The sequence below is a fragment of the Occallatibacter sp. FHG110214_02 genome, from assembly GCF_059115385.1.
Genome location: NZ_JBZYWK010000011.1, coordinates 1 through 113,435 on the forward strand (window position 1 = coordinate 1; position 113,435 = coordinate 113,435).

The 113,435-nt window shown below is 56.5% G+C and carries 103 protein-coding genes, 4 tRNA genes and 1 pseudogene (1 of these 108 running past the window's edge); 50 read left to right on the forward strand and 58 right to left on the reverse strand.

The genetic code is table 11. The features are described 5' to 3' along the window. The 5 genes from AC5S3R_RS11465 to AC5S3R_RS11485 all read right to left on the reverse strand — a co-directional run. The coding region (locus AC5S3R_RS11465; protein WP_494267178.1) for an efflux RND transporter permease subunit at positions 1-3,065 on the reverse strand (3,065 nt) is incomplete at its 3' end. A gap of 8 nt (positions 3,066-3,073) precedes the next feature. Beyond that, on the reverse strand, positions 3,074-4,312 hold the full coding sequence (locus AC5S3R_RS11470) for an efflux RND transporter periplasmic adaptor subunit (RefSeq protein ID WP_494267179.1): 1,239 nt from the start codon (positions 4,310-4,312) through the stop codon (positions 3,074-3,076). A gap of 119 nt (positions 4,313-4,431) precedes the next feature. Continuing rightward, positions 4,432-5,250, reverse strand: coding sequence for an isocitrate lyase/PEP mutase family protein (locus AC5S3R_RS11475; protein ID WP_494267180.1), 819 nt, complete (start codon positions 5,248-5,250; stop codon positions 4,432-4,434). 88 nt (positions 5,251-5,338) lie between these two features. Then, positions 5,339-6,214 (reverse strand): alpha/beta fold hydrolase, encoded by an 876-nt coding sequence (locus tag AC5S3R_RS11480; protein WP_494267181.1) that lies wholly within the window; start codon positions 6,212-6,214, stop codon positions 5,339-5,341. Between the two features lie 115 nt (positions 6,215-6,329). Continuing rightward, entirely contained in the window at positions 6,330-7,298 is a 969-nt protein-coding gene (locus AC5S3R_RS11485) for an alpha/beta fold hydrolase (protein ID WP_494267182.1), read from the reverse strand. Positions 7,299-7,344: 46 nt separating this feature from the next. Here AC5S3R_RS11485 and AC5S3R_RS11490 point away from each other — a divergent pair, with 46 nt between their 5' ends. Continuing rightward, positions 7,345-8,406: a GlxA family transcriptional regulator gene (locus AC5S3R_RS11490; RefSeq protein WP_494267183.1), complete on the forward strand. Its 1,062-nt coding sequence runs from the start codon at positions 7,345-7,347 to the stop codon at positions 8,404-8,406. 65 nt (positions 8,407-8,471) lie between these two features. Continuing rightward, a complete protein-coding gene (locus AC5S3R_RS11495) occupies positions 8,472-9,167 on the forward strand; it encodes a GNAT family N-acetyltransferase (RefSeq protein WP_494267184.1) in 696 nt (231 codons plus the stop codon). Positions 9,168-9,211: 44 nt separating this feature from the next. On the opposite strand, the gene AC5S3R_RS11500 is transcribed toward AC5S3R_RS11495, so the two are convergent. After that, positions 9,212-10,240 (reverse strand): GlxA family transcriptional regulator, encoded by a 1,029-nt coding sequence (locus AC5S3R_RS11500; protein WP_494267185.1) that lies wholly within the window; start codon positions 10,238-10,240, stop codon positions 9,212-9,214. Positions 10,241-10,480: 240 nt separating this feature from the next. On the opposite strand from AC5S3R_RS11500, the gene AC5S3R_RS11505 reads away from it, so the two are divergent. Genes AC5S3R_RS11505 through AC5S3R_RS11515 form a run of 3 tightly spaced genes read left to right on the forward strand, consistent with a single transcriptional unit; the run spans position 10,481 to position 12,024 of the window. Further along, entirely contained in the window at positions 10,481-10,699 is a 219-nt protein-coding gene (locus AC5S3R_RS11505) for a DUF1272 domain-containing protein (RefSeq protein WP_494267311.1), read from the forward strand. A gap of 3 nt (positions 10,700-10,702) precedes the next feature. Next, positions 10,703-11,374, forward strand: coding sequence for a DUF7002 family protein (locus AC5S3R_RS11510; protein WP_494267186.1), 672 nt, complete (start codon positions 10,703-10,705; stop codon positions 11,372-11,374). Beyond that, entirely contained in the window at positions 11,371-12,024 is a 654-nt protein-coding gene (locus tag AC5S3R_RS11515) for a methylated-DNA--[protein]-cysteine S-methyltransferase (protein ID WP_494267187.1), read from the forward strand. The genes AC5S3R_RS11510 and AC5S3R_RS11515 overlap by 4 nt, the downstream gene beginning before the upstream one ends. Here AC5S3R_RS11515 and AC5S3R_RS11520 read toward each other — a convergent pair. The 7 genes from AC5S3R_RS11520 to AC5S3R_RS11550 all read right to left on the reverse strand — a co-directional run bounded on the left by AC5S3R_RS11520 (position 12,014) and on the right by AC5S3R_RS11550 (position 17,176). Beyond that, complete coding sequence (locus tag AC5S3R_RS11520; RefSeq protein WP_494267188.1) at positions 12,014-12,277, reverse strand: ubiquitin carboxyl-terminal hydrolase 14; 264 nt, start codon at positions 12,275-12,277, stop codon at positions 12,014-12,016. The genes AC5S3R_RS11515 and AC5S3R_RS11520 overlap by 11 nt on opposite strands. A gap of 92 nt (positions 12,278-12,369) precedes the next feature. Next, positions 12,370-12,798, reverse strand: a complete 429-nt coding sequence (locus AC5S3R_RS11525) for an MGMT family protein (protein ID WP_494267189.1) — start codon at positions 12,796-12,798, stop codon at positions 12,370-12,372. Between the two features lie 38 nt (positions 12,799-12,836). Continuing rightward, positions 12,837-13,742, reverse strand: coding sequence for a DNA-3-methyladenine glycosylase family protein (locus AC5S3R_RS11530; protein WP_494267190.1), 906 nt, complete (start codon positions 13,740-13,742; stop codon positions 12,837-12,839). Between the two features lie 61 nt (positions 13,743-13,803). Continuing rightward, a complete protein-coding gene (locus tag AC5S3R_RS11535; RefSeq protein WP_494267191.1) occupies positions 13,804-14,571 on the reverse strand; it encodes an isocitrate lyase/PEP mutase family protein in 768 nt (255 codons plus the stop codon). Between the two features lie 83 nt (positions 14,572-14,654). Beyond that, entirely contained in the window at positions 14,655-15,788 is a 1,134-nt protein-coding gene (locus AC5S3R_RS11540; protein ID WP_494267192.1) for an alkene reductase, read from the reverse strand. A 113-nt stretch (positions 15,789-15,901) separates the two neighbouring features. Further along, positions 15,902-16,285 (reverse strand): nuclear transport factor 2 family protein, encoded by a 384-nt coding sequence (locus AC5S3R_RS11545; protein ID WP_494267193.1) that lies wholly within the window; start codon positions 16,283-16,285, stop codon positions 15,902-15,904. 21 nt (positions 16,286-16,306) lie between these two features. Beyond that, positions 16,307-17,176, reverse strand: coding sequence for an SDR family oxidoreductase (locus tag AC5S3R_RS11550; RefSeq protein ID WP_494267194.1), 870 nt, complete (start codon positions 17,174-17,176; stop codon positions 16,307-16,309). Between the two features lie 347 nt (positions 17,177-17,523). Between AC5S3R_RS11550 and AC5S3R_RS11555 the strand changes: the two genes are divergently transcribed. From AC5S3R_RS11555 to AC5S3R_RS11580, 6 genes are all read left to right on the forward strand, one after another. Further along, the gene (locus AC5S3R_RS11555) at positions 17,524-19,251 is read left to right on the forward strand and encodes an FAD-dependent oxidoreductase (protein WP_494267195.1); all 1,728 of its coding nucleotides are present in this window, start codon (positions 17,524-17,526) and stop codon (positions 19,249-19,251) included. Between the two features lie 74 nt (positions 19,252-19,325). Further along, entirely contained in the window at positions 19,326-19,958 is a 633-nt protein-coding gene (locus AC5S3R_RS11560) for an alpha-ketoglutarate-dependent dioxygenase AlkB (RefSeq protein WP_494267196.1), read from the forward strand. 60 nt (positions 19,959-20,018) lie between these two features. After that, positions 20,019-20,972: a thioredoxin-disulfide reductase gene (trxB, locus tag AC5S3R_RS11565; RefSeq protein ID WP_494267197.1), complete on the forward strand. Its 954-nt coding sequence runs from the start codon at positions 20,019-20,021 to the stop codon at positions 20,970-20,972. Positions 20,973-21,111: 139 nt separating this feature from the next. Next, positions 21,112-21,726 (forward strand): nitroreductase family protein, encoded by a 615-nt coding sequence (locus AC5S3R_RS11570; RefSeq protein WP_494267198.1) that lies wholly within the window; start codon positions 21,112-21,114, stop codon positions 21,724-21,726. A 505-nt stretch (positions 21,727-22,231) separates the two neighbouring features. Continuing rightward, on the forward strand, positions 22,232-23,149 hold the full coding sequence (locus AC5S3R_RS11575; protein ID WP_494267199.1) for a LysR family transcriptional regulator: 918 nt from the start codon (positions 22,232-22,234) through the stop codon (positions 23,147-23,149). After that, positions 23,146-23,838: a hypothetical protein gene (locus AC5S3R_RS11580; RefSeq protein ID WP_494267200.1), complete on the forward strand. Its 693-nt coding sequence runs from the start codon at positions 23,146-23,148 to the stop codon at positions 23,836-23,838. The genes AC5S3R_RS11575 and AC5S3R_RS11580 overlap by 4 nt, the downstream gene beginning before the upstream one ends. 20 nt (positions 23,839-23,858) lie before the next feature. Here the strand turns inward: AC5S3R_RS11580 and AC5S3R_RS11585 are convergent, their stop codons facing one another. From AC5S3R_RS11585 to AC5S3R_RS11680, 20 genes are all read right to left on the reverse strand, one after another. Beyond that, complete coding sequence (locus AC5S3R_RS11585; protein ID WP_494267201.1) at positions 23,859-24,785, reverse strand: TadA family conjugal transfer-associated ATPase; 927 nt, start codon at positions 24,783-24,785, stop codon at positions 23,859-23,861. Further along, on the reverse strand, positions 24,782-26,818 hold the full coding sequence (locus AC5S3R_RS11590; RefSeq protein WP_494267202.1) for a type IV secretory system conjugative DNA transfer family protein: 2,037 nt from the start codon (positions 26,816-26,818) through the stop codon (positions 24,782-24,784). The genes AC5S3R_RS11585 and AC5S3R_RS11590 overlap by 4 nt, the downstream gene beginning before the upstream one ends. A gap of 12 nt (positions 26,819-26,830) precedes the next feature. Next, the gene (locus AC5S3R_RS11595) at positions 26,831-27,130 is read right to left on the reverse strand and encodes a hypothetical protein (protein WP_494267203.1); all 300 of its coding nucleotides are present in this window, start codon (positions 27,128-27,130) and stop codon (positions 26,831-26,833) included. Between the two features lie 246 nt (positions 27,131-27,376). Continuing rightward, positions 27,377-28,423: a hypothetical protein gene (locus AC5S3R_RS11600; RefSeq protein WP_494267204.1), complete on the reverse strand. Its 1,047-nt coding sequence runs from the start codon at positions 28,421-28,423 to the stop codon at positions 27,377-27,379. After that, complete coding sequence (locus AC5S3R_RS11605) at positions 28,420-29,460, reverse strand: hypothetical protein (protein ID WP_494267205.1); 1,041 nt, start codon at positions 29,458-29,460, stop codon at positions 28,420-28,422. The genes AC5S3R_RS11600 and AC5S3R_RS11605 overlap by 4 nt, the downstream gene beginning before the upstream one ends. Next, positions 29,457-29,750: a hypothetical protein gene (locus tag AC5S3R_RS11610; RefSeq protein WP_494267206.1), complete on the reverse strand. Its 294-nt coding sequence runs from the start codon at positions 29,748-29,750 to the stop codon at positions 29,457-29,459. The genes AC5S3R_RS11605 and AC5S3R_RS11610 overlap by 4 nt, the downstream gene beginning before the upstream one ends. A gap of 2 nt (positions 29,751-29,752) precedes the next feature. Beyond that, a complete protein-coding gene (locus tag AC5S3R_RS11615; RefSeq protein ID WP_494267207.1) occupies positions 29,753-30,058 on the reverse strand; it encodes a hypothetical protein in 306 nt (101 codons plus the stop codon). A gap of 89 nt (positions 30,059-30,147) precedes the next feature. Beyond that, positions 30,148-30,543, reverse strand: coding sequence for a single-stranded DNA-binding protein (locus AC5S3R_RS11620; protein ID WP_494267208.1), 396 nt, complete (start codon positions 30,541-30,543; stop codon positions 30,148-30,150). Between the two features lie 29 nt (positions 30,544-30,572). Beyond that, a complete protein-coding gene (locus AC5S3R_RS11625) occupies positions 30,573-30,986 on the reverse strand; it encodes a single-stranded DNA-binding protein (protein WP_494267209.1) in 414 nt (137 codons plus the stop codon). Positions 30,987-31,549: 563 nt separating this feature from the next. Further along, positions 31,550-33,364 carry a DNA cytosine methyltransferase gene (locus tag AC5S3R_RS11630; RefSeq protein ID WP_494267210.1) on the reverse strand — a complete coding sequence of 605 codons (1,815 nt, stop codon included), beginning with the start codon at positions 33,362-33,364 and terminating at the stop codon, positions 31,550-31,552. Then, a complete protein-coding gene (locus AC5S3R_RS11635; protein ID WP_494267211.1) occupies positions 33,361-34,569 on the reverse strand; it encodes a DNA-methyltransferase in 1,209 nt (402 codons plus the stop codon). Before AC5S3R_RS11635 ends, AC5S3R_RS11630 begins: the two co-directional genes overlap by 4 nt. Further along, entirely contained in the window at positions 34,566-34,952 is a 387-nt protein-coding gene (locus AC5S3R_RS11640) for a hypothetical protein (RefSeq protein ID WP_494267212.1), read from the reverse strand. Before AC5S3R_RS11640 ends, AC5S3R_RS11635 begins: the two co-directional genes overlap by 4 nt. A gap of 5 nt (positions 34,953-34,957) precedes the next feature. Beyond that, positions 34,958-35,638: a VirB8/TrbF family protein gene (locus AC5S3R_RS11645; RefSeq protein WP_494267213.1), complete on the reverse strand. Its 681-nt coding sequence runs from the start codon at positions 35,636-35,638 to the stop codon at positions 34,958-34,960. Between the two features lie 2 nt (positions 35,639-35,640). Next, entirely contained in the window at positions 35,641-36,462 is an 822-nt protein-coding gene (locus tag AC5S3R_RS11650; protein ID WP_494267214.1) for a type IV secretion system protein, read from the reverse strand. Next, positions 36,462-37,307, reverse strand: coding sequence for a hypothetical protein (locus tag AC5S3R_RS11655; RefSeq protein ID WP_494267215.1), 846 nt, complete (start codon positions 37,305-37,307; stop codon positions 36,462-36,464). The genes AC5S3R_RS11650 and AC5S3R_RS11655 overlap by 1 nt, the downstream gene beginning before the upstream one ends. A gap of 39 nt (positions 37,308-37,346) precedes the next feature. Further along, the gene (locus tag AC5S3R_RS11660) at positions 37,347-38,603 is read right to left on the reverse strand and encodes a TraB/TrbI/VirB10 family type IV secretion system protein (RefSeq protein WP_494267216.1); all 1,257 of its coding nucleotides are present in this window, start codon (positions 38,601-38,603) and stop codon (positions 37,347-37,349) included. An 8-nt stretch (positions 38,604-38,611) separates the two neighbouring features. Continuing rightward, on the reverse strand, positions 38,612-39,394 hold the full coding sequence (locus AC5S3R_RS11665; RefSeq protein WP_494267217.1) for a TrbG/VirB9 family P-type conjugative transfer protein: 783 nt from the start codon (positions 39,392-39,394) through the stop codon (positions 38,612-38,614). 8 nt (positions 39,395-39,402) lie between these two features. Next, entirely contained in the window at positions 39,403-41,859 is a 2,457-nt protein-coding gene (locus AC5S3R_RS11670) for a VirB4 family type IV secretion system protein (RefSeq protein WP_494267218.1), read from the reverse strand. Then, entirely contained in the window at positions 41,846-42,160 is a 315-nt protein-coding gene (locus tag AC5S3R_RS11675; RefSeq protein WP_494267219.1) for a VirB3 family type IV secretion system protein, read from the reverse strand. The genes AC5S3R_RS11670 and AC5S3R_RS11675 overlap by 14 nt, the downstream gene beginning before the upstream one ends. A 14-nt stretch (positions 42,161-42,174) precedes the next feature. Further along, on the reverse strand, positions 42,175-42,504 hold the full coding sequence (locus AC5S3R_RS11680; RefSeq protein ID WP_494267220.1) for a TrbC/VirB2 family protein: 330 nt from the start codon (positions 42,502-42,504) through the stop codon (positions 42,175-42,177). Positions 42,505-42,827: 323 nt separating this feature from the next. On the opposite strand from AC5S3R_RS11680, the gene AC5S3R_RS11685 reads away from it, so the two are divergent. Then, complete coding sequence (locus AC5S3R_RS11685) at positions 42,828-44,402, forward strand: ATP-dependent nuclease (RefSeq protein WP_494267221.1); 1,575 nt, start codon at positions 42,828-42,830, stop codon at positions 44,400-44,402. A gap of 240 nt (positions 44,403-44,642) precedes the next feature. Here the strand turns inward: AC5S3R_RS11685 and AC5S3R_RS11690 are convergent, their stop codons facing one another. The 3 genes from AC5S3R_RS11690 to AC5S3R_RS11700 form a co-directional block, all read right to left on the reverse strand. Continuing rightward, positions 44,643-45,359 (reverse strand): DNA methyltransferase, encoded by a 717-nt coding sequence (locus tag AC5S3R_RS11690; RefSeq protein ID WP_494267222.1) that lies wholly within the window; start codon positions 45,357-45,359, stop codon positions 44,643-44,645. A gap of 390 nt (positions 45,360-45,749) precedes the next feature. After that, positions 45,750-45,941, reverse strand: a complete 192-nt coding sequence (locus AC5S3R_RS11695; protein ID WP_494267223.1) for a type II toxin -antitoxin system TacA 1-like antitoxin — start codon at positions 45,939-45,941, stop codon at positions 45,750-45,752. Between the two features lie 416 nt (positions 45,942-46,357). Continuing rightward, positions 46,358-47,416: a PDDEXK nuclease domain-containing protein gene (locus AC5S3R_RS11700; RefSeq protein WP_494267224.1), complete on the reverse strand. Its 1,059-nt coding sequence runs from the start codon at positions 47,414-47,416 to the stop codon at positions 46,358-46,360. A 230-nt stretch (positions 47,417-47,646) separates the two neighbouring features. Between AC5S3R_RS11700 and AC5S3R_RS11705 the strand changes: the two genes are divergently transcribed. Both AC5S3R_RS11705 and AC5S3R_RS11710 read left to right on the forward strand, forming a co-directional pair. Next, on the forward strand, positions 47,647-47,931 hold the full coding sequence (locus AC5S3R_RS11705) for a helix-turn-helix domain-containing protein (protein WP_494267225.1): 285 nt from the start codon (positions 47,647-47,649) through the stop codon (positions 47,929-47,931). Continuing rightward, complete coding sequence (locus AC5S3R_RS11710; protein WP_494267226.1) at positions 47,931-49,142, forward strand: tyrosine-type recombinase/integrase; 1,212 nt, start codon at positions 47,931-47,933, stop codon at positions 49,140-49,142. The genes AC5S3R_RS11705 and AC5S3R_RS11710 overlap by 1 nt, the downstream gene beginning before the upstream one ends. A 72-nt stretch (positions 49,143-49,214) precedes the next feature. On the opposite strand, the gene AC5S3R_RS11715 is transcribed toward AC5S3R_RS11710, so the two are convergent. Both AC5S3R_RS11715 and AC5S3R_RS11720 read right to left on the reverse strand, forming a co-directional pair. Then, positions 49,215-49,290, reverse strand: a tRNA-Ala gene (locus AC5S3R_RS11715). A 66-nt stretch (positions 49,291-49,356) separates the two neighbouring features. Continuing rightward, the gene (locus AC5S3R_RS11720; RefSeq protein WP_494267227.1) at positions 49,357-49,998 is read right to left on the reverse strand and encodes a TetR/AcrR family transcriptional regulator C-terminal domain-containing protein; all 642 of its coding nucleotides are present in this window, start codon (positions 49,996-49,998) and stop codon (positions 49,357-49,359) included. Positions 49,999-50,143: 145 nt separating this feature from the next. On the opposite strand from AC5S3R_RS11720, the gene AC5S3R_RS11725 reads away from it, so the two are divergent. The 10 genes from AC5S3R_RS11725 to AC5S3R_RS11770 all read left to right on the forward strand — a co-directional run bounded on the left by AC5S3R_RS11725 (position 50,144) and on the right by AC5S3R_RS11770 (position 60,250). After that, a complete protein-coding gene (locus AC5S3R_RS11725; RefSeq protein ID WP_494267228.1) occupies positions 50,144-50,734 on the forward strand; it encodes a hypothetical protein in 591 nt (196 codons plus the stop codon). A 132-nt stretch (positions 50,735-50,866) separates the two neighbouring features. Beyond that, entirely contained in the window at positions 50,867-51,016 is a 150-nt protein-coding gene (locus AC5S3R_RS11730) for a hypothetical protein (RefSeq protein ID WP_494267229.1), read from the forward strand. Positions 51,017-51,152: 136 nt separating this feature from the next. Next, positions 51,153-51,815, forward strand: coding sequence for a sigma-70 family RNA polymerase sigma factor (locus tag AC5S3R_RS11735; protein WP_494267230.1), 663 nt, complete (start codon positions 51,153-51,155; stop codon positions 51,813-51,815). Continuing rightward, positions 51,812-52,492 carry an anti-sigma factor family protein gene (locus AC5S3R_RS11740; RefSeq protein ID WP_494267231.1) on the forward strand — a complete coding sequence of 227 codons (681 nt, stop codon included), beginning with the start codon at positions 51,812-51,814 and terminating at the stop codon, positions 52,490-52,492. Before AC5S3R_RS11735 ends, AC5S3R_RS11740 begins: the two co-directional genes overlap by 4 nt. A gap of 64 nt (positions 52,493-52,556) precedes the next feature. Then, positions 52,557-54,329 (forward strand): YfgM family protein, encoded by a 1,773-nt coding sequence (locus tag AC5S3R_RS11745; protein WP_494267232.1) that lies wholly within the window; start codon positions 52,557-52,559, stop codon positions 54,327-54,329. Between the two features lie 99 nt (positions 54,330-54,428). Further along, the gene (gene rnc, locus AC5S3R_RS11750; RefSeq protein ID WP_494267233.1) at positions 54,429-55,232 is read left to right on the forward strand and encodes a ribonuclease III; all 804 of its coding nucleotides are present in this window, start codon (positions 54,429-54,431) and stop codon (positions 55,230-55,232) included. Further along, positions 55,229-55,981, forward strand: a complete 753-nt coding sequence (lepB, locus tag AC5S3R_RS11755) for a signal peptidase I (RefSeq protein ID WP_494267234.1) — start codon at positions 55,229-55,231, stop codon at positions 55,979-55,981. Before rnc ends, lepB (AC5S3R_RS11755) begins: the two co-directional genes overlap by 4 nt. A 27-nt stretch (positions 55,982-56,008) precedes the next feature. Further along, positions 56,009-56,821 carry a signal peptidase I gene (gene lepB / locus AC5S3R_RS11760; RefSeq protein WP_494267235.1) on the forward strand — a complete coding sequence of 271 codons (813 nt, stop codon included), beginning with the start codon at positions 56,009-56,011 and terminating at the stop codon, positions 56,819-56,821. Positions 56,822-56,924: 103 nt separating this feature from the next. Continuing rightward, positions 56,925-59,537: an AsmA family protein gene (locus AC5S3R_RS11765; protein ID WP_494267236.1), complete on the forward strand. Its 2,613-nt coding sequence runs from the start codon at positions 56,925-56,927 to the stop codon at positions 59,535-59,537. Between the two features lie 32 nt (positions 59,538-59,569). Continuing rightward, positions 59,570-60,250, forward strand: coding sequence for an HAD family hydrolase (locus AC5S3R_RS11770; RefSeq protein WP_494267237.1), 681 nt, complete (start codon positions 59,570-59,572; stop codon positions 60,248-60,250). 762 nt (positions 60,251-61,012) lie between these two features. On the opposite strand, the gene AC5S3R_RS11775 is transcribed toward AC5S3R_RS11770, so the two are convergent. From AC5S3R_RS11775 to AC5S3R_RS11785, 3 genes are all read right to left on the reverse strand, one after another. Further along, positions 61,013-61,759 carry a carbonic anhydrase gene (locus tag AC5S3R_RS11775; RefSeq protein ID WP_494267238.1) on the reverse strand — a complete coding sequence of 249 codons (747 nt, stop codon included), beginning with the start codon at positions 61,757-61,759 and terminating at the stop codon, positions 61,013-61,015. A gap of 160 nt (positions 61,760-61,919) precedes the next feature. Then, positions 61,920-63,083: a methionine adenosyltransferase gene (gene metK / locus AC5S3R_RS11780; protein ID WP_494267239.1), complete on the reverse strand. Its 1,164-nt coding sequence runs from the start codon at positions 63,081-63,083 to the stop codon at positions 61,920-61,922. Positions 63,084-63,274: 191 nt separating this feature from the next. Next, a complete protein-coding gene (locus AC5S3R_RS11785) occupies positions 63,275-63,862 on the reverse strand; it encodes a helix-turn-helix domain-containing protein (RefSeq protein WP_494267240.1) in 588 nt (195 codons plus the stop codon). A 288-nt stretch (positions 63,863-64,150) separates the two neighbouring features. Here AC5S3R_RS11785 and AC5S3R_RS11790 point away from each other — a divergent pair, with 288 nt between their 5' ends. The 3 genes from AC5S3R_RS11790 (at position 64,151) to holA (ending at position 68,415) form a co-directional block, all read left to right on the forward strand. Then, positions 64,151-65,254, forward strand: coding sequence for an ABC transporter permease (locus AC5S3R_RS11790; protein ID WP_494267241.1), 1,104 nt, complete (start codon positions 64,151-64,153; stop codon positions 65,252-65,254). Between the two features lie 128 nt (positions 65,255-65,382). Continuing rightward, positions 65,383-67,008, forward strand: a complete 1,626-nt coding sequence (locus tag AC5S3R_RS11795) for an ArnT family glycosyltransferase (protein ID WP_494267242.1) — start codon at positions 65,383-65,385, stop codon at positions 67,006-67,008. A 300-nt stretch (positions 67,009-67,308) separates the two neighbouring features. Continuing rightward, positions 67,309-68,415 carry a DNA polymerase III subunit delta gene (holA, locus tag AC5S3R_RS11800; RefSeq protein ID WP_494267312.1) on the forward strand — a complete coding sequence of 369 codons (1,107 nt, stop codon included), beginning with the start codon at positions 67,309-67,311 and terminating at the stop codon, positions 68,413-68,415. 80 nt (positions 68,416-68,495) lie between these two features. Here the strand turns inward: holA and AC5S3R_RS11805 are convergent, their stop codons facing one another. After that, positions 68,496-69,464: a DMT family transporter gene (locus AC5S3R_RS11805; RefSeq protein WP_494267243.1), complete on the reverse strand. Its 969-nt coding sequence runs from the start codon at positions 69,462-69,464 to the stop codon at positions 68,496-68,498. Positions 69,465-69,687: 223 nt separating this feature from the next. Here AC5S3R_RS11805 and AC5S3R_RS11810 point away from each other — a divergent pair, with 223 nt between their 5' ends. Both AC5S3R_RS11810 and AC5S3R_RS11815 read left to right on the forward strand, forming a co-directional pair. Continuing rightward, positions 69,688-70,968 carry a YncE family protein gene (locus AC5S3R_RS11810; protein WP_494267244.1) on the forward strand — a complete coding sequence of 427 codons (1,281 nt, stop codon included), beginning with the start codon at positions 69,688-69,690 and terminating at the stop codon, positions 70,966-70,968. Between the two features lie 285 nt (positions 70,969-71,253). Beyond that, complete coding sequence (locus AC5S3R_RS11815) at positions 71,254-71,991, forward strand: Stp1/IreP family PP2C-type Ser/Thr phosphatase (RefSeq protein ID WP_494267245.1); 738 nt, start codon at positions 71,254-71,256, stop codon at positions 71,989-71,991. Between the two features lie 293 nt (positions 71,992-72,284). Here AC5S3R_RS11815 and AC5S3R_RS11820 read toward each other — a convergent pair whose 3' ends face one another. Continuing rightward, positions 72,285-74,039, reverse strand: coding sequence for an MFS transporter (locus AC5S3R_RS11820; protein ID WP_494267246.1), 1,755 nt, complete (start codon positions 74,037-74,039; stop codon positions 72,285-72,287). A 45-nt stretch (positions 74,040-74,084) separates the two neighbouring features. After that, positions 74,085-74,969 carry an ROK family protein gene (locus AC5S3R_RS11825; RefSeq protein ID WP_494267247.1) on the reverse strand — a complete coding sequence of 295 codons (885 nt, stop codon included), beginning with the start codon at positions 74,967-74,969 and terminating at the stop codon, positions 74,085-74,087. A 145-nt stretch (positions 74,970-75,114) separates the two neighbouring features. Here AC5S3R_RS11825 and preA point away from each other — a divergent pair, with 145 nt between their 5' ends. From preA to AC5S3R_RS11840, 3 genes are read left to right on the forward strand one after another with little or no spacing between them, the layout of a single operon-like run. After that, positions 75,115-76,500, forward strand: coding sequence for an NAD-dependent dihydropyrimidine dehydrogenase subunit PreA (preA, locus tag AC5S3R_RS11830; RefSeq protein WP_494267248.1), 1,386 nt, complete (start codon positions 75,115-75,117; stop codon positions 76,498-76,500). A gap of 16 nt (positions 76,501-76,516) precedes the next feature. Continuing rightward, on the forward strand, positions 76,517-77,920 hold the full coding sequence (hydA, locus tag AC5S3R_RS11835; protein WP_494267249.1) for a dihydropyrimidinase: 1,404 nt from the start codon (positions 76,517-76,519) through the stop codon (positions 77,918-77,920). Further along, complete coding sequence (locus AC5S3R_RS11840; RefSeq protein ID WP_494267250.1) at positions 77,910-79,163, forward strand: Zn-dependent hydrolase; 1,254 nt, start codon at positions 77,910-77,912, stop codon at positions 79,161-79,163. Before hydA ends, AC5S3R_RS11840 begins: the two co-directional genes overlap by 11 nt. A 27-nt stretch (positions 79,164-79,190) precedes the next feature. Here AC5S3R_RS11840 and AC5S3R_RS11845 read toward each other — a convergent pair whose 3' ends face one another. The 4 genes and pseudogenes from AC5S3R_RS11845 to AC5S3R_RS11860 all read right to left on the reverse strand — a co-directional run bounded on the left by AC5S3R_RS11845 (position 79,191) and on the right by AC5S3R_RS11860 (position 83,139). Next, positions 79,191-80,624 carry an NCS1 family nucleobase:cation symporter-1 gene (locus AC5S3R_RS11845; RefSeq protein WP_494267251.1) on the reverse strand — a complete coding sequence of 478 codons (1,434 nt, stop codon included), beginning with the start codon at positions 80,622-80,624 and terminating at the stop codon, positions 79,191-79,193. 113 nt (positions 80,625-80,737) lie between these two features. After that, positions 80,738-81,445: a LysR family substrate-binding domain-containing protein gene (locus tag AC5S3R_RS11850; RefSeq protein ID WP_494267313.1), complete on the reverse strand. Its 708-nt coding sequence runs from the start codon at positions 81,443-81,445 to the stop codon at positions 80,738-80,740. 36 nt (positions 81,446-81,481) lie between these two features. Further along, a pseudogene (locus AC5S3R_RS11855) lies at positions 81,482-81,580 on the reverse strand (helix-turn-helix domain-containing protein); the annotation flags it as partial. Between the two features lie 581 nt (positions 81,581-82,161). Next, positions 82,162-83,139, reverse strand: coding sequence for an AraC family transcriptional regulator (locus AC5S3R_RS11860; RefSeq protein ID WP_494267252.1), 978 nt, complete (start codon positions 83,137-83,139; stop codon positions 82,162-82,164). Between the two features lie 119 nt (positions 83,140-83,258). Between AC5S3R_RS11860 and AC5S3R_RS11865 the strand changes: the two genes are divergently transcribed. The 4 genes from AC5S3R_RS11865 (at position 83,259) to AC5S3R_RS11880 (ending at position 85,599) form a co-directional block, all read left to right on the forward strand. After that, positions 83,259-83,993 carry an SDR family NAD(P)-dependent oxidoreductase gene (locus AC5S3R_RS11865; protein WP_494267253.1) on the forward strand — a complete coding sequence of 245 codons (735 nt, stop codon included), beginning with the start codon at positions 83,259-83,261 and terminating at the stop codon, positions 83,991-83,993. 359 nt (positions 83,994-84,352) lie between these two features. Further along, the gene (locus AC5S3R_RS11870; RefSeq protein WP_494267254.1) at positions 84,353-84,787 is read left to right on the forward strand and encodes a DUF1801 domain-containing protein; all 435 of its coding nucleotides are present in this window, start codon (positions 84,353-84,355) and stop codon (positions 84,785-84,787) included. A 208-nt stretch (positions 84,788-84,995) separates the two neighbouring features. Beyond that, positions 84,996-85,148 (forward strand): TetR/AcrR family transcriptional regulator, encoded by a 153-nt coding sequence (locus AC5S3R_RS11875; protein ID WP_494267255.1) that lies wholly within the window; start codon positions 84,996-84,998, stop codon positions 85,146-85,148. Beyond that, on the forward strand, positions 85,138-85,599 hold the full coding sequence (locus AC5S3R_RS11880; protein WP_494267256.1) for a hypothetical protein: 462 nt from the start codon (positions 85,138-85,140) through the stop codon (positions 85,597-85,599). Before AC5S3R_RS11875 ends, AC5S3R_RS11880 begins: the two co-directional genes overlap by 11 nt. 169 nt (positions 85,600-85,768) lie before the next feature. On the opposite strand, the gene AC5S3R_RS11885 is transcribed toward AC5S3R_RS11880, so the two are convergent. Further along, positions 85,769-85,845 (reverse strand) — tRNA-Pro (locus AC5S3R_RS11885). A 65-nt stretch (positions 85,846-85,910) separates the two neighbouring features. Next, positions 85,911-86,450: a DUF4112 domain-containing protein gene (locus tag AC5S3R_RS11890; RefSeq protein ID WP_494267257.1), complete on the reverse strand. Its 540-nt coding sequence runs from the start codon at positions 86,448-86,450 to the stop codon at positions 85,911-85,913. Between the two features lie 53 nt (positions 86,451-86,503). Here AC5S3R_RS11890 and AC5S3R_RS11895 point away from each other — a divergent pair. From AC5S3R_RS11895 to bglX, 4 genes are all read left to right on the forward strand, one after another. Beyond that, positions 86,504-86,578 (forward strand) — tRNA-His (locus tag AC5S3R_RS11895). Between the two features lie 589 nt (positions 86,579-87,167). Next, positions 87,168-89,306: a glucoamylase family protein gene (locus AC5S3R_RS11900; protein ID WP_494267258.1), complete on the forward strand. Its 2,139-nt coding sequence runs from the start codon at positions 87,168-87,170 to the stop codon at positions 89,304-89,306. A 50-nt stretch (positions 89,307-89,356) separates the two neighbouring features. Next, entirely contained in the window at positions 89,357-90,424 is a 1,068-nt protein-coding gene (locus AC5S3R_RS11905; RefSeq protein WP_494267259.1) for a LacI family DNA-binding transcriptional regulator, read from the forward strand. Between the two features lie 13 nt (positions 90,425-90,437). Then, the gene (gene bglX, locus AC5S3R_RS11910) at positions 90,438-92,864 is read left to right on the forward strand and encodes a beta-glucosidase BglX (protein ID WP_494267260.1); all 2,427 of its coding nucleotides are present in this window, start codon (positions 90,438-90,440) and stop codon (positions 92,862-92,864) included. A 948-nt stretch (positions 92,865-93,812) separates the two neighbouring features. Here bglX and AC5S3R_RS11915 read toward each other — a convergent pair. Continuing rightward, positions 93,813-97,382: a TonB-dependent receptor domain-containing protein gene (locus AC5S3R_RS11915; protein WP_494267261.1), complete on the reverse strand. Its 3,570-nt coding sequence runs from the start codon at positions 97,380-97,382 to the stop codon at positions 93,813-93,815. A 247-nt stretch (positions 97,383-97,629) separates the two neighbouring features. Here AC5S3R_RS11915 and AC5S3R_RS11920 point away from each other — a divergent pair, with 247 nt between their 5' ends. The 6 genes from AC5S3R_RS11920 (at position 97,630) to AC5S3R_RS11945 (ending at position 103,342) form a co-directional block, all read left to right on the forward strand. Further along, positions 97,630-99,546: a glycoside hydrolase family 125 protein gene (locus tag AC5S3R_RS11920; RefSeq protein WP_494267262.1), complete on the forward strand. Its 1,917-nt coding sequence runs from the start codon at positions 97,630-97,632 to the stop codon at positions 99,544-99,546. Positions 99,547-99,621: 75 nt separating this feature from the next. Further along, a complete protein-coding gene (locus tag AC5S3R_RS11925; protein ID WP_494267263.1) occupies positions 99,622-100,704 on the forward strand; it encodes a YheT family hydrolase in 1,083 nt (360 codons plus the stop codon). 4 nt (positions 100,705-100,708) lie between these two features. After that, a complete protein-coding gene (locus AC5S3R_RS11930; protein ID WP_494267264.1) occupies positions 100,709-101,260 on the forward strand; it encodes a hypothetical protein in 552 nt (183 codons plus the stop codon). A 52-nt stretch (positions 101,261-101,312) separates the two neighbouring features. Further along, positions 101,313-101,389, forward strand: a tRNA-Arg gene (locus AC5S3R_RS11935). A gap of 50 nt (positions 101,390-101,439) precedes the next feature. Then, entirely contained in the window at positions 101,440-102,411 is a 972-nt protein-coding gene (locus AC5S3R_RS11940) for a type I phosphomannose isomerase catalytic subunit (RefSeq protein WP_494267265.1), read from the forward strand. A 271-nt stretch (positions 102,412-102,682) separates the two neighbouring features. Then, positions 102,683-103,342 (forward strand): outer membrane beta-barrel protein, encoded by a 660-nt coding sequence (locus AC5S3R_RS11945; protein WP_494267266.1) that lies wholly within the window; start codon positions 102,683-102,685, stop codon positions 103,340-103,342. Between the two features lie 90 nt (positions 103,343-103,432). Here the strand turns inward: AC5S3R_RS11945 and pgi are convergent, their stop codons facing one another. After that, positions 103,433-105,076 (reverse strand): glucose-6-phosphate isomerase, encoded by a 1,644-nt coding sequence (gene pgi, locus AC5S3R_RS11950; RefSeq protein ID WP_494267267.1) that lies wholly within the window; start codon positions 105,074-105,076, stop codon positions 103,433-103,435. 113 nt (positions 105,077-105,189) lie between these two features. On the opposite strand from pgi, the gene AC5S3R_RS11955 reads away from it, so the two are divergent. Then, positions 105,190-105,660 carry a VOC family protein gene (locus AC5S3R_RS11955; RefSeq protein WP_494267268.1) on the forward strand — a complete coding sequence of 157 codons (471 nt, stop codon included), beginning with the start codon at positions 105,190-105,192 and terminating at the stop codon, positions 105,658-105,660. Here the strand turns inward: AC5S3R_RS11955 and AC5S3R_RS11960 are convergent. Continuing rightward, complete coding sequence (locus AC5S3R_RS11960; protein WP_494267269.1) at positions 105,657-107,852, reverse strand: chymotrypsin family serine protease; 2,196 nt, start codon at positions 107,850-107,852, stop codon at positions 105,657-105,659. The two genes, AC5S3R_RS11955 and AC5S3R_RS11960, sit on opposite strands and share 4 nt — an antisense overlap. Before the next feature lie 262 nt (positions 107,853-108,114). Beyond that, a complete protein-coding gene (locus AC5S3R_RS11965) occupies positions 108,115-109,140 on the reverse strand; it encodes an LLM class flavin-dependent oxidoreductase (RefSeq protein WP_494267270.1) in 1,026 nt (341 codons plus the stop codon). A 94-nt stretch (positions 109,141-109,234) separates the two neighbouring features. Between AC5S3R_RS11965 and AC5S3R_RS11970 the strand changes: the two genes are divergently transcribed. Then, a complete protein-coding gene (locus AC5S3R_RS11970; protein ID WP_494267271.1) occupies positions 109,235-109,756 on the forward strand; it encodes an O-acetyl-ADP-ribose deacetylase in 522 nt (173 codons plus the stop codon). Between the two features lie 29 nt (positions 109,757-109,785). Next, positions 109,786-110,784, forward strand: a complete 999-nt coding sequence (locus AC5S3R_RS11975) for an aldo/keto reductase (RefSeq protein WP_494267272.1) — start codon at positions 109,786-109,788, stop codon at positions 110,782-110,784. On the opposite strand, the gene AC5S3R_RS11980 is transcribed toward AC5S3R_RS11975, so the two are convergent. Genes AC5S3R_RS11980 through AC5S3R_RS11990 form a run of 3 tightly spaced genes read right to left on the reverse strand, consistent with a single transcriptional unit; the run spans position 110,781 to position 112,354 of the window. Further along, positions 110,781-111,032, reverse strand: a complete 252-nt coding sequence (locus AC5S3R_RS11980) for a type II toxin-antitoxin system RelE family toxin (protein WP_494267273.1) — start codon at positions 111,030-111,032, stop codon at positions 110,781-110,783. The genes AC5S3R_RS11975 and AC5S3R_RS11980 overlap by 4 nt on opposite strands. 2 nt (positions 111,033-111,034) lie before the next feature. Beyond that, positions 111,035-111,316, reverse strand: a complete 282-nt coding sequence (locus tag AC5S3R_RS11985) for a hypothetical protein (protein WP_494267274.1) — start codon at positions 111,314-111,316, stop codon at positions 111,035-111,037. Between the two features lie 27 nt (positions 111,317-111,343). Next, positions 111,344-112,354 carry a zinc-dependent alcohol dehydrogenase family protein gene (locus AC5S3R_RS11990; protein ID WP_494267275.1) on the reverse strand — a complete coding sequence of 337 codons (1,011 nt, stop codon included), beginning with the start codon at positions 112,352-112,354 and terminating at the stop codon, positions 111,344-111,346. A gap of 151 nt (positions 112,355-112,505) precedes the next feature. On the opposite strand from AC5S3R_RS11990, the gene AC5S3R_RS11995 reads away from it, so the two are divergent. Beyond that, positions 112,506-112,721: a hypothetical protein gene (locus AC5S3R_RS11995; protein ID WP_494267276.1), complete on the forward strand. Its 216-nt coding sequence runs from the start codon at positions 112,506-112,508 to the stop codon at positions 112,719-112,721. A 124-nt stretch (positions 112,722-112,845) separates the two neighbouring features. Here the strand turns inward: AC5S3R_RS11995 and AC5S3R_RS12000 are convergent, their stop codons facing one another. After that, positions 112,846-113,435 carry the 3' portion of an SDR family NAD(P)-dependent oxidoreductase gene (locus AC5S3R_RS12000; RefSeq protein WP_494267277.1) on the reverse strand. 184 nt of this gene lie beyond the right edge of the window, so 590 of the gene's 774 nt are visible here — the last part of the coding sequence; the start codon falls outside the window, past its right edge — the gene reads right to left on this strand; the stop codon is at positions 112,846-112,848.

Consider the following 113,435-nt stretch of genomic DNA (forward strand, 5'->3'; position numbering starts at 1 on the left):
ACTCCAAGCATGCCGAACAATACAGCCGTACCGAGTGATTGACGCATCTCTGACCCGGCTCCCTGTGCCACCGCAAGCGGTGCAACGCCAAGGATGAAGGCGAACGAGGTCATCAGAATCGGACGGAGACGAGTTCTGGCTGCGCTCACCGCCGCCTCCTCTGCCGGTACATGGTCAACGTCTTCCCGCTGTTTAGCGAATTCCACGATAAGAATCGCATTCTTTGCAGCCAGCCCAACGAGCACGACGAAGCCAATCTGCGCCAGAATATCGATAGGCATATTCCGGGCATGAAGACCTGTCGCTGCTGCTAACAAACACATCGGAACAATCAGCACAATTGCCAACGGCAGCTTCCAGCTTTCATACTGTGCCGCTAAGACAAGGAAGACAAACAGCGCTGAAGCTCCAAAGATCAAAAGAGTCGGTGTACCTTGCTTCTTTTGCTGATAAGAGAGATCAGTCCACTCGTAAGTGATCCCAGCTGGGAGCACCTTCGCTGCGATTTTCTCCATTTCCTGCATCGCTGTTCCCGATGAAACGCCGGGCGCAGCGCCACCCAGGACTTCTGCCGCAGGGTAGAGGTTGTAGCGAGGAATGCGATACGGTGCAGTCCGCTGCCTCAACGTTGCAACCGTGCCGAGAGGAACCATTTCGCCGCTGGCATTACGCACCTTTAGCTGGGAGACATCCTCAGGTGTCTGTCGAAAGGCTTGATCTCCCTGAGCGAACACCTGATAGGTGCGCCCAAGATAATTGAAATCGTTGACATACTGCGATCCCAGATAAAGCTGAAGTGTGGAGAACACCGCGTCGGGTGTAACCCCCACCTTCTCCGCTTTCAAACGATCAATATCGGCATAGATCGAGGGCGCGCCAGCATTGAAAAGGGTGAACACGCCTCCAAGTGCAGGATCACTGTTTGCTGCCGCAACGAGCGCATTTGTTGCCTTAGCAAGGGCATCAGGACCGAGGCCGCCGCGATCTTCGATCATTATCTTGAAACCGCCAGCCGACCCAAGTCCCTGGACCGGTGGAGGCATAATGACCGCGACCTGTGCATCTTTAACGCCGGCAACTCTCTTCCTGACGGTTTGCAGCATTGATGCAGCGTCGCCGCCAGGCATGCGGATGTTGGCGAGTGAAGGCAGAGCAAAATAGAGAGTACCCGTATCCGAAGCGAACGTACCAGTTGTCACATCGAATCCTGCAGTCACAGAACTGCTTTGGACCCCCGGAGTCTTCAGCAGGATCTCGTTTACCTCACGGACAACAGCGTCCGTGCGATCAAGGCTTGAGCCCGGAGGCAGTTTCACGATGGCGGCAAGATAGCCAATATCCTGCTCGGGGATAAAGCCAGTGCTCATCTTCGAGAACTGGAATCCAGTGAGCGAGATCAACGCGACATAGACGAGCGCGATAACGACTGTTGCTCGAACGAACCGAGCAGTCACCTTGCCATAGCTCGTTGACAGCCAGTCGAACGCCGCATTAAAGCGATTGAACACGGGATGGATCAGGCGTGCCAAACCAACTGGCTGTTCGTGGACGTCTCCTTTGTGCGGCTTCAGGAGGACTGCGCAAAGCGCAGGACTCAGCGTGAGCGAGACGAAGCAGGAAATCACGGTTGACGCCGCGATTGTGGTCGCAAACTGCTTGAAGAATAGGCCAGAGATTCCTGAGATGAAAGCAGACGGCACGAAAACGGCGCACAGTGTCAATGCAATCGCTATCAATGCACCCGATACCTCATCCATGGTGCGATGGGCGGCTTCTTTCGGTGACATGCCCAGAGCCATGTTGCGTTCAACGTTCTCTACAACAACGATCGCGTCGTCTACGACGATGCCAACAGCCAGCACCAGGCCGAACAGCGATAAGTTGTTGACAGATACTCCAAGTACGCTGAGGAGGATGAAGCTGCCGAGAAGCGAGACGGGGATAGCAATGACTGGAATGATTGTTGCGCGCCAGTTCTGGAGAAATACATAGACGACTGCGACCACCAGTGCGATGGCAATCAAAATCGTCATCTTTACTTCTTCAATTGACCTGCTGACGAATTCAGTTGGGTCATAGATCTTGATATCGCTGATATCGGACGGAAAGCCCTTCTTCAATTCGTTGTATTTGGCGAGAACTTCATGCTCGACTGTCACGACGTTCGATCCAGGCACCGCAAAGAACCAGAACGGATTGGACGGATGACCATTCGAGTAGGAAATAGTGCCATAATCTGCGGAGCCGAGTTCGACGCGGCCGATGTCCCGGATGCGTGTTACTCGTCCCTGATCATCTGATTTGACGATGATAGATCCAAATTGCTCGGGAGTAGTGAGACGCCCCAGCGCTTCGACAGTGATCTGGTATGCCGAGTGCGTGGCAACTGGCGGCTGATTCAGAACACCTGCCGATACTTGCGCATTCTGCGCGCGCAATGCAGTTAAGATGTCGCTTGCACTGATGTCATGAGCGGCGGACTTGTTCGGGTCAATCCAGATGCGCATTGCAAACTGGCGCTCACCGAGGGGAAAGATTCCGCCGACGCCGGGGAGGCGAGATAGCTCATCACGAACATGCAGAACCATGTAGTTCGAGATGTAAGACACACTGCGAGTTCCGTTGGGAGAATAGGGGAAAATGCCGAGCAGATACGCTGGAATGACCTTTTGAACTTTAACGCCGATACTCTGGACAGGTGCAGGCAGTCGAGACAAGGTGTCTTGTACCCGATTGTTTGTCAGGAGCAATGCAGTGTTGACGTCACTTCCGATTTTGAAAGTCACGGTGACCGTCAGGTTTCCATCACCGGTAGACTGGCTCCCGATGTACTCCATGTTCTCGACGCCATTGATCGCCTGCTCCAGCGGAGTGGCAACAGTTCGCGCGATCACATCCGCAGAGGCGCCTGGATAAGCCGTAGTGATCTGGATCGTCGGCGGGACAATATCTGGATATTGTGCGACCGGCAACACCACCACGGCAGCCAGACCAAACAACGTAATGAATGTGTTGATCACGACCGCAAAACGTGGATGTTCGATAAAAAAGTGAGTCAGTTTCATCGCTCGCCTCAGTTCTCTTTCTCGTCCGATCCAAGTTGGATCGAGCTGTCATGCGGCGACACCTTGGAGCCAGGCGCGGCAATTGGAACACCGTCGATAATTACCTTGTCGGTGGGAGCTAAGCCCGAACGAATAACTCTTAGGCCATACCGAAGATCGCCCAACTGGACCTGCTTCGGCGTGACCACGTTATCGGGGCCAACGGTCAGAACAATGTGATCTGACTGGTCCGCAAGGACGGATGCGTCCGGTACAAGGAGCACTTGAGCAGGCGTCGATAAGGCCAGACGGACGCGCGCAAATCCTCCAGGCGTTAAAAGAAGATCGGCATTCTGCAAGGTTGCGCGAGCGTGTATGGTTCCGCTGGATCGGTCGAGGGTGTTATCTACAAAGTTGAGGGTTCCCTGATGAGTGAAATCCGTCTCATCACTCAGCGAAGCATCAATCCTGTCGGCTAACGGACCCTTTTGCTTCTCGCGCTCTCTGAGGAATGTCATGTAATCGGCTTCGCTCATATCAAAATTCAAGTAGATCGGGCTGAGCGAGACGAGCGTAGCGAGCAAGGTAGTAGGACTGTTACCGGCGCGGCTTCCCGATACGAGGTTGCCGACCGAAACCTGGTGAGTGCCGATCCGTCCAGTAAACGGGGCCGTGATGCGGCAACGATCAAGATCAAACTTTGCGTCGCGCACAAGGGCTTCAGCAGCATCCACGGATGCCTGAGCTGTCCGCTGTTCTGCGGCTCTTTGGTCGACGTTTTCAATCGTACCGGCGTCTGTGCGCTTTAGCGTTTCAGCTCGGGACAGCTCTTGTGTTGCAAGGTCCAGACGTGCATGAGCGCTTGAAAGTTGTGCGGTCGCCTCACTGTATTTGATCTGGTACGGAGTCGGATCAATCTGAAACAGGAAATCGCCTTTATGAACGATGTCGCCATCCTTGAATCCAATCTGAGTAAGCGTTCCGCCAACCTGAGCGCGTAGCTCAACGCGTTCCACCGCGGAGAACTGCCCAAGGAATTGCAGCCTCTCGGAGAGGTTTCTTTGCAGTGGCTCGCTTACGCCTACGGAGGCAGGACCGGGTGCAGGGGGATGAGCTTCTGGTCGAGCAAGCATGCGCGGTCCAAAGATGATCCCTGCCGCAACAAGTCCTGTGATAACTACAGCACCAACCCAGAATCTGATGCCAGGTTGGTTAGAAGGCTGGCCGTTGTATGGCTCGGCCTCCGGCTGAGTGCTTATGTTGTTCATGGTCTTTCCTCACTTGGGTAGCGAACAATCAGTGATTGCTCGCAGGGTTATCGTGCGTGGCGCGGAATCTTGCGCTGCTGCGTTAAATTGCGTCACTCAGAAATAAAGGTGTGGCCGGCTTACTGGCTCCCCTCGCGGCTCCCGTCTCTCCGTTGTAAAAACTCAGACCATGGGATCGTTGGAGAACTAACGGCCTCCTCGAGAATCTTGCTCAGCGTTAGGTACAGCTTTCCTCCTACGCTGACTCGCGCCACGCCGGTCTTGGCTATCTCTGATAGCGAGCTGCCATCGTTGACGAGAACGTTGATTGGAAGAGGTGATGACTCTGCGAGTTCTGTGATCAGATCAGAATCTGCGAGGCCGGGAACGAAGAGTCCATCTGCGCCCGCTTCTTTGTAGGCCTCGGCACGCCTGATTACCTGGCCGAGCAAAAAGAGGTTGTGTTCGCTGCGAGGATTCTGGAGAAAAATATCCGTTCTGGCATTGATAAAGAACTGCAGACATGCCGCGTCGGCTGCTTGCCGAGCGCCCCGTATCCTGTCCGCTTGATCGTCGGTTTCCCGAAGGCTTCTGTTTGTGGGAATGCTGTCTTCGAGGTTGCATCCAACAGCGCCCGCATCAATGGCGAGGGCGATGGTCTCCCCAACATTCTTGGGCTTGATTCCGTAACCACTTTCGAGGTCCACGGTAACCGGTAGCTTCGTCGCTTTTACGATTCGGCGCAGATTGTCGATCACAAAGGTAAGGGGAACGTTCTCTCCATCTGTGAAGCCGCTTGCCTCTGCGACTGCCCAACTGCTTGTTGCGATCGCTTTGGCGCCAGTTCTCGATATAGCCCGCGCGCTTCCTGCATCCCACACGTTGTAAAGTACAAGCGGGTCGCCTGGAACATGTAGTTTTCGGAATTGCTCGATCTTTCGTTTCTGTTCCTGCATCATCTGCTCCTCGTTTTCTTGATGCTTAGGCTGTCAATGCTCTGGAAGCTCTGGGCCGGACAAAGGACCCGCGCCCCGGGAATCCACGGCACTACTTCTGCGCTTCGGCGCTCTTCCAGAACTCACGCAATTCCGCGTTGAACGTATCTGAGCGCTCTTCGGGGAAGAAGATCCTCGCTCCTTCAAACTCGACCCGGCGTTGAGTTCCCGGAATTGTGTTCTGAAGCCAGTGGGACCACTTCACGTCGAAGTACACGTCATCCGTTCCCCAGGCGATGAGGGTCGGCGCCTTCAAGGTCTTGAGGAGTGGCTCGACTGCCACAGTGTGGATGTTGTCGAATGCAAGAACAAAACGTGCCAGGTCATGAGTGCGCTGCTCAGTTGCGACGAACGGTCGCAGGTAAGCCTCGATCGTTTCGTCCGTCACCTTCTCGGGATGCTCATACGCAGGGCCCAGTGCTTCAGGCGAACGATAGATGGCTTTGTTCGACAGCATCGCATCTAACGTTGCGCCCAGGCCTCCAGCCGCAACCATGGCGACGAAGGGCTTAAACGCTTCAGGAGGCCAATTGTCGTGGGTGTCAGCATTAGTGATGGTGAGGCTACGAATACGCTCGGGCTGCGTCGCTGCAAAAATTTGAGCAATACCACCGCCGCTGTCGTTTCCAACAAGGTCTACCTTGTCGATGTTCAAGGCATCGAGAAACTCTTTCAGCATCTTCGCGTTCGCGGTTGCCGATACGTTCTGATCGGCTGCGATTTCCGTATCACCGTGTGCCAACAGGTCAACTGCGATCACGCGCCGAATATCAGAGAGGCTGGCGAGCTGGTGACGCCACAGGTAACCGTTCAGTAGGACTCCATGCACAAAGAGAGCAACTGGCCCTGAGCCTTGTTCTGTGTAAGCAATTCGCCCTGAGGGCGTCTGAATGAACTGCTTTTTAACGGACGAAGTTCCTACTGCCATGGCAAACCTCCGATTTACTGCTCGTTAAGATCTCGCTGAGATCGTGAGTATGGTTTTCCCTGGGCGCGCAAATTCCTAGCCGCGCCCGAAGGGCATTTATGTCGCATCCGATGGATTAGCTCGTCTGGCGAATGAACTGATCGATAAGCGCTGCGATCGCGTGCGGCTCATCTTCGGTCAGGAAGTGGCTTGCAGATTCAAGTTTGAAGATGGGCGCGCCGGGAAAGGCTGCTTCAAACATCGGGATGAAGAACTTTGGCAGCAAAACCTTATCGCGCATGCCCTCGATCATGATGGCCGGCTTCGACCGTATGATTTTGGCGGCCTCGTGATTGATTTCAGGCTTCCAAGTTCCCGTTACGATGCTCTTCGGGAAAGCAATTACGCCGTGGCATTCTTCGGGAGTTGCGAAGGGCAGAGAGTACGCTTTGAAAAAAGCCTCGCTTGCCTCTGAGTTCTCGAAGCCCTGGAGCAGCTTCATAAGTCCGACAATCGCAACACCGGCGTTCTGCAGAGTCGGCTCAAAGGTTCCGTCGGCAACTGCCCGGTCTGCCCAGCCGAACCAAGCAGACTCCTTCCCATTCGCCTCCCAAAGGCCAGCATCGATGTCGAGGCCAAGTGAAAGACTGGTGTTCATGACGACCACACGCTTGATCCGGTTAGGCTGCCGCAGAGCCAGCCCGCCGCCGATCGCACCGCCCCAGTCATGAACCACCAAGGTGATGTCTTTCAGGTCAAGTTTCTCAACGAGAGCTGTCAAATTATCGATGTGGGCCGTTGCGGTATACTCGCGGTCTTGCGGAGTTTCGCTCTTTCCGAAGCCCATATAGTCTGGCGCAATGACCCGATAGTTGGGCGATAAGGCGGGAATGACGTTACGGTAGAGATAGCTCCACGTCGGTTCGCCGTGGAGGCAAAGAACCGTTGTACCGGAACCTTCGTCTACATAATGCATTTTGAAGCCGTTGATGTCCGCGAAGTGGGGCTCGAACGGGTATGTGCCGCTGAAAGTTTCGTTTGCTGGTACCACTTGACTTCTCCTTGAAGAGAAGTATGGCCCTTTGCCGTTTGGCAGAAATGACATTTAGGATGCAATTTCTGCCAAACTGTTATGGAATACTATTTGAACTATGCGCCACAATCCTCCAGTAATCGCCTTTCTTGTCGCGTCGCCCTTTGAACTGCTTGATATGACCGGCCCCGCATCCGTCTTCGAGATTCCGACCACAAAAGGAAAGCCATACTATACGCTCAAAGTTCTGTCTACAGAGGGTGGTAATTCTATCCAGACAAACGGTGGCATCTCCATCAGTAATGCCATTAAGTACTCCGATTATGACGGCCCAATCGACACGCTCATCGCTACCGGCGGTGAGGGCGCCATCGCGCAGTTATCTCCCGATATGCTGAAATGGGTCCGCGAACGAGCGCCCCGCACACGACGTGTCTGTTGCGTGTGCACGGGCGCGTTCATCTTAGCGGCAACTGGCTTGTTGGATGGGCGGCGCGTAGCAACACACTGGCGGTACTGCGACTTGCTTATGAGCCGTTACCGCAAGGTAAAAGTCGAACGAGATCCGATTTTCATTAAAGATGACAAGTTTTACTCAACCGCGGGAGTCAGTGCAGGAATAGATCTTGCGCTCGCTCTCGTCGAGGAAGATCTTGGGCATGCGGTGGCTGCGACGCTCGCACGAGAACTTGTACTCTTTCTGCGGCGTCCTGGCGGGCAGGCACAGTACAGCACTCTTCTTGCGCAACAGGAAGGCATTGAAAATGGGCGAATGCGCGACCTGCCTGTGTGGGCAAGGGCAAATCTGAGTCGCAGGCTCGATGTCGAAACGCTCGCGGATGTGGTTGCAATGAGTCCGCGTACGTTTGTTCGTCAATTCAAGGAACAATTCAACTTGACGCCCGCTCGCTGGGTACAGGCGCTCAGGGTGGAAGCCGCGATGCAGCATCTGGAAGACCGTGATATGTCTCTTAGCAAAATCGCGCTTGTCACCGGCTTCCGCGATGAACAGGCGCTGCGTCGAGCGTTCCTGCAACAGACGTCGATAACGCCCAAGGAGTATCGGGATCGCTTTGGAGAAACCGAGTCAGAGATTGAAGAGCCAACGGATCTGCCATCCATTGACGAGATCAAATCAAAAGCAAAGGCACTAATTTCGGCCTCACATCTGAATCGCTGAGCACGCGAGTGTAATCAAAAGTCCGAGAAGTTCGTCGCAGTGCGGTCTGATGGCACAGAGATCAGTTGAGTCAATACCTTGATTGTTGCGGCATCGTGATGCAGCAACAATCAAGGTTTAGAAGCGGCTCATCTACCATGTATATCTTGCGCGAGCTGCGAAGAAGGAGAGAAGCGAATCTCGGAATTCAAATGACAAGTGAAACCAAACTACAGGCAGAACCTGGAAGCTCTCCATCTGATAAACCTCGAGCCAGCAGAACAGTAAAGCGCCCTCAGACGAGGCGACTCAGATCGGTTGATGCTTCGGTTTATCGCGCTCTTCTTCTGGAAGCGCTGATCGTGCACGCCGATTGTTTTCCGGAGGACTATCGCACGGAACTTGTCCGTCCTCTTGCTGAGATTGGTCAGGAACTCGAAAGCAATACCGTGTTAGGTACTTGGGTTAGTGACAAGCTCGTTGCAATGGGAAGCTGTGTTCCCTACGGCGACTCTAAACGCCAGCACCGGGGAAGAGTACGAATCGTCTATGTCAAAAAACAGTTTCGACGCAGAGGCATCGCAACAGCCCTGCTCACTGAATTAACCCATTATGTAGCGCGGAGTATCGACCAGCTTGAGGTCGAAATCACTGTCAAAGATGAGCCGGTGGTTCGATTTTTTGAACAGTACGGATTTCGCATGTTCGGCCTTACTCCCCGTGCAATCCGCGTCGATAATCGCTGGCAGGATACCTGGACGCTCATCCGACTTCTCCGGTAGATTGGGTCTCGGCCGATCAGCAGAGCATTGCCGACGAGATGCGTCTATCCGTGAGTTCCAGTCCGTCTGAGGCTATCTAAGTGGCTCTCATTTTCTCCATAAGCGGGGAAACGCTGGAACCTTTCCTGATACGCACCAGGGGTCGTGAGAAAGTGGGCGGAGAAGGTTTTCCGGAGGGCGACTACGTCTCGAAATCCCGTCTTGTGCGCAATTTCGTTGAGCGTAAGCTCGCCGCCTTCAAGGTGTCTCCTCGCCGCTTCGACACGAATCCATTGCACCCACTCTGCGGGCGCCATGTAAAACTGCTCACTGAATCGGCGCGCAAAAGTTCGCTCGCTCATTGATGCAATTCGTGCGAGATTGCGCACGCTGAGATCGGCAGTGATATTCGCTATTACCCAGGAACGTAAATGTAGGAAAGCAGCCTCTGTAATGGGCTGCTGTTGCCCGGCGCCTTCCACAAATTGAGCCTGTCCGCCGGATCTCCGCGGATAGAGCATGAGCTCTCTCGATACAGCGATCACTGCGTCATGCCCAAGATCTTCTTCGATCAGCGCAAGAGCCAAGTCAACGCCCGCGGAGACGCCTGCTGTTGTGTATACCTTTCCATCCTTGAGAAAAAATGGATCACGCTCAACCTGTACACCTGGATATTGCTTTGCAAGCAGATCGCAGTACCTCCAGTGGGTTACAACTCTCCGCTTGTCCAGAATACCGGCCTCTGCCAGAAGGAAGGCGCCAGTGCAAATTGCTCCGATACGCCGTACACGCCTGCTCTTTTCTGTTAGCCAAGTTCTCAATCTTTTATCTGGCGCAATCATTGCGCCCTCGCCACCAATGACAAGCAAGGTGTCGATCGAGCGATCGAACTTGGCGTAGTGAGTTGCAGGGCCGATGGTGAGGCCGTTGGAACTGTGAACGCTGCCTTCGTTCGTCGCAGAGAGCAAGTGGGTCTGATACACCGGCTTACCTGCATGGCGTGCGAACGAGAACGCACTCGATGGGCCAATCAGGTTGAGCTGTTCAAAAGGGGAAAGGACTAACAGAGCAATATTGAAACCGACCGTTTTCATCTCACTACCCCAATTATGGCAGAAATCAGCCTAGAAATGGCATTTCTGCCAAACGCAATTGTCTGATGATACTCCCAGACAGGATTCACTGGAGCGAGTCCGAAACAGAATTGGGCGCTCGATGGATTGGATGATCGTGAGCGCACACGGTTGCAGCAGGGAAGAAGGGACGCAGCGGGCAAGACCTCTGAAGAAGTGCGCTCATGGTGAATTGCGGTGAAGGAGAAGACGATGTTGGAGATGAAAAAGAAGTGCGAGAACTGTGGCACGGAGTTGCGTGAAAGCGCAAATGACGCAATGATCTGCTCGTTCGAGTGTACGTTTTGCGCAGACTGCACCAAGAATGTCCTCAGCGGAATTTGCCCGAACTGCGAAGGTGAACTAGTGAAGCGGCCGATCCGTGAACGCAGAGAAGCATGTTCCATTGAGGCGATCTATCAGGCGAGGGAAGCTAAGTAAGCTGTGTCCATTTCTCAGGAAGAATTTATTCGTACTTATCCAACTCTGTTCCATGTTTCTCTGGCGAGCAACATGGAACAGATCGTTGCTCACGGACTTCTTAGCACATCCGCACTATTGGATCTCTGCGAGATTCAGGGAACTGGTCGCTTCGCTATCGAGAGCAGTCATCGTCGTGAGCCAGTTCCAATTAGTCACGCCGCGCACGGCAATTTCTTAATCAACGACCAAGCTCCGATGCAAGAGAACGCACTTCAGAAGTGCTTGATGGATATGTCTCCTCGGCAGTGGTATGAATCACTCAATCGGCGTGTGTTCTTCTGGCCGACATCCGAGAGATTGGAAAAGCACCTGAACGCGCGGCTCGCGCGAGCGCGATCACGCCTTGTGCTTAGTTTTGACACGCGAGCGATTGTTGAACGTTTTGGAGATCGAATCGAGCTTTCTCCGATCAATTCAGGGAACACGATGCGGAATGCTGCGGCACGAGGCAGTGTGACGTTCTTGCCGTTGGCTAGGTATCCATTCCAGGAACGAAAGAAGAGGGTTGGCGTGAAGAGTGCTGTTGCCGAGGTTACAGTGCCCTATGCGATAACACCTGAACAGCTCGCACAACTTGCATGGACGGGTACACAGCATCCTAGCCATGTTGTCAATGAGGGCACTGACATATGAACCTGTCCTATACGTTTGTCGATTCCCCTGTGGGACGTCTTAAGCTCGTTGCAAGCAGCTTCGGGCTTGTTGCCATTCTTTGGGAGAATGACAATCCGAAGCGAGTTCCCCTCGACGAGACCTTACTGAGTGAGGATCAGTCCATTCTCGAACGTACGCAGATGCAACTCGAAAAGTATTTCGCAGGAAGGATTCTCACGCTCACCCAAATACAGCTTGAGGATTACTTCGCAGGGAAACGCCGTAGCTTCTCAGTTCCCCTCGATGCGCGTGGCACTCCCTTCCAAAAGCAAGTATGGAGGGCTTTGCTGGAGATTCCTTTTGGAGAGACGCGCAGCTATGGTCAGCTTGCGGAGGAATTGGGCAGACCCACGGCGGCGCGGGCTGTCGGCTATGCCAACAGGACGAATCCGATCAGCATCATTGTGCCCTGTCATCGTGTGATAGGCGCATCAGGCGAACTCACAGGCTATGCAGGCGGCATAGATGCAAAGGAGCACCTCCTGGAGTTCGAGGGCGCGCTCCCGCAGCGAAATCTGCTCTTAGCTCATGCGCAACATTCCCTGCCACCTTCGGCGCTGAAGGCTGCTTTGCGAGGGGCTGGAGTTGCAGATGCCGACTCTAGTCCGCCTGGCTTGCTCAAAGCGTAAGCATTAGCTCGTCGACATAGCACCAACCCCAGTCTTCTCCAGGTTCGATGGAGCGCATCAATGGATGGCTTGTCGAGTGGAAATGCTTGGTTGCATGCTTATTCTTAGAGGAGTCGCAACAGCCTACGTTTCCACATATTAGACACATGCGCAGGTGGACCCAACGGTCGCCCAGCTCAATGCACTCCTGGCATACCTGGGTGGTGGGTTCAACGATCTTGATCTGATCGAGATGTGTGCATTTCTTCTTCATAGTGATTCGACGCCTATCCTGAGAGTTTGTGCCCTGGAGCGATTACAGGGCGATTGTCTTGCGGACATCCTTGGGTCCGGCTGAGTTGCGGTTTACGTGTGGATCTCCCACGGCTTGAAGAGATGCTCGAATTTCTCCATGTCAATTCTCTGTCGAGTAAATCGGACGCCCTCAAGCTTCAATCGTGCCCTCTGTTCGTATGCCCCCGCTCCCTGGAGCTTTATCACCCCGCCAGCGCCCACCACACGATGCCAGGGTAATTGGTCGACTGGATCTGTCCGCAAGAGTCGCACAACCGCCCTGTGGTATCGAGGATAGCCCGCAGCCGCTGCAATGCGACCGTAGGTACTGACCTTTCCCGCAGGAATCGAAAAGATCATTCTGCGGAACGCGAGATCGCGTTGCTCGCTAGGTGTAAGCGAATCCCGAAGCAGCCGTCTCTTCGATCGCTCGGCCTTGAGCTGATCCAGCCCAAAGAACTTTTGCGATGTTCTGGCTTTCGACTTGGAAGTAGTCATCATGTATCGGCCGCTGCCTATGCGACTTCGCCTCGTTCCTATTACTTTGAATGAAAGAAGTTCTTCCAAAGCGCTACTGTTGCGTAGGCCCGCCAGGGACGTACCTTCTTCACGTCTAGCGTGGGATGCCGCTTTAGTTCCTGCTTGAGTGCATAATCCGTCGCTGGAAAGGCATCGTCGTCGTGGAAGCCGTGCATGGCCACATATTCAGCAGTCCAGGGGCCAATGCCTGGAACGGACAATAGGATCTTGCGCAACTGATCGTGTGCAATCGGCTTGTCCCACTGAAGAGTTCCATCCTTCACAAGCGTCGCAAGAGAACGTATGGCAATTCTTCGCGACTCAGAGGTGCGGACTCTGGATAAATCTGCCTTCAGCAACTGTTCTGCGGTAGGAAATAAGCGAATTTCTTGCCTCGTTTTTGGATGCGTAACTGCTGAACCAGCTGCGTCCATCAATTCTGAGGTGAGCACGCGGCCAAATGCGACCGAAACGAGTTGACCGAGTATGGTCGTCACCATCGATTCAAATCCATTCCAAGAGCGAGAGACGCGCAGACCTGGGTAATGTTGCCAGATTTTCGAGAGCGACGGGTCAGCATTCATCGCCGCTGAGATAGCGGCGCGGTCTGAATCAAGATCGAACATACGGCGGATCGTCGAAACGATGGCGGTACTGTCCTCGCGGTTGGCGTGCCATATCTGCAACTTCAGGGAATGCTTCTTCGGAGCGTGGGTGACCCGAAGCCACCCCATCCCGCGGGATGTCTCGATCAGCCGTTCGTAGCCCTCTTCGTCAACAGCTTCAAGGTGAGGCAGTTCATGGATTCGGTAATGCCACAGCACCGTTTCCCAGTCATATGGAGGAGTATAGGGAAGGTGGACCAGTATGGGGCGGGCGGGTACGCTGACACGGTTACCTGCGACCTCAGTGTTCGTTCGTGCCAAGCGTACCTACCTTGCCTTTCCTGTAAAATCCATCGCACTGAATGTGCAGCCTTGAATCGGACTACTTGAGGACTGCTTTGCGCGCTGCGTCTTGGAGTGTGCTGATGATCAGAGCGTATGGGTCGGCGCCATAGCTGATTCGTGCAACATTTCTCTTTGCCAGCGCAGTCAGGTTCGTTCCAGGGCTCACCATGAGATTCACCGGTAGCGGCGATTTCTTTGTGAGATCAGCTATCAAATCCAAGTTTGCCAGGCCCGGAACGAAGAGGCCATTCGCCCCCGCTTTCGCGTAAGCTTCCGCGCGCTCCAGTGCCTGTTCTACCAACTCCTTGTTGTGCTCCTCTTGTGGCAGCTGGATAAACACGTCGGTCCTTGCATTGACAAAGAAAGGCACCTCTGTCTCGTCCGCTTGCTGACGGGCGTGATGGATGCGGTCAGCTTGCTTCTTGATATCACGCAGAGAGCCATCCTCCGGGTCACTGTCCTCAAGGTTGCAGCCAATGGCGCCGGCCTTGATCGCGAGGGAAATCGTCTCCGCTACCTTCTTCGGGGTTGCTCCATAGCCGCTTTCAAGATCGACCGAGACTGGGAGTTCGGTGGCTTCTGTGATCCTGCGAAGATTGTCCATCACATAGGCAAGCGGCGTGTGTTCCCCATCAGAATAGCCTGAGGCTTCGGCGACCGCCCAGCTGCTGGTGGCGAGAGCCTTGGGGCCGAGTTCAGCGACAGCCTTTGCGCTGCCGGGGTCCCAAATGTTAAACAGCACGAATGGCTCGCCAGGAACGTGCAGCTTGTGAAACTGCTTGGCCTTTTGCACCTGAGTCGACATGTTCTTCTCCTAGACGATCTGTTGCACGTTAATTGTTCCCAATGGAGTGGCCGCGCAAAGCTACATATTGCGCGGCCATATGATTAAGCCTTTACCGTTTCGCTGTACAGTGGATAGTCCGTGTATCCCTTTGCCTCGAAAGTGTAGAACGTATCGCGGTCGTAGGGAGTAAGCGGAAGGTCTTCGCGAATCCGTCGCGGAAGATCAGGATTCGAGACAAAGTAGCGTCCGAATGCGATTGCGTCTGCATCGCCCTCTGCCACCGCTGCTGCGGCGCTGGCCGGCTCGAAACCGCCATTGGCAATGATCTTTCCCTTGAAGAGTTTCCGCGCGCGTTGCGCCGCCAATGGAGGCTGATTCTCCTTAATCACGAGGTAGCCGCTCATGCGCGGCTCAATCACATGCAAGTACGCGAGTCCGAATCGATTCAATCCTTCCGCGATGTGCGCGTGGAGTGCTTCCGGATCGGAGTCGGACATCGCGTTGAAGGTACCGCCAGGAGTTACCCGCACGGCGATACGATCGCCCGTCCATGCCGAGACCATTGCGTCGACGACCTCAAACAACAGGCGAGAGCGGTTTTCAATGGAGCCGCCATACTCGTCGGTACGCCTGTTGCTGCTGTCCTGGAGGAACTGGTCGATCAGATAACCATTCCCTGCGTGCACTTCAACGCCGTCGAACCCAGCCTCTCGTGCACGCCTTACGGCTTTACCGAATTCTTCGACGACAGCTGGGATTTCTGCCTTATCGAGCGCTCTGTGAGGGGAGGGCTGAATCCATCCACCTGGTGTGGATACAAGGCGAGTAGGCTCCTGCCAGTATTCGGGAGTCACCGAGGCAGAAACCGGAGCTGCACCGCCAGTCAAGGAGATGTGGGAGTAACGGCCAGGGTGCCAAAGCTGAGCAAAGATACGACCGCCCTTGCCGTGGACCGTATCAACGATTCTCTTCCAGCCCTCGATTTGAGAATCCAGAAACAGCCCTGGCGCCGCATGCCATCCGCTGCTGGCCAGGCTAAGCTGCGACGCTTCCGAGATGATAAGTCCACCGTCCGATGTGCGCTGAGAGTAGTACTCATTCATCAAATCGCCGGGGACACCATCTGGTTGTACTGTCCGCGAGCGGGTCAACGGGGCCATGACGACCCGATGCTTTAACTGTGTCGAACCTAGCTCAACCGAGCTAAATAACTTATCCTTTTGCGTCGTGTTCATCGCAAATTTTCCTCTAAAGTTCGGGCTGGTGAAACGTTGTTCGGGCATGTAGGCGTGACCATCCCGTCATGCCCGGTATGGACGGGATGCATCTTTGCTCAGCAAGAAAAGCTCTAAGTGCGAACAGATTCCACGAGTGCGGTATCGGTGTACTGCCTCATCCGAATAGCCTTTCCATCGACCACTTCCCATCTGTGTGCAAATGGGGCAGTCAGCGATTTTCCTGTGGCTCGGTAGGTTCCTGTGTATGTGCCGAAGGCGACGACACCAGAGCCTCCAGCTACGAATGATTCGGGTGTCACTTGGAAATCACTCCAATCCCGGCTCAGCGGCTCGAACAGGTTCTGTCGAACGGCGTCTGGCCCGAGGGAAGTGCCGGCATAACCGGGAAACATTTCCGTCCATTCAACGGAAGGCGCGAGGAGATCGAGAGCCTTAAGGCTCTCGGCCGTCGCCAAAATCGCATAAAACGACTTCACAGTTTCAAGCGGATTCATGTCGCGGATTCTCCTTGTCCATCAGGACAGTTTCAAAACGGCCAGATCGCCCAGACCCAGACTGTCGACCAGGCCACGCTGAATGGGATTGACTACCTCGTTGACGAGATCCGATCCAAAAGGCGCGCCAACGACGACACGCTCTGGGCGGCTACCCGCGGCTGTTGACACCAACTTGTCAATTGCTGTCGCCACGTCCTGCGGATTTGGCGGCGTCGCCCCTTGGAACATCGCGACGAACGTGTTGATGATCTTGCCAGGAACCTCGGCGATCTCGCCGTAGGCCTGAGCGAGAGATGCGTCCGCGGGCTGCTGCGCGGCAGCATACATATTGGTGGGATAGGCGCTGGGCTGTACGAGTACGACATCAATTCCCAGTTGGGAAAGTTCGTAACGATAGCTGTCAGTCATTGCTTCGACTGCATACTTTGAGGCGCCATAGAGTCCGAAGAAAGGAAGTGTTACGCGGCCAAGGATAGAGCCGACGTTGATGACGAGCCCAGCGTGCTTTGCGCGCATAGTTGGCAAGGTCGCGCGTAGCACACGCTGCACTCCGAACACATTCACGTCGAACAACTCTCGAACCTGTTCAGGCGTGAAGGACTCCGAGATTCCTGCGGAAGCCATACCGGCGTTGTTGATCACGACATCAAGCTCGCCCATCGATATTTCAAGGAGCTGCTTGAGTGCCTGATCTACGCTGGCCTGGTTGGTGATATCGAGTTGAAGGACCTCGATATTGTTCTTCTTGAATTCGTCTGCGAGCGCTTTTCTATCTCCATCGGTCGAGCGAAATCCGGCGAATACATAGTGCCCGGACTTTGCGAGCGTTTCTGCTGTGAGACGGCCGAAGCCACTGGATGCACCTGTAATCAAGATTGTCTTTGACATTGCTTTCCTGGTCCTGCGAATTCAAGTAAACAGCGTTCACGTTTCTCAAGAGTGCGTGAAGACAGACCGCACCTCGCCGACATTTCTGAGTTGCTTCGTGTACGGGATCGAACCGGAGTGGACGAGGTGCCTCATCCAGCGCATTTGATCAGTGCACAAACTTGTCCACGCAAAGTATGGATCTCTCGGCGAGCGAGAATATGCCAAAAATCAGGCAAATTCTGCCAAAGCGACTTGTTGTCACAACATAGCCACGCTTTCACGCGTTGCGGGAGTCTTGCTGGTGTTATAGGTAGTGTTGGCGAGCGAACCAGCTCCATTGCGTTCACTTAAGGAGTACTGCTCAGATGACCAATGTCGATCCTCAAAACAACGCCGACAACGCAGTTGAAACTGTGGCGGATACTCTCCTCAAGTCCATCAGCGCCGATTTTCGTTGGGAACTGGCATTTCCAGACCTAGCCGAAGAGATGATCGAGAGGCTTCGGGGCTATGGACGCGAGGAATCGTTCCCCGCTGGCACCCAGCTTTATTCCATTGGCTGTCGCAGAATTGACATGTACGTCGTCATCGAAGGCGCAGTGGATATTCTTCTGCCTTCCGCTGAGGGAGAAGCGAAGGTCTATGTCCGGCACAAGAAGAACAACTTCACTGGGGAATTCAATCTCCTCAACTCTCAGGGATCTGTAGTAAGAGCCGAGACGGCAGCTCCGAGCGTATTACTTCGGATACCGCGCCCCGAACTGGAGCGGGTGATGCGGGCGGAGGGAGACATTGCAAATGTGATTGTCGCCGCATGCATCTGGCGCCGAGCTGGCATGGTGAGGACTGGGGTAGGAGGCGTGATCTTAAAGGGCGAGGCGACTGATGAGCAGATGGTGCTTCTGCGGCGTTTCTTCGTACGCAACAACTACCCTCATCGTGTGGTTGAGGTCGCTGCAGGAGAAGAGCAGGCTGACGGAACTCCACTCCCTGTCGTCATGCTCTGTGATGGACAGAGCTTGCAGCGGCCATCGATCCCCGACTTGGCGGACAAGTTGGGCATTACCGAGCTGCCCGATCCCGCGATGGTCTTTGACGTCGCGGTTGTGGGAGCGGGTCCGGCAGGACTTGCGGCGGCGGTTTATGCGGCATCGGAAGGGCTCTGTACGACTGTAGTCGAAGGGCTCGCCCCTGGGGGACAGGCGGGGACCAGTTCCAAGATCGAAAACTACCTCGGATTTCCTGCGGGGATCAGCGGGCAACAGCTTGCGAATCGAGCCCAACTCCAGGCGTTGAAGTTCGGGGTGCAATTTGCCATTTCCAGAGAAGTCATCTCTGTTGAGCAATCTGATGGGATTCACAAGCTGGCGCTTCAGGATGGCATTGAGATATGTGCGCGTTCCGTCGTAGTCGCCTCCGGAGCTCAATATCGCAAGCTCGATTTATGGAATTATCCGAAGTACGAAAATCGGGGACTCTATTACTCGGCGACACCGATGGAAGCCATGCTGTGCCGGGGTCAGGAAGTCATTGTCGTGGGCGGTGGTAACTCTGCGGGGCAGGCTGCCCTGTTCCTCGCAGGCGTCGCAAAGCATGTACACCACATCGTGCGAGGGCCGTCGTTTGCGGCGACGATGTCGCAGTACCTGATTTCACGGATTGAGAGCTCCAGTCACATTACCGTCTATACCAAGTCGGAGATCGTGACTCTCGACGGAGATTCGGCTCTCGAAAATGTCGCATGGGTCAACGCGGACACAGGGGAACAAACAACGAGGGACATTCGCACTGTTTTCGTGATGATCGGCGCCGAACCGAACACTGGCTGGCTATTCGGGACAGTCCAACTAGACTCGAAGGGCTTCATTCTGACTGGCCCGAGTGATGGCTTTGAAAACAGCCCCTATGCGACGAGTACGCCAGGAATCTATGCCGTCGGGGACGCGCGCGCGAATTCCGTCAAGCGTGTCGCTTCGGCAGTTGGGGAGGGGTCGGTCGTCATTTCCTATATTCATCGGTATCTGGCTGGTAACAGAGCTGAGAGCGCTGCCCAGCCGGCTTTGTCGCAATCCATAGCCAAGGTTACGGCGTAAGAACATCCAGACTGCATCTCGTTGGAATGATAGCGATAGACAACTTGCCGAACTTTGCCGATAAGAGGAATTCAATGAACAACCAGCGCGCTCTTTTTCAGGACCTGGAGGAAGAGGCACCTCTTAGGGAGCCTCATGGCTTCAGGTATCAAGAGCAGTTCATCAGCGAGGACGAAGAGATTGCCTTAGTTGCCTCGCTCCAGCAACTCAATCTGAAGCCCTTTGAGTTTCACGGCTATTTAGGGAATCGCAGGGTCGCCAACTTTGGATGGAAATACGACTTCACACAACGGTTGGTGAAAAAAGCAGATGGTCCCCCTCCTTTCTTGGATGATCTTCTCGGGCGCGCTGCGAGATTCGCAGGGTATACGAAGGACTTCATCCAGCAGGTGGGGATCAATGAGTATCGCGAAGGAGCGGGTATTGGTTGGCATAAGGACAAACCGGAGTTCGGAATTATCGTGGGAGTGTCACTGCTGGCACCTGCGATCATGCGATTTCGGAAGGCGCAAGGCAACGGATGGACAAGGGTCTCTCACGAGCTGAGACCACGTTCCGTTTATCTTCTAGCGGGGGAATCCCGAACTGAGTGGGAACATAGTATTCCTGCACTTGCGGCATTGCGTTATTCCATCACGATGCGCACGCTTGCAGGTGGCTCTCCCGGGAACGCTCGTTTGGAGGAACCGTTTCAAGACGAGCTTTGAGGCAGGTTTCTGATCCGAAAGTCCACACGCGCGCATGCGCCTAACGAGAGGAACGCAATTATGAGTGAAGAGTTGACGCGAGAAGTAGTGATTCTCGGTTCGGGCTGCGCCGGTCTTACCGCTGCGATTTACACTGCTCGCGCTAACCTGAAACCTCTCGTCCTGGAAGGTCACGAGCCCGGAGGACAGCTCGCTCTCACAACGCTCGTTGAGAACTTCCCTGGCTGGCCCGCCGGCATCCAAGGGCCGGAGCTCGTTGAGAACATGAAAAAACAAGCGGTACGATTCGGGGCCGAGATGAAGATTGGCCATCTGAATTCAATCGACCTGTCTCGACACCCGTTTGTCCTGGACATTGGGAGGCAGGTTATTCATACGCGCACGGTCATCATTGCTTCCGGCGCAAGCGCCCGGTGGCTGAACCTCCCTAGCGAGCACCCACTGATCGGCTACGGGGTCAGCGCATGCGCGACGTGTGATGGCTTCTTCTTCTCGGGGAAAGAGGTAGCAGTGATCGGCGGTGGGGATTCCGCGATGGAAGAGGCGCTCTTTCTGACGCGGTTCGCATCGAAGGTCACGATCATCAATCGGTCGGAGAACTTCCGCGCGTCAAAGATCATGCTTGATCGTGCTGCGGCCCACCCTCAGATCGAATTTATGACGTCCACCGTTGTTGAAGAGATCCTCGGCGTGGAAGAAAAGGAAGTCAAGGGTCTTCGCCTAAAGACGACAACGACAGGCGAGGAATCCATTCTTCCCGTTTCTGGCATGTTTCTTGGCATAGGCCACGAGCCGAATGCACGCGCTTTTGCAGGCATCATTGACCTTGATGACGAGGGTTATATCAAGACGACCAGCAATGTTCTTGTGACCCAGCGAGGGCAGGTCATTCCCGGAGTATTCGCCTGCGGCGACATTCAAGACCGGCGCTATCGCCAAGCCATTACCGCGGCAGGCTCCGGATGTATGGCAGGTCTCGAGGCTGAGAAGTTCCTCGAAGAACATGGCCATTAAGAATTGATTAGCCGGCTCATCTGAGACGGTAGTTCTGCGGTTCGTGCGGAAAGAAGGCACGAAAGAGTCAAAAGTGTGGAAGCGATAACCGACGGCCTGTCCGCGCCGTTAATCTCAGGTATCTATACCAAGGAGTGTCATGGTCAACCTCGAAGAAATCAAGCGCGTTCCTGAATCCGCCGGCATCCTCGATGTGATTGGTAGGCGCTGGTCGCCGCGCGCTTTCAGCGACAAGTCTGTGTCCACGGACGATCTAGTGAAGATCTTCACTGCTGCGTCGTGGGCAGCATCCTCAACCAATGAACAGCCCTGGCGATTTCTTTTTGGCAGGAATGGAGACGGTACTTTCGCGAAGATTCTCGACTCCATGGCTGAGGCGAACCAGGCTTGGGCGAAGCATGCTCCAGTTCTCCTTCTTTCCGTGGGAAAGAACGTCTTCTCCCCCGGTCCGTACACAGGCGCTCACAATCCTTATGGACTACATGACACGGGAGCCGCATCTGCGTATCTCGCGATTCAAGCAACGGCACTTGGGTTGCACACCCACGGCATCGGCGGATTCGATCACCAAAAGGCTCGAAATCATTTCAATATCCCTGTTGAATTCGATATCGGAGCATGCTGGGCTATCGGCTATCTTGGCGCCCCAGAGAGTTTGTCAGAAAAGCTGAGGGAGCGGGAGCTTTCGTCACGCTCTCGTAAGCCTCTTTCCGAATTCGTGTTCGGTGATTGGGACACTCCAGCAATGCTGTGAGCTAGAACAACGCTGGCAACTGCACCGCTTGCTTATTCCTGTGAGTGCAGGGATACAGATGCATCGCAGCTCTCCCCATCCGATTTGGCAGAATTTGGGTTTATTTTGTCACTTTCCGAGTTTCCGCGAGCCTCATACTGGGTTCGCGTGATTCAGCTCTATTGACCTAAGACGCTTCGAGTTCAGAATATTGAGGCGTCTTTCGTTCTCGCAACGCCCAGTACAAGCGCTTTTAAAATAGCGATGCTTGAAGAGGCGCACAAGTGGGCATTTAGAGAGTCGATGATTTCGTTTCGGCATCTCCTGAAAATGCATTTGAGAATGTCCCTTGGCTGGCCGATCACATTACAGGCACTCACAATCTGGTCAGAGACGAAGAACGCACAACGAGGTTCATGAGAATACGAATCGAGAAATGTTGCAGAGTTCAATTGAATAAGTAACACGCGTCGGGCGCTTTCCTGACCTATTCTTAGCTGTCCCGTACCGTGCGTAGGGGGCAACTATGCGCCAGCTCAAGATAACGATGGATGGACAAGTCGCAGTTCTTGCTGTGGCGGAGAAAGGTTCATTTGAGGCCGCTGGAAAATACCTTGGTATCGGAAAGTCTGCGGTGCATAAGCGTGTTCACAGCGTAGAGCAGGAAGCGGGTACAGCTCTCTTCCGCGTATCAGGGAACCGGATCGTTCCTACTGAGGCTGGAGGACTGTTCCTTCTTACGGCTCGTGAATCTGTCCGACAAGCGTGGCTCGGTCTGGACCGCATACAGGCCTTGGTTAGAGCTCAGGCGAACGATCTGCGTGTTGGCTACTCCACCTACCTCAACACGAAGCTTCTAGATCTAGTGCGCCGACTTCGACTTGAAGGGGATGGATCTCCGTCAATCACCACGCAGAGTCTCATGACCAACCAAATTATTGAAAGCATATTACGCGGGGAACTTCATATCGGATTCGGAATTCTGCCTATCTCCGAGCCCGACTTGTCTACCCACCTCCTTTTCGAGGAACCGTTGATGGTGTGCCTCCCTATCGGCCATCGACTCGCAGCACGATCTTCAATTCAGCCAGAAGATTTAGCAGATGAATCAATGATCTCTGTAATGCAGAGAGCTCTTCCAGGCAGGCATGAGGATATTGTCAGGCACTTCGAGAGTCTAGGGATTTCGCTGAAGTTCACATCCGAAGCCTTCTCATTGAAAGAGGCGCTTTGGCTGGTGACGCAGCAGATGGGAGTGACATTGATGACTAAATTTTCAGCAACCTCACATCGCTACGAAGTGGTGATTAGGCCTCTCTCTGACCGGCTTCTCACCGTGAAGACCGGCGTATTCACCCATCGAGATCACAGTCAGAAGAACATAAACGCCTTCGTAGATCTTGTGTTCGCAGAAACCCACGCCCTGCGCGCAAAGGCCATTTGAGCGGCATCTGCGGAAGCCGCAGCAATGCCAATTTCCAAACAGCGGAGGATTACGTCATGCGTCACGTTTATCGAGCTTCCATCGTAGGTTTGATTGTGCTGATCTCTTGCAATAGCGCAAAGACTCCGAGCAATGCCACTTTTGCCAAAGCGATTAGCGATTACCTGGCGAAACACGGCGAAGCATGTACTGTATTTCAGCGGCAGTTCCCCGCCGATATTCCTCGCTCGGAGCAAAGCGAGAAGTATGGAATTGCAGGAAAGCTGTCGGCTCTTGAGCAAGCCGGTCTTGTTCATGCAAGCGATGCAACGGCAGAGATTCGTGGATTACTTAGTCCCTTACGCGGCTCAGAACCTGCGCAACCAGTCAGGCGATATGAACTAACCGAATCCGGCAAAACGTACTTTCAACGGATTGTGGGAATACCTGGGCAGCCCAATGGATTCTGCTATGGACGGAAAAGCGTCGACACAATCGTGAAATGGACCGAGCCAGCAGCCATTGGATCATCCACCCAGGCTGAGGTCACATATACCTACAAAATCACAGATGCAGCACCGTGGGCACAGCGCTCGGATGTGCAGGGGGCGTTCTCAGACATCCGAGACACAATGAACGGCGACTCAAAAACAGCCGAAATTGTCGGAGTACAGTTGACCAGTAATGGCTGGGAGGTTTCGGGGCAATGACCGATGGAACGCAGCGGCGTTCAAGATCTATGCACATTCGCATCTTCGCGTAGTACGCAAATCTCCGTGACGTGCCGCCATCCACCCTCCTTCGTCGTATGCACGACCACATCAATGAACCGTTCGCATTCCTCTTCAACATCATGAAGCGGGATGTTTCCTGCCGAGCCGCGCATGGCAAGCCGAGCCAGGCGCCGGAGTGCGTCTTTTGCATTGTTGGCGTGGATGGTTGTCAGTGAGCCGCGATGGCCAGTGTTGAGAGCATCCAGAAACACTCGTGCTTCCTTGTCCCGAATCTCTCCGACGATGATTATGTCCGGGCTGTGGCGGAGAATGTCCCGTAGCAGTTCGGAGAATGGTACCTGATTCCGATGGGTGTCGAGCTGGGCCTCTGCAGAGAAGACGTGGGGCTTTCTTACATGGAGCTCTGCTACATCTTCAAGAATCAGGATGCGGTCGTCATCCGGGATTGAATCAGCGAGGACGTTGGCGAGAGTCGTCTTCCCTGCAGCGGTGCTTCCTGAGATCAGGATATTGTCGCCGCGCTGCACATGCCCCGTGAGTATTTCTGCCTGCTCTTCAGTCAGGGCCTTTCTCTCGATGAGGTCACGGATCGTGAAATTCCGCGAGTTGAATTTGCGAATCGTCACTGCTGGCGCTGGGTTGACGACTGGTGGGATCAGGGCCGCGAGGCGGCTGCCATCCGGCAGGCGGAGATTCAGGCTGGTCGAGTCGGCATCCAGTTTCTTGCCGAAGCGATTGGCAATGACTTCGAGCCCGATCAGCAAGGCTCCGTCCTCGAAATGAACTTCCGGTTGCCTTACCTTGCGTCCATCCTCTTCAATCCATACGGAACCATCCGGGTTGACCATAATTTCGGAGATGGTCGTGTTCATAAGCAGATGCTCAATGGGTTTCAGGAACGGAATGATGATATCGAAGCTCATGCGTGAATCCTCTCTGGATCAAAGCCGATCCTCTCCTGCTCAAACCAACTCATGTCTGTGGGCAGGAAGTCAGGTTTGAGGTAGCAGTAGGTCGGAGCCAGTGGGCTGACACCGTCGAAGGCTACAACAACGGATTGCGCGTTCTTCAGATCGAAAAAGATCTTTTCCTCGAAGAGCGGCTCCTTGTGTTTCTGGTACTGCTTGGAGGCCGAGACAGAACCTTTGCTGGACGAGGTGCGGCCACTCAACCAGCCGACATTGGCGTTGGTGGAGGACTCGGAAACGGTATAGCTGATGCGCGTGCGATCGGCCTTGCCGCACAACTCCGAGGCATACCGGGCTGTCTCCGGGTCTGAGGTGGTCAGAAATACCTTCGTGCGGAATGCCTGCAGTAGTGTTTTGACGCCCTCGTTGGGTAGCGCGTCCTTCAGACTGGATACGCTCTGCGTGGCGATGATGGGGATGCACTTGGGCTGCCGGGAGAGGGACAGAAACCGTTCATCTCCTGTGGGGTTATCGCCGCCGACTGTGGCGAAGTTCTGGTACTCATCGCAAATGAAGACCGTTGGCCGGAAGTGTTGCTCCGGGTTGCTGTCCATCTTCGGGATGCGTAGCTGGACAGCACGTTGGTAGTCGATCTTCATGAGTGTTCCGACTGTTTTCGCCAACGCAGGATTCAAAGCCACGGGAAAGTTCAGACCAACAACGGCGCCGGTTTCGATCAGCTCATCGAAGGGTGGCAGGACGCGGCCCTGCGGGTCGTCGGCACAGGGCTTGCCATCGTAGAGTTCCTTTGGCGGGCAGAAGACGCGACGCACGTCGGGATCAGTCTCGAACAGGGACAGGAATACGGCGATGCCCTGAATGATGGAAGTCTTGACCTCGGACCTGAAAAATTTCCAGTGCTCCCAATACCAGTAGTCGATGCTGTCGAAACGGTGCTTGTAATCCGCGCGGTAAGGCTTCCGAGTGAATACGAAGAAGCCCGCGGCTGTCTGTTGCGCGAGCAGATCTTCGATTTCCTCTGTCCATACGATCAGATACAGGCCGGCATCCTTATTCCACTCGAAACCGAGAGGTGACAGGCTCGCTTCATATTCCCGGTACGCATCCTTCTCAATGCCGATATAGCTGGTGGTGCTGAATCGTGAACCGACTTCGATCAGCATGGCTTCGAGCGCACCGGCACTGATAACCGTGCGGAAGAGATCGACCATCGTGAGGTATCCATCGCGGATGCGATGGAGCATGATGACGTAGCGGACAAGGTCTGTGTAGGATTGCTGCCAGAATGGTTCCTTGCCCTTGCCCCAGATGCTGGTGATGATTGACGCGATGTTGAATGCCTGGGCGTAGGAGTCAAGTGAGTTATTGAGCGGGTTGTAGCGGATGTTGCCGTCGAGCGAGACTTCGACATAGTCCTGTTCGCGTCCGCACCATTTCAGGATGCGCTGAAGCTGGCGGCAGAGGTCGCCTTTGACTTCGAGAACGATGCCGGAGAGTCTGCGTTCTGGATCGTCGGCGCGATACGCGAACAACTGCCGCATGGCAGGCAGGATCAGTCCATAGGTTTTGCCGCTTCCGATGGAGCCGAAGGAGGCGATGCCAGTGTAGAGACCGCGCTCTGGTATGGAGAACCATCGAGGGTTGTAGCTGGGTTCGGGAACGAGCTGGCGATGGACTTCGCCGAGTACAAGGGATAGCTCCTTCCGAGTACGCGGGTCAGGATAGGACGGCAAGGAGCCGGGCGCTGCTTTCTGATTGCCTGGGTATAGATGGACGTACATCAGAGAGAACGCCATCGAGCAAGCGAGGAACGGAGTCGAATACAAGAACAACGCATAGCTCCATGTAATCGCAAGATAGATGGACGGCTGCCTGAACGCGATCAGGTGCAGGATGGGGTTGTCGATCTGAATCGGCATGGCGCTGTTGAGCAGGATGCCGACCGCTGCGCTAATCCCAATCGACAGCAGGAAGCGATTCTCAACCAAAGGCCGAACGATAGTTTGGAGAGACGCGCGAAAGCTCATGCGATGCCTCCTTTACTCGCGTGCCGAATCAGCCTTCGGCGCGTTCTCGGACACTGGCTTGTGTGGCGTAGATCCAGACCTGCCGCTTGCCGGTGATGGTGCGAGTCCTATCGAGACGCGGGATTTGTGCTTCTGAAAGTCTTCCTCCTGAAGGAGTGCAAAGCGCAGCAGTTCGTTGACGATGTACTTGCGGTCGTTGTTCGACCATGCCGCCAGCGCATCGATGTCCTCTGCGATGGTGTCCTCGATGTTGGTTTTGAGCAGGACGAGATTGACCTTGCTCGCGCCGTGTTCGATCTTGAATTTGCTCATGGGTGGATTCCTTTCTGGTCTGTTGCATGGCCCTACTGAGTACCGGGTTAGGTCTGGATTGAGTACAGGTCTGGACCGCGACAGGTACACGGTTTGGTCCAGAGTTGGTCCCTGTTGGAGAGGGGCGGGAGCGACCAGCGCGGCGTAAGCCGACGCGGCAGGTGCGCAGCACCGGGGTCGCTCCCGCCCCCGACCTACACCTCCGCATAACCCCGGACTCACCCGCAACACAATGTATCTGCACGACTAAACCTCCCCGCGATGTGTGTGCTCGCGTGTGTGGAGACGTGTTTCGTCACCCTCATCTGTCGAGCGATTCACTCGCGCGTTGTCCGTAGGATAGCTGTGCGGAAGCACGACTGTTGTGAAGGAGGCGCGCAGAGATTTCGTCAGGAATCTCTGCCGGATACGTTCGGCATTGGTGCTCAGGTTGTTCCACGCTGCCTGGAGAGCACGATGTTCGAGCGTCGTGTACAGATGCTCGCCTTCGCGCAGAACTTCGAGGTCACGGACACTGGTAACGCCGCCCTTCGCTTCATAGCGAAGGCTGGCGGCGAGATATTCGAGGAAGTGCTCGACACCCATCGGCGTCATGGAAGTGATGCCGCGCAACCGATCCGCAGGGAGGAAGCGGTTGTAGGTAGCTTTCGCACGGGCGGTGCTGCTTTCGGTATCGGCCAAATAGATCAGCTCGAACTCGCCGAGCGCCTCAAACAGTGTTCTGTACTGTTTGAGGAACCGCTCGAAGCGAGTGGCTGTGACCTGGCCTTCGTCAATGAAGGTGAACTGCGGGATACCAGTGCTGGTGACAAGGATGGGAAAGCCATCAGCAAAATACATCAGCCGTCCAGCGTAGCTGTGCGGCAGGGTTTCATGGGCAATGCCGCACTGCGACGTGAAGAAATCCACCTTAGCCGCTTCGTCTTCGAGCAGGTTCCCGTCAACATGGGCGATGACGAAGTCGAGCGCCATGAGACGGGACTTAATGTGAGCGTCGCCTTTGATGCGCCGATTCTGCGAGTCCGGGCGGCCAAGCGCCTCGTACACGGGTTTCGAGACAAGATGATAGATGTGCCTGCCGCGCCCGCACTCAAGGACGCGGAGATGGCGGAGGCGGATACCTTTGTCGAGAAACCGTGTAGCGAGAGCGCCGCATTCCCGCCTCACGAACCGACAGAACTGACGGCTCAGGAAGTAGCCGGAGTGGACTGCGACCAGATACAGGAACGAGGCCTCCCGCTCCAGATAACCGATGGATTCGAGCGATGGGATGGGATCATAGTCGAGTGTCATAGGTCGAAAATGTTCTCCATGAGGTGGCTGTCGTCTTCGATCTTTGCGGTGAGCGAGGAGCGGTCGGAGACCGAAGCGTAGTTGCGGAAGCCGGCCTGCGCTTTCGAGCGCAGATGGCCGGCGTGATAAGCAGCAGTCAGAACTTCGATGTCCTGATGTCCGCTGCGTGAGCCCTGATCGATGTCTTCTCCGGCATTGCGAGGCAGATCGTAATCGATGCGTGCGTCGGGAATCTGAATCCTGCCGTCAACAAACGGAAGCTCGTGCCGGGCGGCTACTTCTTCTTTGATTTCGGCCATGTCTCGTTTGGGGTCAGCTTTCCGCGCGGCATAGATGTCCTTCTGTACGTCTGCCTTGATCTCGAAGTCGAGACGCACGCGGAGGTTCGTGCCGCCGTCTTTCTCGATCCGTATAGCTTCCTTTTGGTAGGCACGATAAATCTGCGAATCGTGTTCGACCTCTCGCGGCTTAACCAGCCCGGCATAGACCTTCTGGTCTTTGGGCAGGTCGCCCTCCTTAATAAGGAGGCGGCGACCTTCTTTGGTGAGTGTGACGACTTCAACACGCTCAATCGTGCGCCTGCGACCGTCGCGGCGCAGATTGATGTGCTGCGTTTCGATGAGTCCCTTATCACGCAGATACTTGAGGTCATTCTCCAGAGGGCGAGCCTTGCCTTTGTAAAGCGACTCGCGGAGATCCGCTGTGCGGACGACGCGAAAGCGACCGGCTTCGCGCAGGAGGTGCTTTTCCTCCGGGCGAAGCTCAAGGCCGACAACGTTGCCGGTGGCACGCGCCGGACGGCGCGGGTCAGCCGAGGTAACGGGACGGCGGCGCTCTCGTGGCACATCGCGCACAGGCTCGTTGCGATGTCTGCCAGATGCATGGCTATGACGAAGAGCGTGGCTCTGTTCCTCCCGCGATTGGAGGTGACGATGGACGGGATTTTCGGGCACGCGACGCGCAGGTGTCTGCGTGCTCGAACTGTCGTCGTCATCGACGCGGCGCCGTGGCATGTCCTGGGGAACATCCAGTCTCATGCCTGCTCCTCGTCATCCCCGCGCTCCATAGGAGCAGGCGGGAACGCTAATGCTGGCTGTGCCGACGATGCTTTCGCGCTGGACTTCCGCAGGCGCTCACTCACGGGAGAAGACGAGACGGTTTCGGAAGAAACCGGCGCAGGCTTCGGACCGTGGCCGACGACACGACGAACGTCGTAGTCGGAGGCTTGTGTGAAGCGATTCATCTCCTTCAGCGCGGCTTCACGCATGGCACGGACCTTGGTTACAAGATCCGGCGTGCGTTCGAGAAACTGGTCGTCATTCTGCATGGCTACTGCTCCTTCTCGTCGCCGAATTGAGCAAGGATCTCTGCGGACAATTCACTCTGCCCGGTGTGTATCTCCTGATCGAGATGCCGGAGTTTGCGGCCTGTATCGCGCAGGAAGAACTTGCGCTCGATCCAGATGGTGAGGCCAAGTATGTTGGCGAAGAGCAGAGCACAGTAAAGCGCGATGCTCGGAAGCCAGGCATGCAGAATCAACATGCGCCACGGAACGAGGAAGCGCAGCTCGTGCATCGACCAGAAGCCGAGCGCGAGGAAGATCAGCGTGGCGACGAAGACAGCGTTGGCGATCATCGATGTTTTCTCCTGCCGCAAGGAATGAGCGGCACAATCAGCAAAAGAGCAGAGAGGGTTAGCCTCTCCGCGAAGTGCAATGGACGGTGTTAGCCGTCCTCGCCGAAATCGACCAGCGCATCGGGCCGGTCTAGTCTGGTGATACGAACTGCGTGTACGGCATAGATGGAATGCTTTGCCGGATAGCGTTTGCCTACGACGACAACGGTGCGATCCTCCTGAGACTCGCGGAGTTCGCCTTCGATTTCGAGGTAATCGCCGCGCCTCATGCCGCGCACCATCCCGCAGAAGAACGGGCCGGGACAGATGACGCGATGCCAGTCGGTGCGTGGATTCCACTGGTTGGCTCCGAGATCCCACACGCCGGATACAGTCGCCAGCAGGAGAACAGCGAACGAGTCGTTTTGGATGTTGTTGGAAGGCGGAGCGTCGGCATCTTTGCCGAGGAAGCCGCGGAGCTTGATGGTGTTCTCAAAGAGCTGCATAAGCCACCTCCTGGGGAGGAGAACGCCGCTTACGCGGCGTCCTCCTCCGTGACCGGCTCGGCGTCGAGGTTCTCTTCGCGCGAGCTCTCAGGGCGCGCCAGCTTCTTGACGGTGCTGGCGCGTACCTCCCAATCGGTGACCTTGATCGTGGTCTTCTTCTTGTTCCTGACCACCTCCAGATCGCGCTGGGTGCTGCGCATCTCGCCGACCACTTCGACGTAGTCGCCCTTCTTCAGCCCCTTCGCGTAGTCAGAAGGCTTGCCGAATGCCACGATGCGATGCCACTCGGTGCGGTTCACCCACTCGTTCGTCTGCTTGTCCTTGTAGCCGGACTTGGTGGCGAGCGAGAAGACCACAAGGTGGGTCTGGTTCTTGGTTGCGAAGCTCTCGGCATCCTTGCCGACATAGCCCTTCAGCTTGATTTCGTTTTCGTAGAGTGCCATGTCATTTCTCCTTGGTGTATTTGCCCGGATTGCCCTCGGGACACTCTTGCGCGAAGCGACGTGAGTGTGCCCCGCTCCCAAGTGCCAAGTGGCGCTTTTACGGAAGGTTCGGGAAATCTTTTTGCGTTCTTTGCACAAAGATTTTCTGAAAGCCGTAACCCGCAGGGCGGCGTAAGCCGAAGCAGAGCCGCGCCGTGCCGCAGGGCGCGGGATAAGCACCGAGCGAGTGACCGAGGGTGAGCAGGGAAAATACTGGAGAATTGGCGCTCTATGGAAACATCTGCCTGAAGGGCGCCTGTATAAGGATGCCGTTGCAACCAAAGGACAGACCTTGTGGTCGCTCGCCACCAAGTCCTGCTGCAAAAGCAGAGAGCGGGTGGACCGCTCCGTCCGGCTGCTGGCATCGTATTCAGCCTGCCTCCATGCGAAGGGCCTGGAGATGGGCAACTGATGAGTTGGCGAGATGGCCAGTCTCCGCGTCCGAAGGTCAGGAACAAGAAGAAGAGCATCCCCGCATGTCGATTGGGAGGTGCATGCCAGTATCGTCTGCTGTGTCCGGGAACTCATGCGTTTTCCTCGACGTCGGACCGGTCACGGAGGATCGCATCGACCGCTTCGATGCGTTGTCCGAGCCAGCGCATGACTGGAACAGCCATTGAGTTTCCGAGGGCTTTATAGCGGGGGCCATCGGATGCGAGCCTGCTGCGGTACTCGACCAGCGTGTAGTCGTCGGGGAATCCCTGCAGGCGCTCACACTCGCGTGGAGTCAGGCGCCGCACGGCCATCTGCGAATGCAGCAGATTCGGAGGCCCGCTGCTGGTATCGGAGCTATCGACCTGCTTGCCATAGGAGGCCGTGAGCGGAGAGGCAACAGGTTGTTCCTGGAGTACAGCGGTTGTCGAGCTGTTTTCGATGCTTCCGGGAGCACGGGTACGCAGGCTTCCCGCGATCTCAGCCGGTGAAGCTGTACTTGTCGTTCCATCATTACCGTGAAGTGTGAAAGCGACGGTCGGAGCATTACGACTGGTCGCATTGGCATTGGTTCCCAGAGAGTGCATGACATCAGCGCTGCGCAGATCACCACCCTGGCCCTGCGCAAAAGCGATCGCTACCTGTCCGCCGCCATTGGGATGGCTTCCATCATGTCCCATACCACGCAACGTCGGCGCAATGTCACTCGCATCGGCTCCAGAGTCTTTCGCGGAGAAGGCAACGTAGCATTGCTGCTTCGAGCCTGGCTGCGCTGATAACGCACCGACCGTCTTCCCATTTCCATCGTAGAGTCGCACCTCGTCGCGGGTGTTCTGCGCAAAGGCGACAGCCTGAGCGCCGCCACTTTCCAGCGTGTGAGCAACATCATTGGAGATGCCGCTGCCATTGGACTGCGTGTGCGCAGTACAGATGGCGACAGGCACCATGGGCGTTCCACGCCCGGTGCCGTCTTCGCTCGCGTCGAAGCCATCGGCTGAGAGCGCATGAGCGACATACGTCTGCCGCGTGGAATCCTGAGAGTCGTTTTCCTTACCCAGCAGCGGATACGAAATCAGGGTCTCAGTCTCGTAATCCTGCCGACCCATGCCGCCAGCATTGAGGCAATGCGAGGTATCGCCGGTGCTGGGGATCAGACCGCCGTCGAGATCGAAGTCTGTTCCGAGTCCGCCACCGCCCTGAGCGCGTGCGCTAAGGGTGGGGGCAAGGTCTTTCCGCGTTTCTCTGCGCGGCGGAGGATACCCCGACAGGCTCGACCGCTCAAGTAATACCGCTGCGGCAGCTCGCCAGTTTCCAAGATGTCCGACAACGAAGACGCGACGCCTTCGCTGGGGTACTCCGAAATACTGAGCGTCAAGAATTCGGTAGGCGATCCCATACCCGAGTTCGACCAGCATCCCGATGAAGGCTCCAAACGTCCGTCCGTCGTCGATCGACAGGACGCCGGGGACGTTCTCCCACACCAGCCATAGGGGCCTGAGTCGGCCAGCAAGCCGAGCAAACTCGATGGTGAGGTTGCCACGCGGGTCATCCAGTCCCGCTCGTTTACCGGCGATGGAGAAAGCCTGGCAAGGTGTGCCTCCGGCCAGAAGGTCGATTGTTCCCACATCCTCAGCTCCAATCTTTGTGAAGTCGCCGGCGTTGATGATCGCGCCATCGGCAGGCAGAGCAACGACGTTGCGAATGGCTGCCGCGCGCTGCTTTGCGTCCTTGCGAGAGGCCGCGTCATGCGGACTCGGCATGTGGACGGGCCGCGATGCGCCATAGCGCGAGCGCAGCAGCCAGCAGCAGAAAGGGTCGATCTCGGCGAACATGGCGGGCTTCCAGCCGAGAGGTTGCCATGCAACCGATACGGCTTCAATGCCGGAGCAGACGGAGAGGTATCTCATTGCCGTCCTCCCTGCCGGAAGAGCGGAGCATCTTCGCGGATGCGGCGCTCGGACATGGCGACGTACTCTGCGTTCAGCTCAATACCGATGTAGCTGCGGCCAAGTCGCAGCGCGACGAGGCCTGTGGTGCCCGCGCCGTTAAAGGGATCGAGAACTGTGCATGGCTGTGTATCGGCGATACAGGCACAACTGCGTTGCCAGCCAGTGGTGATGTAGCCTCCGCGCGCTGGCCGCCCATTGCGCTGGCCTCTTTGCAGATCGCCTTCGTGGTCGTGCCAGCCATTGCCAAGGAGTTGTGACCGTTCCTCGTCTGGTTCGACCAGCCGCATGACGGGAGCGCCACAGGCGGCGCAGCAGCCTCGCTCGCTGGTCCCGGCCAGAATGCATGGCTCGACGAGTCTGGTCGGAAATGTAGCGAAGTGGGCTTCGGGGAAAGATTCCGTGGGTATCGTCCAGACAGACCGTTTATTGCGGCGGGTTACGGCTGCGATCTCTGTCAGCCCATCTTTTGTCCGCATAAAGGTATCGCCGTTCTCATACGCGAGCTTGTCTTTATGGGAGACATTGCCTGGAGCATCGCCGACAGCGATCTCCTTGATGGCTTCATTGTCGTAGAAGTACCGGCTGTTCTTGGTGAGAAGGAAGACATATTCATGGCTCTTGGTCGGCCTGTCAGTGATGCTCTCAGGCAATGGATTCGGTTTGGCCCATATCACGTCGGAGCGGAGCCACCATCCATCTGCCTGGGCAGCGGATGCAAAGCGCCACGGTATGCCGACCAGATCCTTCGGTTTCAAAACCCCATGAGGATTGGCGCTTGGCGGGCGATAATCTTCGAGACCGTCATAAGCAGGATTTGGAACGGCGCTGCCGCGGACGATTTCTCGCTGCGTGCCCTCTCCACGATTCTCCCCGCCGTAATTACCCCAGCTTCCGAAGTAGGTATCACCAAGATTGACCCATGCGGTGCCGTCGCTGCGCAGCACGCGACGCACTTCGCGGAAGACCTCGACAAGTTTGACGACGAATTCTTCAGGCGTCGATTCGAGGCCGATCTGACCTTCCACGCCGTAGTCCCGCAATCCCCAATAAGGCGGCGAGGTTACGACGCAATGCACGCATTCGTCCGGCAGATTATTCAGGCAGGCCAACACATCGCCATGAAGAAGGCGGTACTGTGGGTCTGCGTACATAACCTCGCTCACGCCGCACTCCGGGGCTGTGGTCCGCGCTTCCGCGCACAGAGCACATTGAGGGCGCCGAGGATATGGGCCATGGAGGTGTTGCGGCCATAGAGCACCATGTCCGCATAGCGGACGGGCGCGAGGTCACCGGCACGATCCACCAGCAGCAGGGGGATATGCAAGTCCGTTTCGAGCAGGCGGTGTATCAGCCTGCCCGCGAGGTCACCCTGCCTTGCGTGGATCAGGATGCCGCAGACAAGAGGGCTCGCCATCATGACCGCAGCGGCGCTCCTGCTGTCGTCAACAGCAGTGACGTCGTAGGGTTGCAAGCGTAGCGCGAAGGCCGTAGCGGAGAGTAGCTCGCGGTCGGCACAGTAAAGCAGGATGGGCTTTTTCGTTTGCATGACAATCAATTCCCAAATGCCTGGTCTTCGTGGACGTAACTGATGACGACGCCGAGCGGATTGGTGAGCAGCATCGCGTTCGGCACTTCATCGCGGAAACCGTAGATGACGTTCGCAGTCCAGCGTTCACGGCTTTGCTCCTGCTGGTCGCCGGGAGAGTAGAGAATCTTCTCAAACTCGATGTGTGCGCGGTATGGAGCCTGGCGTATGTCGTCGAGGACAACAGCCCTGATCACGATGTCTACGTTCGGCGCGCTCGGATCAAGCAGGAAGTTGTCGAGCGTCTTGTCCTTCGCTACCTGATTGAGCGTGGCGTTCTGCTTTTCATCGGAAAAGAAGTTGATCGACTCTCCGAAGTCCCTGCGAAGCGTGGCGTGATTGCGTCCGTAGTAGAGCTGCGCCCAGCGCGCGAGATAGTATTTGCTGACTCGCTCGACGGGAATCTTCGAGAAATCGGCATAGTTCCCAACCTGGCCGCGCCCTATATCCGCAATAGAGATGACGAGCGGCTTCAGCCGCAAGGCAGCGGTCTGTGCTCGGTAGAGGAGAGCGAGCAGCGCAAGCGTGACGATAGAGAGCACAAGGAGGGCGGCCTTGAGATAGGTGTTCGTGACGACCGGCTCGGCATAGAGTTCCAGAAACTTGTGCCCTGCGTCCGTAGCAGCGAATGTGGTTTGCTTCGACATAATCAATTCCCCGTGAAGTTGATCCATGTACCCGTGCGTCCGCTGAGGATCGATGCTGTGAGCTCCGGTATCTTGATCAGGCCGTAGATGCAGACAGCAAGCGTGACCAGCAGGGCGGGCAGGATGGTGAGTGCGTTTGCGATGGTAATGGTGCCGATAACCTGAAACATCGAGGTCAGCACATGCGCGAAGACGTAGATAAAGGCGCTGGCAATAACCTGATAGAAGCTGAATCCGATGAACGCCTTGAGCCATCCCCAGAAGAGCCAGTCCATCTTGGGCACGATGAACCACGGAATGAATACCGGGCCGATGAGCACGCACACGGCGGCTGCGACATAGCCATAGGCGATGACGGAGAAGGCCGTTGCCTCCATCGCGGCAAGAATCAGGACAATCACCAGATAGGTGAGGTCTTCGAGGATGTTGAAGCTGCCGGGAGGCGCGCCGAGTTGCTGCTCGGCATTGGTGACGGTGTCGGCGATCTGCTGCGTCTGGTCGGACTCAATCTTCGTTGAAAGGCTTAACCCTTCCTTCGTGATGAGGTCCGAGAAGCTGTAGCTCGTGCCGGGGACCGGCGAGGAGTAGTACGTCAGCATTCCGAGTCCCAAGGCAATCATCAGGATCAGGTCAGCAAATTTGGCGAAGTGGAATCCGCCGAGTCCCTGCGAAGCGGACAAGGCGGATTTCAGCCCAAACCAGACAATGAGGATCACCGCCAGGCCACGGAAGATGTCTATTCCCGTGGCCTGGAGCGTGTTGCCCTGCGAGGAAAGTAACTGCGTGATCGCCTGCGAGAGCGCAGTGAAGTAGTTCTGTCCCATTAGTTGCTCCCGTTGAGGCTCAGAGAAATGCTGTGGAGCGACGTGCTGACGCCGCTGTTTACGTTCTGCATGGTGTTGGGGAAGTTTTGCTGGAAGTAAATGGCATTGTTAATGGCGCGATTTTGCGCGTCGATCTGCTGCTTCTGCGCAATGACCTGCTGTTGGATAGTTGCGGCCAGAAGCTGGTTGGTGTCCTGCTGAGAGTGGATTTGCAACAGCGTTGCCGAGTTGATCTTGCCGAGCAGCGCATTGGTGGTCTGCTGGCTCGAATCGGTCGAGAAGGTGTCTGAGTCGAGATTCGCCAGCTTGGTGGCAAAGGATTGTTCATTGGTGCGGATGGTGCCGAGTGTGGTGAGCGTGTTCGTGGTTGTGGTTTGCGCGAGTTCAGAGGTCGCGTATTGATTGGCAACGGTGGCCTGGGTGCGAGAGTCCAGTGAGGAATATGTGCCGGAGGGATAGCTCTGGGCCTGCACATAAGCCTGGTTGTAACCCTGCTGTGCATTGACCAGGGCGCCGTAGTTGAGCGCATTCACCAGCGCAGAGGTATTTCCGTAGGTGTTTGAAGGAGCCTGAAGGCTCGTCCACTGCGACCAATCTGCCTTGTAGCGCGTCGCGAGATTCTGCGGCAACTGCGCCATCTGGTGGGCCAGGTTGTACATGGTAACGATCTGGTTGCGCGTATCGACTGCGGTTGTGTAGATCTGTGATCCCTGCTCGATCTGCTGGATGGCGTGTGCAGATTGCGTGGGGTCGTAGACGATGCCGCTGCCGAACTGCGCATGCGCCATCGGCGCGAGCGCGGTAAGCAGCGCAAGAAATGGGACAAGGATGCGAAGCGACTTCATGGGAACCTCCGTGTAACTGGTTGGGGTGAATGTGGAAGGTCACATCACAGGCGGCATGTCGTGGTTCTCATACGCAGGCAGAAGCATGTCCTGAGTGATGTAGACCTTGATCCGGTGCCCTTCGCGGATGGTGATAGTGGGCGGGATATTGATGAAGCGGTCGAGTACGTTGCCGCCGGACTGTGCGAGGCTCGAAGCGATACCGGAACGGTAGGCTTCGCTGCCGGATTCGTTGTAGCCCTGATTAAATGAGGTAGCTTCTGCTGCGCCGGAGATGACTCCAAGAGCAATCGACGCGCCGAAGATCTCCATGTAGTGGCTGTTGACTTTATCCTTGAGCCCGGTGGCTCCAGCCTGATCGAGGCCGTGAAACTGGTCGAGATCGACGGAGTAGCCATCCGGCATGAGCAGGCGATGGAAGGTCACGGCGAGGCGTTTCTGGCCGAGGCCGCCGACCTTCTGCACATCGCCAAGAATGAAGGTGCCTTCCGGGATGAGCATGTGCTGGCGGTCCTGGCTGTAGACGGGGTTGCTAACCATGACTTTCAACGGACCGGCAAATTCGCCATCCAGCCGGTTGACCAGCACCGTATCGATGGTTGTGCCCTCGAAGACAACGAAAGGCTGGCCGTGGGCAGCATTGACGTTAACTTCCGGCGCGCGCTTCTTGTCGGTGGAAGCCGCAGCAGGCACAGCCTGCGCTGCGGCAACTGACGGCAAACTCGAAGAGTGAGCCGCGATGTTGTCAGCGGAAGAGTCAGATTCGACCGAGGGGTGCGTAGCACCACCATCGGGAGAGACGAGGTTCGAGGCAAAGCGAGCTTTGAAGGCGATAGCTTTCTCTGCGTCGGCTACGGGATCGCGCAGTGGTTCCGTAGTCTGGACGGAAGCAGGCGGCAACTGCGAAGCAGGAGTCGTGCCGCCTGGCTGGGCAGTGTTTCCCGCAGCCGCCGCGCCAGCGGGCTGCGGAGCTGCACTGGTCTTCTGTGTCGCTATCTGCCTCTGGTCGGCGCTGAGATCCTGCTCCAGCTCCTGAATTTTCCTCTGGTTTGCATCCGTGGATGCAACCATCGATGAAGCTGCTGAGGGTTTGGCCGCGGGCTTTGCGTGATTGTTCGAGAACATCACGGCCAGCAAGATCAGAATGGCAAGTCCTGCGACAACGTAAGCCTGCGCCTGCTTGGGGACAACGCCCTCTGGCCGGACGCGTTTGTCGCGCAGGCCGGGAGCGTTTTCAGGAACCACAAGCTGCGGCTCCTGTTCGGGCAATGTATGGTTCTGCTGTTCGTCTGCCATCACGCCTCCTACTTCTGGCCCAGCGCAGAGGAAACCTCGGACTGCGGTTTCCGCTGGAAGTCCAGCTTGTGCTTACCGATTTCGAGATAGCCGTGATCGACGATGGTGGGCAGGATGTAGGTCCCGTCCTTGAGCTGGAATGTGACCAGATCAGGCTTGCCATCCTTCAGTTCGTAGACAGAGAACTTCTCGGAGGCGGAGGACTTGATATAGGTGAACTTGCCATCGTGGTAGATGGCTTCCACGTTGAAGGGCTTTTCATCGTGATAGGCGTAGTCGAACTTCAGAGCCTGCGTGGGGTAATCGGAACGGAACTGCTCGACGGCAGTTGCGGCGCGGGTTTGAGCAAGCTGCGCGGCAGCGCGCGCCGCGTCCACTTCGCTGGCTGGCACAAGCTGCCGCGAGCCATTGGCGGCGGCAAGCGAGGACGGGTCGGACGGCTCGATGACGACCTTCAGGTCGGGATCGCCGGACTCGACGTCATCAAGCGTGAACGAGTACACCGTGCCCTTGTCGGTAATCAGGTTGAGGTTAGAATGGATGCCTTCCTTTGCCGGATGCAGGAAGCAGTAATTACCCACCGTGTCGATGATCCAGAAATCCTTATCTCCGGTGGCAACATCCAGAATCTTCTCCGTCGAGGGAAGCTCGATCAGCGTGGTGTAGCGCATCTTCGCGTGGACATTCACGATGTCGTTGGCGTGGTACTTCACGATGCGGGCGGACTGCTGGCCGTGCGCGACGGTCGCGGCAAGGCCGAGCAGGAGCGGGACGATGGGTGATGGGCGCATGGTTCTCCTTAGCTGTTGAGTGGGTCGGGATAGTCGTGAGCCAGGCGCAGGAGTCCCTGCTCCGGCCCGAAGCGGGCGAAGTAATCCTGTTTGCGAAGGTTGTCGCGGGAGTTGTTGGTTGCCATCCAGTAGCCGAGGGCGTCAACTTCGAGAACCAACTTCTTCGTGCCGCGCGGCTGGATGACCAGCAGTTCGCGCTTGGGCACGAGTGATTCCAGCAGCTCAAGCTGGGTATCGTTCAACTGGAAGATTTCGGCATACAGCTTGCGATCGATATTGGGGTTGGCAAGAAATATCTTGGTCGGGCAGGACTCGTTGACGATATGCAGCATGTCCGAAGCGGCAAGCTCGACAACCGACTGCGTCGCCAGAATCATGGCCGCGTTCTTCTTGCGCCATGTCTTTTCCGCGCGTGTAATCCAATCGCGGATGGTCTGGTTCTTAAGGAAGATCCAGCCCTCGTCGATGACGAAAATCTTGAATATGGCAGTATTGGCAGGCTTCTCAATCTCCGACGATGCGCGCTGCAGGACGTAAAAGAGAACCGGCTCCAGCACATCCGGGTATTTGTCCCAGCCATCGAAGTTGAATGTCTGAAACTTCGAGAAGGTCAGCGTGTCCTCTGCGTTGTCGAAGAGGTAGCCAAACTGACCGGCCTGGGTCCAGCGGTGCAGACGTTCTCCCAGAGGCCCGAGAATCGACACAAAGTTGGTGAGGGTGCGTATCTCTTTGGGCAGCTTGTATACACGCTCAATGGCGGCGAAGAGTGCCTTTTCATCCTCCGTGGTCAGCTCATATCGCCCGCCCGCTTCGATGAGCACCCGCAGGAACAGGAAGAGAAAATTCTGGTTCTCGTGTGTCTGATCCAGAGAGAACGGATTGATGGTGAAGCCGGGATTCTTCAGGCCGACGTTCAGATAAGTGCCACCGAAGGCCCGCGTCAACGTCTCGTAACTGCCCCCCAAGTCAAAGATGAACGTCAGCGGCTCATACTTCTGCGCGGCCTGAAGGGTGGTCGAGAGCGTGAAGCTCTTGCCCGATCCGGTAGCGCCGAGCAGCAGCGTATGCGCCACGTCGCCACTATGGATGTTCAGGTAGTACGGAGTGCCGTGCGTGGATTCGAGAACGGCGAGGTATTCGCGTTCGAGATGCGGGTTCCATTGTGAGCCGCTGTCCACGGTGAACAGGAAGGACAGGTCGGCATAGTTGCTGTTGAGTGCCCACTGCTTGCGGAGATTGAACTGCCGGTTTCCCGGCACCGTGGCAAAGAACGCATTCAGCAGGTTGTAGCGTTCCTCGTAGAGCAGACCGTCATGCTGCGTAAACAGCTTTTGAAACTCAGCGATCGTATGCTCAACCTTAGTGCGGTCTTCGTCGTAAACCACAACCGACAACGTGAATTCGCCGAAGTTCTTGCCTTCCATGCCTATCGCGGTGAGAGCATTGCCAAGCTCCGCAACGGCGGCAGCCTTCGAGTCATCGACCAGGTTGTCCTGATTTCCGGTGTTCTCGCGGTCCTGGAGATTCGAGACGAAGCTGGTTTTGGAGTTGTGATAGTGGCGACGGCGAGATGCAATCTCCTTGCGGGCCTTTTCATTCGTGACGGGATGCCATTCGGTGATGACATGAAAGTTTGCCGGGATGTCGAGCAGACCGTTGAGAATCAAGGGCCGCGTTTCGGATGGCAGTTCTTTCAGGGTAAGGACGCGGACGTAATCGTCATCCATGCGCAGGTAGCCGCGATGGGCTTCGAGCTCCGAGCCGCATACCTGCCAGTCGAGATGGCTGGCGCCGTGGAGCGGCGCCTCTGCGATCCTGGAGGGGCGGAAGTTTACGAGACGCCGGAGATGCCGGAAAGTCCCTTCCGCCCCTAGCAGCTCGACCTCGGTTAGGTCGCTGAGCTGCCCACTCAAACTTCGTACTTTCTGCTGCAATAGCAGCCGGTCGCGCTCGATCTGCTCGTAGAGCAGAGTGCGCTGCTGTCTTCCAGAAAAGAGCGTCTTGAGCTCCTTGATTCCTGCGCCCGGTGCTTTCACAAGCTGAGATAGTGCATGGAGCAACCCAGCCTTGGCATAGTTGCCATCGATCATTACGACCCAATACATCTCAATGCTGTAGAGCCGGTCGGCCTTCGACTGAAGGAACGCACTGCGCTTTTCCACGGCGGCGCGAACCAGGGGGCTGTCATATTCTGCGTGGGGTATCGTGGGCCGGTTGTGTTTGAACAGAATCTGATAGAGGCGGCACTTATCGTCGAGGGAACGGAGGGCGGCTTCAAGGCGTCTCACGGCGTAGTCACGGCCGGCATGGTCGAGGCTCTCGTAGTCGATGCCACCAATCTTCAGGACGGTGCCAAGATCGCCGCTCTTGGTCAGAAAGCAGTGCTCGTCCCAGAAGCCGAACAGGTTTACCTGGGCGGCGAATGCTCCGGCTTCGTTCCAGTCTTTGTGTTCAACCTTGTACATCGCGCCTCGCAATGCGTATCTGTGTCTTGTCCGCTTTCATGGGGTCGTAGCGTCTGCGGAATTTGCCGGAGTTGAAGAGCACGCGCAGAATCTCTACGTCATGCTTGGTGGCGATGCGGGCAATGATGACGCCCACGATGAACAGGGCGATTCCGCCGACCAGGGAGTGGAGAAGAGAGAAGATGGCGCCCCCGGAGATCAGAGCGATGAAGAACAGCCGCCGCTCCGCTCCGAGAACAGTCAGCGGGCGGTTCATGGCCTTGAATACCGGACTCACGCGCGCGTCCGCTGGCTTAGACATGGATCACCTCCTCTCTAGCTCGGGAAGAGCCAGGCCATGAAGTTCACGGCGCCAATCGCCATGCCAACTCCGAAGACAATGCCGGCCAGCATCTTCTTGCTCTGGCCCTCGCCGTAAGCGAACATGAGGCCGCCGACCACGATTGCGACCAGCGACAGCCCGGTCGCAATCGTGCCGGTAAATGCGGTTTTGAGAACGTTGACTGCGTTGTCCCACGGATCGCTGCCGCTCTGTGCGTACAGGGGCAGTGCCGTAAGGAACAGAAGCGGAGGTGCGAACCGCCTCCGCCAGCGCGCGCCTGACGCCGTGGGGCGCAGACGTTTCAGGTATGTGAGTGTGTGCATGGGCTCCTTTCGTATGCGGAGGGGCACTCCCCGTCGCAACGTCATGGAGCGAAACTAAGGCTGGAGATGGGATGAAAGGGTGGAAAGATTTTCCGCTCGGTGTCCTGTCAGGACACCACGAAATGAAAGGACTAATAGTGGATTGAGAAGTGTCGGATTCTCAGATCAATACAAACGCGTCTGTGTAGAGTGATATCGCAACTCTCGACCTGCACTTTTTTACGACTCTGTGTTGCTGTTCAGAGCAGGGCGATATAGCGAAAGTCTTGCTCAATTCTGAATTCCGAAGATTTGTAAGCACAGCAACGGTCTAGACGCTAGATATGTCTGTTAGGATTCCTGAAAAGCAGATTCAATATATTTTGTCTCGCGTGGGGGACTCTTTGGCGAAGTGGGTCAAGATTCGTAAACTCAAGGGTATCGAAAGTTTGGATTTCCAAATTCCTGCCCCAGGCGTTCATTTTCTAGCAGGCACAAATGGTTCCGGTAAAACGACCCTCCTCGCATGTTTAAGACGACTTCGTCATGCCAATTCATTTCAATTCCATTTTTTGAGTTCTCTCCAATCCAATCGGCTAGACAGCTTTAATGAAGCGGAGGTCATCTACACGCTCAACGAGAAATCTGTGACCTACGCATATGCCGGGGAACGGTGGGTTCCAAGGCCCCGGCGTTCCAGCAATCTAGTTCGGAATTTTGGATACCCCGACGTGTTATATGTCGGAGCAACAGCATCACGAATTACCCCACGTCCGGAAGATTTCAAGACCGCCAAACTCAAGCCTGCGCCAACAGTTGTCGTCCAAGCAGCAAACTCTATATTTGAGACAAATAGGTTCTCTGAACTTAGAACGATCAACCTCACCACAGGAAATAAGAATCAGGCTTTCGTACTCGTCAATAGGCGCCCAGGCCAATCAAGGATTTCATATTTTTCTGAGAAAAACTTCAGCCTCGGAGAACTTTGTGTTCTGAAGCTGCTTCGTGAATTGAACAACTGCCAAAATGGCACCTTAGTGCTTATCGATGAATTGGAATTGGCTTTGCATCCGCGGGCTCAGATCGGATTGATCCGCTACCTAGAAAGCCTTGCACAAGAAAAAGCATTAACCGTCATCGTTTCGACCCATTCCGTCACGCTACTTAAAACTGCCCCTAGAAATAAGATTATCTTCCTCGAAAAAAGAGAGAATGGCGAGACAGCAGTTCTCAGTAGTTGTTTCCCTGCCTACGCTCTTGGCGGTATCTCTCTGTCTGAGGAGCGTGCTCCTGATGCCGTTGTCTATGTTGAAGACGAAGCCGCCCGTACGGTCACGGAAATGCTCTTACGTTCTTGCATTCTCGATCGGTACACAGCTTCGCGTGCGGCCTCTCCCACGATCAGGGTGTTGCCGATTGGGGACTATAACAACGTCGTACGTTTTCTGGACAAAAACCGTGCTGTTCTTCCGAATCATGTAAAACAATGGATTCTTTTGGACAAAGATGTCGAAGATGAGATTGTCGGCATCATGGATGCATCGAGTAATAATCCGATGCGCGATGCATTCCACCGGAATTCACCTCACATCCGTTATCTTCCGTTCACGCCGGAAGTGGCTTTAATGAAGCATCTTTCCGAGAAGCGTAGTGAGGTATTAATTGTGCTCCGCCAGAAGTATCTCAATCAGCAGATGCAACTGCCTCCGTCGATGGTGACAATCACTCAGACAGCGGGACCGGCGCTGAGGCAGGAATGCAAGCAGTTATTGCGGAAGATTATCAAGCAAATTCAAAGTGAAGTGACGAATGTGTCTGATGAGAGCATTACAGATCTCCTATATGAGAACCTTGCCAATCGATTCTTCAATGAGAATAAATCGGTGGTTATGCAAGCATTTGGGCCAATCATAGGCTGAGCACATCAGGTGATTCTGCTTTTATTCGCTCGAACAGAGGTTGTTGGAAATCAATACTGGCCCGTTGGGAAACCGACGATTAATACTGCGAAGCTGGCTTAGCTGAAGCCAGAATTTGCGCATATATGCTTATTCCCACCATGTCAGGCAAAGAATACGCGGGCACGGCGCGGGTCAAGGCCGATGAATCACAATTCAGGCAACAGATCGCCTTGAGGCGCGCTGGGGACGCGAGGAAACTCACTGCATGGTGGGAATGAGTACCTGAGAGGACCGCTTCTTTGCGGCGATCCTCCCCTGTACACGCTCCAGCCGGGCCGATGCGTGATTGAAATACTCACCATCCAACTCTATGCCGATATACCTGCGGCCTGTCAGCAGTGCTGCTGCGCAGGAACTCCCGCTGCCGGCGAATGGGTCGAGCACCAGTTCACCTGGAAGAGTGAAGCTGCGAACCAGAGGAGCCAGAGCCATTACTGGCTTCTGCGTTGGGTGCAGCTTGTTACCACTATATGGCATATCCATCACATCACCGAGCGGCTGCTTTGGCAGCGGCGGTCTACCCTTCGCGAGAAGGAATGCCTGCTCATGCTGATAGCTGAGGAACCTGCTCTTTGAGCTGTATGCCTTGCGGAAAACGATGTGGCCTACCGGCTGAAAACTAGCCTCCTTCCAGGCTGCGAAGAACTCATCGATCCGCGTCCAGCCATAAAACATGATGGCAACACGATCCTGCTTCAGCACGCGATACGCTTCCCGCATGGCCGGTTTGAGCCAGTCAGAGTTGCTGTCGTTCTGGATGGTGCGGCCATTGCGGTCGCGGTAATTCACCAGATACGGCGGATCGGTGAGGATGAAATCCACGCTGTTCGCAAGCATCTGACGCATGACCTGGATGCAGTCGCCCTGCGTGATCGTGTTGATGGACTGATTGCGAACTGTAGTTTGTGCTTGCATGGCTTTGATCTCCTTTGTGGTCCCGGAGTGATCTCTCAGGACACACTCCCGGAGGGCGCGAGAGATGGCCGCTCCCAAGACCCAGCGGCGCTTTTTCGGAAGGTTCGGAAAATCTTTTCCTTTGCCGTGTTCTTTGAGGGATGCTACCGAAAAGATTTTCTGAAAGCCGAAAAAGCAGAGACGCGCAGTGTCGCCGGGCGCGGCCTGTCTTTCTCTCGCGGTGCCTGAGAGAACATGCAGGACAGGAGGAGATCTATCGTTCTGCAAGCAGGGGAGAGTTTGGATCAGACACCACAGATTTGCAGGGCAATCATCCACGGACATGGAGAGCAACACTGCATAATGGTAGCATTACAGATCTGAGAATTCGGTGACCATTTCTACGGGCGCTTACTTACCGGCAATGATCCGCTGTGCGCGTTCCAGGGAGGCGAGGGCGACAAAGCTGCTGAGACTGCGGCGTTCCAGCTTCGCAGCCTTTTCCAGTAGCCGACGTTCTTCCTGGGTGTAGTAGGAAAACACTTTCGCTCCAAGTGCGGTCTTGCCGGTGCGCCGGGAAGGAATGTGTTCCTCTTTGGCCACCGTGTTTTATGGTACTACTTCACTACGCAGTGGAGGTATTATGCAAAACATCACTCGATGCAACCCTGAGGATTCAAAGCTCATTCATTGTTTATGAAGCTCGGCTCGTTACGCTAGGATGCGGCGCCGTTCTTTTGCTACACAAAGGGGCTTTTATGGCAAAGAGTAAGGAGCAAGACATTCCCCTATTGTCGGATCAACCGCAAAGAGCTCTTCTGTTCGAGTTGAAAGGGGAGCGGGTCGCCGAAGACGGAACTGAGTCGACGGCTTCGACGGAGATCTTTGCAGCTCTCAGCATGGAAGAGGTGATCGCTTACACGCGAAATCGTCAACCGGGCACCGAGATTACGGAGCTGAAGGTCCTGGGTACGGTGCAGGTACTATCTAGCTCGGAGTATCAGCGATAGCGAAAGTGCTTAGGTGTTTGAGGTTCGGTGCTCGTGCCGTTCTGCCAGTGAAGCGCGTTCTCGGTCAAGTTCCGCCCGCAACTCTTCTTCCGAGGGCAACACGAGTTTGTACTTGCTGGCGAACAACTGCTCATTCTCGTGCAGCACTGAGTAGCGCACCACAGACGCGTCTTTATGCGTGCAGAGAATGATGCCTACAGTCGGGTTGTCATCCGGCGCCCGCTTGAGATCATCCACCATCCGAACATACATATCCATCTGGCCGATGTCCTGATGGGAAAGCTCACCCGTCTTCAGATCGAACAGGACGAAGCATTTGAGCAGATAGTTGTAGAACACCATGTCGATATAAAAGTCCTTCGACTCGGTGCTGACACGGAACTGCCGGGCTACGAAAGCGAAGCCTTTCCCGAGCTCAAGCAGGAATGCTTGAAGGTTATCCAACAATGCTTGTTCGAGATCCGCTTCCAGTAACTTGCCTGTACCAGGCAAGCCAAGGAATTCCAGCATGACGGGATCGCGCACGAATTCGCGAGGATATTGCTGTAAAGGGGCCAGATTGGTAGTGGCTTCTTGTTCTACGGTTGCTCGGTCTGGGCTTGCGAGCAGGCGCTCGTAATACAGGGTTCCAATCTGCCTCTCAAGGGCACGGGTCGTCCATCCCAAGGTGGCAGTCTCGTTCATGTACCATTGCCGAGCTTGGTCGTTTTCTACCCGAAGGAGTACACGGTAATGGGTCCAGCTCAATTCGTGACGCAGTGCGTCACGAATTGGAAATGCTTGATAAAAAAGGCGCATGTAACGGAGGTTGGATGCGTCGAAGCCTTTGCCAAATTCCGCTGTCAGCGTCTCTGCCAAAGTTGGCAACAGACGTTTGCCATATTCCGCCCTCTCTGCGCCACCCTGCTCAAACTCGACAATGTGCCGACCAATTTCCCAGCAGGTCTGCACCTGAACCACGTCCGCAGTTCGCAGGATCTTCTGGCGGGCCTCCTGAATGATCTGGCGGAGGCTGCCCAGCAAAGGTTGAAGACCGTCCTGCGATGTTTTGACTAGCTGGTCGCTCATGTCGTGTTTCCTCTATCTATCCCATTTTAGAGTTGTTCTACTCGGATTCCTTCCGTGCATGCTCCGAAAGCGGTGTCCATTCAGGACACCGAGCGGAAAGTTTTTCCACGTTTTCTGCTTCCCATACGGCCTACGCTTCTTATCGACACGACCGGACGCGACTTTTCGCAGACCGGCTCAAGTCTGAGGTGAGCCCTCTGTAAGAGTGCAGCGTTCGACGGAGGATGGAAATGGGCGACAACGGAACAGGAAAGCAGAACGGACGTGAGGAATTCGAGCGGCTGCTGGATAGCCAGGAAGTCGCCGAGTTGATGAAGGTGCATCCGGAGACAGTGAAGAGGCGTGCCCGGAGTGGAGAAATTCCAGGGATCAAGTTCGGAAAACTGTGGCGCTTCCGAGCCTCTATCCTCGAAGCCTATGTGCGCGAAATGATGCAGGAAAACGCGGACATAAGCGATGACGATATGGCACCATTACACCCAGCGGTCCGTGCCACTCGAAACGGGAGAAACTAATGTTTCGAAGGACACGGTATCAACAGGGAATGTTAAGCCGCGTAAAGAGAAAGAACGGCCCGGATTGCTGGGCATTTCGCTGGTGGGATGTGGATACCAGTGGAAAGCGGGTACGCCGGACGAAGACTCTGGGAACGGTGAAAGAGTATCCGACCGAGACCAGCGCCATGCGGGCTGTGGAGGCTTTACGCATCACCATTAACGAAGAGCAACCGGAGCAGGGAAAACAACCCCTGACTGTGGGTGCTCTCATTGCTCACTTTAAGCTGCACGAACTTGGTCCAATGGAGAAGGTAGAGGTGGAAGAGGACGTCGAGGATGGCCGGTCCTATGCTACGCGGACGACTTACTCAGATATCCTCGATGCCTATGTTCTTCCGAAATGGGGCGATGTCGATGCGCGTAAAGTGCGAACAGTGCTGGTGGAGAAGTGGCTTCGCAATCTGGAGGCCAGCAAGAGCAAGGAGAACCTGTCGCGAGGGAGTAAAGCGAAGATTCGGTCTGTCATGAGCGTTCTCTTCAATCACGCCATCCGCCACGAGTTGATGCCGCAGGGCAGCAACCCGATCACGATGGTGCGGCAGAGCGCGAAGCGAATGCGGATTCCCGACATTCTCGAAGCCGGGGAGCTGGTTCGTCTGTTCGATCACTTGTCGCACCGGGAACGGGTGATGGTGCTGCTCGACGCAGTCACCGGACTCCGCCGAAGCGAACTGATGGCTCTCAAGTGGCTGGATGTGGACTTCGAGCAGTTGGAGCTTTCCGTTACGCGTTCTATCTACCGGCAAGTGGTGGGTCGCTGCAAGACGGAGATCTCGCGCAAGCCGATTCCTCTCGATCCGTGGATTGCGGAGGAACTGCTGACGTGGAAGAGGGCGACTCCCTACAACCAGCCGGAGGACTGGGTCTTCGCCAGTACGCGGAAGCGGGGCAAGCAGCCCTACAGCCCGGACTCTTTGCTCAAGCGGCAGATTCGTCCTGCGGTGAAGCGGGCGGAGATTCCGAAACACGTCGGATGGCACACTTTCCGACGCACCTTCTCAACCTTGCTGAAGGCCAATGGCGAGGACATTAAAGTGGTGCAGGAGTTGCTGCGTCACGCCACGATCAAGATGACGCTGGAGGTGTACGCGCAGGCGGTCACGCCGGCCAAGCGTCAGGCTCAGTCGAAGCTGGTGGGGCAGTTGCGCCAGAAGGTTGAAGCACAATGAGGCGGATTCTTAATGGACCTTTCAGGACCTTTAAGAATTCAAGGCAAAAACCTGTAAGTTGTTGAGATGATTTGGTGGACCTGATCGGGATCGAACCGATGACCTCTTCCATGCCATGGAAGCGCGCTCCCAGCTGCGCCACAGGCCCACATAAGGAGAGATGTAACTTTTCTATTTTCTCTGTTTATGCTCGATTCGTCAATCTGCTGCGCACTTAATTTGCTAAAGTCGCTTCTAATCCATTCACAACAATCGAAACGCCCTCGGTGAAACGAGAATCATAATTGGTAAACATGTCTGCACCAATGGCCGCGGCGAGCGGATAAAGCTCTTGATTGAGGCGCTTCTTCCGCACCTCTAATACGACATATTCCGGATGCTGTTCGCCCGTAGCCGTCTGTGTAGCTTGTTCCTCAATCACAAACCCGACCGTGTAACAGTAAAGCGCGCCGATTCCGACAGCGGCTTGCCGTAGCGTAAATCCAGCGTCCATAAATTTGCGCAGGCTATTATCCATCGCGGCGTACAGCTTGTTATCTGTCAAAAGCGTTCCGCTTGCCATTCTGGCTCCATCGCGGTGGCGCAGAAACGCCTTGCGGAGTTCGGTGCAATACGTGCACGCCCACTCTCGCCAGGTTGGCAGTTCCTGCCATGTCGCTTCGTCTGCAACGGCTTCCAGCAGGACTTGCGTCCCCATTTCATCGAGCAGATCCTGCTTGTTCTTAAAATGCCAATAAATAGCAGGTGCCTGCACTTCCATCCGGGCCGCCAATTTGCGCAGGGTAAGTCCTTCCAGCCCTGTTTCATCTAAAACAGCAAAAGCATGGCGCAAAATAATCTGTCGGTCGAGAGACATAAAAAAGATTCTAGCAAATTGGACTTAACAGTGTTAAGGTTAATTTAACGATGTTAAATTGGGGCAGGAATGAAAGCAGCAATCGTCAATACACGCGGTCAACCGCCCCAATATTCAACCTTTGCGGAACCTCAGCTTCAAGAGAATGAAGTTATTAGTCCATGTACATGCTGCTGGACTACATCCTCTCGTCAAGGCCGTAGCTGCGGGCAAGCATTACTCGTTTACCGGAGAAATCCCTATGATTCCCGGTGTGGATGGTGTGGGCACGCACGAAGACGGCACTCGCGTTATGTTTGGCAATGTGCGCAAGCCCTGGGGGACCATGGCTGAGTTTGCCGCCGTTCCGCGTTCCACCCTTATTCCGCTTCCGGAGGGAATCGATGACGCAACAGTGGCGGCTATAGGCACCCCCGGAATGTCAGCCTGGGTGTCTCAAAAGCGGGCGGGATTACAGGCGGGCGAGACTGTGGTGATCCTGGGAGCAACGGGCGTTGCCGGTCAGCTTGCTATTCAGGTGGCGCGGCTCAATGGAGCCAAGCGCGTAATTGCTGTTGGCCGTAATGTGGATGCGCTGAGCGGAGCGAATGTGGATGCGGTAATTGGGCTCAGCCAGCCGGAGGAGGCAATTCGCGATGCCTTTGTGGCGGAAGCGGCTGCTGGAATCGATGTTGTTATTGATTATTTGTGGGGCCGGCCAACGGAGCTTTTACTGGAAGCGCTTGGCAAGGGATAACATGCGGCAGCCACGCATCCCACTCGCTTGGTGGAGGTTGGAGAAAGCGCAGGTCCCACCATTACTCTGCCTGGCTCTCTGTTGCGCAGCGTAGATCTGACACTTCTTGGAAGTGGGTTAGGTGCAGCCAAGTTGGACGAGATTTTTTCGGCCATTCCAAAGCTCTTTGATGCTGCGGCTAAGGGAACCCTGACCATTGATGTTGAGAAGATTCCCCTCACTGACGTGGAAGCTGCCTGGAGTCGAAGCGACAAGGGCCGCCGGATCGTTTTTACGCTCTGAAAGCAGTTCTTCGTCCGTCCGCACCGCCTTCAGGAACTCTTTCCCTCCTCCTGGTGTCTAAATTAGGAGGTATGCTGCAGAGCGTGCCTCTGGTGCGTTAAGGTGGAGGGAAGAAACTTTGCAGGCGGACCTCACCATGGGCAATTTGGCCAGCGCTATTGCGCTCCACTCTGACGAAGCAGCTCTTGTAGAGGAGTTGCGCGCCGGCTCGGAAGAAGCCTTTGCCTGGCTCATTGCGCGCTACCATCAGCCGATTTATTCGCTTCTCGCTCGTACGGTGCAGAACCACGCCGATGCCGCAGACCTTACGCAGGAAGTTTTCGTGAAGGTCTTCCGCGGAGTTTCAGGTTTCCACGGTGAATCCTCTCTTCGTACATGGATTTACCGCATCGCTCTGCGCGAAGCCTCTAACCAGCGCCGCTGGTGGATGCGCCATAAGCAGCAGGAAGTGCCTATCGAGATGGAGATTAACGAAGGCGACTCCAGTACCCCCACGCGTCTGAAAGAGATGCTCGTGGACCCATCGGAATCTCCTTTCGATCTCGCCTTGCACCAGGAAAACCGCGTTCGGGTGGAAGCCGCTTTGGCGCAGGTTCCTGAGCCGTTCCGCACTACGCTCATTCTGCGCGACATAGAAGGCTTTGTTTACGAAGAAGTGGCTGAAATGCAGGGGGTAAACCTCGGCACGGTTAAATCCCGCCTTGTGCGCGGCAGAGCCTGTCTCAAGACGATTCTTACCGGCCAGACCGCCAGTAACGAAGGCAAGCATGGATTCATTCTAAGAGAGGAGGCGCAATGAACGGCTGCACTGCTATACAGGCAAAGTTTTCCGAGTATCTGGACAGCCGTCTCACTGGCGTCGAGATGCAGCGCATCTCCTCTCATGTGGCAGGCTGTGCCAACTGCGCTGCCGAGTTTGCTGCGCTACGCCATGCACAGGCCTCTCTAGCTGCCCTTGGCCCCGTTCCTGAGCCAGTGGACCTGCTTTTACGTGTGCGCGTGGCCGTTAGTCATGAGCGTGCACGCAGCCGCCAGAGCCGCTTCCATGGCTTGAGGCTTGTGTGGAGCAATACTGTTGGCCCGTTTTTGCTGCAGGCCTCGGCGGGCTTTGCCAGTGCTGTGCTGCTGCTGGGAACGGTTGCCGTTATGGTGGGGATTGTTAGTAACCCGCCCGTGGCGCAGGCCGGCGATGTGCCGCTTGGTGATTCGACGGCCCCACGTATGCTCTATTCCATTGGAGACACAGGGGATACGGAAATTGCCGCGCTGCCAGCCCCGATTGTTGTGGAGGCCTATATCAGCGGCGAGGGCGCCGTTTACGATTTTCGCATCGTTTCCGGCCCGGATGACACAGCCACCCGCGCCAAAATCGCTGATATTCTGCTGGTTCGCAAGTTCGAGCCCGCTCGTTTCTTTGGTCAGCCTGTTCGCGGTCTTGCCGTGCTGTCGTTCTCTGGCGTCTCTGTCCGGGGATAATTTCTGAAACTCCCGTTTGACCCTGCTTCCTCGTCTAAATAGACTGCAAAGCAGGGTTAAATTCATGTCGTTTCGCTCGTTTTCGCTCTCCACTGCGCTTTTGCTTCTTTCCGTCGTTCCGGTTCTCTCCCACGGGCAGTCACCTTCGAGCTCGCAGAGTTCGTCGTCCTCTGCGCCTGTGCCCAGCATCCAGCGTGAGAAAGCTCCATCGCTCATCGATCCGGCAGGTCCGACGATCTCGCTTATCAGCTCCGAGCCGGTCTTCTTTATGGCCTCCGCGCTGAATATGTGCGGATATGACGAAGGCCTGGAAGACAGCTCGCCTATTCGCAAGAAGATTCGCGACGAGTTGAACTCTACCCTGACGCAGAGTGAAGATGCTCGCAAAAAGCGGGATGCTGTATGTCTCTACATTGCGCAGCACCGCCTTACAGGGACGGAACACGATATCTCGCAGTACATTTCGCTGGCGCTTTATCTGACGCCTCCTCCTGAGCTTGAGACCTCCGTTGAGCTCACCGAGATGCCGCCTGATGCTACCCAGGTGGCGGAGCTAGCACCCCTGCTCAAGGACTTTGCCAATGCCGTGGATCTGCACGGAATCTGGCTCACCTTGCGCCGCTCTTACGATGACGAAATCAACGCCGTCCACGATCCACTGTCGAAAATGATCGTCGATACGAACCTGTACCTCAAGATGCCGGCATCCACTTATGATGGACGCCGCTTCGTTGTTGTCGTGGAGCCGATGCTTTCTCCCAGCGTCACCAACGCTCGTGTTTACGGTACGGATTATGTCATCGTTCTCTCGCCCGTCAATGGCAAGATTCGCATGAATGACGTGCGCCACACTTATCTGCACTACATGATTGAGCCGCTACTGTTCTCACGCGCCAACGCGGTAGATCGTACGCAGCCCATTCTTAAGGTGATTCGCGACGCGCCGCTCGACTTCCGCTATAAATCCGATACTGTGCCGCTTACCATTGAGTGCCTCATTAAGGCCATCGAGGCGCGCACGATGGATACTGGCATTCCTGACTACAAAATTCCCGCAGGTGTGGACCGCTCTGAACTGCCCAAGTATGAAGGTGAGCGCCACGTGGTCGAATTGAAGCAGGAGGCCGTGCGTGTGGCTACTGTGCGCCACGACATGACGCAGGGGTTTGTGCTTACGCAGTATTTCTACGAGCAGATGGTCCAGTTTGAGAAAGACCCCGCCAGCCTTCGCGACACTATCGGCGAAATGGTTTACTCCATGGATGTGGATCAGCAGGTGAACCGCGCTAAGCATCTCGAATTTGACCAGCAGGCAGATGAAGATGTGCTCTCGCGCTCTAAGCTCCGCAAGCTGGAAGGGCTTGACCTGGCAGAAGCGAAGTTGCAGGCCGGGGATGCCAAGGGCGCAACTTCTCTTGCTACGCCGTTTCTGAACGAGAACAATCCCAACAGTCTGCAGGCAACTGCCGATGCGGCTCGCGCTAACTTTGTCCTTGCACGCGTCGCCATTATGAATGGCCGTGCCGATGAAGCAGCTTCCCGCTTTAAGACCACAATCGATACCAGCAAGGAGCCGCGTCTGCTTGCCTGGTCGCATATCTATCTTGGCCGCATGCTTGATCTCTCGTGCAGACGGGACGAGGCGGTTGAGGAGTACAAAGATGCGCTGGCCAGTCGCGATGGCCAACAGGATACCCGCATTGCCGCCGAGCGTGGAGTCAAGACCGCCTACGCTGTAAAGGGACATACCTGCCAGGAAGACGCAGACGATGACAATCCGAAGGCCGACCCCAAGGCCGCGCCTCAAACCAAACCAGCCGCATCCAACCCGCAATAAGCATTCAAGGCGCGCCGGGAAGCAATCTTCCATACCGGCGCGTCCATCCAAGTACACTGGCATTCGCCGGGTTACACAAAAACTGCCGAGGAAGAGCGCATGGAAGCACTTGTGAGCGAACTGGAAGCTGTGCTGGGCCACACTTTCGCCCAGCCTGAGCTTCTGCTGCGTGCGCTTACGCATCGCTCATTGGCGCATGAAAAATGTAACGAGCGGGCCCCCGGCGACAACGAGCGCCTGGAGTTCCTCGGCGATGCTGTTCTTGGGCTTGTTGTTGCGCAAACCCTCTTTGAAAAGAATCCTGACTGGACCGAAGGCGAGTTGACCCGCATGCGCGCCCAGCTTGTGAGCCGCCAGCACGTGGCGCAGGTTGCTACGACGATCAATCTTGGCCGCCATATTCGTCTTAGCAAGGGCGAAGATCGCAGCGGCCTTCGCCGTAAGGGAACTGTACTTTCCAATACTATGGAAGCCGTTCTCGGCGCGCTCTTTCTCGATGGAGGTCTTGAGCCTGCTCGCGCTTTTGTCCGCCGTGTTGTCATGGGTGAAGCCGCTGAGCAGTTGGCGCGCGAGCTTCGCTCCGGCGCGGCTCTTGGCAACTACAAGTCGGCTTTGCAGGAGCATCTGCAGGGAACCCATGCCGGCACGCCTGTCTATCGGGTGAAAAGCGAGTCTGGCCCCGATCATCGGAAGAAGTTTCTTGTAGAGGTGCGTCTCAAGCCGCTTACTGCGGAGGGCGGCGCTTCAGAGCCGGGCAAGCCGTTAGCCCGAGGTACCGGCAGCACGAAAAAGCATGCGGAGCAGGATGCCGCCCGCCGTGCTCTGGCTAAGCTGACAGGCGTTAAAACCGCTGGTGCAAGCAAAAACGGTGCTGCATTGGAAGCAGAGGAACCTGCAGAATGACGGCTGCGTGGAAACATCTGCGCCTGCATCTGCCCACCGTGCCGGAAGCTCTCGCGTCGCTCCTGCGTACCATGGTTGTTGCTCTCTTTCTGCTTACCTTTCTGCTACAGCCGTTCCTCATTCCGTCAGAAAGCATGGAGCGTACGCTGCTGGTTGGTGACTTCCTGCTTGTGGACAAGCAAATCTTCTCGCCTGCCGGCGCTCTTACGCACTGGCTCATGCCTTACCGGGAAGTCCAGCGCGGAGACATCGTGGTTTTCCATCATCCCCGTCCGCCGCTGCTGGTCAAGCGTGTTGTTGGACTGCCCGGAGACCGCATCCGTATTCGCGATGGCCGCGTTGTCGTCAACGGTACGCCGCTCAATGAGCCCTATGCTGCCTTTGAGCCCGCGGCGCTTAACCCCTCACTCTCGAACTTTCCAGCTATGCTTTATTCTGATCCGAGTATCGACCTCGACTGGTGGCACGCACAGCAAGCGCTCATCCACAACGGTGAACTGATGGTGCCGCAGGGGCGCTATTTTGTGCTCGGTGATAACCGAAATCATTCCAGCGATTCGCGTTTCTGGGGGCTGGTTCCGCGGCAGGCGATTGTCGCCCGCCCGCTTGTTATCTACTTCTCGCTTATGCGGCCGTCCACGACTGATATCCAGCAGGCCGCCGATGATAAACTCAACCACGACAGCGAACTTACCGCAAAGCTTGCCGGATTTGCCCGCTGGAACCGTATCTTCCGCGTCGTCCATTAAGATTTGCGCCAGTCGCCCGAGCCAAGAATGACGAAGAATACAGCTATCGAAGCCGCCGCAGAACAGAAAACCGGAGAGACTATCTTCGAGGCCATTGCCAGTTACGCGGCTGTCCTTGTTGTGGGCCTCTTCATCCTCACCTTCCTCGGCCAGAATTTCGTTATTCCCTCCGGCTCCATGGAGCACACGCTTATGGTCGGCGACCACCTTCTCGTCGACCGCATCACCCTCTCGCCTGGACATAACTGGTTTCCGCTTGTCCACTACCGCGAGCCGCAGCGTGGTGACATTGTCGTCTTTCTCAAGCCTGTTGCGGATGAAGTTCCAGGTCAGGACCAGCCGCAATATCTCAACCTGGTCAAGCGGCTTGTTGGTGTACCCGGTGACCACATTCATCTTCACGACGGCATGGTTTACGTGAACGGCGTGGCGCAGCCACAGGTAGCCACGGCAGAGCAGTCTCCGGCCTATCCTGAGGAGCAAGTCTTCCTCGACGAATTTCCCTCTGTGCCGCCCGTCCCCGAGCCCGGCAACTACAAAACCGAGCAGTGGGCGCAGGAGCTTCCTTCGCACATAGAAAACGGCGAGCTAGTCGTTCCTCCCGGCAAGTACTTCATGATGGGCGACCACCGCCACGACTCCGCTGACTCGCGTTTCTGGGGCTTCGTCCCGCGGGAAAACATTGTCGGACGGCCGCTCTTTAATTACTGGTCTTTCAAAACGCCCGATGGCCAGTTGGAGCAGCCCGGTGTTGGTCACCAGATTTCCTGGATCGGCCATGTTCTCCTGCGCTTTTTCCCGGACACCCGCTGGGCGCGCACCTTCAAAGTTGTGCGATAGCTTATGGGGACGAAGGGCGAGTGACGAAGGACGAAGAAGTACCCTAGTCCGTATGCGCTCTTCGTCTCTTGTTCCTAGTTTCACCATTTACGATTAGAAACGAATGACCCCTACTCCTCAGCCAGAGTCCTCATCCGCCATTCAACCCTGGCTCCAGCGGCATGCGCGTCTCTCCACCATCCTGCTTGCACTGGTTATTTTTTTGCTTCTGCTTGTTGTTCCGCCGTTCATCAGCATCAGCAGTTATAAAAGCCACGTTACGCAGCTTGTTGCCAGTGCGCTGGGTCGCCCAGTTCGTCTCTCTTCGGTGGAGCTGCGTATGCTGCCGCGGCCTGGTTTCATCCTGACGGATTTGACGGTGGAAGAAGATCCCGCCTATGGTTCCGAGCCTGTTCTGCACGCGAGCACGGTGGTTGCCTATGTGCATCTCTGGTCGCTCTGGCGCGGTCATCTTTCGCTCGACAAAATCTCCGTGGAGGATGCGAGCCTGAACCTTGTTCGCGCGGCGAATGGCCGCTGGAACGTGGACAGTTTCTTCCGGGCAACCTCCAATGCTGCTGCTGGAGCTGTGCCGCAGCCTGGTAAGCAGCCTCTGCTTTATCTGGAAGCCACTAACTCGCGCATCAATCTGAAATCCAGTGCGGAGAAGCTGCCTTATTCGCTCACTGGCACTGATGCTTCTCTCTGGCAGGACGATGGTGCATGGCACATCCGTCTGCGCGGCCAGCCTGTCCGCACGGACGTCAGTCTCAATGCTGCCGACACTGGCATTGTTCGCCTTGAGGCCACACTGCACCCGGAGACGACTGTGTCCGGCCAGACGTCGCGTAGCCAGATGCCGCTTCACCAGGCACAGATTCACTTGGACCTTGATTGGCGCGAGGCCCAGCTTGGGCAGCTTACACGTCTTATTCTTGGCTCGGATGAGGACTGGCGCGGTGACTTGACTGGAGAGCTGCACCTTGATGGCACGGCTGCTACTGCTAAAGTCACTAGCCGATTGCGCGCCACGGGCGTGCACCGTGCGGAGTTTCAGCCGGCCTCGCCGCTCGATTTTGATGCCACCTGCTCATTTCTTTACCACTCGGCGAATCACGATATGGGGCGTACGTTTGAGAACATCGCCTGCAACTCGCCCATTGGGCAGGGGAGACTTCGCCTGACTGGGAACATGCCTTCTGCGCCGGCGCAGCCGCATCTTACGCTAGAGTTGGACCGTGTTCCGGCGCAGGCTCCGATTGATTTGTTGCGTACACTTCGCGGTAATCTCGACCAGGGGCTTTCGGCTAATGGGGCTTTCAGCGGGAAGATGACGTATGCGCCTGCTGAAGTGGCTTCTGTTCCGGTGGTCAAGCATGCTGCGCGTTCCAAAAAATCTGAGCGCGTTGCTCCTGTCTTCAATCCGCTTGAAGGGATTTTTACTGCGGAAGACGTGAAGATTTCTGGCGAGGGAATTTCTACGCCGATTGATGTTTCGAAAATTACGCTGGAGCCTGCTCCTGCTGAGCCCGGTCAGTCTGCTGCCCTTGCTGCGGCTGTTTCTATTCCTGCAGGAGTTGCGGCTCCGTTGGCTGTGAATGCGCGCCTGATGCGGTCCGGTTTTGCGGTTACGATTCGCGGTGCGGCGACGCTGGCACGGCTGCGGGAACTGGCCCAGGTTGCGGGAATTGCGCAGTCCAAGGCGATGAGCCAGCTTAGCGGTGCCCCTGCGGCTCTTGACCTGCGCATTGAAGGGCCGTGGCTTGCCAATGCGGCGGAGAGTTCTGCAACACAGCCTGCGGATGCCTCTGCGCGGGATGATTCGGCTAAGAAGCTTACTGGGTCCATTGCTTTGCACAACGCTGCATGGAAGCCGGATTTTCTGGCGAGTCCTGTTGAGATAAGCAGCGCTACGCTGCGTTTTGAAGATGGACAACTGAAGTGGGACCCGGTTGCCTTTGCTTACGGTCCTGCTGGGACGCAGGTGAAGGGAACTGCTACGCTTTCGCAGCCCATTGCCTGCACGGTTGCGGTGGTTTGCACGCCGCGTTTTACGCTGCACTTTGCTGCGCTCAATGCGACTGAGCTGCAATCGGCGCTGCTTGGCGCGAAAGAGCAGGGGACTCTGCTTTCCACGCTGCTTGACCGCTTCCGTTCGAATCCCGCACCTAACTGGCCTGTGCTCCAGGGGAGCGTTCAGGCGGACAGTTTTACGGCGGGTGTGTTTACTTTCAGCGCGGCTTCTGCTGATTTGCGGATTGAGCCATCTGCGGTGAAGATTGCTGCGTTTACTGCCCGTGCGCTGGGTGGGCAGGTTCACGGAACGGGTTCTCTTACTGTTCTTGCGAAACAGGATGGCAAGCCTGCTTATATGCTGGATGCTTCGTTTGCCGGTGTTAACCCCGCGCAGCTTGGGCAACTGGTTGGCGAGAAATGGAGCGGCAGCGCTATCAGCGGCTCCGGAACGCTTGGTTTCTCTGGTTTCACTGCGCAGGATCTGGCTGCCAGCGCGCAGGGAAGCCTGAGTTTTGATTGGCGTACAGGGAGAATGGGACAGGCGGTTAATTTTCCGCTCCTCACTAGCTTTACGCGGTGGAACGGTGTGGCGAAGATTGAGAAATCTGCGTTGACGCTTGGTGAAAATCATGTCCATAGCGGCTCCAGGGTTGCATCGGCGGCGGGCGGGATTACGTTTCTTCCTGAAGCAAGGGCGACACTTACGACTCCGCGCCGTTAAAGCGGGCTTGCTGGTCCGGCTACAATCGGAGCATGGCCTTTTCTGTTTCTTCTTCCCCCGTTGTCGTTCGCTGCCAGGGCGTTCTTTTTGACATGGATGGCATTCTCATTTCGTCGCTTGCTTCGGTGGAGCGCAGTTGGACGAAGTGGGCCAACATGCGTGGGCTGGACCCGGCGCATGTTTTGAGCGTGATTCATGGCCGCCGTGCAATTGAGAGTGCGGCTGAGCTGCGGCCTGACCTTGATGCAGAGCAGGAACTCAAGCTGATTGAGGAAATTGAGGTTGCGGACGGGGACGGCATTGAGGTGCTGCCTGGCGTGAAGGAGCTGCTGGCGAAGCTGCCTGCGAATCGCTGGACGGTTGTGACTTCTGCTACGGAAAGGCTGGCCCGGGCGCGACTTGCAGGGCAGGGGCTGCCGGTTCCGGAGCGGATTATTACGGCGGATTCGGTGCCGCAGGGGAAGCCACATCCTATGCCTTACCTGGAAGGCGCTAAGCTGCTTGGGTTTGCCGCCGAAGAGTGTGTGGTTTTTGAGGACTCCGCTTCTGGCGTGAAGGCTGGTGAGGCGGCGGGGTGCACGGTTATTGGGACTACGTTCTCCCATGACCCCGCTGAGCTTGAGGCTGCGGATTATCTTGTGACGGACCTTGCCGGGTTGACGGTTGTGGTTTCTGAGGGTGGGTTGGAGTTGAGTTTTCAGCCGCTGGGTTAAGAATCTTTGTACCGCGTGTGAGATGCGCACAGTGGCCCCGTTTTCGGGGCCATTTGTTTTGTATGAGTTGCGGGGGATTGCACAGGGACTGTGCAGTTTCTTTATTCCGGAACTGTGCAAAGGCAGGGACAAGGGACAGGTGGGGTGTGGCTGTTGTTTGCTGCATAGCTTGCTCCTTTCTTCACAGTTCCAGTGTCAGGAGGGGGGAGGGGTACCCTCTTTCGGTCCTTAAAACAGAACGGCCCGGTTCCTTGGCGGAACCGGGCCGTTTTTCTGCTTATTTTTAGTTTGGCATAAAGCATCATAATTGAGCGCAAACTTGTTGGAGTTTTTTGCTTAATGGAATCAATGGGTTAGAGAATATTTTTGCCCGCAGGGCTTGACAAGGGTTTTCCACAGGCTGAGGGCGAAGGACGAGAAAGGCAAAGGCAACTGCAAAAACAAAGGCAAGGGGGCAACCGCAGATCCTTCACTCCGCCTACCCCACGAACGATAAGGCCATTCGCGGGGCCCCTAAGCGCTTCGTTCAGGATGGCACTGCTGACTTTTGCGGGAGAACGGAGATGGGGGACCGAGATGCGGAAGGGGACTGGCGGTATGGGTAATCCCACCCTTGCGACAGGAAGAAGTCGCAAGGATGGGGCACGGGTGATTTGTGGGCTAACTGGGAAAAGGCAACGGCGAGAACAACTGCAGGGCCCTCGGTTGCGCTCAGGATGACAACGCTACTTTTTGTGGCGTGGCTGCCTGGATGGTCAGCCCCTACTCGCTGGCTTGGATTTTGCGGCCGTGGAGGTCTTGCAGGGGGCGGGAGTTGATGGGGTAGATTGCCGCGAAGGTTCTTAGCTGACTGCGGCCTATGGTCATGGGCGTCTGCATGACGAACCACTGCGTGCCTTCGGTGCAGGGGGGCATGCTCAAGGAGCCGGTGTAGGTCCAGTAGGCGCGGTTGCCGGGCAGGAGTCCGCCGGGGTTGATGTTGTCTGTAATCTTTTCCGTCTGGCCGGCGGTTTTGGGCAGGTTGGTCCAGAGCGTGGAGATGAGCGCATTGGGGGTGTTGATGTCCTCGTTCAACAGGACGGAGATGATGGCGTATTTGCCGTCGGCGCTCTTGTGCAAGAACTGTACCGACATGTCAGCCAGGCGGCCTTTGATGGCCTCTTCGCCGGGATGGTGGAAGTGGAACTCCACGAGGTCATAGCGGGCGCCGTTGGCAACGATGTAGCTGCCCGGCGCTACGTTGACCTGGATGGTGTGGCCATTGTTGACGACCTCCGCAGGGGCTGAGAGGTAGTGGAACTCGATGGGCTGGAGCGCCTTGTTGCGTTTGGCTCCGCGCAGGTCGATGGGAGACTGTTCCTTGCCGCCGCAGGCTTTGTAGGACGGGTCCAGCTTGGCCCAGTTGATGGGGCCGTATTTGCCCATGTAATCCCAATGTGCCGCGTCCTGTGCCGAACCGGAAACCGCAAATCCAAGAACCGCCGCAGCGGCCAATAAGCTTACACGCATCCTTTGCTCCTCTTGCTGTTGGGAGTTCTCCCCGGAAAATTCTAGTCGATAGACGTATGGGGACGGAAAATATCCCGTTGTGGGGGAGGGGAGGGGGGGTCTGTGCAAAGAAAAACCGCATGGAGTTTGGAGGCTCCATGCGGTTTCTTTTTTGTGAGATTTACTTGGCTGCCGTGACTGCGGCGGCCTGTTCCTTGAGGGCTGCGGCCTTGTCGGTCGCTTCCCAGGTGAACTCAGGTTCGGTGCGGCCAAAGTGACCGTAGGCTGCCGTCTTCTGGTAGATGGGGCGGCGCAGGTTCAGGCTCTCGATGATGCCCTTGGGCGTGAGCTTGAAGTTGGCGCGGACCAGCTTGGTGAGCTCGGCGGGGCTGATTTTGCCGGTGCCGAAGGTATCGACGAGGACCGAAACCGGGTCGGCAACGCCGATGGCGTAGGCGAGCTGAACTTCAGCGCGGTCGGCGAGGTCGGCGGCGACGATGTTCTTGGCGATGTAGCGCGCCATGTAGGCAGCGGAACGGTCCACCTTCGTCGGGTCCTTGCCCGAGAAAGCGCCGCCGCCGTGACGGCCCGCGCCACCGTAGGTGTCCACGATGATCTTGCGGCCGGTGAGGCCCGTGTCGCCCATGGGTCCGCCGATAACGAAGCGGCCGGTCGGGTTGATGTGGTACTTGGTGTTCTCGTCAAGCAGCTCGGGCGGAAGAACTGCCTGAATGACGTGCTTGAGGATGTCGGCGCGGAGCTCTTCGGTGGTGATGCTGTCGGCGTGCTGCGTGCTGATGACGACGGCATCGATGCGGACGGGCTTGCCGTTCTCGTCGTACTCGACCGAGACCTGGCTCTTGCCGTCGGGGCGGAGATAAGAGAGCTTGCCGGACTTGCGGACTTCGGTGAGTCGGCGGGTGAGCTTGTGCGCGAGCGAAATCGCCGTGGGCATCAGCTCAGGCGTTTCGTTGGTGGCGTAGCCGAACATCATGCCCTGATCGCCAGCGCCGTCGCGGTCAACGCCCTGGGCGATGTCCGGAGACTGCTTGTTGATGGAGGAGATGACGGCACAGGTGTTCGAATCGAAGCCGTAGACGGCATTGTCATAACCGATGGAGGCCACGACACCGCGTACGAGCGACTGGAAGTCCACGTAGGCCTTGGTGGTGATCTCGCCCGCAATGACCACGAGGCCCGTGGCGGTGAGGGTTTCGGCGGCTACACGGCTGTAAGGGTCCTGCTCCAGGCACGCATCGAGAATTGCGTCGGAAACCTGGTCAGCAATCTTGTCCGGGTGACCTTCTGTCACGGACTCAGAGGTAAATAAAAAACGGTCGCTCAATTTCTATTCCTCCCCATTGAAGGGAAATTTCGTTCGAACTGAAACAGCCAGCCCTGTGCCCGCGACAAACTTGTGCTCAGGCAACGTACCAATGGTAATTGGCGAGGGTGGGGTAAGCCAAAGGGTACCAGTGAATGGGGCAGGCGGGTGGTTGAAGAGAGCAAAGCCGCAGTTAAGCGGGGCAGGGCGGCCTACGCAACGGTAGGCTGGGGCGGGGCGAGGTCCCGAAGTGGTTGCGATTGATGGGATTGCGAGGGGTCGGCCCGGGTTGGGGAGGTTTGCGCCGGGGCGTGCGAGCCGGGCATTACGTTGGACCACCATCCGGCACGGACACCGTAATAACGCACGGCGAGGAAAGCGCCTGCGAGCACCGCTGCCAGCAGGAGCGCCGCGCCGAGCCACTTGAGGCGGATTTCATTTGCTTCGTGGCGTTGAATGCGGGCTTTGCCTACATTGGATGCGAACTCGGTCCAGTTGCGGTCGTCGTCGAGAATCTGGCCGCTGGCCTGATAGGCGCGCATGAATCGCTCGGTCCACGCTTCCTGGTCGAGGCCGACGGCGCTGGCGTAACCGCGCACGATGCCCTTGTTGAGGATTCCGCCGGGAAGCTGGCGAAACGCCTCCTGCTCCAGCGCCTGAAGATGGTGCTGGCTGATCTTGGTCACGGCCGTGATTTCTTCCAGCGCAATTTTGCGGGTCATCCGCTCTTTGCGCAGGTCTTCACCGAAGCTGCCCATTCGCCGCCCTTGTGCAGCGTAGCTGGATTCCCTGGCTGGCATGGCCCCTTGCGCTGATTTTGCGATTCGCGCTGGTTTCCGTGCCGGTGTAAGCCTTTTGAATCCTGCCCAACTGCTCAAAAGTGAGGTTTTCTGCCTCTGCTGAGGATTATCCCCCAACCTTAAATGCTGGTCTAGTTCCCGTCAAAGTACTTCGGCATATTTTTTGCATTCTTTACCACTTTGGGAGAGGACCAGTTTGGTTCCTTTGGACAGGGTGCAGTGGGTTCTGTGCTGGAACGAGAGCGCAACTGTACCCCGCACCCTGCACCCTGTTACCCTCGTCTTTAGATGAACAAGCTAGTTGTCGCCAATTTGCTGCACCGCCCCATGCGCTCGATTATCAGCGTGCTCGCTGTTGCGATTGAGGTCATTATGATTCTCTCGATTGCGGGTGTTTTTATGGGGATGCTTAACGATCAGAAGACACGCACGAACGGCATTGGCGCGGACCTGATGTTGTGGCCCTCGAACAGCAGCTATATGAATGGCGTTGGCGGCGCGCCGATGCCGGCCAAGATTGCCGATGTGCTGAGGAAGTTGCCACATGTGGCGGCTGTTGCGCCTGTCATTCAGCACTTCAGCATCAGCAATCATCCTGAAGTCATCTACGGCGCTGACTATGCGAGCTTCTCTTCGCTCAAACCGTTTGAGTTTCTTGCCGGTGGTCCGTTTACCGGACCCAATGACGTCATCATTGACGACATCCAGGCTGCTTCCAAGCCGCCGCTCCACGTGGGCGACACTATCCAGATTCTTGATCATCCGTTTCGGATTTGCGGCATTGTGGAGCATGGCAAGGGGAGCCGCAAGCTTATTCCGATTGACACCATGGGCGAGTTGACGGCTTCCGTAGGCAGGGCTTCCATCTTCTATATCAAGCTGGACGATGTCAGTAATCTCGAAGCTGTTCGCAAGGAGATTCACGAGACCAAGGGGCTGGAGGAGTATCCCGTTACAAGCATTGATGAGTGGCTTGCGCAGATGACTCCCGACAAGCTTCCCGGCTTTAATATTGCGCTGGGAACGGTCACGGCGATTGCGGTGATTGTGGGCTTCCTGGTGATTTTCCAGTCAATGTATACGGCGATTCTTGAGCGCACCCGCGAGATTGGCATTCTGAAATCGATGGGCGCTTCCAGGACCAAGATTGTGAATCTTGTGCTGCGTGAAACGGCTGTGCTGGCCGTTGCGGGAGTTGTGCTTGGCATCCTTGGCACCTTTGGTGTCAAGCTGCTTCTCGATCACTTGTTCCCGACGCTGAACTTTGAGATTACTGCTACGTGGATTGGACGCGGCGCGGCGATTGCTTTTGCTGGTGCGATTCTGGGAGCGGTCTATCCCGGATGGATGGCGGCGCGTAAAGACCCGATTGATGCGCTAGCTTATGAATAGCAAAAACGGAAAATCAGGGGAAAGTAACGAGGGGCGATAACTAATTCGCCCCTCGTTCTTTCTCACTCGTCCCTATATACTTAGCCCATCCCCTAAAACCTGCATGGCTTCGGGAGACTACATTCGTTTTGAATATAAGCATCAAGCGTATCGGGCTCTTTCTCTGGATTCTGCTGATCGCTGCATTCGCAGTGTTGCATGGGGTGCATCTGCGTGCGGATTTTCCTAATCACTCGCCATGGCACATGGATTATGCCAAGTACACCGATGAGGGGTGGTATGGCAATGCGGCTGTGCGCTCGCATTTGTTGGGCTCGTGGTACATTCCGGGGGACTTTAATCTTGCGCCTGCGGTTCCTGTGTGGCCGTTTCTTGAGTGGGTTCTCTTCTTCTTTACCGGCGTGAGCATGGTGGCGGCGCGTGGGCTGGCTATCGGCTTCTTTTTTGTGAACCTTGTGCTGAGCTATACGCTGCTGCGCGTTCGCAGCGGGTGCTGGACGGCGCTGCTTGCGTTGACGCTGGTTGTGACGAGTCCGTTTCTCTATGCGTTCAGTAGATTGGCGATTCTTGAGCCGCTGTTGACGGCTTGTTTTCTGGCGGCGCTCAATTTGGCTGTGCGGCTGCCGCGCTGCAAGTGGCCTGTTGTTACTTCGGCTGTGATTGGGCTGCTGTATACGGGGATGCTGTTTACCAAGACTTCCGCGGCCTTTCTGCTGCCTGCGCTGGCCTGGGCGATTCTTGTTGCGCTGCATGAGACATCCGAGGGATGGCGGCCTTCACCGGTGGCGATTCGGAGCTTGCTGGCGGCTGGGGCTACTGCGGCGATTACTTCTGCTGCGTGGATGGCGTTCATTATTCATCGCGGGCTGCTTGCGGATTTCAAGTACCTCTTTTTTGTGAATAAGTATGTGAAGCCGCCGGAGTGGTACTGGCCGCTGTGGAGCCTTTGGTGGTGTTTTCATGGCAGCTTGTGGATTGACGGCATTCTTATTCCGCTTGCGGGAGTTCTTTTTCTTGCGGTGTTGGCGGCGCTTTTGTTCTGGCGTGTGGAGTGGGCGAAGAGGCTCTTTCTCGATCCGGTGTTTGGTGCGTCGGCGCTTGCTGTTGCGGGCTACATCCTGTTCATGACTTACCAGAACCATCCGCAGCCGCGCTATTACACGATTGTGGCGGTGTTCTCGATTTTCGTGCTGGTGCTTGCGGCGGAGGCTTTGGTGAATACGGCTTCGCAGGCGCAGGTTCGCGTGCCGAGGCTGATTGGCGTTACGGGGATTGCCGCGGCTTTTGTTGCTGCTGGTGCAGGCGCTGCGACGATGCTTACGTGGGTTACGCATCCTGAATACACATGGATGAATGCGGCGCGGAATCTTACGCGGTATATTGACCAGCATCCGAATGGGAAGCGGTTGATGGTTTCTATCAGTGGCGATGAGATTACGATGATGACGCATTTGCCGACGCTGTGCGATGACTTTGGCACGATGGAACTGCCGGACAAGATGGCGAAGTATCAGCCGGGCTGGTGGGCTACGTGGAATGATATCGACGCGGGGACGCTGGAAGATATTCATACGCATTTCAACCTGGAGCAGGTGGCTAGTTTTCCGGCGCTGGATGACGAGGAGCGCAATGTGCTGGTGTTATTCAAGCTGCATCCGCTGGCTGGTGGGGATACGCGTGACCCCGGTGTGGAGAATCTTAAGGTGAAGCTGCCGGGGGATAGGTTTGATTTGGAAATTAATGATGAACCGTGAAAGGCAGGGTATGGGGTGTAGGGGACAGGGTTTTAGATAAAGGGCAAAAGCTATAAAGGAAAAGGCTGTATATTTTCCTTCCTTTGCGGAGAACGCTAAGGAGGGGGGAACCCGGTACTCAGTGAGTGCAGAATTGGTTTTCTATTTCCCATTTCCTGTTTCCTATTCCCTGTCTTTTTAACTTCAATCGCTGCTATCCTATACAGAAGTGAAGCCTGCTAATCCAATCCGGAGACGCGCCCTGTGAGTACACAACGCTGGGGCGCGGGATTTACCGCGACAGGACGCTTTGTTTCCGAGATGGATGCTGCCGCTAAGAACTCCGGGGCGCTGAGGCCGGGGTATGTGCTGGCGGGGGATGAGCTTTTTCTGCAGGAGCGGTGCCGGGCGGCGGTTCTGAAGGCTTTTGTGCCGGAGGATTTGAGGGATTTTTGTCTTTCTGACCTCGATCTTGGCTCTGCTTCTATCTTTGAGATTCTTGACCGGGCGCAGACGCCTTCGTTGATGGCTCCGTTCCAGGTGATCTTTGTTCGCAATGTGCGGCAGCTTTATACGCGTGGGGCGAAGAAGGATGAGTTTGCTGCGCTGGACCGCTACTTCAAGTCTCCGAACCCGCAGGCGCTGCTGATTTTTATTGCGGATTTTTTGCGTATTCCCGCAGACACGCGGCGCATGGAGATGGACGACAAGAGCAAGTATGAGCGCATTACGGAGACTCTTGGCGAGCACTGCGGCATGGTGGAGCTGACACGCGTTACGGAAGAAGACGCGATGCGATGGGTTGTTGCTACGGCGCAGGACGGCGGGGCGAAGCTGGAGCCGGATGCGGCTCGCGAGCTGGTGGATGCTCTGGGCGCGGACATGATGCTGATTGCTTCGGAGATTGAAAAGCTGCTGCTTTATACCGAGGGCAAGGGGCGTATTACGCTGGGCGACGTGGAGACGATGGTGCTGGGCGCGAAGCAGAGGTCACTGTATGAGCTGACCGACGCTATCAGCGCACGGCAGCCGGCGCGTGCGCTGGCGCTGCTGCATGGGTTGCTGAACTCGTCCGATGCGGGGGAGGATGCGGCGATTGGGCACCTCTACATGCTGGCGCGAACTTTTCGGCAGATGCTGGTGATTCTGGAAAAGAATGTGCGGGACCAGCGGGCCATTTGGCAGGCGCTTTGGCAGGGGTTTCGGATTCCGCCGTTTGCCGCGGATGATTTGATTCGGCAGGCGCGGCGGTATAAATCGCGGCGCGATTTGACGCGGAATCTAAGGTTGATTGCGCGGGCGGATCTGGAGCTGCGTTCTTCGCCGCCGGACAAGCGGCTGGTGCTGGAGCGGCTGGTTTATGACCTTGCTTCTGAGCCTAAGCCGCCTTCGGCTTGGGCTAGTGCGCAGCTTTCGCTTGAAAGCTAGGGTACGGGGTGCAGTCTAGTTGGCTGTGCGCTGTGGCAGGGAAGTAGCCGGATTATCATCTGTGACCTGGCATCTGTAACTTACTCCAACACTACTTCTGGGGCGGAGCTTCTTGCGGTCATTACTACGGCTGCGCCTACGATCATTCCGCCGCCTAGCCATGCGTAGGGGCCGAGGTGTTCGCCTAATAGCTTGACGCCGAGGAATGAGCCTAGTGCCGGCTCGATGTTGAGGAAGACGCCAGCGCGTGAGGCGGGTACGTGGTGGATGCCCCAGTTCCAGAGCAGCGTTGTGGCAGCGGTGCAGAATAGTCCGCTGGCGGCTGAGGCTAACCAGGCTGTTTTGCTGAGGTGCGCGAAGGGGATTGCCGCGCTGTGGTTGGGGATGCCGAGTTGCAGGCAGAGCGGTTTGAGCGCGAGCGGGCCGAGGATTACCGCGATGAGCATGATGGTGCCGGTGAGCAGAAGGTAGGCTGTGACTACGGGCGGACTGTGCAGCTCCATCAGGCGCTTGTTCATCAGGATGGAAAAGAGCGCTGCGAAGAGTGAGACGACTACGAGCAGGTCTCCGGTGAAGGTGGGGCCGCCGTGTGTGGCGACGTGATTGCCGCCCACGACTACCAGCACTACTCCCGCAGTGGATGCGGCGATGGTTGTCCAGCCTACCCAGTCGAGCCGTTCGTGGGTGAAGATGGTTGCTCCGATGGCGAGCATTACCGGCATGGCGCCGACCATGAGCGCGGCGTGGCTTACGGTGGTGCGGGCCAGCCCGTTGAATTGCAGGAGGAACTGTATGGGAATCCAGAGGGCCGCTGAGGATAGAAGAAGGCGGAGTTCTTCGCGCTTGAAGCTTACGCGGTTGAGCAGTAGCACTGGCAGCATGCCTATCATGGCGAATAGGAAACGGTAGAGCACCATGTACTCCACGCTCATTTCATTCAGCGCGAGGCGTCCGAAGTAGAATCCTGTGCCCCAGAGGCAGCCTGCGGCGGCGCATGCTGCGTAGCCCGCCCAGTGCGCTGCGCCATTCTTCTTGCTTGTTGTTGTCATGCTAGTTCTACTGTCGCATGAAAGGCGGGGTACAGGGTGCAGGGTACGGGGTACAGGGTTTTAGATAAACGGCAAGGGCTATAAACGGCAAAATCTATAGATATTCTCTACGTGCTTGAAACCGCTGTGCATGAGGGGGAATTCGGGTCTGGTGGAATTGTGTGTTGGCTTACTCCCTTTTCCCTTGTTCGCCTGGTCCCTGCTTCTGCGAAAATATCTCTGAATGTCTCGCTACCTCCGAGCTTCGCATCTTTGCCCGCTGACGCTTGTTGCGCTGGCGGCGTTGCTGCTTCCGGCTGCGGCGCTGGCCAAGAAGAAGCCTGCGCCGGCTGTTCCGCCGCCGCTGCGCGCTACTCTGCAGCCTACTGCCTCCATTCCGGTTGAGCCGCTTGGCTTTGCTGCGCCGGGGGATTTCTACATGGGTACGCGGCAGACGTTGGCTTCGCTTGATTTTCTTGACGAAGATCATCTGCTCTTCAGCTTTCGGGTTCCGGGGCTGGTGCATCGCGATCCGAAGGGAGAGCCGTCTGAGACGGAGCGGCATATTCGCGCGGTGGTTCTGCATATTCCTGATGGGGCTGTGCAGTCCGAGGCGCTGTGGACTGTGCATGACCGGCTGCGGTATCTCTACATGCTTGACGGCGGGCAGTTTGCGTTTCGCGACCGGGATACGCTGCATGTGGGCGATGCTTCTTTGCAGATGAAGCCGTGGCTGCACTTTCCGGGCGCGCTGCTGTATGTTGAGTTTGACCCTACGCTGCAGTATCTTGTCGCCAGCTCGAATGAGCCTGCGTCTGTGCAGCCCAAGGAGGGCGAGGTGCCAAGGCCTGCTACTGAGGAGGCTTCGGTGACGTCGGATGAGGCACCGCCTAGCAGCGCCAAGCCGGATGTGGTGCTGCGCATTATGAGCCGTTCTACTGGAAGGGTGATGCTGCTGAGCCGTTACAGCTCGCCGATGCATGTGCCTCTGAATGCGGATGGGTATCTGGAGGTTCTTCGCGGACGGGGTGCTCAGTGGGTGCTCAACCTGGATTATTTTTCGGGAGGCACTACGCGGGTTGGGGCTGTGGATTCGACTTGTTTGCCTTCGCTGAACTTTCTTTCGCAGAAAGAGTTTCTTGCTACGGCTTGTACGAGCTCGGGGGCCAGCTGGCTTGTTGCGCTCTCGACGGATGGACGTAAGCTCTGGCAGTCGTCGGGGTCGGATTCGATTGTCTGGCCGATTTTGCTGGCCAGCCGTAACGGGGCGCGGGTGGCGCATGAGGTGCTGCAGAGCTCGCATCCGGTGAATGCGGTGCTTCCGCTGAGCACTTCGGACATTCAGAGCCAGAAGGTGACGGTTTACGACGCGGCTACGGGTAAAGAGGTGCTGCGGGCTGAGGCTAGCCCAATTCTGGATGCTGGTGGGAATGTGGCGCTTTCGCCTTCAGGCAGGCGCGCGGCGGTGCTGATGGATGGGAGTATCCAGGTTTTTGAGCTGGGGGATGCGCCAGCGGCGCCTTAAAGGCAGGGGACAGGGTGTAGGGTACGGGGCACAGGGGTATAGATAAAGGACAAAAGCTGTAAAGAGCTCCTTATAAAAAGCTGTATGTGTTCCACCATGCGTTTAAAGATGCACATGGGTGGGGTACCCGATATCTGTTGAGGCATATCCCAGCTTGTCCCTGTTTCCTCCGTCCCTTTGTCCCTGTTTTTCAGTAACTTCCCATTGGTACCTATTCCTCACCCATCTTTCCGGTACCAATTGATGGAGCAGAGGTATACACTGTTTTGCGGGAGTTTCCGCACCGTGGCCACTGCAACTGTGCGCTTTGTGGCTGCCGCTTTGACTGATCGCGGCCGCAAGCGCCCCTCCAATGAGGACGCATTTGGTTATTCCGTTGAGGACGGCGTTTACGTTGTCTGTGATGGCATGGGAGGAGCCGCGGCTGGTGAGGTCGCAAGCTCTATCGCCGTGGACGAGATGCTGCGCGTCTTCAACGAGCGCAACGGTTCGGCTGTGCTGCCGCATGATGCGGAAGAGGCTGCCTGCATTGCGAACGAGGCTATCTATTCCCGTGCGCAGCGCAACTACAAGCTCAACGGCATGGGTACTACGCTTGTTGCTGCCATTGTTCGCAACCAGCATGTGTGGATTATGAACATCGGCGACAGCCGTTGTTACCGGCTGCGCGCGGGGCAGTTTGAGCAGATTACGCTGGACCACTCGCTGGTGGAAGAGCAGGTGCGGATGGGCCGCATGAGCCGCGCTGAGGCATTGCGTTCGCCGCTGCGCAATATGATTACTCGCGCTGTGGGCACGCAAAATCATGTGACTCCGGACTTTTTTGACTTTGATGCGGAGCCGGGGGATTTGCTGCTGCTTTGCTCGGATGGGCTGACGCGGGAGCTTTCCGATTCGCTGATTCAGTCTCTGGTTGCAGGCGAGGAGCTTTCGCTGGAAGAGCGCTGTATGCAGCTTGTGGAAGCGGCTAAGAAGGCCGGCGGGCATGACAATATCACTTGTTTGCTGGTGCAGGCTAGCTGAGAGCGTAGGTATTTCTGTAGAAGAAGAGTAGTTCCGGGGCTAAAGCCCCTATTTTTCTTTCAGGGCATTTTTCAGGGGCCTGAAGACCCATGCTCCCTCCGGAAAATCTAATTCTGATTTGTCTTTTTGGGGCTGGGCTTATTGTCGAGGCTGTAGCCCCGGCCTGCCTTTTTTTGCAGTGCATCATCGATATGTTAGGGAAATATGCTGGGGCTGTTTGGGTAACTGGTGAAAAGCCAGTTACCCAAACAGCCCCAGTATGTCTTGCACGTAAGGCGCGGTTGCCCGTCCGGCTAGGACTCGAAGAATTTTTCGATTTCTTCGAGGGTTTTGCCTTTTGTTTCCGGCAGGAAAAAGAGCACGGTCAGGAAGTAAATTACCGTGAGGCCGGCGAAGAGGTAGAACATCGTCGAGTAGCCGTATTTGCCTACTACCGGGAGGAAGACGGCGGCCAGTGCTGTTGAGACTGACTGGTTCAGGACGAGCGCGATGCTCATGCCGTTGGAGCGGATGCGCGTGGGCATGAGCTCGCTGAGCGCGAGCCATACGGCCACGCCGGGGCCGGATGCGTAGAAGCCTACGAAGAGATAGATGAAGATGGCAACGAGCCAGCCGTTTGAGGTGCTGGGGACCGGGGTGATGTAGGCGTGCTCGATTTTCAGCGGAGCGGTGCGCGCGGCGTCGAGGTTTGCGACGGGGTCCTGGAAGAAGGCGGCTACTTTCGTGTCCGGGATTGCTGAGTCACGGCTGATTGCGATGGGCGCGGCGTCAGCGGCTGCGACCTCCGGCGTTGTGCTTGAAGAGAAGTCGCCGTAGGAGTAGATGACTGCCAGCGTCTGGGGGCCGTTTACGGCAGGGGCTCCGAGTTTCTGCAGGGCGTTGGCGTCGAACTTCAGGTCGAGCTTGTCGCCGGAGACCAGCGCCTGCACGGCATCGCGGGCGTCGTAGCGGTTTTTCTCCATGCGGAGGAAGAGCGTGCCGACAATCAGCATGGTGACGATGATGCCCGAGGTTCCGGTGAGGAAGAGGAACTTGCGGCCCTTCTTGTCTACGAGCTGCATGGCGATGACCGTCATGATGAAGTTGACGAAGGTGAAGATGACGTATCCCCAGTGGGCGAGCACGTCGCTGAGGCCACTCTGGATGAGGATGTCTACGTTGTAGCCGATGACGGAGTTGATGCCCGTGGCCGTGTTGCAGGCGAGGATGACGCAGGCCAGCAGGAAGGGCAGCACGTAACGGCGGCTTAGCAGCGAGTCTTTATAGACGGGGCCGGAAGAGGATGTGTTCTCTGCCGCGGTGGCCGTCATCTCGGCTAGCTCGGCTTGTGCCTGCTCTGGTGTGCGCGAGCGGAGGAGTGCGGCCTTTGCGGCATCTACGCGGCCTTTGCGGAAGAGCCAGCGGGGCGACTCCGAGATAAAGAGCGCGGTGATGACGAAGAGCAGGCCGGGAGGCAGGGACGACCAGAAGATGGTGCGCCATGCGAAGTCCTTGGCGTGGAAGAGCGCGTCTGCGGTGCCGGTGCGCGCAATCTCCGCTACGTGGTAGCTGATGAACATGCCCATGAGCGCGGCGGCGAAGATGCCGAGCGTGAGCAGCCATTGGAAGATGCCGGTACCTTTGCCGCGGTTTTTGGCTCCGAGGCACTCAGCAAGATAGAGCGGCACTACTACGCCGATGAGTCCGCCGCTGACGCCTTGCAGAAGGCGGCCCATGAAGAGCGGCACAAAGCCGTGTGCGAGCGCGATGATGGGCACGCTGATGGCAAAGGCTACGCCGCTCAAAATCATGAGGGGCTTGCGGCCCATCCAGTCGGCCAGCAGGCCGGCGAAGAGTGTGGAGAAGACGCTGCCGAGCAGGACGGCGGCGACAATGATGGATGTTTCGCTGCGGCTGAGGCCGGAGGTGGCCTGAAGGTAAGGCAGCGCGCCACCAATGATGCCTACGTCGATGCCGTAGAGGAGTCCGCCAAGCCCGGCGACGAGCAGAAGGAAACGGTTGTAGCGGGCGAGGTTTGGGTCGGAATTCGATTCAACGGCAGTGGGCATTCAATAACGCTCCGGCGGGGAAAATATGGGTGAAATGTCAGCTTATCAGGATGCCGTCTCGCGCCAGAACTGGGCTGCTCCGGCGAGGGGCGCCTGGTCGCCGAGCGTGGCGAGGACGACGGTGAAGCCTAATCCTTCAATGAGTTGTTCTGTGGATGGGAGGAAGAGGCTGGCGGAGCGTGCGATGCCGCCGCCGATCATGACTCGCTCAGGTTTGAAGGGCGCGATGACGTCACGGAGGACGTTGCCGAGGTTCTGGCCAAACTCCTCGAAGACGTCGCGGGCGTTGGCGTCGGAACTTGCTGCTTCGGCGATTTGCAGGACTTCCTTTTTGGCTCCGGTTTTGACGGTGTAGGCGGTCTTAATCCAACGGGTTGATATCAGGTCTTCTACTGTGCCGTCTTTGTAAGGGAAGTTCCAGATTTCGCCGCCGGGAGGGACGCCTTCTCCCGTGGTGACGTGGCGGCCGTTTACGACGAAGGCGCATCCGACGCCGGTGCCGAGGGTGAGGCCTGCGGAGCGGGTGGTTCCTTTGAGGCTGCCTGTGCCGACTTCGCCGAGCACGTAGGAGGCGGCGTCATTGAGGAAGAGAACCTGCTGCGGGTTCCAGCCGAAGCGCGAGGCCAGCGCGGTGCGGAGGTCCTGCTTGTAGAGGTATTCGAGCTTGTGCTGCATTAGGCTGATGCCGTTTTCGTAATCGAAGGGGCCGGGCACGGCTATGGCTGCTCCGGCGAGTGTTTCGCTGGTTGCAGCCTCTGAGCCGAGCTCGTGCAGCAGCGTAACGAAGCCGTCAAAGCTGGTGATGTTGGAGAGCAGGCCGGTGGTGCGGCGGACGATTGTGAGGTCCGGGAGCTGGCAGAGGCCTGCGCTTACGTGACTTCCGCCAATGTCAAAGGTGACTACGTATTTTGTTTCCTGAGTACTTGCCAACGCCGTGTTCTCCTTGTGTTCCGCAACCTTTGTAGGATAAGGGATTTGGGTGCGACTTGTGGGAGGTGTGCCGGTTTGCGGTGGATTCGCTTGAGGTTTGCACTAGAATGAGAACTCCTTACGGAGCCGGGGAGGGTGGAGAATCATGACGGACCTGAGTATCAACTTTGCGGGCATTCAGTCGCCCAATCCTTTCTGGCTGGCCTCGGCGCCGCCGACGAATACGGGGGCGCAGGTTCATCGCGCGTTTGAGGCGGGATGGGGTGGCGCGGTGTGGAAGACGATTGGGCAGCCGGTGCTGAATGTGTCGAACCGCTATGGCGCCTGGCATCACGGGCGCAAGCGGATGCTGGCGATTAACAATGTGGAGCTGATTTCCGACAGGCCGCTGGAGGTGAATCTTCGCGAGATTGCGGAGGTGAAGCGGGTGTGGCCGGACAGGGCGGTGATTGTTTCGGCGATGGTGGAGTCGAAGCCCGAGGCGTGGCACGAGATTGTGCGGCGCATTGAGGACACGGGTGCGGATGGGATTGAGTTGAACTATGGGTGTCCGCATGGAATGAGCGAGCGCGGCATGGGTGCGGCGGTGGGGCAGGTGCCGGAGTACTGCGAGCAGATTACGCGCTGGGTGATGGATGCGGCGAAGATTCCGGTGATTGTGAAGCTGACGCCGAATGTGACGGATATTACGAAAACGGCGCGGGCCGCGCTTGCGGGTGGGGCAAATGCGCTGTCGCTCATCAATACGATTAACTCGATTGTTGGCGTGGATCTGGATTCGCTGGAGATTGAGCCGAGCATTGGCGGCAAGAGCAGTCATGGTGGCTATGCGGGGCCAGCGGTGATGCCGATTGCGCTGAATATGCTGTCGGCGATTGGGACGGATGCGGTGGTATCGAAGGCGGGCGTTCCTGTTTCCGGCATGGGCGGCGTGGAGACGTGGGAGGATGCGGCGCAGTTTTTGTTGCTGGGTGCTACAAGCGTGCAGGTGTGTACGGCGGTGATGCACTACGGCTTTGGGATTATTGATGAGCTTTGTAAGGGGCTTTCGGGTTGGATGGAAGAGAAGGGCTTTCATTCAGTGGCGGAGGTTGTGGGGCGCAGCCTGCATCGCGTGTCGGCGTTTGAGCATTTTGACCTTGCGTATCGCACGGTGGCGCGCATCGACCAGGAGAAGTGCATCAAGTGCAATTTGTGTTATGTGGCATGCAATGATGCGGCATACCAGACCATTGATTTGATGGATGCAGAGGGTAGGGTGGTGGAGCCGGACGCGCTGGATTTGCGCACGAATGGCAGGATGAAGCCGATGGCGGAACGTCCGCAGGTGGTGGTGCGTGAAGAAGACTGCGTGGGGTGCAGGCTTTGTTACAACATTTGCCCGGTGAGTGAGTGCATTGCGATGGTGGAAGAGCCTTCTGGGCGCGAGTCCGTGACGTGGAAGGAACTGACGCAAGAGCAGCCGGAGGTTGCGGAGGACTGGGCGGCGATGCAGAAGTATCGTGAGCAGGCGGGAATCAATATTCACTAGGGCTGGGGTGCGGGAAATGAGTTTGCTGATTCGCGGCGGCGAGATTGTTACGGCTGAGGAACGCTATGTCTCGGATGTGCTGGTGGAAGGGGAGACGATTGCGGCGATTGGGAAAGATATTGCCGCGCCACCGGATGCAGAGGTAATCGATGCTACGGGAAAGCTGATTTTTCCGGGGTTTATTGATCCGCATGTGCATATTCACTTGCCGTTTATGGCTACGTTTGCGAAGGATACGCATGCGACTGCCAGTAAGGCTGCGCTGATTGGCGGGACTACTACCTATATTGAGATGTGTTGTCCTTCGCGTGGTGAGGATGCGCTGGTAGGGTATGAGCTTTGGAAGCAGAAGGCTGCGGGGAACAGTGCGTGTGACTATGCCTTCCACATGGCGGTGACACGGTGGGATGCGCGGACGGAAGCGCAGTTGCGGGAGATTGTTCGCGATGGGACGGCTTCGTTCAAGATCTTTCTTTCGTACAAGAATTTCTTTGGCGTTACGGATGAAGAGATGTTTGGCGCGCTGAGGCTGGCTGCGGAGCTTGGAGTCATCACGACGGCGCATTGCGAGAATGCGGAACTGGTGGCGCAGTTACAGCAGCAGTTGCTTGCGGAAGGCAAGATTGGGCCGGAGTGGCATGAGCCTTCGCGGCCTGAGTCTGTGGAGGCTGAGGGGACGGGGCGCTTTGCTACGTTTCTGCGTGCGACGGGAGCGGCAGGGTATGTGGTGCATCTTTCGTGCGAGCCTGCGCTGCGTGCAGCGGTGAATGCGAAGCTGGGCGGGGCACGGCTGTGGGTGGAGTCGGTGCTGCCGCATTTTCTGCTGGATAAGACGTATGCGGAGCGGGCGGGTGTTGAGGGGATGCAGTTTGTTATGTCGCCGCCGTTGCGGGATAAGCGTAATCAACGGGCTCTGTGGGATGCGTTGCAAGCGGGATTGATTGATACGGTAGGGACGGATCATTGCCCGTTTGATTTGTCGCAGAAGATGCTTGGCGAAAAGGCTTTTACGCAGATTCCGAATGGGATTCCGGGGATTGAGGATCGCGTGAACCTGATGTACACCTATGGCGTGAAACGCGGCGGGCTGGATATTCATCGCTTTGTGGACGCGCTGAGTACGAAGCCTGCGAAGTTGTTTGGGCTGTTTCCGCGCAAGGGTGCGATTGCTGTGGGTGCTGATGCGGACCTTGTTGTCTATGACATGGATTATCGCGGCGTGATTTCTGTAAAGACTCAACATACGAATAATGACTACAACGGGTTTGAGGGATGGGCGATTGAAGGGCGTCCATCTGTTGTGACTGTGCGCGGGAAGGTGCAGGTTCGCGATGGTGCGTTTGTTGGAGAGGCGGGGCGTGGGAAGTTGCTGCGCCGGGAGCCGCAATATTTTCGGGGTGAGGTAGCGCATGCCGGTTAATGCTCAGTTTGCGGTTGATCTGTTGAAAGAGTTGCGTGCTTTGACGGCGGATGAGAATGGCGCGCAGCGTGTTGCGTGGACGCCGATGTGGTTGAAGGCGCGGGAGTGGTTCCAGGCGAAGCTGCGCGAGTTGCCGGTAGAGCATCATCTGGATGCGGCGGGAAATAGTTGGGCCACGCTGGCTGGTGCTTCGCCGCGCACGCTGATTCTTGGGAGTCATCTGGATTCGGTGCCGAATGGTGGATGGCTGGATGGATGCTTGGGGGTGCTTGCTTCGTATGTGGTGTTGAAGCGCATTGTTGAGGAGTATGACGGCAAGCCCCCGGTGACGGTGCGGCTGGTGGATTGGGCCGATGAGGAAGGCGCGCGCTTTGGGCGCAGCTTGTTTGGGTCTTCTGCTTTTGCGGGGACGCAGACGATTGAGGAGGATCGTAATCGTACGGATGCGAATGGTGTGAAGCTGGAAGATGCGCTTGCTGCTTGCGATGTGAAGATGGATGCGATTGGAGATGCGCAGCAAGAGCGTGGGGATGCGGCTGCATATCTCGAATTGCATATTGAGCAGGGGCCGGTGCTGGAGAGGATGAATCTCCCGCTTGGCGTTGTGTTGGGTACGAAGGGCGTGGAGCGGCATGCGATTACGTTTCATGGGCAGGAGGCGCACTCGGGCTCAACGCCGATGACGGCGCGGCGCGATGCGCTGGCTGCTGCGGCGAAACTGGCGCTGGAGATTCGACCGATTGCGAGGAAGTATCCGGATGCGGTTTGCACGATGGGGAGCGTGAAAACTTTTCCGGGGATTGTGACGGCTGTGGTGGGGCGGTGCGAGGCCACGCTGGATCAGCGCGATCTGGATGCGGATGTATTGGCTGCAATGTATCGCGAGGCGCAGGAGAAGAGCAGGCAGTTTGCGGAGGAAGAAGGCTGCACGGTGGAGTGGTCGCGCATCTGGAATATTGCGCCGGAGCCGTTTCATCCAGAGTTAATTGCGCTTGCGGAAGATGCTGTGCGGGAGACGGCGGGGAGTGTGCATAAGCTGCCGTCTGGGCCGCTGCATGATGCAGCGGAGGTTTCGCGTGCGGGGATTCCGACGGTGATGTTGTTTGTGCAGTCGCTGAAGGGGATTAGTCATAACAAGATTGAAGATACGCGGGAAGACGATATCAAGCTGGCGGTGGAGGCGTTGGATAGGCTTGCTTCCAAGACGATTCACTGGATTGCATTGCACGAAGACGGTAGGTGAACTGCGATCTTCCTGGAACAATTTTGCTCAGGCTGTTTCTTTTGCGCCTGCTGTTTGTGATGCGATGGCATTGCTTGCGGCAGGCGCAGCGAGTTTCATGAGCAGTAGATAGAGGATGCCCGAGGTGAAGAAGCCTACGAACCATGCGTAGTCGTAGAGGAAATGCAGCGAGGGCATGAAGAGGCCGATGAGTGCGATGAGGACTCCGAGTGCGAGTGCGATGACTGCGCGTGGATTGATGCCTTTGGTGTAGTGATAGGTGCCTTCGCGGTGATAGAGGGAGTTTATATCCAAGGTTGTTTTGCGGATGAAGAAGTAGTCCGCAATCATGATGCCAGCTACGGGGCCGAGCAGGCCGGAGTAGCCGACGAGCCAGCCGAAGATGTAGCTGTCGGGTGTGGCTAGCAACTTCCATGGGCACATGGCGAGGCCGAGGAAGCCGGTGATGAGTCCGCCGGTGCGGAAGCTGATGAGGCGCGGGTAGAGGTTGGAGAAATCATTGGATGGAGAGACGACGTTGGCGCCGATGTTGACGTTGAGTGTGGCGACGAGAATGGCGATGAGAGCAAGGAAGGCTACGAAGGGTTGATGGAAGAGGCCGATGAGAGTGATGGGGTTCCAGACGGGATGGCCAAAGAGGACGGTGGAGGCCGAGGTGACGATGATGCCGATGAAGGTGTAGAGCGTCATGGCGACGGGCAGGCCGAATGCTTGTCCCCATGCCTGGCCGCTTTGTGATTTGGAGTAGCGCGTGAAGTCGGGGATGTTGAGTGCGAGCGTGGCCCAGTAGCCGACCATGGCGGTGAGCGAGGGGATGAAGACGGCGAGGAAGCTGTGCGTGGAGTGGAACTGGCTGGGGATGGAGAGCATGGAGCCGAAGCTGCCTGCTTTGACGCGTACCCATATGAGCAGGGCGATGGCCATGACAAACATGAAGGGTGCGCCGAAGGCCTGCAGGTGGCGAATGGATTCTGTTCCTCTCCACACTATCACCATGTTGAGAAGCCAGAAGCCGAGGAAGCATATCCAGCGGATGGCGTTGCTGGTTTCCGTGGAGGGCCAGATGACGGCGAGCATGGAGTGGATGGCTGAGCCCCCGATCCATGATTGAATGCCGAACCATCCACAGGCGACGAGGGCGCGGAGGATGGCGGGGATGTTGGCTCCGCGAACGCCGAAGGATGCACGGATGAAGACGGGGAAGGGGATTCCGTATTTGGCTCCGGCGTGTGCGTTGAGCAGCAGAGGAACGAGCACAATGAGCTGGCCTAGCAGGACTGTGCCGATGGCTTGTTTCCAGTCCATGCCTTTGGCGATGAGCGATGAGGCGAGCTGATAGGTGGTGATTTCCATCGACATGGAGAACCAGAGCGCGATGTAGTTGTAGGTGGCCCAGGTGCGGTCAGCGGGCGAGGTGGGACGCAGGTCGAGGTTCGACAAAGAGGGGTCGATGGAGGACACGCTTTCTCCTTTGTTGTTTAGCAGTATGCACCGGGAGGCGGATTTGCCAAAGAAGGATGGCATGAAGAATTTGCTGAAACTGCCGTATCGGTGATGCGATGCAGCGTGTGGCTTTATGGAAGATGGCTTTTCGCCTTCGCGCGGATAGTGGCGGCTTCTTCCTGCAACATATCGATAAAGGAACGCAGAACGACAGAAGTTTCTTCCTTGGGCCATGCCGCAATTAGCTCCACGCGTTCGCGGTCTGGAATCATCCGCAGAAACTTGACTTCATCTGCGCGCAGGTTTCTGACGCAGGCCGGAACAATCGATGCGCCTGCTTCCGATGCCACCAGAGAGAGTACGGTTTGCATCAGGGTTGGCTGATGTTCCACGTGAGGAACAAACCCAGCTTCTCTACACATGGTGGTGATGCTATCGAAAAGACCGGGAGCTCCGCTTCGATGGAAGAGAATCAGAGGCTTGCCGTCGAAGCGCTTTAGCTCAACACCTTTTCCCGTGGGAGCGCAGTGGTCCGGCATGGCAACGAGATGGGGTTCTTTATAGAGAGAACGTGTATCAAAAAAAGCAGACTGTTCGCTGGAGAGCGGCCTGGTGAATCCGATATCCAGGTCTCTGCGCGCGAAAGCCTTCTCCTGCTGCAGTGGTGTGAGCTCATCCAGCACTAACCGAACGCCTGGATAGCGCTGTCGATAGAGGCGAATCAGTCCCGGCAGAAAAGACGCTGTTGCAGAGCCGATGAAACCTATACGGAGTGTGCCGATTTTGCCGCGAGAGGCGCGGCGTGCCGCTTCGATAGCCTGCTGCGCCTGCTCCAGCACGCGAACAGCTTCGACATAGAAGATTTCGCCTTCCGGTGTCAGACGGGCACGGCGCTTCTCTCGAACAAACAGCTTTACGCTGAGTTCCTCTTCCAAATCCGAGACAGCCTGGCTCAGTGCAGGCTGTGCGACGTTTAGTTGGCGAGCAGGTTCCCGGTAACCGTTCTACTGAACTACTGCCGTGAAATAGCGAAGATGTCTTAGCTCCATGTTGAGCGTAGTTCCTTATCAAAGTGAACATATCTTATTAGGAATCATATCAATTTCTCTGTAATCTACTCCTATAGCTGACGGCTACAAGCCGCGCTAAGGAGAAATCAGAGATATCTACCGCTACCGGAACACTTTTTCAGCCTCTTACCGTTGCCACCGCTCCCGAGGCTTCCAAACTTGTTCTTGAGAATATTCAGAAGGCTTTTGGCTTTATCCCGAATACGCGTGTTCACTTCATTCAGCCGCTGAAGGAGAGAATCGTTCACGAGGTTGGCTATGGCCTCTCCCTCGAAGGAGCATCTGCCTCTGCTCTCGTCAAGTCGATGCAGTCCCGTTGAACGTAAGCTGCTTATTTCATCGGGTGGTGACTTTTCTCATCGCCCCGTGTTTTTTCTGCTGTATCGCTTCCGTTGCAGTGACTGATGGGTGCAGACACCTCAACTCAACACAAGCGCCGAGAGACGCTGCCAAGCTAGAATCCTCTACTTCAAAAAAACTGCCATTCAGATGCGGCCCTGGTTTTGATAACTGCGTTTGAGGTATTCCCCTGGGGGAGTTCCAACAACGCGCTTGAACGCCTTGTTGAATGCAGCGTCGGACTCGTAACCGACCGACCGGGCAATGTCGATAAGCTTCTTGTCACGCTGTCCGAGATATTGCATCGCCTTCTGCATCCGCCATTCGGTTACATATTCCAGCGGTGTTTGCCCGAGCAGATCTTTGAAACGCGCTGCGAATGCGGAACGGGACATGCCCGCAGTTGCGGCCAGGGATTCCACCGTCCAAGGGCTGTTTACGCTATTGTGAACGGCATTGAGAGCGGCGCCTATTTGAGGATTAAAGATTGCACGTAGCCATCCGTTGTTGCGCTCCGGTACGGATGCGATATGTGCCCGGAGCGCCTGAATAAATAGAACCTCGGCCAGCCGCGTTGCAACTACCCCTGATCCCGGCGCTTGCTCTGCCATTTCTAATGCCAGCGCCTGCATGGTGGTGTGAAGTGCAAGGGTGTGGGTGTTATCGGCCTTAATCAGAATGAAGCTCGGTAACAACTGCGTAATCGGCTTTACGCTGGCTCGATCAAAGCTTAGCGAGCCGCAGACGATTGTTGTGGGTGAGCCGCCACCCCCATAGTGAGCGACATTGCTGCCGTCCCTGGCTGCGACCTCGCTGAAACTCTTCTGCGGACGTGTTCGCAGGCTGTCACGTAAAACAAACGAAGTTCCCCTGGCCAGAAAAAAACAATCCCCACCGGAAAGAGGAATCGGCTCGGGAGTACCTTCCACGCTCAACCAGCAGTTGCCGCGCGAAAGCATGGCAAAGTGCGCCAAATCCGTGGGGGAAGTCTTTTTGCCGGGAGGCGGGACTTGTTCTCCGCGCTGTTCCTTCTGTACCAAGCCCCAGGGAGCGGTGGCTTCAAGCCTGTGTTGACCAAAGGCGGTTACATGCATTGTTCGGAAGATGTCGGTTATTGGATCCAACTATGCCTCACATTTTGGACGAATGGACAAAAGATTCGGATTTTTGGGCAGTTCTCGTCCATTACCAAAGCAATCTACTCCCTAGTAACAGATGCATTACATCACCGAAGGGAGCAGTTATGGGAAAGCTTGAAGGAAAGATTGCAGTTATTACAGGTGGATCAAGCGGCATGGCGCTGGCGAGCGCCAAGCGCTTCGTGGAAGAAGGCGCCTACGTGTTCATCACGGGCAGAAGGCAGGAGGTACTGGATAAGGCCGTCAAGGAGATTGGCCGAAATGTGACCGGCGTGCGCGGGGATGCGGCCAACCTTGATGATCTCGACCGCCTGTTCGATACGGTCAAGCGGGAAAAGGGCAAGATCGACATTCTGTACGCGAGCGCAGGCTGGGGCGAAGCCGCATTACTGGGCGGGATTACCGAGCAGCACTTCGATAAGATCTTCAGCCTGAATGCGCGGGGGACGCTGTTTACAGTTCAGAAGGCGTTGCCGCTGTTCAACGATGGCGGATCGATCATCATGACCGGGTCCGTTGCTTCTATCAAGGGTTTTCCGGGTTTCGGAGTGTATGCGGCGAGCAAGGCTGCATTGCGTTCCTTCGCGCGCACGTGGCTCAACGAACTGAAGGGCCGGAATATTCGGGTGAATGTGCTGGGACCGGGGCCAATCGCTACGCCGATGCAGGACGAAGCTATCACTAAGGAGGCGAAGGAGATGTTTGAATCCCTGATTCCGCGGGGAAAGATGGGGCAACCGGACGAAATCGCAACGGTCGCGCTGTTTCTTGCTTCCGACGATTCGAGCTTCGTGAATGGAGTGGAGTTGAACGTTGACGGCGGCTTCTCGGCTATCTGATATCGATAGTTCTCGGTGAGTGCATGATCGCCAAAGCACTCACCGAATCTGATTGATACCGACATGTCAGCCAGCGTTTCGCTACAGCCGATTAAGCTATCAACTGTTGATTCAGAGCAATGCGCTCATGGAGTAGACCTATGCGGGGAGCGGATAACTTCTCAGAAGGATGTTTAGCGAGACGAATCCGCGCCGCCGCCAACTATGAGCAACGCGCGCTTTGGCCTGAATCTTCAGGCAGAATTTCGTATTGGCGGCAATGCTCCGCTATCATTTTCATCGATTGATACTGCTTACCAGGCCGATTCAATCTGGTGTTTCTCGGAGCACTGGATTACCGCGAGTCCAAGGAGATCAACATGACGGTGCAGAAGCAAATCAAGGAGTACATTGCTGCTCAACCGGAGCCGAAACGCAGCGAAATGCAAGAGCTGCATGGCATGATCCTGGGGATGATGCCTGCATGTAGGTTGTGGGTCTTAGATGGGAAAGACGAGAAAGAAAAAATGGTTTCCAACCCAAACATTGGATATGGATGCCAAACGATGGAGTATGCCAATGGAAAAACCAGAGAGTTCTATCAAATCGGTGTTAGTGCAAATACAACAGGCATTTCCGTCTACATCATGGGATTGGACGACAAGAAGTATCTGGCTCAGACATTTGGGCGTGATCTCGGCAAAGCAAGTGTGACAGGATATTGCATCAAATTCAAAACATTAGCAGACATAAAAGTCGATGTTCTCAAAGCAGCAATTCAGTATGGGATTAGGCAGACAAGCAATCAACATTGATGCAACTTGGGCCAACGCACTGCCATCCTGACAATAGATATACATCTGGCGCCTTGGTGATTTGGCCCCAACCGAGAATCATGGCTGATGAGAAACCTCGTCATGAGGGCATAGCTCGCGTGCCACTAAATTAAATTCAGTTGCGCATTCCTCTCGCGGATCGCTTCTTCTGACGTGGGAGCGAACATCTTCAGCCCAAACTCGATCATTGAAACGCCTCGCCACTAGGCAGAGGATTTCGGATGTTGCGACGCAGTTGTTTATGGAGCACGGCTTCGACGCTGTGACGGTGGATGAGATTGCCGAAGCGGCTCACGTCTCGCGTATGACCGTGTTCAACCAAAGAGGACATGCTCTTTGACCTGTACGACATAGGGAGGGAAGATGTGCTGGCTGCGTTGGAGAACAGGGATGCAGGGGTCGCCCCAGTGGAGGCGCTCCGCCTGTTCGCGCATCAGGCAGTCGCCGAACGGCGTCCGTATTTGCGTTTCGCGGAAGCGGGCACCGACAGGTTTGTGGCAACTGTACAGGCTAGCCAGGCGCTGATGGCTCGCGCCAGGGCGATACGTGACGAGCTGACCGATCTGCTGGCAGTTGCACTGGCGAAAGCAGCAGGTAAAAAACTGCCAGATCCTGTCGCGAGCCTGACGGCCTCACTGATTGTCGCTACCTGGCTGGTGGCATTCGTCGAAGCGCATCGAATCTTTCACAAGAGTCGGGATGCCGCAAAAGCCTATAGATGCTTTCTTGCCATCATCGATCAGGGCAGTAGCGGGGTGAAAGCTGCTGTACAGGGAACGCGCTACGCGTGACCTGTAGCTTGCTCACGGGGGGCATGCCTAAATCGGTGTAATCCGGCATTCCTAGCTGCTTAAATCTGGCATATTCGCCGGTATGAAAAACACAGATATTCTCTCGCGGAATTTCGTATCCCAGGCTGTTGACTCGGTCAGACTTGCTTGAAAGGAGAATAAGTTAAGTTGGTCGGGGCGGAGGGATTCGAACCCCCGACCCTCTGCTCCCAAAGCAGATGCGCTACCAGACTGCGCTACGCCCCGACTCTCTGTTGATTGTACGCGAATTGCGTCCTTATTGCCGTTACTCTCGTAGTTTGCGGCACCGCTTATGCGTGATGCAGGAGCCAATCGGCGATCCACACTAACAATGCTATGGGGATGGCAAAAATGACGCCGAGCAGGGCTGTCAGTATCAGCAGGAAGCCCCAGTCGCGCCAGGTGTTGCGGCGGGGTTCGCGCAAGTGCAACTGTAGCAGGCGGTAGTTGCGGCGGTTGGTTTTCCACCATACGTCGAAGATGTCGCCCACCAGCGGTATGGCTCCGCCGAGCACGCCGATGGCTATGTTGGCGAGCATGCGGAGCAGCGTTACATAGGGGATGCCGCGTATCCATGCGGCTAATGGGATGACCAGCGAGAGCAGGCCGGCGAGCACATCGCCCAGACCCGGAACTAGTCCGATGATGCCGTCGATGCCAAAGCGGAAATCTGTTCCGGGGATGTGAAAGGCCTCATCCAGAAGAATTTCGAGCGAGCGTAGTGTCTCATCTCGAAACAGCCATGCGCCGTGGTTCCAGCGATCTTTGGATGTGGAAGGCAGTTGGCGGTCACGAGCGGGTTCAGGCGGATGGGCGGGGAATTTGGGCATGGCGAATCCGGCAAACAGACTGAAATCAATGGTACAATCAAAAAAGTCGGATGGCGGCTATAGTTCAGCGGCAGAACGCCTGACTGTGGCTCAGGATGTCATGGGTTCGATCCCCATTAGCCGCCCCAATTCGCGATTTATCCCTTTTAAAATACCTATTTTTCAGCAAGTGACCATGTGAAGTTTGATTCCTCTATGGCATGTTGCGTCGTGGCGTTCCTTTCTCATTGAAGCAGAGCGTGCGCAGGGGCAAACCTGCGAGGATTGCATGCGGGCATGGAGGCGGTTTAAAGCAGGCAGCGGCATGGAAACGCGAGCCCATTTGCCTGGTTGCGATGGCCAAATCAATGCTTGACAGTGGCTATTTACGAGTGCAATCTTATGCTTGGCGCAAACGATTGTGCAAGGGGTTTTGTGTAAATTGCACTTGGAATAGAAAAGCTGCAAGGACAACTTCCTGGGCAATTCCGTAAGCGATGGGATGGACCGGTGAGATGGACATCGATCCATAAGTTCACAGGCAGTCAAGATGCTGCCTGAATGCATAGCTCTCGTGGAATGTACGAACCTAGTTGGCAGGCGTGGTTTCCCAGACGCGTATGCCAGTATTACTTCGCTTAAGGAAAGACAATGGTCGTGTGGCTCCGTTGCTTTGTAGCTCTACTTTTGCTCGCATCCTTTTCAGTGTCCTCGGCGCAGGAAGACTATCTCAATCATGTGGTTTTTCGGAACAGCGCTACTCCGGATAATGATTTCTATACGGGCGGCCAAGCCGTAGCGCCGAGCACGATCAATGCTCCCGAGGGCAGGCTGCCGGTTGAAACGAGCATTTTTCTCAGTCCCCCGAATGCGCTTCGTTTGGAATGGCGTTCTGTTGCGGGAGGAAGCTGGGATGCAGAAGTTCGTACCGTGAGCGTGGACAATCGTCCTTCCAATCTACTTGGCAGCACGCTTGCGTTCTTTTGTTACGCGCCGCAGGGTATTGCTGCAAAAGACTTGCCTGCGATTCAGTTGACGGATGATGAGAACAACTTTACGGACCCGCTTTCGCTTGCGGAGTTTATCGGAGAGCTTCCGGCGGCATCGTGGGTGCAGGTAAAGATTCCGCTGAACCGCTTTCGTACGGCATCCGTGCGTGACTTTAATTCGCATCACCTGCACTCGGTCTTCTTTGAGCAGTCTGCTGCTGACGATGTTGCGCATACGCTCATCGTGGACGACATCCGGATTGCGGATAACATTCCATCGAGCGCTGCCAGTGCCGCAAGCACGCTGTCTGCGCCCACTGGGCTTGAAGCAAAGGGATACGAGCGCCACGTTGATTTGCAATGGAAGTCAGACGATCCTGAGCAACTGGAGTATTTCATCGTCTATCGCTCGCTCAATGGTGGTGAGTATCGTCCCGTAGGCATTCAAGAGCCTGGGGTTCATCGCTATACCGATTTCATTGGTAAGCCGGGCCTGCATGCGGCTTATAAAATTGCTGCGGTTGACCGGCAGTTTCGGGAGTCAACATTCTCGGGTGTTGCTCATGCTTCTACACGTAACTTTTCTGATGACGAGCTGCTGACGATGTTGCAGGAAGCCTGTTTTCGCTACTACTGGGAGCAGGGTTCGCACCCTATTTCAGGCATGACTCGCGAAAGCGTGCCGGGAGACCCGAGGATTGTTGCTACGGGCGCAAGCGGCTTTGGCATCATGGCGATTGTTGTCGGCATGGACCGCGGCTTTATTACGCGGCAGCAGGGAGTTGAACGGCTTGGCAAGATTGTCAGCTTCCTTGAAAAAGCGCAGCGCTATCACGGTGCGTGGCCGCATTTCATGGATGGCTCTACGGGCAGGACGATGCCGGTCTTCGGTATGTTCGATAACGGCGGCGATATTGTCGAGACTTCCTTTCTGGTTGAAGGATTGTTAACGGCGCGCCAGTATCTCAGCCGGCCTAGTGAAGCAGAGCAAAGTCTTTCTTCGCGCATTACTGCTTTATGGCAGTCCGTGGAGTGGGACTGGTATGCCAAGCAAACAGGGGATGGGGCATTGATTTGGCACTGGTCGCCGCAATGGTCCTGGCGCATCGACCATCGTCTTACGGGCTTTAACGAGACGATGGCTGCTTACATGCTTGGCATTGCGTCGGATACGCATGGGATTCCTGCTGATAGCTATTACTCAGGTTGGGCCAGTCAGTCACAGCAAGCGGCAGAGTATCGTGCTAGCTGGTCTGGTTCGTCGAATGGAAAACGCTATGTGAATGGCACTGTGTATGACGGCATCAAGCTGGATGTTGGCGTAGGAGAGGGTGGGCCGCTGTTCTTTACGCAGTACTCGTTTATGGGACCGGACCCTCGAAAAATCAAGGACAGCTATACGAATTATTTTGAGAACAACCGCAATATTGCGCTTATCAACTATCGCTATTGCTTGAAGAATCCTGGGAAGTTTAAGGGGTATGGGCCAGTAGCATGGGGGCTTACGGCTAGCCTTGATCCTTATGGATATTCTGCGCATGCACCAGACGCCGGGCATGACAATGGGACGATTTCGCCAACGGCAGCGCTTGGTTCCTTTCCTTATACGCCGCAACAGTCTCTTGCTGCTCTCAAGCATTTTTATCGTGATCTTGGTGACAGGCTGTGGGGTATTTATGGACCGGCGGATGCGTTCAACCTGAGCAGAAACTGGTTTGCTCCGGTATACCTGGGGCTTGACCAGGCGCCGATTACGGTGATGGTGGAGAACTCTCGAAGCGGACTGATCTGGAATACTTTCATGTCCAATCCTGAAATTGGGCCGATGCTGCAGAAGATACGTAATCGACCGATGCTTACTGCGTCTTCAGTTACTAAATCCAAGTAACCACGAGGCAGCGTGATGTTTAGCTTGAAAGCTGGGAGAACATTGCAGAGATGAAGCCGCCGCTCAAGGCAATCAATCTTAAGGAACTCGCGCAGAAGCTATCGCTTTCTCCGGCGACGGTGTCACGCATTGTCAACGGGCAAGCGGCGAAGTATCGCATTGCTGAAGAGACGCAGAAGCGCGTGCTCCACGCGGCTGCGGTGCATGGCTACTATGCCAATAATGTTGCGCGCAGCCTGCGGGAAAAGCGGAGCTATTCAATTGGCATCATTCTTCCGGAAATCAGCGAAGGATATTCGACGCTGGTGCTGAGTGGAATTGAAGATGAGCTTCTGAAAGATGGTTATTTTTACTTTGTAGTGAGCCATCGGCATCGCGAGGATTTGCTGAAGGGGTATCCGCGCATGATGCTCTCGCGTTCGGTGGAAGGCATTATTGCGATTGATACGCTGCTTGAGCAGGATTTGCCTGTGCCGGTTGTTTCTGTCTCAGGGCATTGCCGCCGCGAGGGTGTTATCAATATCGAACTTGACCATCATGTGGCGGCGGAGCTTGGGTTGAGTCATCTCAAACAACTCGGCCACGAAAAGATTGCCTTTATCAAGGGGCAGGAGTTCAGCTCGGATACGCACGCACGCTGGCAAGCAATTATGCAGGCCGCTGACAAGCTGGGAATTGACGTTCATCCGAAACTTGCTGTGCAGCTTGCTAGTCCAGATGCAGGGCCGGGCCCAGGGCATGAAGTTACGAACAAGCTGCTGGGAGCTGGAGTGCCGTTTACAGCAATCTTTGCTTTTAATGACGTGACTGCGGTAGGCGCGATTCTTGCTTTGCGCGAGGCGGGGTTGAAAGTTCCGAAGGATATTTCCGTGCTCGGCTTTGATGACGTGCTGGCTGCATCTACCAATCATCCTCCGCTGACTACGATTCATCAGCCTTTGCGCAGCATGGGGCAAGAGGCTGCAAGCACGCTGCTCGGATTGATTCGGAACGATATTCCACATCCAAGACCAAAATCCATCACAGTACACCCTACGCTTGTTGTCCGAAAGTCTACGGGGCATGCCAGCGAAGAACGAAATCACTTCCATGGCAGCCGCCTTGTGGAAGAGGGATAAAGAAGAGGCCATAATGTTGAATTCAATCCAGTACGTGAATCGTTGTGTTTCCTTGCAGTTCCGCTTGAGTTTTGTGGCCGCAGTTTGCATGGCGTTATTGCATGTTCCTGCGCATGGGCAGAATGCTGAGCCATTTGCTTCTCCTGTGCAAGAGGTTCATGCAGCGCCGTCGAATCAGCAACTGGTGGATCCTGCGATTGAGAAGCGTGTTGATGCGCTGCTCAAGCAGATGACACTCGAAGAGAAGCTTGGGCAATTGGTTCAATATGGCGATGGCGGAGATGCTGCTGTTGCTCCGCTTGCGAATGTGGTGCAGGCTCCGGGTAAGAATCCAGAGACGCATATCAAGCTTGATCCGATGCAACTGGCTGCAACGGGGCGGTTGGGGTCAATGCTCAACGTGGTGGGTGCGGCGCACACGCGGGCTTTTCAGCAGGCTGCGGTAGAAAAGAGCCGACTGCATATTCCCCTGATTTTTGGCGCGGATATTCTGCATGGTTATCGCACGATCTATCCGATTCCGTTGGGGCTTGCTGCGACGTTTGATCCTGATATGGTTGCGGAGCTTTCGCATATCTCGGCGGCTGAGGCGAGCACTGCTGGCGTGCGCTGGTTCTATTCGCCGATGGTGGATATTTCGCGCGATCCGCGCTGGGGAAGAACGCAGGAAGGTGCTGGAGAAGATGCGTATCTTGGTGCAGCGATGGCGCGTGCTTACATTCGCGGCTACCAGGGGACAGACCTTTCGCGTACGGATAGTGTTGCTGCCAGCGTGAAGCATTTTGCCGCTTATGGCGCGGCGGAGGCTGGTCGTGAGTACAACACTACGGACATGTCGCTGAGCCGTTTGCAGCAGGATTATCTTCCGCCATACAAAGCAGCCGTGCAGCAGGGCGCGGCGACGATTATGAGCGCTTTTAACTCGTTCAATGGAGTGCCGGCTACTGCGAATTCCTTTCTGTTGCAGGATGTGCTGCGTAAGCAGTGGGGTTTTGATGGCTTTGTCGTAAGCGATTACACGGCGGTGATGGAGCTGCGTAATCACGGCATTGCGCAGGATGCTGCTACTGCTACGCGGAAGGCGCTGCTTGCCGGTGTCGAAGTGGATATGATGTCGCACTACTACGACACAGAGCTTCCTGCACTGATTCGTTCCGGCAAGGTTCCGATGACGGTTGTGGATGAGGCGGTTCGCAGAGTATTGCGCGTGAAGTTTGCGCTTGGGCTCTTTGAGCATCCTTATCCTACGGAGAAGGAAGTTACCGTTGCTGTGCCGGAGCATCGTGCTGCGGTGCGCCGCGGTGCGGAAGAGTCTCTTGTTCTTCTGCAGAACCAGGCGGTGAATGGTGCGGCGCTTCTTCCGCTTGCGAGCGGTTCGCGCACCATCGCTTTGATTGGTCCTCTGTCGGACGATACGCAGGAGATGAGCGGCGTCTGGGGTGCGGGGGGACGTAATCCCGATGTTGTGACTGTGAAGGATGCGCTTGAACAGCGCGCGAAGCAGCATGGCGGCACGGTGCTCTACGAAAAGGGCACTGAGATATTGGGAAGCTCGGATGCAGGCTTTCAGGCTGCGGTGGATGCTGCGCGAAAAGCAGACCTTGTGGTGATGGCGCTTGGCGAAACTACGGAGATGAGCGGAGAGGCGGGCTCGCGGTCGAAGTTGAATCTTCCCGGTAATCAGCAGCAGCTTCTTGAGGCGGTTGCTGCAACGGGTAAGCCCGTTGTGCTGCTTGTGTTTTCTGGCCGTCCGCTTGTTCTTACATGGGCGGCGCAGCATGTTCCCGCGATTATGGAAGCGTGGTTTCCCGGAGTGGAGGCTGGTAATGCGATTGCGAATGTTCTCTATGGCGATGTTGCTCCCAGTGGCAAGCTGCCTATGAGTTTTCCGCGTGATGTTGGGCAGGAGCCGCTTTATTACAACCAGTTTCCGACGGGGCGGCCTTCGCTGAATGTTGATTTGTCCAAGATGGGCCAAGGAGATGCGCGCTTTGTTTCGCGGTACATCGATGTGCCGAATGATGCGCTGTTTCCGTTTGGTTATGGGCTGACTTATACGGACTTTGCTTATTCGGGTGTTTCGGTTTCGCGTTCGACATTGCCGCTGCGCGAAGCGGAACAGCATGACGCGCATAAGCTGGTGACGGCGACGGCAACGGTGAAGAATACCGGCAGCCGCGCTGCGACGGAAGTGGTTCAGTGCTATGTGCGCAATCTTGGCGCAAGTCTGGAGCAGCCTGTGCGGAGCTTGCAGGGATTTACGCGGGTGACGCTGCAGCCGGGGGAATCGAAGCAGGTTTCGTTTGATTTGGGATTTCCGGAGTTGTCGTTCTATGACAATGCGGGGAAGGCTGTTATTGAGCCGACGCACTATACCGTTTGGATTGGCGGCAGCTCGCTTGCTTCGGATTCCGCGAATTTTGATATTACGGAGCGGTGAGTGGTTTTGTGATTTTGAATGTTTCGTGTGAGATGCGCACAGTGGCCCCGGTTTCGGGGCCATTTGTTTTGTGATGGTTGCAGGCGATTGCACAGGGACTGTGGAGTTTCTTTATTTGTGAACTGTGCAAAGGCAGGGGATAGGGTATGGGGTTTAGGGTATAGGGGATTGTGCCTGCCGATGCCTGCATGGGGTCTCCTTTCTTTGCAGTTCCAGTGATAGAGTGGCCTTTGTTCCGGGAAAATATGGTTCTGGTGCGGAAGCAGGCAGTGGCAAAAGCATGCCTCAGGGCCTAAAGGCCTATCCGTTCCTGGTGGCTTGATTGCCAGGGCTGAAGCCCCGGCCTACCTTTTGCGCCAATTTGCCTTAATGTGGCGGTGGTTCCTGCAAATCGATGAAATATAATAAGATATGTTCCGTTTTACCTGTTTACCTTTTCGTTAATAGGTTGGCGAAAAGTGGTTACTTTGCAGAAAAAATGTCGCAAAAAAAACTTTTTGCGGTCTGGAAAGATAGAAAGTCCGGCTCATGGAGCCGGGCTTTCTGCTTGCTTATTTTTAGCTTGGCATAAATGGGGTTAATTGAGCGCAAATTGGCTGGAGATTTTTGCTTAATGGAATCAATGAGTTAGAAAATATTTTCCTGTTTGGGGCTTGACATGGGTTTTCCACAGAAGGGCAGGGTACAGGGTGTGGGGTACAGGGTTTTAGATAAACAGCTCAGAACTGTAAAAGACGAAAAGACTATAAAGGGCAAAACTATATAACGGCAAGAGCAACTACAGATTCTTTGATTCTCCTGGGGTGGTGCAAGGCTGGCTCTGGGATGGCTGGCTTTGGTCAGGTTCTTTGCTCCAATCTGCTTGCTCCAATTGGTCTGCTGGTTGCTGCAATAAAAAAGAGGTACGCCGTTGCGGCGTACCTCTTGGAAGGATGACTACCAGGTTGTTTAGAAGCTGAAGCGAGCCTGGAAGCTGACGGTACGTGCTCCCAGAAGGACGGTATCTTGTCCGAAGTTTGCCGCCGTAATGTTGTTTTGAATCTGGCGTGCATCGAGGTTGGAGATGTTGAACAGGTTGAAGGCATCGGCCCGGATTTCGAGCTTTGCTCCTTCGCCCAGAAGGCGGAGCTTCGGGAAACCAAACGACTTGGTCAACGAGGCATCCACATTCCTGTAGCCGGGGCCATCGAACGAGTTTCTTGCAAGACCCGGCGCTGGCGGGAGGCCGACGTTTGCTACAGGCGCATTTCCGTTGGAGGTGTAGGTAATGGCCTGTCCGAAGTTAGGCATGTTGAAGTATGAGTTGGAATAAGCAACGACTGTGCCGGGAGTTCCGTTGACCGTGGCAGTGGTGATGTTCTGCCGGTCCTGGATGCCTGCAAAGCTGCTGCCTGACTCAAATGCCTTGTTGCCCGTGGACATCTTGGCGCCTCCCGTGTAAACGGGGCGAAGATTGTTGTAGGTGCACAGGTTGCAGTAGAGGTTCTGTCCCGTGGCGAACTCCGGTGTCCAGGGGAATCCGGTGTGGAGGTTGAAGATTCCGCTCAGAGACCAGCCACCGGCGACCTTCTCGATCCAGCCATGGTCCCCGTGGAAGAAGACGGGCTGCCAGAGGCCGAAGACCTTGAAGGACTTGCCTACGTTGAATTCCGAACGGCCATAGGACTGGTTGGAATCAAAGAGGAAGCCATTGGCAGCGCCCGAACCAAAGAGGGTGTTTTCTTCATACGGTCCCGAAACGTTGTCCATGCTCTTTGACCACTGGAACTGTGCGTCGAGGGAGATGTGATGCGCCATGTCATGCTTCAGCTCGGCCAGGAACGAGTTGTTGTTTGCACCGCCGCCGCTGCCGTAGTAATCCACGGTCTGCACGAGGGGATTCAACGGAATTCCAGCGACTGCCGCCGAGGCGTTGAAGTTCTTGATTTCTGAAACAAGGTGGCGCGTTGTGCTTCCCTGATAGCCGACAGTGGCTACGAAGGAGTGTCCGAGGTCTCCCTGCACGTCCAGAGAGTAGTGGTTGGAATACTGGGTTGGAATCTTGGCCGGGTATGCGGTTACGGTACCACCGCCACTCACGGGCAGATTGTTTTCGTTGTACGAGGTGATGGTGTTGGGATTCGAGGGGAATCCATCCAACGAGGTGGGGTCGCTCGACAGCGAGTAAATGATTCGCGAATCGATTGTGTTCGGAGCCACCGAGTTGTTGAAGTTTACGTAAGAACCAGTGGGCGGATTGTTGGAGGAGTTGGCAGTGAGGGCCACTTCTTCCTGGTTGAAGGTCATGCCATATCCACCACGAATTACAACCTTGTTGTGGAATGCTTCCGGGCTCCAGTTAAAGCCAACCTGCGGCCCGAAGTTGCCCTTCTGCGGCGCCCAGATATGCCCGCCGGTCTTGATGTACATTCCGGTCAGCATGTCGTCGCCGGTGCCGAAGTGGGAGATGCCGAGGTTGTCCTGCTTGTCGTAGAGAGAGTCGAAGTAGGAGTACCGGATTCCGGCATTGACAGTCAGGTTCGGACGGACCTTCCAGGCATCCTGAATGAAGAAGCCGTACAGGTACTGGCGGTTATCGTCACGAGGGGCGACGGGGGTTCCCGTGGTGGTATTGAAGCTTCCGGATTCCGAGTAGGGAGCGTCGTTGAGGAAGTCCCAGATGCTATAGAAGCCATAGGAAGGGGCGTTGACGGGGTCATTGAGCTCGTGCAGCGCGGTGACTTCTCCGCCGAACTTGATGGTGTGGCGGGTAAACACCTTGGTCGCTACATCCTTATAGCTGAAGGTCCATTGATTGGATTTGCTTCCGGGGCCTGCGCCAAAGGTCTGGATGGGCAGAACGGCAATCGTAGCAACCGGCAAGCCTACGGGGCGCTGCGGGTTTTCCGAGAGCTCATCCCAGCGCCAGCCGGCGGCATTGGCACGGGCTTCGTTCAGGAAGGTTGGTGAAAAGGTGTGGTTCCAGATTCCCGCCATTGCTTCGTTGGTCTGGTCATGATTGAAGAAGTTATAGGCGCGTGCGGGGCCGTTGTACGAGGTGTTGCCCTGCGGTACCCAGTAGATGGTGTAGGCGAGGTGGTCCTTCTGCGTGATGTCGGCATCCAGACGACCGTCGTACTGGCGGTAGTAGGAATCGTAGGGGCTGGTGGTTGCGTAGTTGGCGATATCGGCTACGTCGGAGAGGCCGCCACCAACGCCCGGATTGGCAATGGTGTTCGTTGCAGTGAGGTCCTGTTTGCCTAATCCCGAGGTGATGGGAGAACCGAGGTTGAGTCCCTTGCCGGGAATCGTGCGGCAGTTTACTTCTTCCACGAGGCCGAGTGATGCGCAGGTTGCGCTGATTACGGCTGTCTGGCTGACTTCATGCCCCTGGAAGCCCAGGTAAGTGGAAGAGATGCTTCCCGAGGGAGCCAGAGCGTCGAAATCCGGAGTGTCGTACCAACCGGTGCTGGTGCTGCTGGAACTGTTGGGCGTGGATTCATAGGCGAAGAAGAAGAAGACCTTGTTCTTCCAGATAGGGCCACCGATGCTGCCGCCATAGGTGTTGAATCGCGCTTCATCACGCAGTGGCTGTGTTGTGATGTCCGGCTCCACGATGGTGTGCTGGTAAGCGTTGAGGCCGGGGCGATGAATGGCGAGGAACGCGCTGCCATGAAGCTGATTGGAACCGCTCTTGGAGGTGACCTGCGTCTGGGCGCCGCTGAAGCGGCCATATTCGGCATCGTATGCGTTGGTTACGATGCGAACGTTATCGACAGATTCCTGCGAGGGGGTGATGATGCTTGTTCCGCCCCATACGGCGCTCACTGTGCTGATACCGTCGATGCTGACGCCGTTGGTGGAGTATTCGCCACCGTTTGCGTTGGCGAGAATGCCGTTTTCCGTAGGCGACTGGCCGTTGTTGCCGGAGCCGTTCGGACCCTGCCATCCCGCAGAGGTTGTGTTGTAAGTTCCACCGCCGCCGGCCTGAGAGCCGTCACTGACGGTGCCGGGAGCCAACTGCACCAGCGTAAAGATGTCGCGCTGGAAAGAAGGCATGTGCTGGATGTCGTTGCTGCTGATTGTGCCGCCGAGGTTGGATGTTTCCGTGTCCATGGCCGGGGCGGTCGAGGCATCGACCGTCACTACCGCAGTGGTAGATGCGACGGTGAGCTGTACATTGACGGAGTTCGACTGCTCAGGAATGAGCCTGAGGTTGGTGAGAACGCGCTGCTGGAAGCCGTCGTGGTCCACGGTGAGCGTGAAGTTCGCCGGGGGCAGGGCGTTGAAGTTAAAAATGCCTTGCGCGTCGCTTTTGTGCGTTATGGACGCGTTTGTGTCGGTGTTCTTGAGTGTGAGAGTCGCGTCCGGGACGACGGCTCCGCTGGGGTCGGTCACTACGCCCTGAATTGAGGTGCGGAATTGTGCATGGGCCAGTGGGCCAACCAGACAGACGACGCCAAGCACAAAGGCGAGGCGTAACAGAGTGCGGGAGAGAAATGTTGTAATGTTTGATCTCTCCGTGTGAAAAGTGTACATTGGTCCTCCTGCGCAATCGATTGCGCAAAGCTATAACGGTGTAATTGATACCATCGTGAAGATTCGACTGTCAATAAAGCTTTGTCCCGGAGGGGCCGGATGCGTAACCCAAAATACGGAGAGACGCCGGGTAGTAAGTTCGAGCGCCGGGCACATGGGAAAGATATCCCCCATGTGTTGCGGAATAGGGAGGCGCACCAGGATGCGCGGTAGGGGAAAGTGGTCGTTCCGAATTGGGGTCCGGCGCATGATTGTCGGATGGATGCTGGTAGTGCTTGCATCGTTGTCTGCGTATTCCGCGGAGGCACCGCGAAAATTTTCCCTGGCGCTGCAGCCGGATGACGTGCTGCCCACCGGAAATGAGTGGATATCTTTGCCGGATATTCGCGCGGATGACGGGGCGCTTGGGACGTTCAACGCTATTTTTATGCGTCAGCGCGGGCTGATGCAGGTGGGCGGGGAAAATGGCGGGCCTGCGATTCAGCCGTATTTCAATGTGCAGGGCAAGCCGCTGGCGCTGCACCATCTTTCGTGGGACGTGCTGGAATATTGGATTCCTACGGGGCATCTCAGCGTGGATGGCATGGACGTGACGCTTACGTACTGCGCGCCGCCGGGTTCGCGTGCCGCGTTTCTGCGTATGACGATTACGAACCGCCGCTCGAATGCGGTTCCGGTTACGCTGGGCGCGCATGCCTCGTTTGGCAGTGTGAATCGCGTTACTTATGTGCCGGTTGCTCTGCGTGGGGAGAGGACGGTGGGGGCCGCGCCGTGGGTTAGTCCCGGTGAGGTCTTCAGCTACATCACCACGGATACGCAGTTTGCGTGGTCGTTTGTGCATCCGGGGGCTACGGCGGAGGTGACGATGCCGCCGCTGACTGCGGAGCCTGCATCCAATGCGAGCAGGCAAGTTACGCTGGCTCCGGGAGAGACGGCGGAATCGCTCTTTGTTCTTGGCGTAGGGGTGGAGGAGTTCAGCGCTGCGCATAACGCCAAGGCGCTTCGGGAACTGCTTGATCGCAACGGAGCGGAGGCGATGCTCAACCAGGCGGCTGCATGGTGCCGTGCGCGTACTCGCACGACTGGCCGGGCGGATCTCGATTTGTTGATGAATCGCAATTTTCTGTTTACGGAGCTTTACGCGTGGGGGCGGACTATCGACACGGAGCAGTGGGTCGGAGTTACGTCGCGCAGTCCGCGCTACTACGTTTCCGCGGCTTACTGGGACCGCGATGCGATGTTGTGGAGTTTTCCGGGGCTGCTGGATGTGGACCCTGCGATGGCGTCGCAGGCGCTGGAGTATGCACTGACTACGCAGCTCTCCAACACTGGCACGCACAGCCGCTTTATCGACGGGGTGGTGCTGGAGGATGGCTTTCAGCTTGATGAGGCTGCAGCGCCAGCGATTGCGCTGGCCAGTTATGTGCGCCGCACAGACGACCTTGCATTTCTCAACCGTCATCGTGAGGCTGTTACAGTGCTGCGGGAACGGTTGCTCTCGCGCTTTGACTCCGAGACGGGGCTCTACTCTTCTCTGCAGGATTCGCAGGACGAGTACCAGGAGCTGCCTTATCTCACCTATGACAATGCGCTTGTCTGGCGTGCGCTTCTTGATTTGGGAGAGCTTTATCGCGGGCTGAATGACGCTGCGTTAGCGCAGGAGATGACGCAGAGAGCGGAAGCTCTGCATGCGGCTGTGATGAAGTATTGCGTTGCGAACGGTGCGGCGGGTGCGGATGGGCCTATCTTTGCTTCGGCAACGGATGGCAAGCGCGCTATCTTTACCGAAATTCCTCCGGGGGCGCTTATGAAGCTGCCTGCGCTTGGTTTTATTGCCGAGGATGACCCAATCTTTGCGCGTACGTATCGCTGGCTTCATTCGCCGAACTACGAATATTCCTACTCAGACAAGCCTTATGGGCTTCCGGGAAGTTATCGGTTGCCGTTTACTCCATCATGGCCCGTGGCTGACCACTTGCTGTTGAAAGCTGGCCGTGATCAGGCTTTGAAAATTTTGCGGGCAAGCCATTGGGATGGCGGAATTTTCACGGAGGGCGTTGATCCATCCACTGCCAACATGGACCAGGCTGGACGAGCTTTCGCCACTGCGGCCGGGTATATTGCGCATGCAATCTGTGAGGCGGCTTGCACCGGTAAACACTGAGGAATGGCCGCATTCTTCCTGATATTGACGGCGCCAGAAAAAGTTAAAAATATGTTAACCTGAATTTTTGCGCGAATGGATACATCGTCACATCTTTTTCAGCCTGGAGCTACGGAAATCGGCACTGCCGCAATCACGTATGCACCGGCAATTTCAGAAGTTGCCCCGGTTCCCGGATGGCTGTCGGCCTTTATGCCGCGCCGTGGGTTCTCGAACGGTCACGTGCAGACGATTGTGGGCGACGTCTATCCTCGTGCGAAATTTTCGCTTCCTTCTCATGCGGAAGAAGTTGTTGTGGATTCCTCTGATAACAGCCGCGTGCTGTGCCACACGCACTGGCAGGCTGCGGATGTTTTGAGCGACCGCCTTACGGTTGTGCTTGTGCATGGCCTTGAAGGCTCGTCGGATTCGCACTACATCCAGGCGCTGACTACTCGCGCGTGGAATGCCGGGTACAACGTTGTTCGCATGAACATGCGCAACTGCGGTGGAACGGACAAGCTTACGCCTACGCTTTATCACTCGGCACTGTCCGGTGACGTAGGTGCGGTTGTTGAGCATTACACGCAGCAGTTCGGTCTTACGCGTGTGGCGCTTGTGGGATATTCCATGGGCGGGAACCTGGTTCTCAAGCTGGCTGGCGAGTGGGGCTTGCGTGCGCCGCTTTGCGCTGTGGCGACTGTCTGCCCTGCTGTTGACCTTGCGGCCAGCTCCGATGCTTTGCACACCAAGGGGAACCGCTTCTACGAGTGGCATTTTCTGCGTCGCTTATTGCGGCGTTATCGCACGAAGGCTGCGTTGTTTCCGGAGATTTATTCGACGAGTGGGCTTGATTCTGTCCGCTCTCTTCGCGATTTTGACAACCAGATTGTGGCGCGCTACTGCGATTTCCGCGATGCTGACGATTACTACTATCGTGCCGCTGCTGCGCGCGTCATTGACCGCATTGCTGTTCCGACGCTGATTGTGCGCTCGTTCGATGACCCGTTCATTCGCTTTACGCCGGAGACGTGTAACACGATTCTCGCTAATCCGAACATTGCGTTTGTAGAGACGGAGCATGGCGGGCACTGTGCTTTTCTCTCGACAGCCAAGGGGGAAGAGATTCACTGGGCCGAGTCCACCGTGATGCGTTATTTGCAGGAAGCAACCGCGTAACAAGATGGAAGCCGATTGGGAGTTTGAGATTGGCACCGATGCGCCGGTGATTGATGCGCATTGGGAAGGCTATGTTGACCTTCGTGCGCATCCTGAGCGGGCTGCGGAGCTTTCGGAAGCAATTCAATTTTCCGCGTTAGCCAATGCGCTTGTGCGACTCAATGCGTCTGCTTCTCCTGTCTGGACGAGCAAGTGCGATGTGTGGCAGGTAGATCTTGATGAAAATCCTGTCGACGCGTTTGAGATAGATGCCGCAGGCGATGCGCTTTCTGCGGCATACGCTTGCTATATCGATATTCTTTCTTCTCCGCAATTGCCGTGGTCGCAGCCCAAAGATGCAGAGGCGTTTTGCAGGGCGCTATGCGTGCGTTTGGGAGCGATTCCATTGCGCTCTACACGTGCTGACCTTGTTATTCGGCGCGCTGTTCTGGCTGGCGGAGAGGAAAGTGTTGGTGTGACGACTTATCTTGTTGCGGCGGGCGGCTCGCATGAAGCCGCTCTGCAGGTTCTTGCGCATGGGCTCTCTGTCTTTGCTGATTCCATCCTTGCTACATAAGCGCGGAAGGTCTCGCAGTATGGCCAGCTCAAAGCTACAATGGAAGAAACACGGGCGAGTAGCTCAACTGGATAGAGCAACGGCCTTCTAAGCCGTAGGTTGCAGGTTCGAGACCTGCCTCGCCTACCACGTGTCAGCCCTTCTGTTCGGTTTCGCGGAGATTCTTTAGAATAGAGAATATGCCGACGCAAGCTCTTCCCTCATTCGCTCCATTCCTGATTGAACCTTACCTGTCCACCCGCGTTTGGGGGTATAAGGACCTGCGCCCCTGGTACAACATTGTTGCGGATGGCGACCCCATTGGCGAGGTGTGGCTCACTGGCGACCAATGCAGTGTGAGCTCTGGTCCGCAGGCGGGCAAGACGCTTGGCGAACTGTTTGAGAAATCTGCTGCGGAGATGCTTGGCACTACGGAGCATGCTGGTTCGCCGCTTTTGATTAAGATGCTTTTTGCTCGCGAGAAGCTTAGCGTGCAGGTGCATCCGGATGATGCGATGGCGCAGAAGTATGGCGACCCACGCGGCAAGACCGAGTGCTGGTATGCCATGGCTGCGGAGCCTGATGCCGTTGTTGCCGCAGGTCTCAAGCCCGGCGTCACGATGGAGCAGATTCGCAATGGAATCCACAACGGTACGCTTGAGGAAAGCCTGCAACTGGTTCCCGTTGCGCAGGGCGACATGGTTTTTGTGGATGCGGGAACGGTGCATGCGATTTGGCCGGGTGCGATTATTCTCGAGACGCAGCAGAACTCCGACCTTACCTATCGCATGTACGACTATGGGCGTCCGCGTGAGCTGCACATTGAAAAGTCCCTGGAAGCGACTCGTCTTGTTACGCGTGCGGGCAAGGTTGCGCCGCAGGTGCTGGAAGACCGTACCGTGCTGATTCGCGAGAGCTATTTCTGTGTCGAGCGCATTCACATTTCTGACTCGCGCACCAGCGTTTCGCTGCGGGATTCCGATGAGTCCGAGCAGGGGCTGTCTTATCTTTTTGCTGCCGCGGGTTCGGCGCGCCTAGTGGGAGAGGGCTTTGAGACGGTCACGATTCCGGAGCGGGGAATTGCGGCGATTCCGGCACTATCTCCTGCATTTACAGTGGAAAATGGCGGGAACCTGGACCTTATCCGCATCTCTCCACGGTGGCCAAAGTAACTGGAAAGCGGCAACTTTGACTGGCGAAACGGGTTACTTCTCGTTAGAAGGGCCGTCAACATATTTGCCGGGCAAGCAGAGGCTAGTACAATCAAGAGGCTGGCTCCCGAAGCCTGGGAGCCTGTAAGTTTGCTAACTAAAAATAGAACAAATTAAAGAGGTAAAAAGCCTCTATTTTCTATAGATAGATGTGTGCCACTCGCCGCGTTTATCGATCCATTGAGTCCGCTATCCACGCCTTGGGACTATTTGTTGCAAGGAGATACATTACATGCGAAGCAAGTTGTTTTGTGCAGGGATTCTTGCGCTTCTACTCCCCTACTTCGTAGCAAAATCTGCTTCCGCCCAGGCGAATTATGCCGCTCGCGAAGACCATCCCCGCTTTCTTGTTGGCGCCGGTATCTCCGGTTTTAATATGGATTGGGGACATGGCAGGATGTACGGCCCAACTCTATGGGCTGATTGGAACCCGCCATTTATGCCCGGGTTTCTGAGCGGGCTCAGCGTCGAATTAGAGGCTCGTGATATTAGCTGGCATCGCAACTCCACGCAGCCGTCGGATTTTCGGACAGATACGCTTGGCGGCGGGCTGCTCTATCACCACCGTCTGCCCTATCTCCGCAGAATTCACGCCTTGCAGCCCTTTGTGAAGGCGGAGTGGCTGTACGGCAGCATCGACCATCACGCAGGCGTGCAACTCAATCCGGTAGACCCGAACGCTCCTATATCGCGGACTTTTAATCACGAGACCCGTACTGTAACAGAGCTGGGTGGCGGCTTTGACTATCATCTACCGGCTCACCTGACCGCTCGCGCGGAGTATGACTATCAGTTCTGGCCTGACTTTCTCGGGAGGAGTGGCAAGGAACTGAATCCCGCAGGTGTGACTCTTGGCGTGCTTTATTCGTTCGGTGGCCGTTCGCGCTTCTAGGCGGAATTTTTCAGATTGCTACAGCAGGGTAAAAAGACAATCGGGGAGCAGGCTTGAGCCTGCTCCCCGATTGTCTTTGGGTGCGGATGTTTAGCCGCGCTGCTTTTTGTAGAGGTTGATGAGGGTGTTGGTGGAGCTGTCGTGCGTGGTGACGTCGCCTGCGGCTTCCAGCTCGGCACCGATCTTCTTTGCCAGAACCTTGCCGAGTTCTACGCCCCACTGGTCGAAGGAGTTGATCTGCCAGATGGCGCCCTGCGTGAAGACCGAGTGCTCGTAGAGGGCGATCAGCTTGCCGAGCGCCTCTGGTGTGAGCTTTTCTACGAGGATGGTGTTGGACGGGCGGTTGCCTTCAAAGACCTTGTGCGGCACGAGCTCTGCGGGCACGCCTTCTGCTTTGACTTCTTCGGCGGTTTTGCCGAATGCGAGGGCTTCGGCTTGCGCGAAGACGTTGGCCATGAGCAGGTCGTGGTGCTCGCCTAGCTTGTTCAGCGTCTTGGAGAAGCCGATGAAGTCGCTGGGGATGAGGTGCGTTCCCTGGTGGATGAGCTGGTAGAAGGAGTGCTGTCCGTTGGTGCCGGGCTCGCCCCAGAAGATGGGGCCGGTCTCGTAGTCTACTTCCTCGCCGGAGAGGGTGACGTGCTTTCCGTTGCTCTCCATGGTGAGCTGCTGCAGGTAGGCAGGGAAGCGCTTCAGGTACTGGTCGTAGGGGAGGACGGCTACGGTCTGCGCGTCGAAGAAGTCGGCGTACCAGACGGTCAGGAGGCCGAGGAGGACGGGCAGGTTCTTCTCAAATGGAGTGGTGCGGAAGTGCTCGTCGATGGTGTGGAAGCCGGCGAGCAGCTTGCGGAAGTTGTCCGGGCCAACGGCCAGCATGGTGGAGAGACCGATGGCGGAGTCCATGGAGTAGCGACCGCCGACCCAGTCCCAGAAACCGAACATGTTGGCGGTGTCGATGCCGAACTTGGTGACTTCGGCGGCGTTGGTGGAGACCGCTACGAAGTGCTTCGCGATGGCTGCGTGGTGCTCCAGCTTCTGGAGAGCCCATGTGCGCGCGGTGTGCGCGTTGGTCATGGTCTCAAGCGTGGTGAAGGTCTTAGACGAGATGATGAAGAGGGTTTCTTCGGGGTCGAGGTCGTGGGTGGCTTCGGCGAAGTCCGTGCCGTCGATGTTGGAGACGAAGCGGAAGTTCAGGTCGCGCTGGCTGTAGTGGCGCAGTGCCTCGTAAGCCATAACCGGGCCGAGGTCGGAACCGCCGATGCCGATGTTGACGATGTTCTTGATGGACTTGCCGGTGTAGCCCTTCCACTCGCCGCTGCGCACGCTGTTGGCGAAGGCGGAGAGGCGGTCGAGGACTTCATGCACGGCGGGAACTACGTCTTCGCCATCCACGAGGATTTTTTCGCCCTTGGGTGCGCGAAGGGCTACGTGCAGGACGGCGCGCTTTTCGGTGGAGTTGATCTTTTCGCCCGAGAACATGGCGTCGATGCGGGCCTTGAGGCCGCTCTCTTCTGCCAACTGGAGAAGGAGCTTCAGCGTTTCTTCGGTGATGCGGTTCTTGGAGTAGTCGAGATAGATGCCTTCGGCCTCGACGGCGAACTTGGTTCCGCGTGCGGGGTCGGCCTTGAAGAGGTCGCGCAGATGCTCGTTGCGGAATTTCTCGTAGTGGGCGGTAAGTGCCTTCCAGGCTGGGAGTTGGGTCAGTGGTGTCTGGGTAGTGGCGGGAGAAGTGCTCATATGGGGATGCCTCAACCTTTCAGAAATATGCTAACGCATGAGCCTAATGCGTTTTGATTGATTTGGGATGAATGACCGTGATGTAGACTGGTCGCCGTTTGGGAGGGGAGAGCATGTGCGCTTTTGAAAAATCCGCTCGTATTACGCCGTTTCTCTGGTTTGATAGCAATGCCGAGGAGGCGGTTGCGTTTTATCTGTCTGTTTTCAAGGACTCGCGGCGCATTGCCGAGTTGCGCAGCCCGGTGGATGTGCCCGGTCCCAAGGGAAGCATCGTTACGATTGATTTTGAGCTGAATGGGCAATACTTTACGGCTCTGAATGGCGGGCCGCACCATAAATTTTCTGACGCTATTTCGCTGGTTGTGCGGTGCTCCTCGCAGGAGGAGATTGATTATTACTGGTCGCGGCTTGTTGAGGGCGGCGGCGAGGTTGCCTGTGGATGGCTGCATGACAAGTTCGGCGTGGCATGGCAGATTGTTCCTGAAAATATTGGGGAACTGATTCGAGACCCTAAGGCGTTTCAGGCGATGATGCAGATGAAGAAGCTGGATATTGCCGCGTTGAAGAGTGCTGCGCAGGCTTAATAAGCTGGCGGGACGCAGCGCTGGGTGGAGACCGGCTGCGCGAAGGAACGCGTGACGTGGAGGCGGTCCATGACTACGTAGCGGACGCGTATGCCGTCGATGCTCTGCTGCAACTGGGCGGGCAGGTGGCTTTTATCGATATAGACCACCAGGGCTGCTTCGCGGGGATTGTCGAGGCTTTGGCCGACGCCTACGCCGAAGATTGCCGGGGTCTTTTCCATGAGGCTGTGCGCTGTTTGCTGCTTTACTTCCAGGGCACGTGATAAGGCTGCGGTGGTTAGTGTTTCGGAAGCCTTATTGACCGTGGGCGCGCTGCCCGTGGCTACGGCTCGCGCTGTTGTGGGGATTATGACTGTTCGCACGCCGCCGATGGTGGCCGGGATGTTGGGTATTGCCGCTTCTTCCACGTAGACGATTACCGCGGCTTCGCCAGCGTGGTCACTGCTTTTGCCTGCTGCTATGCCGAGTATGCCTTCGCGCGGATTGACCATGGTGCGGGCCAGGGTCAGCGCTTGCTGGGTGCGTGCGGTTTCTACGGTACTGAGAGGCTCGCGCTGCGCGGCGTTGACGGTGCTGTCTCCGAAGCTGAGGCAGCTTACGGCGTGGTCCGAGCCGCCGACGAAGGTGTAGCTTGTGGCTCCGGCGGTGCTTAGTTCATTCAGCACTTCCGGCGCGGGGGTTGCTACGCCCTGCACTACTCCTGCAGAATCCATGCCGCCCGCGAAGAAGAGGCCTACGGGCTCGGCGTTGGTGGCATCGACTACGAGCGCGCCGGAATCGCCTGCGTCGCTAAAGCGGTCGCCGCTTACGGCTAGCTGGTGGGTGAAGAGTTTTGTGAGGTAGTGGCGGGTTTCGGCGCAGTCCTCGAAGTAGTCCACGGCTACGTCGAGGTCGATGGCGGAGACGGCTCCGCAGGTGAGGCCGGTGGTGCGTCCGCTCTTGGCTACCTGCAGGGAGAGGTGCGCTGTTTCTCCCTTGCCGCCGGTGGAAGAGACTCCGGGAGGGGCGCTCATGAGCGTGCCGTCTGATTTGCGTGTGCCGAGTTCGAGGATGGCTCCGGCTCCGTCTACGAGACGGGGGGAACTGACTTGCGCAAGCGCTGCATCGGCGTTGGTTTGCGGATTCTTGAGGGGGAGCCAGCTTGAGAGCGTGGCTACCGGGGTGGTTCCGGGGCCGTTGCCGTTGGGGGTGCAGTTGTTGTCAATGAGGCCGGGCTGCACGATGGCGTCGCCGGAAGAGGCGTGGTCGCTGCGGGCGAGGACGTGATTGTTACTCAGCAGATATTGCTTTCCGGTGGAGTCGGCGACGAGGGCGCCGAGCGTGCCGCCGCAGCAGTCGGCGACGGAGTTTCCGGTGGCGTCGAGGTCGCTGTTGTTGCCGCCGGAGGCGCCGAGGGCCATGGGCATGTTCAGCGGTTCGCGGTGGGAGACCGGGTTGCTGGCTACGCCTGCGGGATTGAGCAGGATGGCCATCTCTGTTGTGGCTTTGCCTGCGTGGGCTACTACGTAGCTGACGGTGGGAGCTTCAATTACTGCCGGGGCGGAGTAGGTTACGGTGCAGGTGGTGAAGGCCGACTGGGTGCGTTCGCAGTCCGCGGGGCTGAGGGTGCCTGCTCCGCCTTGGGCCCCGCTGGGGCTGCCCGAGAGGGCAAAGCGGATGCCGGAATGGCCTCCGGCTTCAGAGAGCTTGCCGGTGAGGGTGACGGTTCCGCCGGGGCCGAGGGTGACGTTTTCCGGGGTGAGGGGTTCGAGGAAGCCGGGCGTGATTGTAATGGTGGTGGTGGCGGTGATGGACGGGGTTTCGACCAGGCGCGCGGTTACGGTGACTTCCGCGTGGTCTGAGGTTAGAAATCCGGGTGGGGTGTAGCGGCCTTCCGCGTCGATGGTCCCGGCTCCGGCCTTGGGGTCTCCACCAGCGACGGTCCACATGATTTTTGCGGGGGAGCCGTCTTCGGTTGCGGCGGAGAAGCGGTAGACGGCGCTGCCGCGTCTATCGGTTGCGTTGCAGCCGGTGCAGTTGGTGTCGATGCTGGCGTCACCGCCGCTCAGCGAGAGTGAGGCGCTGGTGGGCTGCATAGTGCGCGTGGTGCCTGCTCCGCAACCTGCTATCGCTACGGCTGCGCATAGCAGCAGGCCCATGCTGCTGCGGGAGCGCACAGGCCGGAGGAGCGATAGCGATGCTGAGGTGGCCATAGGGGGTTGGACGAGAGGCGAACTCTAGTTTTCTATGCTGGCGCAGGGTTGCGCCAGCATTTTTCGCGTATTTTTACGCTGTTTAATAGTTTAATTCGCCGTTTGGGAACGGTGTGGGTGGGGGATTTGCGGGGAAAACGTTCCTCAGGGGCTAAAGTCCCATAAATTTGGTGTTTTTATGTACGGGCTGAAGCCCGTACCCTTCCAAACAGTTCATGCCCTTTCCAACGATTCATAGCCTTCCAAACTTATTCGCCAGACACTATCGGATTGCCGTAGCCTCCATTGCTTTGGCTATCTCGGCTACACGACGATAGGAATCCAGGCGGGCCTCGTGACTGTAGGTGTCGGTGACTACTATGATTTCGTCCGCTCCGGTGGAGGTAGCCAGCTTTACGAGGCCGGCTTGTACTGTGGCATTGGAACCGATGATTGCCGCATTGAGCTTGCTTTCGACGGCGGCTTTTTCAAGAGCGTTCCACATGCTGTCCATGGAATCTACGGGAGGAAGCAGGTCTACTGGCTGATTGCGGATGAGGCGCAGGAAACGCTGCTGCGGGGTGGTGAACAGCTTTTGTGCTTCCGCATCGGTTTCGGCGGCGATGACTGGTGCGCCGACTATCAGGTAGGGCTCGGAGAGGACTTCGCTTGGCTCGAATTGCTGGTGGTACAAGGCTGAGGCGGCGTGGAGGTATTCCGGCGCGAAGTGCGAGGCGAAGGCGAAGGGCAGGCCGAGGCGCGCTGCTAAATGTGCGCTGAAGAGGCTGGAGCCGAGGAGCGTGATGGGTACGTTGCTGTTCTGGCCGGGGAAGGCTTTTACCAACTGGCCGGGGCGCTCGGGGCCGAGGTAGGCGCGTAGCTCTGCGAGCAGTTCGGGGAAGTCGTCGCCGGTTTGCGTGAGGCTGCGGCGCAGGGCGCGCATGGTCTGGTAGTCGCTGCCGGGGGCGCGGCCTAAGCCGAGGTCGATGCGGCCGGGATAGAGGGCTTCCAGGGTGCCGAACTGCTCGGCGACGACTAGGGGCGCGTGGTTGGGCAGCATGACGCCGCCGGAGCCTACGCGGATGGTTTTGGTTGCTCCGGCGACGTGGCCGATGAGCACGGAGGTGGCGGAGCAGGCGAGGCCGCCGATGGCGTGGTGCTCGGCGAGCCAGAAGCGGGTGTATCCCCACTGCTCGGCGTGCTGCGCGAGGTCTACGCTGCGGGCGATTGCTATACCGGGCTGCTCGCCGGATTTTGTTGCTACAAGGTCGAGGATGGAAACCGCGAGGCCGCTGGAATTATTCGCCATGGTTATTCGATTCATGCGGGGCGGGGTGCGATTCGGGTTCCTGCGAGCTTGAGCCTAGAGTCCACTCAAGGCGTATGCTCATTCCGAGGTTGCTATGGCTCGTCTGATTGCGGTGCAGGGCGACATTACGACGTTTGCGGTGGATGCGATTGTCAATGCCGCGAATGAGTCGCTGCTGGGCGGCGGTGGTGTGGATGGGGCGATTCATCGCGCTGCTGGGCCGGAGCTGCTGGAGGCTTGCCGCAAGCTGCATGGATGTCCTACGGGGTATGCGAAGCGCACGCCGGGGTTTCGGCTGGCGGCGAAGTGGGTTTTTCATACGGTGGGGCCGATATGGCAGGGCGGCAGCTTTCAGGAAGATGAGCTGCTGGCAGGATGCTACCAGCGGTGTCTTGAGCTGGCGCTTGAGGTTGGCGCGAAGTCGATTGCGTTTCCTGCTATCAGTACGGGTGTTTATCGGTTTCCGCATGAGCGGGCGGCGAAGATTGCGATTGCTACGGTGCAATCGCATGTGGAACAGAGTGGCGTGGAGGAGATTTCCTTCGTTTCTTTTAATGGCGAGACGCAGGGTATTTATGAACGGCTTCTGCATGGAGCGCAGACACAACCTGCTTAATCTACACAGAGCACAAATCAGGAGTGCAAATGGAATACGTCAATCTTGGTAAGACGGGGCTTAAGGTTTCCCGCATCTCTCTCGGCTGTATGACTTATGGCGCGCCCGCGGTGGGCGAGCTTACGCCGGGCAGCCAATACTGGGCGCTGAATGAAGAGGATAGCCGTCCTTACTTCAAGCAGGCGCTGGATTTCGGCATCAACTTTTTCGATACGGCGAATGTGTACTCGCGCGGGGCTTCGGAGACGGTTCTTGGAAACTTTCTTCATGACAACGTGCGGCGCGAGTCGGTGGTTGTGGCTACGAAGGTTTTCAATCCCATGCGCGAGGAGCCTAACGGCAAGGGGCTTTCGCGCAAGGCGATTATGTTTGAGCTGGAGCAGAGCTTGAAGCGGCTCAAGACGGATTACATTGACCTTTACCAGATTCACCGCTGGGATTATGAGGCTCCGATTGAGGAGACGCTGGAGGCGCTGCATGATGCGGTGAAGGCGGGCAAGGTGCTCTACATTGGCGCTTCGTCGATGTATGCCTGGCAGTTTGCGAAGTCGCTTTATCTTGCGGACCTGATGGGGTGGACGCGGTTTGTCTCGATGCAAAACCACTACAACCTGCTGTATCGCGAGGAAGAGCGCGAGATGACGGGGCTTTGCCTCGACCAGGGGATTGGGATTATTCCGTGGAGCCCGCTGGCGCGTGGGCGGCTGGCGAGGCCGTGGAAGTCGGAAAATACGAAGCGCTTTGAGACGGATAAGTTCGGCACTTCGATGTATTCCGTGACCGAGGCGAGTGATGAGCAGGTGGTCAATCGGCTGACAGAGGTTGCGGAGAAGCGCGGGGTTCCGCAGGCGCAGGTTGCGCTGGCGTGGCTGCTGGCTAAGCCGGGTGTTACGGCTCCGATTGTGGGAGCCAGCAAGCCGCACCATCTGGTGGATGCGGTGGCTGCTGTTGACTTGAAGCTTACGCCGGAGGAGATCCAATCGCTGGAAGAGCCTTATCAGCCGCATCCGGTGCTTGGGTTTAACTAGCGATAAGCTTCGCGGCGATGTTTTACAGAGGTGACGTAGATCGTGTTGTCTGTGTCATAGAAGCGCAGCCTGTAGTCTCCAACGCGTAGTCGGAACTCGGGCGGCTCGATGTCCTGCAAACGCTTTACGTCACCTTCGCCGGTAGCCGCAAAATGTGCCAGCGCATGCAAAATGCGCAGCGCAGTAGGTTGGTCAATTGCGCGAAGATCTGCTCTGGCGCGCTCTCGCCACGCAATGTTTTTACCCATTATTAGCGGCCCGATTGTGCGGATTTCAGAGTCGCGCCGAATTCGGCAAGAATTTCTTCATGAGAAATGACCTTGCCGCGGGAAATCTCCGCGCGCGCTTCTGCAATATCGCGCTTTTCCGCGTCGCTGACAGGCTCATCGTCAACCGGGGCATTGGCCAAGGCTGCTGAGACCGGATCAAGCATAACCTCAAGCAGGCCGACAACCGCTGAAACCTGTCCCGTGCTCATGCGCTCAATTAACTCATGCGCCAGTTGCTTCGGGTTGGTTGCAGTGGTTGCCATGGCCCAATGATAGCGCGAGCCTCATCTTCACGCCACCGTCATCACCAGCTTGCCGAAGTGGCCGCCGTTTTCCATGCGGGATAGAACTTCTCTTGCGTGCGTCCACGGGAAGTCTTCTCCTACGGGGCGGAGACCGGCGAGGGAGATTGCCTGATTCATCTCGACGAAATCCTGACGCGAGCCGACGTAGATTCCGCGCAGGATGGATTGCTTGTGCAGGATGACCGGGATTGAGATTGGCTCGGTGGGGGTGACTCCGGTGAGCACGCCAACCTGAGAGATGGTTCCGCCCATGCGCACGGCGCGCAGCGAGCGGGGCAGCGTGCCTACGCCGCCGACTTCCACGATTACGTCTACGCCTGCGCCGCCTGTTTCGTCCAAGGCCCAGCGGTCCCATTCGGGGGTTGTCTTGTAGTTCAGGGCGGCGTCGAGGCCCATTTCGCGCACGCGCTCCAGTTTTTCCTCGCTGCCGGAGATGCCCAGCACGCGGGCTCCCATGAGACGGGCGAATTGCAGGGTGAAGAGCGAGACTCCGCCGGTGCCCTGGATCAGGACGGTGCTGCCCGGTTTTACGTCGCCGGCTTTGAGGGCGTTCCATGCGGTGACGGCGGCGCAGGGCAGGGTGGCGGCTTCCTGATAGCTGAGGTGCTCGGGGATGGCCACGAGGCCCTTTTCGTCGAGCACTACGAATTCGGCGAGTGTGCCGTCGATGTCGCCGCCGAGGGCGCCTTTTACTTTTTCCGGGGTGGCGGGGCCGTCGAGCCAGTTCTGCATGAAGATTCCGGCAACGCGGTCGCCGGATTTCCATTGCGAAACGCCTTCGCCGATTGACACGACTTCTCCCGCGCCGTCGGAGCAGGGAATTCGGGGCAGCTTGAGCTTGGGGTTGTAGAGCCCTTTTACCATCATCAAGTCACGGAAATTCAACGAGATGGCGTGAATCTTGACCAGTACCTGTCCCGGACCTGGCTCCGGCTGCGGCCGCTCCGCAAATTCCAACTTCTCAACACCAAACGAACTAATCTGCCAGACCCGCATTTCATCTCCTCAGCATGAAAAACCCATAAAGACTGTCGAATTTAGGCCAAAAGACTGCACCAGGAGTGGTGAAAACCAGATAAAACCCCCGTAGAATGAAGATATGGCCCGTGGTTGGGAAAGTAAATCCGTGGAGGAGCAAATGGCAAGCATGTCGCAGACTGTCCCGATGGTGGGAAACGGTTTCGTAAGCGAAGAAACAAAGCGCGCAATCGAAGCCGAGCGTACTCGCAAGGCACGTCAGGTCCAGGCGCTCACCCTGCAGAAAGAAAACATTCTTTCGCAGCGAACCTCAAACCCCGTGCGCCGACAGGCGCTCGAAGCTGCCTTGGCCCAGATTGAGGCCGAGTTAGCCAAGTTCAACTAGCCCGCCTTTGGCGGGTTTTCTTTTGGGCTGGGACTGGCCGTCCGGGCGATTGTGTCTTTGGTGCAACCAGTCCATGGATGCGCGCCTCATGTCTGTATTTTCCGGACACAGGAATAACGATTCCTTATTCACTCTTTCTGCTAATCAGCAGCGAATTTGCCTGCTGTACGGAAGTTAGCAGCACATCCGCGATATTCACGTGAGCTGGCCGCGTCGCCGACCAGACGATCACTTCGGCTACATCCTCCGGCGTGAGCGCATGCACGCCCTTGTAGACATTTGCCGCCCGTTCCTCGTCGCCGCGAAAACGCACCAGGCTGAAATCTGTCTTCACCATGCCGGGGTCCACGCTCGTCACGCGGATTGGCGTGCCGAGCACGTCCTGCCGCAGGCCGTCGTTAATCGCCCGCTCCGCTGCCTTTGTTGCACAGTACACCGCGCCGCCGGGGTAGGTGAGGTGGCCGGCGGTTGAGCCGAGGTTGATGACGTGGCCGCTGCCGCGCTCGACCATGCCGGGGACTACGGCGCGTGTTACATGCAGCAGGCCCTTCACGTTGGTGTCGATCATCTCATCCCAGTCGGCAACCTTGCCCTCGTAGACTTTTTCCAGTCCGCGGCTGAGGCCGGCGTTGTTGACGAGGACTTCAATTGGCTGCCACTCTTCGGGCAGTTGCGCGATGGTAGATGCAACGGCGGCGTTGTCGCGGACATCGA

Bases quoted from the DNA above. Each gene is read 5' to 3' on its own strand.
- AC5S3R_RS11765 (WP_494267236.1), top strand. From the start codon at position 56,925: ATGACCCCTACTCCTCAGCCAGAGTCCTCATCCGCCATTCAACCCTGG.
- AC5S3R_RS11630 (WP_494267210.1), bottom strand. From the start codon at position 33,364: ATGAGATACCTCTCCGTCTGCTCCGGCATTGAAGCCGTATCGGTTGCA.
- AC5S3R_RS11500 (WP_494267185.1), bottom strand. From the start codon at position 10,240: ATGAAAACGGTCGGTTTCAATATTGCTCTGTTAGTCCTTTCCCCTTTT.
- AC5S3R_RS11840 (WP_494267250.1), top strand. From the start codon at position 77,910: ATGCCGGTTAATGCTCAGTTTGCGGTTGATCTGTTGAAAGAGTTGCGT.
- AC5S3R_RS11930 (WP_494267264.1), top strand. From the start codon at position 100,709: ATGGAAGCCGATTGGGAGTTTGAGATTGGCACCGATGCGCCGGTGATT.
- AC5S3R_RS11870 (WP_494267254.1), top strand. From the start codon at position 84,353: ATGACGGTGCAGAAGCAAATCAAGGAGTACATTGCTGCTCAACCGGAG.
- AC5S3R_RS11865 (WP_494267253.1), top strand. From the start codon at position 83,259: ATGGGAAAGCTTGAAGGAAAGATTGCAGTTATTACAGGTGGATCAAGC.
- AC5S3R_RS11980 (WP_494267273.1), bottom strand. From the start codon at position 111,032: ATGGGTAAAAACATTGCGTGGCGAGAGCGCGCCAGAGCAGATCTTCGC.
- AC5S3R_RS11770 (WP_494267237.1), top strand. From the start codon at position 59,570: ATGGCCTTTTCTGTTTCTTCTTCCCCCGTTGTCGTTCGCTGCCAGGGC.
- AC5S3R_RS11920 (WP_494267262.1), top strand. From the start codon at position 97,630: ATGATTGTCGGATGGATGCTGGTAGTGCTTGCATCGTTGTCTGCGTAT.
- AC5S3R_RS11690 (WP_494267222.1), bottom strand. From the start codon at position 45,359: ATGCAAGCACAAACTACAGTTCGCAATCAGTCCATCAACACGATCACG.
- AC5S3R_RS11975 (WP_494267272.1), top strand. From the start codon at position 109,786: ATGGAATACGTCAATCTTGGTAAGACGGGGCTTAAGGTTTCCCGCATC.
- AC5S3R_RS11965 (WP_494267270.1), bottom strand. From the start codon at position 109,140: ATGGCGAATAATTCCAGCGGCCTCGCGGTTTCCATCCTCGACCTTGTA.
- AC5S3R_RS11550 (WP_494267194.1), bottom strand. From the start codon at position 17,176: ATGTCAAAGACAATCTTGATTACAGGTGCATCCAGTGGCTTCGGCCGT.
- AC5S3R_RS11640 (WP_494267212.1), bottom strand. From the start codon at position 34,952: ATGCAAACGAAAAAGCCCATCCTGCTTTACTGTGCCGACCGCGAGCTA.
- AC5S3R_RS11735 (WP_494267230.1), top strand. From the start codon at position 51,153: ATGGGCAATTTGGCCAGCGCTATTGCGCTCCACTCTGACGAAGCAGCT.
- rnc (WP_494267233.1), top strand. From the start codon at position 54,429: ATGGAAGCACTTGTGAGCGAACTGGAAGCTGTGCTGGGCCACACTTTC.
- AC5S3R_RS11470 (WP_494267179.1), bottom strand. From the start codon at position 4,312: ATGAACAACATAAGCACTCAGCCGGAGGCCGAGCCATACAACGGCCAG.
- AC5S3R_RS11955 (WP_494267268.1), top strand. From the start codon at position 105,190: ATGTGCGCTTTTGAAAAATCCGCTCGTATTACGCCGTTTCTCTGGTTT.
- AC5S3R_RS11740 (WP_494267231.1), top strand. From the start codon at position 51,812: ATGAACGGCTGCACTGCTATACAGGCAAAGTTTTCCGAGTATCTGGAC.
- AC5S3R_RS11700 (WP_494267224.1), bottom strand. From the start codon at position 47,416: ATGAGCGACCAGCTAGTCAAAACATCGCAGGACGGTCTTCAACCTTTG.
- AC5S3R_RS11685 (WP_494267221.1), top strand. From the start codon at position 42,828: ATGTCTGTTAGGATTCCTGAAAAGCAGATTCAATATATTTTGTCTCGC.
- AC5S3R_RS11475 (WP_494267180.1), bottom strand. From the start codon at position 5,250: ATGATGCAGGAACAGAAACGAAAGATCGAGCAATTCCGAAAACTACAT.
- AC5S3R_RS11595 (WP_494267203.1), bottom strand. From the start codon at position 27,130: ATGAGCAAATTCAAGATCGAACACGGCGCGAGCAAGGTCAATCTCGTC.
- AC5S3R_RS11585 (WP_494267201.1), bottom strand. From the start codon at position 24,785: ATGAGCTTCGATATCATCATTCCGTTCCTGAAACCCATTGAGCATCTG.
- AC5S3R_RS11545 (WP_494267193.1), bottom strand. From the start codon at position 16,285: ATGAATCCGCTTGAAACTGTGAAGTCGTTTTATGCGATTTTGGCGACG.
- AC5S3R_RS11600 (WP_494267204.1), bottom strand. From the start codon at position 28,423: ATGACACTCGACTATGATCCCATCCCATCGCTCGAATCCATCGGTTAT.
- AC5S3R_RS11645 (WP_494267213.1), bottom strand. From the start codon at position 35,638: ATGTCGAAGCAAACCACATTCGCTGCTACGGACGCAGGGCACAAGTTT.
- AC5S3R_RS11625 (WP_494267209.1), bottom strand. From the start codon at position 30,986: ATGGCACTCTACGAAAACGAAATCAAGCTGAAGGGCTATGTCGGCAAG.
- lepB (WP_494267234.1), top strand. From the start codon at position 55,229: ATGACGGCTGCGTGGAAACATCTGCGCCTGCATCTGCCCACCGTGCCG.
- AC5S3R_RS11540 (WP_494267192.1), bottom strand. From the start codon at position 15,788: ATGAACACGACGCAAAAGGATAAGTTATTTAGCTCGGTTGAGCTAGGT.
- AC5S3R_RS11915 (WP_494267261.1), bottom strand. From the start codon at position 97,382: ATGTACACTTTTCACACGGAGAGATCAAACATTACAACATTTCTCTCC.
- AC5S3R_RS11675 (WP_494267219.1), bottom strand. From the start codon at position 42,160: ATGTCTAAGCCAGCGGACGCGCGCGTGAGTCCGGTATTCAAGGCCATG.
- AC5S3R_RS11705 (WP_494267225.1), top strand. From the start codon at position 47,647: ATGGGCGACAACGGAACAGGAAAGCAGAACGGACGTGAGGAATTCGAG.
- AC5S3R_RS11535 (WP_494267191.1), bottom strand. From the start codon at position 14,571: ATGTCGACTCAGGTGCAAAAGGCCAAGCAGTTTCACAAGCTGCACGTT.
- AC5S3R_RS11620 (WP_494267208.1), bottom strand. From the start codon at position 30,543: ATGCAGCTCTTTGAGAACACCATCAAGCTCCGCGGCTTCCTCGGCAAA.
- AC5S3R_RS11925 (WP_494267263.1), top strand. From the start codon at position 99,622: ATGGATACATCGTCACATCTTTTTCAGCCTGGAGCTACGGAAATCGGC.
- AC5S3R_RS11605 (WP_494267205.1), bottom strand. From the start codon at position 29,460: ATGAGACTGGATGTTCCCCAGGACATGCCACGGCGCCGCGTCGATGAC.
- AC5S3R_RS11940 (WP_494267265.1), top strand. From the start codon at position 101,440: ATGCCGACGCAAGCTCTTCCCTCATTCGCTCCATTCCTGATTGAACCT.
- AC5S3R_RS11570 (WP_494267198.1), top strand. From the start codon at position 21,112: ATGGTCAACCTCGAAGAAATCAAGCGCGTTCCTGAATCCGCCGGCATC.
- AC5S3R_RS11665 (WP_494267217.1), bottom strand. From the start codon at position 39,394: ATGCGCCCATCACCCATCGTCCCGCTCCTGCTCGGCCTTGCCGCGACC.
- AC5S3R_RS11670 (WP_494267218.1), bottom strand. From the start codon at position 41,859: ATGTACAAGGTTGAACACAAAGACTGGAACGAAGCCGGAGCATTCGCC.
- AC5S3R_RS11790 (WP_494267241.1), top strand. From the start codon at position 64,151: ATGAACAAGCTAGTTGTCGCCAATTTGCTGCACCGCCCCATGCGCTCG.
- AC5S3R_RS11785 (WP_494267240.1), bottom strand. From the start codon at position 63,862: ATGCCAGCCAGGGAATCCAGCTACGCTGCACAAGGGCGGCGAATGGGC.
- AC5S3R_RS11560 (WP_494267196.1), top strand. From the start codon at position 19,326: ATGAACAACCAGCGCGCTCTTTTTCAGGACCTGGAGGAAGAGGCACCT.
- AC5S3R_RS11615 (WP_494267207.1), bottom strand. From the start codon at position 30,058: ATGATCGCCAACGCTGTCTTCGTCGCCACGCTGATCTTCCTCGCGCTC.
- AC5S3R_RS11995 (WP_494267276.1), top strand. From the start codon at position 112,506: ATGTCGCAGACTGTCCCGATGGTGGGAAACGGTTTCGTAAGCGAAGAA.
- AC5S3R_RS11555 (WP_494267195.1), top strand. From the start codon at position 17,524: ATGACCAATGTCGATCCTCAAAACAACGCCGACAACGCAGTTGAAACT.
- lepB (WP_494267235.1), top strand. From the start codon at position 56,009: ATGACGAAGAATACAGCTATCGAAGCCGCCGCAGAACAGAAAACCGGA.
- preA (WP_494267248.1), top strand. From the start codon at position 75,115: ATGACGGACCTGAGTATCAACTTTGCGGGCATTCAGTCGCCCAATCCT.
- AC5S3R_RS11520 (WP_494267188.1), bottom strand. From the start codon at position 12,277: ATGAAGAAGAAATGCACACATCTCGATCAGATCAAGATCGTTGAACCC.
- AC5S3R_RS11880 (WP_494267256.1), top strand. From the start codon at position 85,138: ATGCTCTTTGACCTGTACGACATAGGGAGGGAAGATGTGCTGGCTGCG.
- AC5S3R_RS11575 (WP_494267199.1), top strand. From the start codon at position 22,232: ATGCGCCAGCTCAAGATAACGATGGATGGACAAGTCGCAGTTCTTGCT.
- bglX (WP_494267260.1), top strand. From the start codon at position 90,438: ATGTTGAATTCAATCCAGTACGTGAATCGTTGTGTTTCCTTGCAGTTC.
- AC5S3R_RS11655 (WP_494267215.1), bottom strand. From the start codon at position 37,307: ATGAAGTCGCTTCGCATCCTTGTCCCATTTCTTGCGCTGCTTACCGCG.
- AC5S3R_RS11505 (WP_494267311.1), top strand. From the start codon at position 10,481: ATGAAAAAGAAGTGCGAGAACTGTGGCACGGAGTTGCGTGAAAGCGCA.
- pgi (WP_494267267.1), bottom strand. From the start codon at position 105,076: ATGAGCACTTCTCCCGCCACTACCCAGACACCACTGACCCAACTCCCA.
- AC5S3R_RS11805 (WP_494267243.1), bottom strand. From the start codon at position 69,464: ATGACAACAACAAGCAAGAAGAATGGCGCAGCGCACTGGGCGGGCTAC.
- AC5S3R_RS11820 (WP_494267246.1), bottom strand. From the start codon at position 74,039: ATGCCCACTGCCGTTGAATCGAATTCCGACCCAAACCTCGCCCGCTAC.
- AC5S3R_RS11590 (WP_494267202.1), bottom strand. From the start codon at position 26,818: ATGAGCTTTCGCGCGTCTCTCCAAACTATCGTTCGGCCTTTGGTTGAG.
- AC5S3R_RS11725 (WP_494267228.1), top strand. From the start codon at position 50,144: ATGAAGTTATTAGTCCATGTACATGCTGCTGGACTACATCCTCTCGTC.
- AC5S3R_RS11960 (WP_494267269.1), bottom strand. From the start codon at position 107,852: ATGGCCACCTCAGCATCGCTATCGCTCCTCCGGCCTGTGCGCTCCCGC.
- AC5S3R_RS11810 (WP_494267244.1), top strand. From the start codon at position 69,688: ATGTCTCGCTACCTCCGAGCTTCGCATCTTTGCCCGCTGACGCTTGTT.
- AC5S3R_RS11945 (WP_494267266.1), top strand. From the start codon at position 102,683: ATGCGAAGCAAGTTGTTTTGTGCAGGGATTCTTGCGCTTCTACTCCCC.
- AC5S3R_RS11970 (WP_494267271.1), top strand. From the start codon at position 109,235: ATGGCTCGTCTGATTGCGGTGCAGGGCGACATTACGACGTTTGCGGTG.
- AC5S3R_RS11660 (WP_494267216.1), bottom strand. From the start codon at position 38,603: ATGGCAGACGAACAGCAGAACCATACATTGCCCGAACAGGAGCCGCAG.
- AC5S3R_RS11485 (WP_494267182.1), bottom strand. From the start codon at position 7,298: ATGTCATTTCTGCCAAACGGCAAAGGGCCATACTTCTCTTCAAGGAGA.
- AC5S3R_RS11610 (WP_494267206.1), bottom strand. From the start codon at position 29,750: ATGCAGAATGACGACCAGTTTCTCGAACGCACGCCGGATCTTGTAACC.
- holA (WP_494267312.1), top strand. From the start codon at position 67,309: ATGGATGCTGCCGCTAAGAACTCCGGGGCGCTGAGGCCGGGGTATGTG.
- AC5S3R_RS11480 (WP_494267181.1), bottom strand. From the start codon at position 6,214: ATGGCAGTAGGAACTTCGTCCGTTAAAAAGCAGTTCATTCAGACGCCC.
- AC5S3R_RS11720 (WP_494267227.1), bottom strand. From the start codon at position 49,998: ATGTCTCTCGACCGACAGATTATTTTGCGCCATGCTTTTGCTGTTTTA.
- AC5S3R_RS11745 (WP_494267232.1), top strand. From the start codon at position 52,557: ATGTCGTTTCGCTCGTTTTCGCTCTCCACTGCGCTTTTGCTTCTTTCC.
- AC5S3R_RS11890 (WP_494267257.1), bottom strand. From the start codon at position 86,450: ATGCCCAAATTCCCCGCCCATCCGCCTGAACCCGCTCGTGACCGCCAA.
- hydA (WP_494267249.1), top strand. From the start codon at position 76,517: ATGAGTTTGCTGATTCGCGGCGGCGAGATTGTTACGGCTGAGGAACGC.
- AC5S3R_RS11905 (WP_494267259.1), top strand. From the start codon at position 89,357: ATGAAGCCGCCGCTCAAGGCAATCAATCTTAAGGAACTCGCGCAGAAG.
- AC5S3R_RS11515 (WP_494267187.1), top strand. From the start codon at position 11,371: ATGAACCTGTCCTATACGTTTGTCGATTCCCCTGTGGGACGTCTTAAG.
- AC5S3R_RS11775 (WP_494267238.1), bottom strand. From the start codon at position 61,759: ATGCGTGTAAGCTTATTGGCCGCTGCGGCGGTTCTTGGATTTGCGGTT.
- AC5S3R_RS11710 (WP_494267226.1), top strand. From the start codon at position 47,931: ATGTTTCGAAGGACACGGTATCAACAGGGAATGTTAAGCCGCGTAAAG.
- AC5S3R_RS11650 (WP_494267214.1), bottom strand. From the start codon at position 36,462: ATGGGACAGAACTACTTCACTGCGCTCTCGCAGGCGATCACGCAGTTA.
- trxB (WP_494267197.1), top strand. From the start codon at position 20,019: ATGAGTGAAGAGTTGACGCGAGAAGTAGTGATTCTCGGTTCGGGCTGC.
- AC5S3R_RS11680 (WP_494267220.1), bottom strand. From the start codon at position 42,504: ATGCACACACTCACATACCTGAAACGTCTGCGCCCCACGGCGTCAGGC.
- AC5S3R_RS11525 (WP_494267189.1), bottom strand. From the start codon at position 12,798: ATGATGACTACTTCCAAGTCGAAAGCCAGAACATCGCAAAAGTTCTTT.
- AC5S3R_RS11985 (WP_494267274.1), bottom strand. From the start codon at position 111,316: ATGGCAACCACTGCAACCAACCCGAAGCAACTGGCGCATGAGTTAATT.
- AC5S3R_RS11990 (WP_494267275.1), bottom strand. From the start codon at position 112,354: ATGCGGGTCTGGCAGATTAGTTCGTTTGGTGTTGAGAAGTTGGAATTT.
- AC5S3R_RS11490 (WP_494267183.1), top strand. From the start codon at position 7,345: ATGCGCCACAATCCTCCAGTAATCGCCTTTCTTGTCGCGTCGCCCTTT.